The following is a 115,343-nucleotide window of genomic DNA, read 5'->3' as shown; positions in this document are numbered from 1 at the left end:
GGTGTGACGTTTTGTCGGCAAATCGGACAACTTTATCTTCAATCGAAGGGCAATAGCGTGGCCCACGGGAGTTGATCTGGCCCGAATACATGGGGGCACGGTGCAGGTTGGCGCGAATCACGTCATGCACCGATTCGTTCGTTTCCGTTAACCAGCAACTGAGTTGCGGCTGTGTGATCTTCGCCGTCATAAAGGAAAACGGCTGCGGATCATCGTCGCCGGGTTGCTCCTGCATGACATGATAATTGATCGTCCGGCCATTGAGCCGGGCAGGAGTGCCGGTTTTGAATCGTTCGAGCTGAAATCCGAGTTCGCGTAAAGAATCGGAGAGCGTTCCTGTGGTGCCATCGCCCGCCCGGCCGCCGGGAGTTTTGGCTTCGCCCGTGTGCATGATGGCCTGAAGGAATGTCCCAGTCGTTAAAATGACGGCCTGGGCGCGGTATGTTGCTCCGCCACGGACTTCGGCTCCACAAATGCGAGTCTGTTGTCCGGGAAGTTGCTCGATCAGCAGCTTTTCTGTGGTTTCCTGCCTCAGGGTCAGATTGGGTTGTTCTTCAATCCGCCGCTTCACATCAAACTGGTAAAGTTTCTTGTCGGCTTGAGCGCGGGGCGAGTGCATGGCTGGCCCTTTGCTGCGATTGAGCATGCGGAATTGCAGGCCGTTGGCATCGATGACTTTGCCCATTTCACCGCCCAGAGCATCGATCTCGCGGACAATCTGACCTTTCGCCACGCCACCAATGGCGGGATTGCAACTCATCTGGCCAACAGTGTCACAGTTCATGGTCAGGAGCGCTGTTTTCGCTCCCATGCGTGCCGCTGCCAGCGCTGCCTCGCATCCCGCATGGCCGGCACCAATCACCAGAATGTCATAGTCGTAGATGGACATGAGATCGTCAGCTGCTACACAAGGAAAGAAAAAGGGAGAGAAAAAGGAGGCAAAAACAAGAGCCACTCCAAGGGATTGTGCCATATTCGGGCATGGTTGTCAGTCCCGGTGCCCTTGCGGGCTTCGTGGCGGCGTATGAGGGTCAGTTGTTGATGGGGTTGATTGGCTCCTCTCCCATTCCGATGGGAGAGGCTGGGTGAGGGCGAGCCGAATGTCAAACGACGGCCATGCTCTCTACTCACCGAGAGAGAACCAGTCACGTTTTTTTATTGAGAACGCCCACTGGAAAATCCCTCACCCGGCACTGCGTGCCACCCTCTCCCGCCTGCGCGGTGCCTTTGCGGGCTTCGTGGCGGCGTATGAGGGTCAGTCGTTCATCCACGAATGGGTCTTACGCCGCCAGAAAACGGTTGTTGATGGGGTTGATTGACTCCTCTCCCATTCCGATGGGAGAGGCTGGGTGAGGGCGAGCCGGAGGTTCAGAAAGCGGTCTCCTTGCATGCTCGTCGAGAACTAACCAGTCACGATTTTTGATGAGGAACGCCCACTGGAAAATCCCTCACCCGGCACTGCGTGCCACCCTCTCCCGCCTGCGCGGGCGAGGGTTAAATGCTTAATATCAGTTTAACCTACGCCGATAGACTCGTTCACCACGGAGAGAATGATGACCAGAATTGCGGGGATGACCAGAGCCAGCATCGCCCAGACCAAACGACGGTGATGGCAACGTGGCCATAAGGCGGGGATAAGAAACAAAACCAGTCCCAGGGGAAGAACGCCGCAAACCACAAACGTCATCAATGGAAGATCGCTGTAGGTATGGGTGGCGGCTCCCAATGAGAGTGCCGGGAAGAAAACTGCTGGCCCGCTCCACTGTGCCAGACTGTTCAGTCCTCTTCCGTTTCCAGTCCATGGAGTGACTTGAGAGTTTTCGGAACTGATTGAAGCGGCAGGTGTCATCAGTGGTGCCGACAACCCACGATCAGAAAACTTTCGTTGGAGAATCCACACTCCCACGCCAACTCCCAACAGTGCAAGACTCATGGCAATCGCCAATTCGGTAAAGCGGAGGGAATGCGCATGAATCATGACGGTGCAAGCCGCACTGCCCCAGATGACACCAAGCAGAAGAGGGGCGTACTTCTCCGCAGCGTTACTCCACACGTGACTTAACAGCCACGCTAACAATAGCGAAATACCACCCAGCATGGCCGCGGCGACAGGTTGTGGGATGGCCATCTTTCCCCAGGTCAAATCCGCCGGAGCTAACCACCAGCCCGCCACAAGAATAAAGGCACTATTAACGAGAAACGACATCAAATGTGGCGACGTTGAAGCCGTGGCTGATTCACCAGTCGCGTTGGCAGATAAGGGAGCCGTTCCTGTTTGAAAGTTTTTTATGATTTCCGTCACTGCGCCCCCAATCAGACAGAGCGTCAAGGCGGGAAACAGGCTGTACCAACTGTGGTCGAGTGACCACCAGTCAAGCCGTTGATCGAACAGATTCGCTAATGCGAAACCACTCCAGATCGCCAGCGGGCCGGCAGCAGACCTCCCCCAGCGAACCCGTGACAACAACAGATAAACGATCAGGCTCCCGCCGAAAGCCGGCGTGACCAGATACAACATCTGGTCACGAATCACTTCCCATGGCGGCAGAGGGGGCAGAGGCATGATCACAACTTTCCAGGCAGAGTATCAACAACTGGCCCATGCCAGGTTCGACTTCAACCAGTCGCTGGCTCGATAGCACATCTTTCGCTTACTACCGGGAAGACGGAAAGGCCTTTCATGACAAATGGGGCACGGCGTCTTTTGTGACATCATCGAGATTCATTTTCCGATAATGTCATGGAAGCCGATAAATGCGATAGGTGTCGTTCTGATAGTCTGGCGACAGTTCGATCGGCCCCAGGCGGTCAACGATCAAAACACGAATTCCCGTCAGTTCCCGCAATTTCTGCATGGCGGCGGAAGAATAACCGCTTTGGAAATGGTCTTTGAACCAGCCTGAGAGCAACAGCAGTCGCTTGTTCCAATCGACAATTCCCTGAGCATCCTGCGGACAATCTTTGAACGACACATACTCCGGACGTTCGGCGAACCATTTGAAGGAATGGTGGCCATTCGGTGTCAGGCAGAGGGTTCCCGGCGGCGTGTTTTCAAACACCCACTGACAGGCGGCTACCCAATCGGCCTGTTTCTTTTGCGACTGACGCCAGGCGTTCCACGACCCCAGTGTCGATAGCGATGTCACCGTCAACAGGATGCCCGCTAGTATGACAAGGCCATACGATCTCATCCCATGAGTGACCCATTGGCTCATCCTGCGGTGGCGTATTGATGAGGCTCGATGGTCTGCCGCTGTCTTGCCAGAGGTTGTGATCAGCCACGCGAGGCTTAGCGCCAACAGCAAGGGGACAAAAATATCAGCCAGTCGGAAGGGATAGAACTTCAGCAGCTTCATTCGCCACTCATATCCCGGCATCCCGGAAGCGGGGCGTGGGCCAAAGCCAATGGCATATCCCGCAGCGGAAACTCCCACAGTGGCCAGTGTGATCAGGGCCAATCTCACGCAGCCACGACGCCTGACAATCGCTATGCCGGGTGAAGTGGTGCCTGAAGAAATCTCGACACCACTAAGTGCGCCGATTCGTTGTCGGCTACGGACAACCATGACGGCTGCCATGGTGAGTAACACGGCGAAAAGGCCTTTCAGCCAGACTGATGAGGAGATGGCCATCGGATCAAGATGATGGGCGAGACGGTAATAGACCTGGATGTAATTGGCTTGAAAACTGATGTTTTCGTCGGTTGTTCCCAGCAGGCTCACTTTTGCTGCCGCCCAAAGTGCCCACCCGGCCAGCGGCCAACCGGCTAACAACAGGAGATCCTGCCAGCGGAATTCGGGTGGCACGGTGCCAGGGACATTCGTTTGAGCTGACAATGGCGCCTGCCGGGAACCCATGAGAAAGCGTGTGCCGAGTTCACCCGCAATCGTGACGAAGACGCCCCAGATTCCGACAATCGGGTGCCAGGCGATCGACCAGGCGAGCCATGCCGCAGTTGCGGGGATTCGGCCCAGTCGCCTTCTACCGAATTCCTGAGGGACGTTCAATGTGGCGATGGCAGCAAACAGGCAGCCGTAGGCGGCAGTTTTGGATTCCGCGCCACCGACAATCCACTCACCCGAGACCGCAGCAATGGAGACAAAGGCTGCCATCAACCACATGCTGGCGAGTCTTCCCGAAGAAGAGAGGCCCAGCGATTTCCCCAGTTGCCAATGGCCCCACGCCAACATCCCCAGAAACGCAGCCCGCGTCAGCAGGGCGGTGACGGCCAACCCGAAGAAGGGTGGCAGCCAGCCTGTGGCGGCAAAAAAGAGGACATGCACGCTCGGGGAATCGAGAAACATGTCCCCGGCCCCCCATGACGGATTCCAGAAGTGCCGGGCTTTTCCCAGATAGTGAGGTTCATTCACTGCGGGAATGGGGGCTGTGATCAAACTTGTGACCAGCCATCCCAACCATCCGGCCACCAGCCACATCCCCGATTCTGAGGAACGACTGGCAGGCGGGTGTAAGCTTGTCTGGGCAGTTGCCACGTGGCCACCTTTTGTGGAGATATTTCCCCACCGATTTTCAGGGAACCGGGACGAATCGCAACTTGAGATGGCGCGTTGAACACCACGAAGACATGCTTGCTCCTCAGAGCCGCAAGCATGTCACACAAAACGCTATTTCAGATGAAAACGCGTTAGACAACCCCTCATCAGGAGCCACGTGCTCTCTTTTTTCAACGTGCTCTCTTTTCACTGAGAGCCTCGCGTTCCCCCCCTCATCCGGCCTGCGGCCACCTTCTCCCTGAGAGTGAAGGAAATCCGTGCTTCCGGGCAGGCTCTTAAAGTGGATTACTTGCTGGCTTTCTTAGCCGCCTTTTTAGGAGCAGCCGCTTTCGCCGCTTTTTTGACGACTTTCGTGGCTGCTGGTGGAGTGACTGCTGGCGCAGGGGAGGCCTTCTTTACCGTGGTTTTCGTAACAGTGGTTTTCGTAGTGGTCTTTTTGGCCGTCGTTGTCGGTGTGGTGGCCTTTTTGGTCGCTTTCCTGGCACCGCCGAAGATCTTGTCGAAGTTCTCGGAGTACTTTGGGCTGGCTCCGCTGCGAATAATTGGCCCACTCATAATGAATCTTTCCCTCGTCCTGAGTTGTGACAATCGAAACAGTCTCCAGCCAATTTGAAAATCGTCTGCTGGCGAGTGTCTCGGATAACTTAACCAATGTGTACGAAACCTTTCGTACAAAACGGGTTGCTGCGCGGCGATTGTTCTCGTGCAGGGGGATGCTGTCAAGCGGCAAGCTTATCAGAAGGAATTCATAAATGACGCTGCGAGAGAACCGCACAACCTGACTTTCAGAAATCCCGGCCAGGCCTCTATGATATCTGCTGACATGGAACTGTTATTGTTGACCATCCTTCCGTGCGACTGCTGCCCGGAAGCCCCTTCGCTCTTGCGTGGGGTTCACCATAAAGATCTTCCTCTCAGATACGATCACATAAGAAAGCCTGTCTCTCATGAAAGCGGTCGCTGTTTACCCTGGTAAAGCCCATAGCATTCACCTGCGTGACATTGATCCCCCCACCATCGACTCCGTCCCTGGTGGCCGTGGTGTGTTGGTGAAGTCGCTGGAAATTGGTGTGGATGCCACCGACCGCGAGATCAACGAAGCCCTGTATGGCAACGCTCCTCCAGGGTTTGATTATCTGGTGCTGGGCCATGAAAGCTTTGGCGTGGTGGAAGCCGTCGGGCCAAACGTCAAAGATCTGAAGCCTGGCGATTATGTTTCCTGCACGGTTCGCCGGCCGGGTGGTTCGATCTATGACAAGATCGGTCGCAACGACATCACCAGCGAAGAAACATACTATGAGCGCGGCATCAACCTGCGACACGGTTATCTGACCGAGCGCTGGGTCGATGACTGCGAATATATGGTCAAAGTTCCACAGCAACTCAAGCATCTGGGTGTTCTCAGTGAGCCTGCCAGCGTTTGTGCCAAGGCGATTGAGCAGGCTTATCTGGCACAGCAGCGATTGCAGGTCTGGCAGCCAGAAGTGGCGTATGTCATGGGTTCGGGCCAGATTGGCCTGCTCTCGACGATGATCCTGCGGTTGAAGGGGCTGGAAGTTTACACGGTGGCCCGGTCGAAAAAGGCTGGGAATAAGAAGGCTGAAATCGCCGAAGCTTATGGTGCCACTTATGTCAGTACGGCTGAAACACCATTGGAAGAACTTGTTAAGAAGACGGGCAAGCCCCAGTTGATTGTCGAAGCGACCGGTTCCAGCCAGCTTGCGTTTGGTGCGATGGAATTCCTTTCACACAACGGAGCACTGGTCTGGACGAGCATCACGGGTGGTCAGCAGTCGTGCACGGTTCCTTCGGACAAGATCAATCTTGAATGGGTGCTGGGGAACAAGCTGCTGGTGGGTTCTGTGAACGGGAACCGCAAGCACTTTGAATCTGGCATTCAATCGCTGGCTCATGGGGAGCTGGCGTTCCCTGGCGTCACGGAAAAGATCCTGACGACGCCGGTTGAAGGACTGGAAAACTATGCCGAACTGATTCGCAGACTGGTCGAGGACAAGGAAGCCATCAAGGTCTATATGAAAGTGGCCCAGGGCTAATTTTAAGGGGCCAGAAGTGCTGGTGCAATATCGTGCATTCTTGCGTGCTGTCCAAGCTGAAAATTCGGGTGCCACTAGCTCCGCCAGTGCGATCCAGGTCTTGCATGAATCACAAATTGCACTGGTAAAGCCAGTAGCACACAACTCGAAAATTTAGCTTGGCCAGCACACTCGGCAGAATTGTTATCTAACAGAGGCACATTTTCCTTTTCGCGTCTTCGCGGTAAAAGTCAAATGGATTAACCGCGAAGGCGCGAAGATCGCTAAGGGAAGAGTTCGTCTTTACGATTCGCTATCAACAGCAAGGAAGGACTTCAGCCCGTAGCTCACGGTTTGAAACCTACCGACTTCCCTCTGGTCGTTACACTTGAGTTTTCATCGTATTCCTTCGCGTCCTTTGCGTCTTCGCGGTGAAAGTGAAATGGATTGACCGCGAAGACGCGAAGATCGCTAAGGAAAGAGTTCGTCTTTACGATTCGCTATCGATAGCACGGAAAAACTTCAGCCCGTAGCTCACGGTTTGAAACCTACCGGCTTCCCTCTGGTCGTTACGCTTGAGTTTTCAATGTATTCCTTCGCGTTCTTTGCGTCTTCGCGGTAAAAGTCAAATAGATTGACCGCGAAGGCGCGAAGATCGCTAAGGGAAGTTTTGTCTTTACTATTCGCTATCAACAGCAAGGAAGGACTTCAGCCCGTAGTTCACGGTTTGAAACCTACCGACGTCCCTCTGGTCGTTACGCTTGAGTTTTCATCGTATTCCTTCGCGTTCTTTGCGTCTTCGCGGTGAAAGTGAAATGGATTGACCGCGAAGACGCGAAGATCGCTAAGGAAAGAGTTCGTCTTTACGATTCGCTATCGATAGCACGGAAAAACTTCAGCCCGTAGCTCACGGTTTGAAACCTACCGGCTTCCCTCTGGTCGTTACGCTTGAGTTTTCAATGTATTCCTTCGCGTTCTTTGCGTCTTCGCGGTAAAAGTCAAATAGATTGACCGCGAAGGCGCGAAGATCGCTAAGGGAAGTTTTGTCTTTACTATTCGCTATCAACAGCAAGGAAGGACTTCAGCCCGTAGTTCACGGTTTGAAACCTACCGACGTCCCTCTGGTCGTTACGCTTGAGTTTTCATCGTATTCCTTCGCGTTCTTTGCGTCTTCGCGGTGAAAGTGAAATGGATTGACCGCGAAGACGCGAAGATCGCTAAGGAAAGAGTTCGTCTTTACGATTCGCTATCAACAGCACTGAGATACGCCAATGAACCAACAGCAATCAGAGGGGTTTTCAGGAAAAATCGAAAGCATTGCAACGGTCGTCGTGGATGCAATGCTAGCAGTGCACCGAGAACTAGGGCCAGGGCTGCTAGAGTCCGCCTATCAATCCTGCCTGGCTTACGAGCTTCGCAAGCGAGGAGTCAAAGTCGACTGTGAAATCAAGCTTCCAATTCGCTATGGTGACCTGATCATTGACGCAGGGTATCGCATCGACATGCTCATTCAAGAGTGCATAATTATCGAGAATAAGTCTGTTGAAGCACTCCAGCCGATTCACACTGCTCAAATTATAACGTACCTGAAGCTTTCAGGACATCATCTGGGATTTCTCGTCAATTGGAATACCACGCGAATTAAAGACGGAATCAAGCGAGTGGTACTCAATCTTTAACCATCCATGACTCAAACTTATCTATTAACAAAAAATGAGTGAGGTGTGTAACCGGCACAACTCGCTTCTCTTATTTAGTTTTCATCGTATTCCTTCGCGTCCTTTGCGTCTTCGCGGTGAAAGTGAAATGGATTGACCGCGAAGGCGCGAAGATCGCTAAGGAAAGAGTTCGTCTTTACGATTCGCTATCAACAGCAAGGAAGGACTTCAGCCCGTAGCTCATGGCTTGAAACCTACCGACTTCCTTCTGGTCGTTACACTTGAGTTTTCATCGTATTCCTTCGCGTCCTTTGCGTCTTCGCGGTGAAATATCAATCTGGCAGCGCCGACACAAAAGTCATAAAGAAAAAAGTCTCCACACCTGATGTCCTGTCAAAGCTAAAAATTCGGGTGTCACTGGCTCCGTCAGTGCGATACAAGTAATGTCTGAATCACAAGTTGCACTGGCTTTGCCATTGTGATTCTCAATGTTGACGCCGATTGAACTTGTACTGACATAGCCAATGGCACACATCCACACAATTGGATAAGGCAGGAACTGTTGTTTATGCTTAATCGTCCACGAGTTCCCCATGAGCGGTAAGTCAGATTGCTCCATTCCCGTGGTGCTCACGGAGAAAGACCGCCAGGATGTCAACGCCACCTCAGATTCCTGATTCCGAAGTCACGCCTCCTGAACTCTATTTCAACCGCCGGCAGATCATGCGGGCGGCGGTAGGAATCGGGACGATCGGGGCATCGATCGGCCTTTATCGTGCTTTCAGGGGGCCGGTGCAGCAGCAAGCGAACACCGCTCCTCTGGAAGGCGTCGTTGCGCCCAGTGAATTGGCCGCCGATCCGGTTAAGAGTGGTTTTGTGGTGGATGAGACCAAGACGCCCGAGCAGGACATCATTAACTACAACAATTTCTATGAGTTCACCACTTCAAAAGAAGGTGTGGCCCGGTTAGCGGCGAACTTCAAAACAGAGGGCTGGACGCTGGAAGTCGGCGGGTTGGTCGACAAGCCGCAAACCTTCACGATGGACTCGCTGAAGGAGTTGGGGAAAGTCGAAGAACGCATTTATCGCATGCGGTGTGTGGAAGCCTGGTCGATGGTGATTCCGTGGGCGGGCATTCCGTTGTCCCGCATTCTGGAAGCGGTTCAGCCCAAGTCCAGCGCGAAGTATGTCGCGTTTGAAACCTTGTTTGATCCTGCGCGCATGCCTGGGCAAGCCGTCCCGATTCTTGACTGGCCTTATGTTGAAGGGCTGCGTCTGGATGAGGCCTTGCATCCTTTAACGATTCTTGCCACGGGGCTTTACGGGAAAGAATTGCCCCCGCAGGATGGTGCTCCCTTGCGGTTGGTGGTTCCTTGGAAGTATGGCTTCAAAGGGATCAAGTCGATTGTCAAAATCACGCTGGTTGATCAAGAGCCGCCGACCAGTTGGAACCGCTTCGCTACGCATGAATATGGTTTTTATGCCAACGTCAATCCCGAGGTTGATCATCCGCGCTGGAGTCAGGCGACCGAGCAGAGGATTGGCGAATTTGGGCGTCGAAAGACGCTGATGTTCAACGGTTACGAGGAGCAAGTCGCGTCGCTCTATACGGGAATGGATCTGCGTAGAAATTATTGAGAGCGACGGTCAGTTGTCTGGAGTAAGGCCGTGGTGGGTTGCGCAAAGCCTTAACACCACCCTACAACTGGACAACTGACACCAGATAAAGATGGCCTGCGTGGGATGGGGATGTGAGCGAGATTCAGTTCTGGAAGCTGCTTCTTCTGATCAACGGACTGGTTCCGCTGGCGTTGATGATCTGGGATATTTCCCAGGGAAAGACCGGTGGGAATCCGGTCTCTCAGGCGATCCACACGACGGGGTATGTCTCACTGCTGTTTCTCATGGCATCGCTGGCGGTGACACCGTTGAAGTTGGTCAGTGGGTGGGTAACGCCAGTCGCCTTTCGACGATTGCTGGGCCTGTTTGCGTTCTTCTATGCGGCCCTGCATTTTGGCATCTATTTCATCTTTGACCGCATGATGAGCTTGACCAGTACGCTGGATGAAATTGCCAAACGCCGCTTTCTGATGGTGGGGGTGATCGCCTTATTGCTGATGGTTCCTCTGGCGGTGACTTCAACCAACGCCATGATCAACCGGCTGGGGGCCGTCCGTTGGAAGCGGCTGCACCGGCTGGCTTATCTCGTGGGGGGATTGGCTGTGCTGCATTACTTGATGCAGGTGAAAGCCGATATCCGCCAACCCCTGGCTTTTACCATGGCGCTGGGGATCTTTTTCGCAATTCGCTGGCTCTGGTCTCGTGAAGTCACGATGACAGGAGACCGTTCCCCGTCTGAAACAGGGCCGACACAAGCTCGGTCTGAGGTGATCGTTGCGGCCAGCAAAGAGACTGAGAATCAGACCTTCACAGCGACGTTGGCTCAAACGGGCCAGACGTTGACCGTCTCTGGTCATGAGAGCGTGTTGGAAGCGATGGAGAAGGCCAGGATCGACTGGCCGTTTGATTGCCGGTCGGGTTACTGTGGTCAGTGCCGTGCGCGGCTGATCGCAGGTCAGGTGGAGATGAGTGTCGACGAGGCTCTTTCGGCTCAGGAAAAACAGGACGGACAGATTCTGCTCTGCCAGGCACATGCACGCAGCGACCTGACTCTGGAAGCATGATTATTGTTTCTCATTGTTATTTCCGATTGGCCAAATGAAACAAAGCCAGCCGCAACCTGTGACAGTTCCGACTGGCTTGTAGTAACTGCCCGAAAATGCTCATACCCTTCTCCTTGGGGAGAAGGTGGCCGCAGGCCGAATGAGGGGATTGGTATTGGCTTTGGAGATACTGATAGTTTATCAGACCCTCACCCCGGCCCTCTCCCGCTTGCGGGAGAAGGAGTGTTATCGGCAGGCTCCGAATTAGAATTCACCAATCACCTGATTGTCATCGCGCAGCATCAGGTTTAGGAAGACCCCGTTATCGATGTTCTGGCTGAGGGTGCGGGTTGAGCCATCGCAGAGGCTGATGTTCACGCTGGAGCCGTGAAAGCTGTAGGGCTGGGCTTTGCTCGCGTGGCCAATAATTTCGTACTTGCCGCAAGATTCAATCGTGGCTTCCCAGGCTGCTGGCCGACTGCAAACCGTGGGGTTTGCAGGGGAGTTTGGATTAGTCGGCGGATTGTCCGTGTCCCCCCCAGCGCTACCGCTATTACGAACTGAATTATCTGCGTTCGGATTATCCGAAGCATAGGCCCACATCTTGATGCCATCGCCGGCTCCAGACCATGCAAAGTTATTGCCACCAGTGGCAGCCACCTGACGGCCGCGGACATACAGTTCTGGAGATCCCACACTTTCAAAATACATGAGGGTGTTGCTCATGCCGTCGGTGATATCACGCGAAAGTGCGCCCTTGTGCGTGGGGTCGGAGTTTCTTGATCCTGGCGGGGTCATGGCGGTATTGAAGTTCATTTGAGGCTCGCCGCCTTGATAGAAAAGCGGATGGCCTTGTGGCCGGACGGCGGGGATTCTTGGCGTGGCGTAATCACTGACCCCGGCGGGATAAGCCACACCACTCACCGTGACAGTCGCTTGGCGAGTGCCGGTCGCGCTGGGGCATTGATAGGTGGGAATCTGGTGTGCCATGGCTGCCCAGAGTGCAGGCACATGATCGTTTCCTGAAGCATCTTGCCAGGCAACAGACATTGAACCGTTATAGCCCCAGCGGTATTCGTTGGCTGACGGGTTGTTGTAGTTGGGGTGGCGAGCGTCATTGAATGTCTGGAAAAGTTTTGTCTGTTCAATGAATGGAAGAACTCGCCAGAGAGAGCCGGTGCGTGAATAGGGGAAGTTGCCGTAGGTGTCGTGGAACATCAACATCCCCAGCGTGATCTGCTTGAGGTTGTTTTTGCACTGTGTCCGGCGAGCCGCTTCACGCGCCTGTTGCACTGCGGGGAGCAACAAGGCAATCAGAATCGCGATAATGGCGATCACAACGAGCAACTCGATGAGCGTGAAGCCGCGTCGGGCGTTTCGACCTGATGATTTGGCTGGCGGAGGAATTAAACCGTACACAGGAAACTCCAGAAGATGCGGTGGGAGAATAAGGCGGGAGGGGGATCAGCCCCGAGAATGAACCACCAGTTGATGTGATGCCTGGGCAGCATCTTCATCCACAGGGAGTAAATCTGAGATTAAATCTCAGTGTCGATAGTATGATGACGATTCCGTAAGTTTTCGCAATGTGACAGAATCGTCATCATCGCGATTGGTCGAGAAAACGCGTCTTCAGCGCAGATGTACAGTCGTAATTCGTTGTCTCATCGGAAGTTATTGAAATCGACATTTTTTGTGAATTTTTCTCTCCTCGCGACGCAGCAGGATGTGAAACAGAGACTCTCTCCTCCGGTTTGAGAAGGGGGAGTCATTTTCAGAGATGAAATCTCTGTCCCATTTGTCTGGTTTGTGGCCGTCTGGTTGGTTCATGACCTTATGGGCAAGGTTTCCTTGTCGCTTGCTGGGACGTGCTGACTTCAGAAGAACTTCTGGCTCTCATGAAACTTACGGGATAGGATCTCGTCGGTTTCATTTCTCTCCCACTGTTCAGTACAGAAAGTGAATTCATGGCGGGTCAGTACGAGATCAGCAAGAACGACAACGGGCAGTTTCACTTCGTGCTGGTGGCCTCGAATGGCCAGACAATCCTCTCCAGCCAGACTTACACCAGCAAAGAGGCAGCGAAGGGGGGAGTGGCTTCCGTTCAAACCAATAGCCAACTTGACGACAAATATGATCGCAAAGAAGCCAGGGATGGTTCGCCCTTCTTCAACCTTTTAGCCGCCAATGGCCAGATCATCGGCAGCAGCCAGATGTATTCGACAACACAGGCGCGTGACGGAGGGATTGCTTCGGTGAAGTCCCATGGCGCCACGACGACGGTCGTCGAAAAATAAGTTCCCGGACAGAAATCAGACGCTTGGCGCTGACAATTTCATCAGCGCCAAGCCGGCGACAATCAGTCCCGCAGCAGCCAGACGAGCCAGCGTCAGTTGCTCGCCAAGAAACAGAATTCCCACGGCAAACGCACCGACCGCACCAATCCCCGTCCACAAAGTATAAGCGGTGCCCAGAGGGATCGTTTTCATGGCCTGAGCAAGCAGACCAAAGCTCAGGAGCATGGTCACAATCGTCAGCAGTGTGGGAACTGGCCGGGTCATGCCATGAGACTGCTTCATGAAATAAGCCCAGACGATTTCAAAAAGTCCGGCTAATATGAGGCAAATCCAGGGAATCGAGAGCGAAGACATGACGGCGATCCTGCAACAGGTCGCCGGGTCGTCCCGGACACATTTTCCAGACTGGTGGGCATCTCTTCTGTGAATGCCAGCTGGCAGAGGACGTGGCCTCTCTTGGATTAACTCCCTTTATTCTATGCCAATGACCGCCAAAGACAAGCTTCCCATGGCCCAATCCTGATGCCAGAAACGGTGCCAGTCGACAGGAGTGATTACTTCACCGGAGATTCTCTCACTGAAACAGAGCATGTCCAGTTGCATGCGAGAGCCAGAGGGCTAACACTACGCACTGTCTGATGTAGCGAAAATCGTCAACGCCTCGACTGACACACACTTCAATTTCTGTCGGTTCACTGGTCAACAAGGAACTGAGAGATGGCTGAAAATCCTCCTATGACATCACCTGTGCCCTCTTCATTACCTGGCCAGCCCTCCGCAAGCCCTTCCAACAAGAACGCTGGAAAACAATCTGGCAGCTTCTTGAATGACATGAAGATTCTCTGGCACATGATTGTCCGGCAAGGACGTGGGCAGACACACGAAGAACGACTGGAAGACTTCTATAAGGGCCAGGCTTCGGGGTACGACTCGTTTCGGAAGCGGCTTCTTCACGGCAAGGAAGATCTCTTCAATCAGCTTCCCGCTCCTGAAGGGGCTGTGTGGGTCGATTTGGGAGCCGGCACGGGAGAGAACGCCGAGAAGTGGGGCGATCGCCTCTCGAAGTTCTCACAGGTCTATCTGGTTGATCTTTCCAGTTCGTTGTTGAAAGTGGCTGAAGCCCGTATTGAAAAGAGGGGCTGGCAAAATGTGAAAGCCGTGCATCACGATGCCACGACATTCCTGCCGCCAGAGAGGCTGGCTGATGTGGTGACGTTCTCGTATTCACTCACGATGATCCCCGATTGGCACAAGGCGGTTGATCAGGCGATTCGCATGCTCAAGCCAGGAGGTGTGCTGGGGATTGTTGATTTCTACGTCAGCAGGAAGTATCCGCCCGAAGGGAATGTGCGGCATCCCTGGTCAACCCGCCATTTCTGGCAGGTCTGGTTTGCCACAGATAACGTCTTTCTCTCGGGTGATCACCTGCCGTATTTACAGAGCCATCTGGAGACGGTTGTGCTCAGCGAACGACGAGGCAAAGTTCCTTATATGCCGTTCATGCGGGCACCGCACTATGTCTATGTCGGGCGGAAGCCGTTGATTGCCGAATAGAGCGAAGTGAAAGCTCGGGCCAGCCCACGCCAATCTCTTTGACCTCTTGTGGCAACGCGGCCCATACCAACGAGCCGGAAGCGTCAGCGACGGGCACTCGCATTAGTGATCTCGCAATCGGGAGCGAGAGGGATTCAAGAAAAATGTTTTGTTTCGGAGGGGTGTTGAAGGACTTGTGGCGGCGGAGTGATTAATTCGTCATGCCCGTCGCTGACGCTTCCGGCTCGTGGCGCTTCCGGCTCGTGTGTGTGAAATGCTGCTTCCACCCTGCCGATGATTGCCGAATAGGGTGGAGTGCAGCTTGAGTAGCGACACTCACCCATTTCCTGCAACCCCGATGGCATCACAGGGCGACGGCGACTCACATTCGTTACTTGAATCCCCGGCGTCGTTCGAGGCTATAACGCTCGAGAGCTTCACGGATAACCGGGAAGCAGGTTTCTGCGCAGGTCAGATCGTCCACTTCGACCTGTTTGCCTTCCAGCATTTTATAATCCTGGAAGAAACGGCGAATCATGGCCAATCGATGCGGTGGTAGTTCGGTCGCTTCATGGAACGAGTTGAATTCGGGATCGTGCGTGGCCACAGCCAGGATTTTATGATCCCGTTTGCCGCAATCGATCATGGTCATCAACCCAATGGCGCGTGCTTCCACCAGTGTGAGTGGATCCACCGGTTCCTGGCAAAGCACCAGAACATCCAGCGGATCGTCATCTTCTGCCATGGTTTGCGGAATGAAACCATAGTTCGCGGGATAATAGACGGCGGAATGCAGCATGCGGTCGAGCCGCAGCATTCCCGTCTCTTTGTCGAGTTCATATTTGACACTCGAACCGCGCGGAATCTCGATAATCGCGGTGAACTCGGAAGGAAGGTCTTCACCAGGTGTTACGTCGTGCCAGGCGTGAGTCATTCACGCAACTCCTACTCGTTGTCGACCAGTCTGATTTTGCCACGGGAAGATCCCGATGGCTCTGATCATCACCTTAACAATAAACACAGGGTGTTTCCGAGTGCGATCAGCCATCTTCATGGCAAATTGCCAGTTTCAAGAATCGGTCGTCTCTGGTGCCCCCTTTTCAGCTTAGCGACTTTTTTTCCAGAATAACGATTTTATCCCTTGGGATTCTTTCGGAATTTCCCTCTGCATTCACCTGACACGGCAGATATGCTCAGAAAAAGACAAATGATGGCCCATGATTTCTGACTCGTGATTCCTGAATTGGCCCATGGGCGGAAAAAGATCCGCTTGTCCGATTGTCCAACTGGCATTGGGCTAGGCTATCATCAACATCGAATCAGCGTCCCCTTTTGATTTTCCCTTCTCATTGACAGCTATCTTTTGATGCTTCCCGATCGCATTGGCAACTACATTATCGAGCGGCAGTTGGGTTCTGGCGGCATGGGGAACGTCTATCTGGGACGTGACGAAGCGACCGGTGCCCTGGCAGCGATTAAAGAGCTTCCCGCATCACTGGCCCGTGAGGACGGTTTTGTGGCCCGCTTCAATCGGGAAATTGAAGTGTTGCGCACTCTCAACCACCCACAAATTGTGCGGCTTTACGGAAGTGGTGCCGATCGCGACACGTACTATTATGCGATGGAATACGTGGAAGGAGAGACGCTCACTCAACGAATCAAACGGGAAAAACGCCTGCCCTGGCAAGATGTGTTGTCGCTGGGGATTCTCATTTGCGGCGCGTTGAAAGCGGCGCATGACGCGGGAGTGATTCATCGCGATATTAAGCCGTCCAATCTGCTGCTGACTCCCGACGGAAAATTAAAGTTGACCGATTTCGGTGTGGCTCAGGTCTTCGCGGGTGGGAAATTGACCGCCACAGGGGGCGTGATTGGCACTGCCGAATATATGTCTCCCGAACAGGCGCAAGGGGTCAAGTCCTCTCGCCGGAGCGACTTGTATTCGCTGGGGGCCGTGCTGTATGTGATGTTGGTTGGTCGGCCGCCTTTCAGTGGGAACGGAGCCGCTGAGGTTTTGAACAAGCATCGGTTTGGACAGTTTGACAGGCCGCGGTCTTACCTGCCGGATCTTCCGATCTGGATCGATGAGATTGTTTGTCAATTGCTGGAAAAAGATCCCTCAAAGCGACCGCCTGACGCCTATGTGCTGGGGAAAAAGCTTCAGGAGATTGAGAGAAAAATCGGCTTTCGCAATCAGTCGACCAATCCGTCACAGACTGCCATGCCTGACGAGGCTGATCTTCTGGCAACCCGCGAAAACCTGGGAGAACAAGAAGAATCCCCGCAGGTGGAGTTGGGGCCGACGTTTGTTCGTGATCTGGTGCGTGCCGAAGTGGATCGGCAGAACAAACAAGGGCCGATCTCGCGATTCTTCAACAACACTTACGTGCTGCTGAGTCTCTTTATTGCCGTTGTCGGGACGGGAACCTACCTGTTTCTCAATACAGGGATCGACCCGGAGGAACAGTTTGCCAACGCCAAGGAACTGCTGGAAGGCCCGCCCGGCCCCGGCTGGTTTCGGGCGCGCGATTTGTATCTGGTGCCGCTCCTGCAATCTGATCCCGTCCGCTGGAGAGACCAGGTCGAGCCATATCTGCAAAAAGTTGAGGTCTATCAGATTGAATCGACGATCCTTCCTTCCCGCCGTCGTGATCGCGTGGCTCCACCGGCGTCTGAGCCAGAACGATTATTAAGACTGGCGCGGGCCTTTCTCGACGCGGGTGATGTCCCGGCAGCACGCCAGACGTTTGAATCACTGCGAGTGCTGTTGGAAGGGAATGGTCAGTACGCGGTACTCAAAACCATTGTCAATAATCAGATTGAAGAGTTGGAACGCCAGCAGGTTTCCCGAGCCGAGCGTGATGCGTTTGTTATGACGGCTCTTGAACGTGCAGAAGCTCTGCGGGCGCAAGGCCAACTGGATGAAGCCCGCGTCGTCTGGGAAGGGGTGGTCTCGCTATATAGCAACGACCCTACGGCTCGCCATTGGGTATTACAGGCTCAGGGATTGCTCTCGGAAGCTGACGGCAAGGAAGACAAGCCTCAGGTAATACAGCCATAAAAGAGCATTTGACAATGCACTACTTAAAGGCAAACGTTTCTGTTCTCGGCAGGTCAGTGATGCGGCGGAGGTTAAATAGCTTCAGAAAACGAGGTGTGGTGATATAGCGAACAACCTTAGGATTGTCGGGGTCACGCTGCACAGCAATCAGTTCTCTCCGCAATAGCTGCTTCAGGAGAGAACCCGCCGGGATTTCATAGAGTTCGTTGACCTCCCTCTCTTCAATCGGCTGGTGATATGCGACCACAGAAAGCACTTCAATCGCTTCCTGGGAGAGTTTCACTTCTTTGGGGCCTTGGCCGTAAACTTTAGAACGTAACCGTTCAAAGTCAGGTCGCAGAGCCAGTCGATATGCCGAATCCTGCTGAACGACCTCATACGGCCGTTGTTCTTCATTGTAGAGAGTGCGGATTTCTATAATCGTGGATTCAATCCGCTCGTCAGTAATATCGTTGCGGAGAATCTCTTTCAGCTTGGCAACAGTGAGAGGTGGACTGCCGACAAACAGGCAGGCTTCGATCACTGATCGAACAGAGGGTTCCGCAGATGGTCTTGCTGGCCGCTGGGCTTGTGGCTCCTGCTTGCGACTTACGTTTGCTGAGAGAGATGATACCGGTTCACTACTGGACAGCTCTGGTGAAGGATCAGTGGTCTGGCCAGTCAATTGAGCCGCGACATGTTCTGCTAACGCGGTGAGAGGTGTTTCTCCCTCTGCGGGGAACATTGTCTGTCCATAGCTCTCTTCCGCGGCTTCACAGGCTTCAAGAGCACGTCGGTAGGCTGCTTCTAGGTCGTCCACATCCCATTGTGGCTCATCGCTGGCGGGCCAGGAATCTGGCGTGTTGGATGAAGCGTTTTGGGAGGTTTCTTCGTTGTCCGGGCTTGCAAGAGAAGAGTCTTCCATGAAATCGACTCCTGATTTCAAATGCCGCCTAGGGAGGGGAAGAAGAAAGGCGGGTTGCGCTAGCTGAAATCGAAACTCACAATATTAATCGAGGTGAAACAGTAGGGTACATGGAGTCCTCGGAATGCACCAGTCTTGCATTTTACATCGAATTGGTGCATTGGCATGCACCCTACTAGAAAAAAGGTGGGTTGCGCAGAGCTTTAACCCACCCTAACGAGCTTAACCCACCCTACTGTTTATCCTCGACAAATATTGTGATTTCTGATAGACCAATGGTGCATTGGCATACACCCTGCTAATTGCCGCCGCGGTTGGAATTCATTTGAGAAGCTGCGACACCAAAGAGGGCACCTTCCAGCAGATTTCTTTCTATGAATGCGCCGCAGGCTTCCAACTTGGTATATTGCAGCAGGATGTAATCCCCCGGCTGAATCACGATTCGCTCAGACGGATTACGGAGCGCCTGATAGATATTTACCTGAATCGGAACTTGTGTGCCATCTGGCATAGGCCGGAGCACAATCGCATTGGACGCGCTGATCGTCACATCATTATTGAGAGCCGATGTCCCACCAATCTGACGCGAAGACCCTTGGGATTTGCCCTGTCCCTGAGCAATCGCGATGGCACCCAGAATATCAACATTATAGTCACGGGGTAATGTATATTGACCACCCCCTAATAGTCCACCGGTATAGAAGACATCGGTATCGCGAGACTCAATAAAGATGATGTCGCCGTCATTCAGGATGACGTCATTCTGGTCAAAGCAGATCTGTTCGCCGGGCTTTAGCCGGATGGGAATGCGGATAATATCCGGATTATCGATGGTGGGGATAGAGTCTTCAGGATAGTGATCAAAATAGGCCGGCGTTGGTGCGCCAAACATTTGATGGCCGGGAGCAAACCGCTGTGTGCTATCCCAGGGAATGACCGTTTCTCCATTTGGCTCGGGCATTAACGGGAAAGCTGAAGGGTTTGAAGGAACAACGCCTGACTGGTTCCAGGCAGAGGGGCTTGGCGCTGGCTGATTATCGAGTGACGGATCAGCAACGGGTTGGCCAAATCCCGCCTGGTTTTGCAGCGGCATTCCGGGAATGATCTGGTGTGAGGCGGGCTGATAAACTGGTGGAGCGTTCTGAGAGGCGGTGCTGTGTCCTACGGCATTGACTATTCCGGCACCAACAGGCGATCTATTGTTCCGGGGGGTTCTGTCTGAGAAACTTCCTAAAGGCTGGCCCATGTGAGGGGCGTTCATTGGGGATTGCTGAGGATGAGAGAATCCCTCCCGGCGTTCGGCAAATTGATCCGTGATGACAGGATCAGAGAAGCCGGTTGACTCCCGCGGGTTCTGGCGACTCACGCCGTTCCAGTCGAGCGATGAATCATGGCCGGGGGATTGGCCACGGATAGCTAGCTGTTCTTTGGCCATGTTCGCCCGTTGACGAACATTCGCCTGTTGTTTGGTGGATATTTCCTGCCTGGTGATTCCTAAAGGGGATGCATGCCGGGCACGAATGACATAGATGGCATTTTCGGCATCTAACCCTGGAAGACCGCCTGTATCGGCCAAGGCGTGCAGGACGTCATTCTTGTAAGCAGGGAGCGCGACGATCTTTCCGGTTCCGCGTTTGACGACACCCAGATTCAATTGGCCCTGGCCGGAGATTGATCCATGCTGGTTGGCTTCCTGCCGAATGACCAGCACACGGTAGAGTCTGGGCTGTTGCAATGCCAGACTGATGCGTTGATGAGGTTGCAAGATCTGTTTTGGTGTGCTGTAGGCTCTACGAACAGCGGCTTCCGCCTGGATGATCGTCATGCCGCGAACGTTCAAGGCACCAATCACGGGGAGGGAGATCGTTCCATCTTCCCGTACCGGCGTAGGATAACCCAGCGAAGGGGGAACGTCGTTGGTCAGCGGGAAATGAACGGGCGGGACATCTTCTTTGCGTCCGAGAAGCCCTTCAATATAGACCCCCAGCACATCACCGCTATCCAGAAGATAAGCTGCTGGAACTGGCTGACGTAATAGAGAGAGATCGATGGTTCGCTGATCGGCGCGCGATGGCCCGCGCAGTTCGTCGGGCAAATAGCGGGCAGGAACGCCAGACATGGGCCGAAAGGCGGCACACCCGGTCATTGGAAGGACAACGAGGCCTGCCAGCATGATCCAACGGGCCAGCATGATGCGACGTGAGAGTGTCCAGATCATGGCTGCACACTCCTTTGTTCAAAAAACTGAGTTTGATTGGGCATCATCGTCTGAGGGGTATTCCCTGGAAATTCGACTGGCGAAAATCCCCCAGTCAATTGAGGGGAGGGCTGATAAGGCGCGGGCGAATGAGCGGGGCCTGAATACGCACCTGCCGGCCCAAAGTAAGCCTGATTCACCTGAGGCGTCATGTTCTGAGGAGCATTGTAAGTCGTTTGTTGAATTCCCGTTCGAGAAACACGGGTTTGGGGTTCCGCAGACCATTGTGGAGTCGCCGGTGGCACCATTCCCTGAGGAGCACCGGCCCCTGGAATGGGAGGAATTGCGTTCAATGGTGGCTGGGAGTGAGCCGGCGGCGTGGTATAAACAGGTTCCGGCGGTAAGTGCGTCTCGGTTGGCATGATCGGTGCGGCCATGGGTGCCAAAGCCGGCGGCTGAGACCAGCCATTCTCTGGAATCGTCCCGCCACCATGGCTATTGGAATGATGTTGCTGTTCGGGAGTCAGATAAGGCTTATCGGTTGAGGCCACGCGGTTGAGGCTGGTGATCTGGCTACTCCTGGCATAATCCAGGCCGGTGGCATATCCATCAAACCAGTCTTCCACGAGAGGGCGGCCCACATCAGAACGGTAGTAGGCCTGCCAATATCGAGACGGAGGCACCGCAGGAACGGCTTCGGGAGCTCCCATAGCCACGTCTTCAAATGCCTGCTCAAAGCCGCGCCGAAAGTCCTTGCTGACGGACTGGCCGCACTTGGCACTATGGGCGGCCAAATGGCGATCGGCACACTGGCGAGCCGTATGCTTTGTCAGCAGGCCATCGCACCAGGGAAGGTATTTGTGATGAAACGGGACATGCTTTGGCGCGCAGTCGATGCAGCCATCTTCCGAGATAGTCGCGCAGCCACTGACGCATGCCCCCAGGCAACCGGCCAGTGAAAGACGTTTGATCAGCCGGCGCATATTTTCATCCAACAACATCAATCGCTGGAGTGCCCGCGGAGGTCAAGTGCCACCCCAATGCAGGTGACTGCCTGACTCGCTTGCTCCGTTCATCCATGAAGTTTCATTGACCGATACGCCATGCCTTCGTCCCAAAGGCCGAAAACATCGCGCAGGGCGAATTTGTCATTTCTGATATCGGTGAGGAGGCCGCCGGGAATGACGATTTTTCGGATTTTACCGAAAAACACCGGTGAAGCTGCGGCATGAAGAAACGCACTCAAGCTGTTTATCAGAAGTGAGTTACGTCGCTTTCAAGGCTTTCGGAAATTTTCAGGAAAGGGGGCACCTCGAACGTTCAGGCACCGGTGATGCGATCAACACGGGCACAAAGTGATCAGCATTTTGGCGGGCCGCCTGCGTCGGCGACTGGCGGCGGGGTGTCGATCATGGTGGCCACGATGGCTGTGGGCGTGGTAATGGCCGCTGCAACGACCTGTTCAGCGACGGTATGTGCATCAATGGTTTTGCTTTCGGGATCAGCCGGTGACGTTGGAGTTGGTGTCGAGAGGACTCCCTTCAATTCCTGATTGAAGATCTTCACCAGTGCATAGAGCACTGAAGCGATCATCGGGCCGAGGAAGATGCCCCACAGGCCAAAGGCTTCCAGACCGCCCAGAATGGAAACGAACCCGAGCAGTGGGTGCATCTGGACGTTGCTGCTCAGCGTGTAGGCCCGGACAACGTTGTCGATACTACTGATGATGAAAAAGCCAAACAGAAACAGCATGACGCCTGCGGTGTAATGACCTTGAACCAGAAAATAGATACTGGCGGGAACGTAGATGCCCGCGGCTCCAATCATGGGAACCATCGCTGCCACGGTGGTGACCATCCCAAACACAAACACATGTCCTAAGCCTAAAACGCCCGCCGCAAGCGACATGGCCACTCCCTGACCAATGGCGGCGACCAATGTCCCCACCACAACCGAGCGGGTCACTTTTGTAAATTGATCGAAGACTTGCTGCTGGTATTCGCGTTGCAGTGGGATCAGATTCTGGGCACCGCGTAAAATTCTTGGCCCGTCCGCCAGAAAGAAATAGAGGCCGAGCAGGCAGACCGTGAGTTGGACAAACAACTGGATGACCGTCCCGATGATGCCCCAGGTTGAAGCCGCTATTTGAGAAGCCCCAACCCCCAGTTGCTTAACCTGCTCCTGAATGGAACTGAGGATCTGGGATTTGACGACTTTGGGGTCGGTTTCTTTAGGCAGGATGGGCAGCAGCTTTTCAACAAACCAGTCAATGCGATGGGAAATATCATCTCTGGCATTGGCCCATGACTCATCGGTGAGGTTGTCCTGCACGAAGACCGACAGTTCAAGTCCCGTCAGCAGAATGGCAAAGAGCATTGGCAGCACGATCACGAACACCACCGCTGAGGTCGTGAGGCCAGCGGCGACGGGGTTCCATCCCCGGCAGAATTCCAGGCTTCTTCGGTGAATCGGCTGAGCCAGAATCGCCAGCACGGCAGCCAGCAACAACGACATCAGATACGGGGCCATCACCTGATAAAACATCAGCACAAAAACGCTGATAAAGACCAGCAGCACGGCCAGAGAAATGGCCCGCGCCATGGTATTGCCGGAGGCTTGTTCAAATCGGGGTGGCATGAATTCGGCTTTCCTTGAGATCTTTCCCAGACCAGCTTTTTCGGCTCACCAGCCAATCAGGCAAATCACGGTCATGCAAATACTGTCACGCAAATACCGTTTACCGCCTGAAGCTCAGTTGGAGATGATGAGATCAATGGGTGTTGTCCAATTTCTGAATTCCCACCCATTTCCCAAGATGGCTTTTGTGCTGGTGCTTCAACTCAGCCGGCGCATTCCTGATGCCAGGTGATTATAGTAAGGATGATTCTCGTGAAGACATTTCTCGGGCGGGGTTCGTTATCTTAACCTTGGAGAGCTTTCAATTGCTCTCAAGTCCGACCACACAAGATGTTCTCTTTGTCATTTTTATGAGTGGTGAAAATCGATATGAAGCCATAGTTTTGTGTCCACGGCATTTCCGTTTCACAAAATTCTTCTGAATCAGCACATCCGTTTTTCACTGGCCGTGACGGTCTACAGGAAACTCCTTCATGTCCAAGCCGTATGTCATGACCATGATGGCTGCTAATCGAGTCGGTGTCATGGCGGCGATCACCACGGCTCTGGATGAACTGGGGGGGAACCTGCGTGATGTCAGCCAGACAGTCACCGGCCACTATTTCACCATGTTGCTGACGGCAGATTTTCCGGACGACCGACCGATGAGCGTGATCATCGATCACATTCGTGCTTTCTGCGATCCGTTTGGCATTGAGTTGACCCTGCGGCCACTGACCCAGGGCGATATTCCCGAAGTGTCGGCTCCGGGGAAACCTCAGCAAATGGAGCGTTATTCTTTGACGGTGGTGGGGCCTGATCGTCGTGGCAGCCTGCGTCAAGTGTGCTATCGTCTGGCTCATCATGGGATTGATATCGCGGATTTGCATGCGTCGACGATGCCTGACAGCGATTATTTTGTGGCCCGATTTGCGCTCACTGTGCCGCGATCGGTCGATCGGATTCAGCTTCAACGGGAATTTGAAGAACTCTCTCAGTCCACGGGAGCCACAATAACGATGCAGCATCATCAAGTCGGGTTGGCCACGCAAAGTCCCGGGCCGATCCGCCTGCGAAACGGTTCTTGATCTCCGTTCTGTGTTTGATTCTTTCGTGTGTCATTTGTCTTTCCCTTGCCTCTGGTCTTGAAGCTCCAGGAACCTTTCATGCAGCCGACACTTCCTACGACGAGTTGGATGCATCTGGATGGGCCGGCGCAGTTTTTTGATGTTCGCACCGTGACATTGGGCATCAGCCTTGCCAATTGTGTTGACCGGTCTTTGCATCGATTCTGCGAAAACGTTTATCAACGGGTCACAACAGCGGCCGGCAAGTTTGTGGAAACGTGTCATCAGGTCTCGGGCGAATTGGGCGTCCCGATTATTCAGCGCTGGTTGAGCGTGACCTCCATTGATCATCTGGCTGATGGATTCACAGCGGAAGACCTGTTCCATATTGCCCGCACTCTGGATGGTGCTGCGGCCAATGTGCGGGTCGATGCCATTGGCGGATTCTCCGCCTGGATGCAGCATGGTCTTTCGGGCGGGGCACGCCAGCTGATTGAAAGCTTGCCACAATCGCTGTCGCAGACGGAGCGGGTGCATGCTGCGATTGTGGCAGGCACCAGTGAAGTGGGCATGAATTTCTCGGGTTTGCTACCAGTCGCCAGACAATTGCTGGAGCTTTCCAGAATGACCCCGGATCGTCCGGGAACAGCCGCCCGGATGAGCGTGGTGGCCAACCCACCCAGCGCCTGCTTCGGAAAAGCGGGCTGCCCGGATGGTATGCCGGATATGCAGCTTTATGCGGGAATCAGTGCCCCGCGAATTATCAGCCAATGCCTTAAAGCCCGGCTGACTGAAGAACCGGACTGCCCGCTGGAAGATCTGGCAGCAGAGATCCGAACGGCTGCGTTTCGCGCGACACGCGCGGCTGAACTGACCGGGCGGGAACTGGCCCGTCGCTTAGGAGCGGCCTGGGGCGGCATTGATCTGACGGTCGCTCCTTCTTTAAGGCCAGGAGACAGCGTGGCCGAGTTGATCGGCTTGATGGGGATTGAACGTTTTGGTGCACCGGGAACGGCCGCCCTGATTGCCATGTTAGATCGGGCTGTGCGTGACGGCGGGCGATTTGCCGCCACCCGGATCTGTGGCTCCTGGGGAGTGCGTTTGCCTTTGATGGACGATATCGGGCTGACCGAAGCGCTCAGGTCGGGCGAAACCAGTTTCAATCAGCTTTCGCTGCTGACAGGAGTCGGTGCCCAGGGGCTGGATCTGGTTCCTGTCCCTGGCGACACTGATGCCGAAACGTTGTCCGCTGTTCTGGCAGACCAGATGAGCATCGGGCATGTGAGTGGTCGCCCGGTGACAGTTCGGCTGGTGCCCGTGCAGGGGAAAAGCGGCGGCGACTCGATTTCCATGGGCGGCATCGATAATAAAGCCATTGTGTTACCAATTTTCTCTGCGGGACGAAGTGGTGCCATTGCCCGTCGAGGCGGCCGATTGCCTTGATCGCATGATCGCCGACTCACTTGATCACATGTTCGGAGGGCCGATTTCCTGGGGATTGTGTTCTGATGGCTTGTGAGATTCCCGGCGGTCTGTCATATTCGCCTCAGCTTGAACTCGCTTGTCAGTAACAGGTTGCGTTCAAGCACTGAACCTCATTGGCAATTCCCGCTCTTTATCATCAAGAGACAGGGAACCACCTCAGGCCAGACATCGTCCGGTAAGGGAAGGCGACCGTTCACTTCAGACTGTTTATTCGTGTCATCATTTGGGTTGGGTATGATCGCCATGCTGGCAACAGGATTGACGCTGGAGCAGTTCCTGTCAGGCTATGCCGGTGAGTCTTTGGGCTTCTTTCTGGCCGTTCTGATCCACACGGTCTTAGTGTTCCACGTGTTTGCTGTCTCCCCCGCGTTTTTCATCTGGTTGGAACGCAAGGTTTCCGGGCGAATTCAGGATCGTCTGGGGCCGACTCGTGTCGGGGGGAAATTCGGTTGGCTGCAATCGGTCGCCGACGGCATCAAGCTGATCCAAAAAGAGGATCTGGCACCGGCTGCCGCTGACCGCTGGTTGTTTCGATTAGCCCCTTATCTGGCTCTGGTCGCTTCCTTTACGGTGTTTATGGTGCTCCCTTTTTCGCGGGGGTGGGCGGCTGTCGTTATTGAATCGAGCGTCTTTCTGGCGCTGGCCATCATCTCATTGGAAGTCTTGGGGATTATTCTTGCGGGGTGGTCAAGCGGTTCTAAATGGGCCTTGTTCGGCTCCATGCGGGAAGCGGCTCAGATGGTCAGCTATGAAATCCCGCTGGCGCTCTGTGCTCTTATCCCTGTGATGGTGGCCGGGTCACTGAATTTTCAGACGATTGCCGAGATTCAGGCGGGGTTCTTCCTGACGAACTGGCTGATATTCCATGACCCATTCACATTTCTGGCTTTCTTTGCCTATTTCACGGTGGCCATTGCCAGTGTGAAACGGGCACCGTTTGATTTGGCCGAAGCCGAAAGTGAGCTGGTGGCGGGTTTTCATACGGAATACAGCGGGCTGCGCTGGTCGTATTTCTTTCTGGCTGAATATGCCAGCATGCTGGCCGTCAGTTGTGTGGCTGTGCTGCTCTTTCTGGGTGGCTGGTGGAGCGGGACAGGGCTGGAGACTTTGCTCGAACCACTGCGATCCTGGGGACAGAATTTTCCTGTCAATGGTTTCTCACTCGGGAACTATCTGATCAATCTGTTGGGAACGGTCATTTTCCTTGTGAAATCCAGCTTGCTGGTGACCGTTCAGATCTGGGTGCGATGGACACTTCCCCGATTGCGCATCGATCAGGTGATGACAACCTGTCTGAAATACTTAATCCCGATCAGTTGCGCGTTGTTCCTGGGAGCTTCTCTCTGGCCACTGACGCTGGCATCTCTCACGGGGCGACCACTACTGTTTGGTGAACCCGTTGGCGACCGCATTTTTCATGCAGCCTCACGCCTGGGAAAACCGGTTCCAGAGCAGGCTGAGAACTCATCTGCTGTAAACTCACCCACTGATAACTCGGCTATCGAAAAAATCCCCGCAGTGACAGCCACCGTGGCATCGCCGGAAAGGCCCGTATCGCCTCGTCTTGAGGAGGTGGGGCCATGACTGTTCTGCAATTCCTTTTTGGAGTCTTTGCCACCACCACCTGCCTGGGTGCGATCATGGTGGCCATCACGTCAAATATCGTTCGCATGGCCTTCTGGCTGATGGTTTCCGTCGCTTCGGCTTCTGGTCTGTTCTTTCTGCTCCATGCCGATTTTCTGGCAGCGGCTCAATTGCTGGTTTATCTCGGCGGAACCGTCGTGATTCTCGTGTTCGGCGTGATGTTGACCGCAGGAGGCAGACGCCAAAAACTGACGCCTCAAGGAGGCGAAACCATCCTGGCCGTCTCGCTCTCACTGGCCATTTTGGCCTTATTGATGTTTACCGTAGGATCTGTTGACTGGGAGAAACTCAACAGCAACCAACTCAAGGGAGAGCTGGCCACCACGTCAGACCAATCACCGGTGGCTGGATCAGGCCGACTGGGCGACACCGGTCATGCGCTGGGAAGCGCCATGATCGGCTTTCGCCCACGGTTTGATGATCAGGGGGAATTAACGTTAGGAACAGGCTACCTGCTCCCATTTGAAATCATTTCCGTTCATCTGCTGGTCGTGTTGATCGGTGCGGCTTATCTGGCCCGTGCCAAGCGGCATGTGGCATCGCGAAACCGGGGCCACTCAGGGTTGTCTCACGATCTTCAACACAACCTTCCAATGGCGGGACTGACGTTGAATGAAGGCCCCATCGCCTGGGACGCTGACTCTGCCCGGAATGTGGATCAACGCCAGCCTTCTGGCCAGGCTCATCGCGACTTGTCGGAAAATCTGGTCTCGGGAAGCGGATTTTCGGCCTTGTCGTCAGACACTTCAGACACCTTCAGGCAGGAGGGGGGCCAATGACTTTAGGAGCCTACCTCACGGTCGCTGCCGTCCTTTTTGCGGCGGGCCTGACCTGTATGATGACCAAACGGCATGCGCTGGGCGTGCTGATGGGTGTGGAACTGATTTTGAACTCGGCATGCCTTAATCTGGTCGCCTTTGCCCGATACACCCCCCTGGGAATTGACGGCCAGATCTTTGCTTTGTTTGTGATTGTGATTGCCGCCGCCGAAGCGGCTGTGGCACTCGCGATCGCTCTTAACTATTACAACAACTTCCTGACAGTCGACGTTGATCGCGGTGACGAACTGAAGCGATAGACGTTGAAACGCTCTCATTTACTTGGACGACTGTGACCTCTGATTCGCTGATACTGCTCTGCCTGACAACTGCGTTTCTGCTCCCCTTAGGTGGTGCAGTGCTGATTTCGTTGTTGCGCCTGCGGGTCAGTCGACTTTCCGCTTTGCCGGGAATGGTGGGGCTGGGATGCGTGGCGGCAGCGTTCGTCTTGGCCAGTCTGGCGGCCATCGTCTGGCTCTCGTCGGCAACGGTTGGAAATGTTCCGGTTGAACATGTTGAGGAAAGTCATCGACGATTGGTCGGCGACTGGTACACGCTGGCCGCTTTTGGTTCGTTGAAGTTCACGCTGGGCTATGCGATCGATTCTTTGACAATCGTGATGTTTGTCCTGGTGACGATGATTTCCACCGCCGTCCACCTCTATTCGCTGATCTATCTGGCGGATGAACGCACGGAATGTTATCTCGATCATCATCTCCACCAACCCAATGGCGAACCACTGGAACGTCCCGGTCGGTTTGCCCATTTTTATGCAGCACTCGGCCTGTTCACCTTCTCGATGCTGGGGATCGTATTTGCTCATGGGCTGCTCCAGATTTTCATTTTCTGGGAGCTGGTTGGTTGTTCGAGCTATCTGTTGATTGGCTTCTATCACGAACGCTGGACGGCCCGTCAGGCATCGTTCAAAGCCTTTTTGATGAATCGCGTGGGTGATGTCGGTTTCGTGCTGGGAATGACGATCCTCGCCTCGACCTGCGGGACACTTCTTCTGTTCTCTCCGACAGAATCTCCATCGCTTCCTGAAGCTTTCTCGAAGGCTGTCGAGGCGGCGACAACCTTACCGATGGGTACGGGTGATAGCATTAATGACCAGAGTACCCCAGTCAGTTATGGGCTGCTTGTCGCCGCTGGTCTGGGCTTATTGGCAGGCTGTCTGGGGAAGAGTGCACAATTCCCACTGCATACCTGGCTGGTGGATGCGATGGAAGGGCCGACCCCGGTTTCTGCGCTGGTTCATTCCGCAACGATGGTGGCGGCTGGTGTTTATCTGGCAGGCCGCGTAGTGCCGCTCCTCTTGCCCGAAGCCTTGATGATTCTGGCTTATACCGGCGTGGCAACGCTGTTGCTGGGAGCCAGCATGGCGCTGGTCGCTCGTGACTTGAAGCAGGTTCTCGCTCACTCCACCATCAGCCAGTTAGGCATGATGATGCTGGGGATTGGTGTCGGTGCCTGGGAAGCCTCGCTATTCCATCTGGTCACGCATGCCTTCTTCAAATCACTGTTGTTTTTAGGGGCTGGCAGTGTGATTTATGCCGTCCATCATGAACAGGATCTGGAACGACTGGGTGGACTGCGTGCCCGGCTCCCCGTAACCGCCTTCACGATGCTGATCGGTGTCCTCGCACTGTCGGGGCTGGCGGTTCCTTATGTCACAATTTTTGGTGAAAGCCTGGGCTTTTCCGGCTTCCACTCAAAGGATGCCATTGTGGCCGGAACGATGGCCTTTGTTTTGAAGAATCCACAGCATCTGCTGCTCTTGATAGCCGTGATTCTGGGGGCTTGCCTGACAGCGGCTTACAGTCTGCGGCTCTGGCTCAGACTCTTTGCCAGTGAGACTCCCGAACATCTGTTGGATCGCACGATCCATGAAGGCCCCTGGCCGATGATTCTCCCTTTGGTGGTTCTGGCGTTCCTTTCCGCCGTGGCAGCTTTAGGAGGCGAATCCGGATTTCTTGCCCGTCTTGTGGAAGCCGGCGGAAGCGTGGTTCCTGACTTCACTCAAGGCCCGGCAGGCCAGACATTCCCGGTGCAATGGGCCGATGCTCATGCCCGGCATGAAATCCACACGACAGCAGGGGCCATGACTTTGACAGCCGCCTGGCTGGGTGCACTGGTCGCTTGGGCGGTCTATGGGCAACGCTGGATTTCCTCAAAAGATCTCACTCGCCAGTTTGGTGTCATCACCCATCCGGCAACAGCCCGCTGGTATTTCGACCGCCTTTATAAGATGTTTATTGTTCATCCCGTTTTGGTTTTGGCAGAGTTTGTCAGTCGATGGGATCAATTGATCATTGACCCTCTGGTTGATGCCACGGCTGGGTTGATGGTGCGAGTTTCTGCCTGGAGCCGCTGGTGCGATGAAGGCGTCATCGACAAACTGGTCGACGGTTTCGGGCATAGTGTCTGGAGTTCAGGTCTGTCATTAAGAAAGGCTCAGACGGGGCATATCCGCCAATACGTGATACTGGCTGCTGCCGCTGTAGTGATGCTCTTTCTGCTATTGTTTGCCTGGATGCCGGGTGGCCGTTAGCCGGGAAAATCTCACTGTTGAATTTGGTTGCCTTTGAAGTTCCGCTCTCTTTGTGAATGTCTGTCGCTCTGATGCTTGCCGATCCACAATTTCTGCTGAGCTGTGCCATCTTCCTGCCCGTTCTCTGGGGGTTGGGACTGTTCCTTTTTCCGGCCCGTGCAGTGACCGGAATGAGGTGGTACGCGCTGACAGGAACATTGGCTGAACTGTTTATCACAGGACAGCTGGCAGGAGTCGCCCTGGGTTATATTGCCGAAGCTCCCGGAGCTATCGAACGCACATCCCGCCGCATGGATATCCTTCTGGGAATGACGCATTCCTGGATTCCCACGTGGAATGTGAACTATGCAGTGGGTGTGGATGGCTTCAGCCTGCCGTTAATCCTACTGACCGCGTTGATCTTCGTGCTGGCACTGGTGGCCTCGTGGAAAATCGACGTGCAACCGCGAGGTTTTCTGTTCCTGATGTTGCTGCTCGAAACGGGCGTGATGGGAGTCTTCTTTGCACTCGACTTCTTCCTCTTCTTTGTGATGTGGGAAGTCATGCTTCTGCCGATGTACTTCCTCATCGGCTTGTGGGGCGGCCCACGTAAAGAATATGCGGCAATCAAATTCTTCCTGTATACGCTCGGCGGCGGGATCTGCCTGCTGATCGCCATGCTCATGCTCTATTCCGGTTCCAACGGCTCCTTTGATCTGCTGGAACTGGCCCGCCTGGGGCAGGGCCGCCCTGGTATCGACCGGTTGGCCCAGTCTTTGGCGATCTGGGACGGAAACCTGCAACTCGGCGCCTTTGTGCTGCTTTTCATCGCTTTTGCCATCAAGCTGCCCGCCATCCCGTTGCATACCTGGCTTCCTGATGCCCACGTTGAAGCTCCCACGCCTGTCAGCATGATTCTGGCGGGAATTCTGCTGAAGCTCGGCGGCTATGGCTTTTTGAGAATCGCCATTCCGATCTGCCCGTTGGGATTTGCTCAATGTGCCTGGCTGATCGTGGCGCTGGGAGTCATCTGTGTGCTGTATGGCGCGTTGGCCGCTCTGGCACAAACCGACTTCAAGCGGCTGGTCGCCTATAGCTCTGTCAGTCACATGGGTTATGTGCTGATGGGATTGGGCGCGTTTCGTTTTCATGAACTGACCGGCGTGATTCAAAAGCCAGACTTCGCCATCATGGGCCTCAGCGCCGCCATGTTCCAGATGGTCTCACACGGGGTGGTTTCCGCTGGCATGTTCTTTGTGGTGGGCGTGCTTTACGACCGCGTCAAGCACCGCGATTTGCGTCAATTTGGTGGGCTGGCCTCGCTGCAACCTCACTTCTCGGGATTAGCGGCAGCGCTGTTCTTCGCGGGTCTGGGCCTGCCTGGTCTGAGTGGGTTTATCGGCGAAGTCTTCTCTATCTTCTCGGTCTGGAATGTCGATTGGCTCTTTTCTGTGGGAGGAGCACTCGGCATGATTCTCACCGCGGGATATGTCTTATGGACACTCCAGCGGGTTTATCTGGGAGCCGAGTACACCGGGCCAAATCCCGAGAAGCTGACCCCCGTGACTTCCCGCGAATTCCTCATTGGTTACATTCTCGCCGCCTTCGCCATCGGTCTGGGAATCTATCCCGCCATCGCACTGAACGTCATCGAACCGGCTTCCCGGCAACTCGTCGAGCAAATCAGCGGAAGCCAGGAACGGCTGCAAAACCTGTCTCTGGACATTGAAACCAATGCGCTAGAAACCCCATAAAGTCGCCTGACTTATCCTTGTTGAATCACTGTTCCTCCTCAATCACTATTCCCCGGCTGCTTCAATGACACTTGCGGATCTTTTTGCTGACTTTCTGGCGAATGGAACAGGCCGCTCTGTCGCGCTGCTTGCCCCTGAGCTGATTGTCTGCGTGACGATCGTGATGGCGTTGCTGGGCCGGTTGCTGAATACCGAAAGATTTTTCCCCACATCGGCGGTCGCGTTCACCGGAGTGCTGCTGGCTCTGGTCTGGTCTGGCTGGCAATTGCAGCAGAATCTTGCCACGGGCCAGTCTGTCGAAATTCTTTTTACGGGAATGGTTCGTCTCGACCGCTTTGCGCTCTTTCTGCGCGTTTATCTCCTGCTGTTTCTCGTTCTGCAGATTGTCCTCACCTCCATTGGCGGCATCCCTGATCGCGAAGACAGCCCTGATTTTTACACGCTCCTCCTTGGTGCTGTGGTCGGACTGATGCTCATGACCACAGCCCAGCATCTGCTGCTGGTCTTTCTGGCTTTGGAGATGTCGAGCGTTCCTGGATATGTCCTGGCCGGCTTTCTGAAAGGACGTCGTCAGTCGAGCGAAGCGGCTTTGAAATTTGTCATTTTTGGCTCGGCATCCGCTGGTTTGCTTCTCTTTGGAATGACGCTGATCTGCGGAATCGCCGGGACGGGGGACATGGCCTTGCTGGGTTCCCGGCTCGAAGCCGCCATTGCCATCGATGGAGCCACACTGGCGAATCCTCTCCTTCGAACATTGCTGCTGGCGCTGGTGATGGTCTTCGCCGGGATGGCGTTCAAACTCTCGCTGGTGCCGTTTCACTTCTGGTGCCCGGATGTCTTTCATGGGGCCGCTGCCGAAGTGGGTGCCTTCCTGTCGGTGGCCTCCAAAGGAGCGACATTGGGTCTGCTGGTCAGGCTGATCCTTGGGCTGGTCTCTGGCGGTCAACTGAGCGACTTCTGGAACCTTCTGGCAAGCGGGCTGGGGGTCGTGGCTGCCGTCACGGTGACCTTTGGAAATCTCGCCGCCTTTGGGCAAACCAACGTCAAACGACTGATGGCCTACTCCACCATCGCTCATGCAGGTTACCTGCTCATGCCCGTAGCAATTCTGGCGATCCCGGCTTTTGCAATCCCCCCGCAAGTGACCGCGACCGGAGACGCTGTGGCCGTTTCTGTCGCAGCCGGAGACCTCGCCTCGACTTCCGTGAGCATTCGGGCCGTCGAAGCGATGCTCTATTATCTGGCTGTGACACTGTTTATGAATCTGGGTGTTTTCACCTGCATTATTCTGGTTCGCAATCAGACACTGGGTGAGTCGGTCGAAGATTTCCGTGGGTTGGCCCTGCAATCTCCTTTAGTCGCAGTCTCGATGGGTCTGTGTCTGGCCAGTCTCATTGGTCTGCCTCCACTCGGCGGGTTTGTCGCCAAACTGATGGTCTTTGCCAGCTTGTACGAAGCCGGTTCTCAACTGCCCATCATGTATGCGGTCATGGTGGTGGGGGCTTTTAATACGCTGCTCAGTTTGCTGGTCTATCTGAAGCTGTTCAAAGCCATGTTTTTTGAAAAACGTGCCGAAGGAGTTCCTCCCATCCATATCCCGGCCATGTCAATGGCGGCGCTATTCCTGCTGGCGATCACGATTCCTGTGCTCTCGCTAGGGATTGATGTTTCGGGGATGAGCCAATTGGCACGCGGGGCGGCCATGTCACTCTGGATGGAAGAGACATAACCCTGATGTCACCCTCTCGAAATCATCATTTGCAAATATTGCATAACCGGCGGCTGAGTGAGTTGGCCATTCGCTTGAACCGAAGCTTCCTCCAGTATCTGGAATTCACCTCTCCCTATATTCCTGAAGAGTCACAGGGGGTTTGGGCCGAATTACGTTTGCTGGCCGATCGTCAGAAATCGCATGCTGAGGAACTGCTGGATTTATTGACCGAGCGGCGATTCGTTGCCGTCGATAGTGCGTTCCCTATTGAATTCGCCACACATCATTATGTCTCAATCAACCACCTGCTGACACCACTCGTGGAAGACCAGCAATTGCGAGCCGACGAGGCTCAGCATGCGGCTCATGAATTACATGATGATGAACAGGCTCTGCCATTGCTGATAAAAATCGCAGCGGGCGAAGCCCTGATTCTTCAGGAGATGGAGCGTTTTCTTACGCCCCGGCATCTCGACATTCCAATGCCAAAGCCAAAGCAATCCTGATCAACAGGACTGACAAACAGCTTCAGTTACATAGTTACGTAGGGTGAATTACGCAGGGTGCATGAAGCGAATGCACCAACTCATTGAAATCAAAACCCACATGATACAGACTCCAGGATTTCACGGCGCTTTGTGTGCTATGCTTGCGGCTTTGAGCAAGCATAGCACACGCATCTCTCAACACGCCGTCGATTTCTGAAACGCGTATCAATCAGTTTGCTAGCATATAGATAGCACCAGAGGTTTTGTTAGAGCTTTTATAGTTCAGCAGCCGGAAGACCAAACGTCCTGGCAACTGCGGCGTTAGTCACTTTACCTGCATGAATGTTAACAGCGCTCGCTAAGCCTGCATGGGACTTACAAGCAGGAATCACGCCTTCGCGCGCCAGTTTAAGAACATAGGGCAGGGTCACATTGCACAGTGCATAGGTACTGGTTCTGCCCACAGCACCTGGCATGTTGGTCACACAGTAATGGACAATCCCATCCACGACATAAGTGGGGTCTGAATGAGTGGTGGGACGAGTGGTCTCGACGCAGCCTCCCTGATCAACGGCAACATCAATGATCACGGCTCCGTGCTTCATGTATTTCAGATCTTCACGAGAAACAAGGTTCGGCGCGCGAGCACCTTCCACAAGCACAGCACCAATCACCAGATCAGCCAGCTTTAACTGCTGACGGATATTGTGTCGATCACTGAAGAGCGTATTGACGTTGGGGGGCATGATGTCTTCAAGGTATCGCAAGCGATCCACGTTGATATCAAGAATGACCACGTCGGCCTGAAAGCCGGCCGCGATCCGGGCCGCATTTTTCCCCACAACGCCACCGCCCAGAATGGCGATATGAGCAGGGGCCACACCAGGGACGCCGGCTAGCAGAATGCCTCGTCCCAACTGAGGACGCTCAAGGTACTTCGCCCCTTCCTGAATACTCATGCGGCCCGCAATCTCGCTCATGGGTGTCAGCAGGGGAAGATCACCCAATGGCCCACGCAACGTTTCATAAGCAATGGCCGTCGCGCCCGACTCGATCAGACTTTTTGTCAATGGCTCGCTGGCCGCAAAATGGAAGTAAGTGAAAATGGCCTGCCCCGCCCGCATCAGCGGCCATTCACTCGCTTGTGGCTCCTTCACCTTCACAATCAAATCGGCCTGGCCCCAGACATCAGAAGCTGAACAGAGAATCGCACCCGCTTCAGCGTACTCTTCGTCAGAAATGCCACTCCCCACGCCAGCGCCGGCTTCAATCAAAACCGTGTGCCCACTTCGCGTCAGTTCTTCAGCCCCAACAGGAAGCATCGCCACTCGGTATTCATCAACTTTGACTTCCTTAGGCACACCAATCCGCATGTGAAGATCTCCGACGACATAACATAAAGTTTGTTGAGAAGGGCAACGACGCTGTCAGACATAATCCGGGAAGCAATCTCTTGGTGTAAAGTCTATTGTTCGTTTGAAAAGGCATTTGTCCATCAAAGGGCATGATTGTGAGACCACAATTTGATGAGAGTGCGATTCTGACCAGCGGGGAGTACCAACCTCATCTGGTGATGATTTCAACGAAACAGCCGCCTACGGACAATCCCGCAGGCGGCTGTAGAGACGTTTTAATCCTGGCACTGATCAACGGCACCCTGGAAGAGAACACCATTAATCTGTGCTTTTAGTGATTATTCAACGCCAATGGCCTTCACGAGGTCAAGACCATTGAAGGTCGAACCGCTGGCGTTCGTGTAAGAACCCATCGAAGGAACGATCAGCAGTTCGCCGATTTCGAGGTTTGGCAATTCCTGATCGCGACTGACAACGTCGGTGGAGTCACAAGTTGGGCCAGCCACCACGCAAGGGAAACAGGCGCGATCCATATGGTTTTGAGCCATCAGCGTGAAGTCAGTGTGATCGTAAATCTTGCCTGAAAACGAACCATACAGGCCATCATCGATGATGTACTGTGTTGAACCGTTCGGGCGAACCGACTTACCAATCACGCTGGTGATCAACGTCTGGGTGTCAGCCGAGATCACGCGGCCAGGTTCTGCAATGACACGGACGGGAAGATCACCGAAGTGAAGTTCCAATGACTGACGGACAATGTCGCAGTAGGCTTCGAGGCTGATGATCGCCTCACGATAAGGAGCAGGCATCCCGCCACCGATATCGAGGATCTCCAGGTCGATCCCTTCGCAAGCAGCATCATCAAAAATCTGGCGAACCTTGCCTAGTGCGCGATCGTAATCACCAGGTTCGAGAGTCTGCGAACCCACGTGGAACGAGATACCACGAACGTTGAGACCCAACTCTTTGGCCTGACGGAGCAGTTCAACGGCTTCTGACGGAGCACAGCCGAACTTTGCCGACAGGTTAATCATGCTTGAAGCCGACGACATGGCCACTCGCAGCAGAAGTCCGACATCTGGCGTGAGGCGATGGATCTTCTTCAGTTCGGTGGCGTTGTCGTAGACAAACAGGCGGACGCCTGCTTCATAGCTGGTCAGCAGGTTGTCTGGAGTCTTGCAAGGGTGTGTATGCAGCATCTGATCGGGAGTAAAGCCGGCCTGCAGAGCCGCTTTCAGTTCACCAACCGAGCAGATATCGATCGAGCCGCCGAGTTTCTTCAGCGTGCGGAGGATTGTCAGATCTGGGTTGCTCTTGGCGGCGTAGAAGAGTTCTACGCCTGGGAGGCCAGCCTGAAGAATTTCGTAATTGCGAGCCACGATGGAACGTGAGACGCACATCAGAGGCGTGCCGTATTCTTCAGCCAGTTCTTTGGCCTGCTCAAACGTGACGACAGGTTCTGCGGAACGGTAAGTAACGGCGGAGGCGATACGGTCATCAAGAATAGCAGCCATGAGAACGCTCCAGCAATCAGCGGCAACCAGCGGCCGGGTGGGACTTTCGAGAGAAGGCGAAACATTAAGTCACAGACAATCAGATGCGGTGTGTGACCGGCTTTTCTGAATCCCCTGACTTTCACATTCGTCCCGTACTTCAGGATTTCTGCGAAGCTGGAAATTCACCGTCGTCCTGCTCCGTCACACCCTCAGGCGAACCTGCTGTGGGACATTTCAGAAGCTTCAGGCCAGAACAAACCCGAAGAAATCTGAAAGAGAGGAACTGTCTGGTTGCTGGGGGAGCTAATGTCGACTCAGAATATCACTACACAAGTCTTAAGACGTTGCGGAATCATTTTCAGAGACAACTGGCCAACCCAGTCAAGAAACGCCGTCTGCGAGAGAACTCACTGCAGCGACCGTTTGTTTACCCCCGCCGGCTGCGGGCAGCGCTATCATCGCTTAAGAAGCGGTGTTCGACTCAAAAGGCACAACGAACCATCCAGCCGCAATGCGTGAATGCAGGTGGAAAGGCGGGTGCGTTTGCAAACTCCATTAGCCAAAGTCATCACAACCTGGCTGGTCAGTGCCAACGACCGGATCGAGGCATCGTGACGGATCGCAGAAGCTCGACGGCGGGTATCCACCGAGAGCTTTCCGGAAAAGAATCGGGCATTCATCGCCGACAGCCAACGTCGCAGTCCGCCAAGACCGATCCCGGACTCCGCAAAACTCAGCGGAGTTGCCAGCAAGGCAGGGCGGTGTTGGAGAAGGACGTCAGGCATATTGCGGGAAAACCCCTCGATATCATTGAGACTCAGGACTGCGGGATAATACGAACGAAACCCATCGTAGCCAAGATAAACCCGCCCAATTTTTCACATAGCGGCAAAAATCGGTCACAAAACTCGATCTCCGCCCAATAATCCGTCATTTTCTGCCGATTCAATGCTTCCAATCCATTGACAATCCGTCGTTTTCCGAGGTGACGGCTTCCAGATTCACTCTTTTTGGGATTTCTCCCCTACCGGAGTGAACAAGAACCATCCGAGCCGATGGACATCGATCAGCGACTCTTGCTGCGTCTCTCACATCAGAAGAAATCGACCGCTGGCCACTTCGCAATCGAGTCGATTTTTCAGATAATTCTCTGACAACAGGCCTGCGACCGGGAACACCTGGCATCACTTCCAGCTTCCCGATCCCCAGCAAGAGACCGAGATCAGTTTCCTGGCATCTCTTCAGATCACCGTAATCAATAGTGGTTCTGCCATTCGATCTTTCACGGGAATCCTGAATTTTGCAAAGACGACACAGCAACGTTTCTGACGGCAGCCTCGCCTTAATGATCTGGTGACAATTCCAGACCCGTCGTCGTGATCGTGTAAGGGACAATGGCTTCTTCACAGGCACTGCCGCGATGCTTGGCCACATAAAGTGCCCGCCCCGTACGGTTCCCCTGATGAACCTTCCCCATGAGAACAATCGTGTTGGCGTTGGCCAGTTCATCTCCGGTGGCAATTGGTCGCCGGATCAGATCTTCCAGCATCACTTCATGAGACGTGGCCAAAAGCAGGCAGGAGATTTCTTTGGCCTCATAGGAGTGCTGCATTACCAGTGGCTCAAGCTCCCGGTACTTCACACGAAAGAGATCGCGCGCCACCCAGTCATGATCTTTGCGGATCACCTGATGATAAAGATAAGAGAACATTTCAAACTGATGAGAATCAACAGACGCCGCCGATGGTTCGACGCCATCAATCACACAGCGGCGAGTCCCCGCCACAAAGTTGCGGTAGAAAAATGCGGTAGCCGATTCTAAACGATGGTTCCACTCCGCTTTCCAATCAAGCCATTCATCAGGGCTGGTCGCATCTCTCGTCACCCTGCGGCCGGTCATTTCCAGCAAATTGAGAAGTTGTGTCCGTTGATCCAGATTTTGGAAAAACGCGTCGCCAGTCGGCGGGAGTGGCGGGGCGTCCTCCTCTGTCCGGGGATGCCAATTCATAATGCGTTCGGCATACGCATTGTGATTCTGTGAGTCTCCCCGCGTGGTCAGATCGGCCAGGCAACCCAGTTCCCCTTCCTGCTGCTGACCTGCATAGGCGTACTGCAAACCCAGTTGTGTCTTACCAATCCCTGTCGCCCCCAGTACGACTGTCATCGTTCCAGGAATCAGTCCACCGCCCAGAAGTTCGTCGAGTCTTTCAATTCCCGTGGAATGACGAGATGCAGTCATGGTATTCCTAAAACCGTTAGTCAAAGTATTCAACCTGAGATCGAGCATCTTCCATCCTGACGCCCGTTCATCAACCTGCGATCATGCGGTCAGAAATGATGGTCGCGTGCGTCAGCAGAAAGCAGAGTCCGCCTGAAAATCGCTGATGCCATCCCGGCATGGCACCGACGCCAGACCACCACAACAGGTTCGCACTGGCAGCAGAATTCACTCGGCCAATCTAACAAAAGGGAGAGTGATTTAACTCCCTCTCCCGCTTGCGGGAGAGGGCCGGGGTGAGGGGTATTTATGCCTCTGTGTTTCTGATAGCTATTGATAACACTTCGTCGATGGCGATGTGCTCCCTTTTACAGAAAGTCACGCGTTCCCCCTTCATCCGGCCTGCGGCCACCTTCCCCCTCAAGGGAGAAGGACTGGTGGAGAGTTTCCGGGCAGGCAGCCGACTCAACATCAGGTTGATTTTTGTCCTGGCGACCCCAAACGCGGAGCCTCCACTGGTCGGCGAAATTCATTGAACCGCAGATACTCCCAATGCCGGTAGAGAGGTGACTCTTTCACAAGCACCGCGTGATTCCCCTGGGCTTCCACCCGCCCATGATTGATCACCACAATTTCATCGGCACGCTTCAAAGTGGCCAATCGCTGCGGCAGGAAGATCACAGTGCGTCCCGGCGTGATGCGATCATACGTGTCTTCAAGCAGAGCCTTGGTGTCATCATCCAGTGATGTGGCTGGCTCATCAAGAATCAACAGAGCTGGCCGCCTGACCAGCGCACGCGCCAATGCCAACTGGAAAATCTGCCCTTCGGTCAACTGATGGTCACGAGGATCGAGAACGGTTTCATAACCATTCAGCAGTCCCACAATAAACTGGTGAGCATGAGCTTCTTTGGTGGCATCAGTGCACTGCTGAAGAGTGAAGTCGCCCCCCGCACGAATGTTTTCCAGAATGGTGCCGGGAATGATCGCATCATGCGCCGTCACCAGCACGATCTCGGAACGAAGAGACTCCAATGTGGCCCAGGCAACATCTTCGCCATCGATCAGAACGCGCCCGGACTTCAACTCAATGAACCGGGGAATCGCCAAAGCCAACGCTCGAGCCTCCATGGGATCAATCGCTGTCACGGCATAAGTCTTTCCGGCATCCAGCAGCAGGTCAAGTTTTGTGAGCAGCTCTTTCCCTGATGTTGGCGACGTATAAACCGCTTGCTCAATTTGCAGTCGCTTTGACAGAGGGTTTAAGAAACGGGCACCTACCGCCTGACTGACCTGAGGAATACGATCCAGATATTGAAAAATACGGCTCGAAAGATCAGAGGCCTGACTCCGGATTCCGCCAATACGGAGGAGTTCTCTGACGAGGTAAATCGCCACCACCACCGCCGCCAGGAATAGCAGCGCCTCGGTAAATGTCAGATAAGGCGAATTCATCGCAATCTGAACGAGCGTGAGAAACAGCAGAAACACAATCACAGCCACCACGGCCAGATAAACAAACACTCTCAGCCAGAGAGCGTCATCAGTCGCCCGAGCCTTAAGCTTCATATTCTTGGTGTAGCGGGCCAGATGGTCATGAAACCGTTCCTGTTCGGCTTGTTCGAGTCCATACGATCGAATCATCCGGGAACGGCCCAGCGAATTGGCCAGCACTTGCAGGTCATGATTGCCGCGATCAGCTGCCAGACGACGTGCCGATTGCGCGCGACTGTAGCCATGCGCCAGGAGATACCAGCAAAGCGCCAGAGGCGGGAGCCATTCCAGCGTCAGCACAGGGTTAACTGCCAGGGCCACACCGACCACGGCCAACAATTCCAGAGGAAGCCGCAATGTTCGGTCAATGTATTCAAAGAGCAGGCTTTGCAGCGTTTCGACATCAGAAACAAATAAACGCTGGGCCGTTTCTACCGTGCTGCCCTCAATGTCCTCAACACCCAGGCGCAGATTGGAACGATAAATGTTCCGGCGAAGCTGGGCACTCATTTCCAGAGCCGCCCGGCGGGCACTCCGTTTGACTTGCCCAATACATCCCAGGCGGCACAACGTCACGATCCCTGCACTGATCAACAGGACAATCAGCGCTGAGACATTGCCTTTCAGACTTTCCAAAGAGCGATACAGGCGGGCCAGCACCTGACCATACCAGCGGTCTCGATGGTTCCAAACGGTCGGCAGAATCCCTGTATCGGTACGGAAAATGGAAATGAGGGGAGGGGCGGGCGTGCCAGAACTGTCTGCTTCGCCCATTTCGCCCATGGGGTTAGGGTTTGATGCCGCCTCTTCCGGCGTTGCTTCCGGTTGATCGACTGACTCACGGAACTCGGGCGGAATCAACTGGGCACCCGAAAGTTTTTCCAGGCGCAGGGCGTCAGTGGGATCCAGCATCACCGACAAGTTTCCATGATGCAGGCACAGACCAATGATCAGGCCGGCGATGGCAAACAGAATGACGGTCAAACAGGCCGAGATCACCGACCAGATGAGGCCGACTCGGGCTGCGCCACGAAAGAGGTCGCGATTGGCAAATGCCCGTTCAAAGGGCTTGTGCGTGGCATTACTCAAAGATCGCTCCCTGAATCTCCGCGAAAACGGTGTCGCGATGAACACGGAGATTCTCTAAATCGAAGAGGTGAACATGGAGTTCGCGTGAGAACTGGAACATGACTGCTGGAACATGATTTCGACAATTGGATTACACCACACGCGTTGTGCTGTCGCTATCCCCTGTTTCCTCATCACATTGAATGAGCAGAAGTTCCTTCCGAAGAGATTCAACAGGCGAACCTTGCCGGTCAAATGAACGGTATCAAGCCCATCGACTTCGTCGAATGGTCACGGCACCAGGCGAATCAGCCAGCCAGGATTTATCAAATTCAGAAGTTTTTCACGAAAACCAGATTTGATTTGACACGCCCTGTTCCTGTCCTAGATTTCCGTCATGAACACAACGCAACGGTGACTGCAACACAGCAAACCACCGACGCTTATTGAGCGACGAAAGAACGCGGCAGGGAGGAGCTTGGAGCTTCGAGGGGACCCTGCCGCGTTCTCCGTTTTATTCGGTCAAGTTGACACAATCTTCACCGAAAACACCTGATTTCAAGCTGTTTTTCGTTGATTCCTACTGACTTCCTCTTGTCCGTCAGTTGAGCACGGGTCATGTCTCCCACGTCTGTCTTTCTCGCGAATGCCCGACACGACGACCAATCGCGGCTCACGGCTCACACGCCAACTCGCCGGAACTCGGGCCTGTCGTTAATTGAAGCGCTCATTGCCGTCACATTGACCACCATGGTCTGTGCGGCACTCGTCAACGTGGTTCACGCACTGTGCCTGTCATCATCCGATGCTGTCAGTTCATCGATCGCACAGGGCCTGGCCCGGCAACTGATCGACGAAATCTCTTTGGCCCGCTTCCCGCAATCGAGTGACACACGCCCCCAGCTGGCGGGTTCTAACTCTCCTGCCAGCCGCACCGACTACAACGATCTTGACGATTTCGCCGGCTACGCACAGTCCCCTCCGGTGGATTGCGAAGGCTGGCCACTTGGCGGCCCCTCACTGGGGCAAACACTGACAATCTCAGGGGAAACAACGGGGAGACCCACCATTGGGCCAGTGGAAAAATTTGTTCAGGAAGTCATCGTCGAGCGTGTGCAGTCGGGAACAGGAGGGACATGGCAAGTGACTGCCAGTGAAACAGGTGTCCGCCGAATCACCGTTCGCATTCGTGAATTGAAACATCCAGCCGCCATTTCCCGCAACGCCTCGACCGCTTCACAGTCCTTGCCAAGCCAGATGAACGACGCCCCCATTGTTGCTCAATCCCAGAGGATCATGACCTATGTTCCTCCAACCCAGTAATGAATATCTGTTGCTCCAGCACAGTGATGCCTGTCATCGCAATCGAGGACGGGGAGAGAGTCTTACGGGGTCCTCTCGGTGTCTGCCTGGAAACCAACTGACCCTACTCCCCTTGGGGGAAAAAGTGGCCGCAGGCCGGATGAGGGGTCGAGCATTATCAGCGGACATTCTGGTCATTCATCAAACCCCTCACCCCGGCCCTCTCCCTCGCAGGGAGAGGGAGTTTTACCGGATAAGGAGTCGAGCATTTTTGACGGTTTCGTCTCGCTCCAAAGAGGGATTTACGCTGCCGGAACTGATCATTTCGATGATGATCTTTTCACTGCTCTCGGTGGTGATTGGCAGTCTTTCATTGGCTGTGCAGACAGCATGGAATCACAGTGATCAACTGGAACAGATTCGTTCCCAATCGGAAGCCTTCCATCGTCGTGTGGAATGGATGCTGAGCCGTGCAGGAATTTACCGGATCGAAGGGGATCACTGGCAACTGGGTGTCGCGGTTTGCCAGCAAGTCGATAGCGGAGAGACTTCAACATCTACGACATTGGCAGGCGACATGCTGGTCATCTGGAGTGGCGGCTCCCACGGAGAACTGGCCGGTGGGGCATTCTCTGGTCGCCTGCCACGCTTCAATGAAATTGTCGTCTATACGTGGGCTGTCCCTGAGATGAGTTCCACTTCAACAGGACAGACTTCAACAGCGAATACACTTCCGACGCAACTCGTGGAAATCACCTTTCCGAGCAGCACGCAAACGCTGGATTTTCAGGCCACCAATTTTGAACGCCTGCTGAGTGAGGCCCTCGCCTCGACCCAGATACGAAGAGTCAAAATCATTGATCGTCTGAGCCTGGTTCCTCCGATGTCCGAAGGAGATTCCATGGAAAGTGCCTGGCGGGGAGCAACTCATTTTCAGCTTCGCTTTTCTCCTTCCAGTGAGAGTCTCACACAGACCACGCCGGGAAGCACCGCCTGGAGCCAGCTTCCCTGGCAAGGTGGATTTTCATCGAAAACTTCCGGGTTACGTGCCGCTCATGTGACATGGCAGTTCGCGCTCGATCCTCAGAAAATGCTGAATAGTGATGATCATTCCGTTGAGGTGGAATCATCGAGTGAGACGGAAGCTCCGCGGCTGGGAGATGGCCAGAAAATTTTCTTCGGGTCAGCGATCAGGAGCTGGCTCCATGAAGCATAACACTGTTCGACCGACTGCTCAGTCTTCGATGACTGCAAACGGGCAGCTTTGCAACTCGTCCATGAGACGTTCGACACCAGCAGGGACAGCGCTCGTCATGGTGGTAGTGGCCTTGGCTTTGACCTGTGGCGTGACGATGGCGTTTCTGGAAACGCAGGCGATTTCGGCTCGATTGACCACCAATGCCGGGCACCGGCAATACGCCAGCGATGCCGCTGAATCGGGACTGCAACTGGTCTTACAAAAGATTCACTCCACCAGTTGGGCCGGAGTCAGCCAGGCGATCAATGGAACTTTATGGCGTACTTCAGAAGGGGTCACCGAGTATACGGCGACATTCCATCCCGTGGCCGTGACAGCCGAAGACTTGTCGCGGTCATTGCGGCTGGAAATCCGCTGCGTCGGACGCTTCCAGCCTGCGGGAACGGGATCTGTCGCCAGTCGCCAGATCAGCCTTATTGTGGAGTTGCAGCCACGAGTGACAGCCCCCAGCGGAACCACCAGTCCTGTGGCTGACTGGAATATTCCCAACGCTGCGACAATGGCCACACGCAATCATGCCATGACGTTGGCATCGAGTTCGTCCACCGCCTTAACGCTCGACCCCGGTGATCGGCTGGAAGGTGATGTCTGGATCCGCGGGCGACCGGTGATTTACTCCGATCCTTCATGGTCGTCATCGACCCGGCAATTAGCGCTCAGCCATCTGGCGCAGGACTTTGGATCATTAACGTCCACGGGAAAATACCCCCATCCGCTAAGTGGGACTTTTTTCTTTTCCAACAGCAGTTCTGCAACAAATTCGCAAGTGGCCGACACGTTGTCGCGGTTGGGAGTCCCCGTTTCCATCACGAACAATCATCCGCCAACGCCGACTTTTTCTCTGAATGACTGGATGCAGTATCGGCTCTTTGACAAAGGCTTTACCTACAGCGCACAAGCCCTGGGAAGTGTGGTGCAGTCGACAGAACTCGTGCCGACACCTTCCAATCCCCTGGGGATTTTCTATCGATCAGGCGATCTGAGAATCACCGGCAACACGGTCATTGTCGGGGCATTGGTTGTCACTGGCCGTGTGAAATTTGAGGGGACGAACAATGTGATCATGCCCGCTCGGCTTGACCAGATTTTTCCCAAAGATCTGCGATCCACAGCACTCCCCACACAACTTCCGACAATCCTGGCTCAACACATTGAATTTGACCGTGACTGTTACTGTCTGGCTGAGGGACAGTTGTTAGCGACCAGAACCGTCACAGGGGGTGGAGCCGCTCTCACACGCGGGCGGAATAATGTGGCCGACATTTCCCGCAGCGGGCAATTGGCGACCGCATCGCCCAGCGATCAAGCCTATTCAACAATTCAGATTGCCGACGATGTTTCTTTAGACGGTGTGTCAGGGGACTGGCAGCATCAACTCTGGCTCAATACCGGCGGTTCGGGAAGAACCCTGCCCATCGTGTCGGTCAATCGCCACCAGCGAACATTAACTGTGGTGGGGACGGTTTCCAGCAGCCAACCGGTGTCATGGCAGATTTCAAGAACACTGGCCTCAGAAGTGCGGATTGTGGGAAGAATCTGGTGCGATACCGCAAACTTTAATCGCTCCACCGCCTGGGAAATCAGTTCGCTCTCCTGGATCCTGTTGCGATCTCAATGGGAGCAGACGAACGGTTGGCTGGCAGCAGGTGGCCAGCCAACGATGACGTTGACCAAGTGGCTGGCCAATCCGGCCAACGTCAGCTGGCTGGGGAGTTATTACGCGACATTTGGCCTGACCGTTGAACCAACATTCCATGTCCAGCGTCAGCCGGTGGTCAATGAAGTGACGACTTTGCCACTGCTGGTGGCGGGAACAAATTCTTCAACAGGAGCTTCGACTCCAGGAATTGGGCAAGCTGGCTATCAGTGGCGTGTGATCTCTCGCGAGGTGGCCCCATGAAACAAATTTTGTCGAATTCTCTGAGAGCTTGTCCGGAAAAACTCCCTCTCCCTTCGAGGGAGAGGGCTGGGGTGAGGGGCTTTTTGATGAATGCCCAGCATCGCCACAGGCAATCCGCTCCCCCTCATCCGGCCTGCGGCCACCTTCTCCCTCGAAGGGAGAAGGATTTGGGCGTTTTCGGACAGCCTCTGAAACCAGCAGGCTTATCCCGGCAAGCTTACACGCTGATCGAACTCATGATTGTGATTGTGATTCTCGGCATCGTCGCAACCGTCGGGGTGACTGCGGTTGGTTCGTGGGGTCAGCAGATGCTGCCGGTCGCGGGAAGACGATTAGCCGCTGACTTGCGCCTGGCCCGGCAACTTGCCATCGAACAAAACACCACTTATGAGGTACAGTTTGACCTGACAGCGCAGACCTACGCGATTGTCCACACAGGAACAGCCATTGTTCCGCCATTGATCAATCCTTTGGCACCACCGGGGAGCCAGTCTTCGGGTTATGTGGTGCCGATGTCAGGTTTCCATACTCAATCTTCGCGCCAGTCAGGTGTCAGGATTCTGTCCGTCCGCATCCCTTCAGAAAACCGGAATGTAACGAATGTTCCGTTTGGGCCGGCCGGAGGCACGGGGCCTGTCCGAAGTGCCGATACTGAGATCACGCTCGGACACGGAGAAGGTTCGCGAATCGTGAACCTCAAACTGACAATATCGTGGATTACGGGACAGGTTTGGCTGGAGTGACGAGGTCTTGGCCCCATGTGGAACGGTCGTTCTTCGCAAGTCTCGATGGTTGGACTGCAAATGCGGCCAGGATCGCTGCGCGCCGTTCAATTCGATCGCTCGGGGAATGTCAGGGCCAATGTCGAAGAACTGGCGGTGGCCTTCTCAGCGAGCGACTCGCGCGACGATGAACGAATGATTTCCGGCATTCTTCGCCGCTGGTGGAGAAGCGGCGCGTTTCGCGGACGCCGTGTCGTATTGGCTGTCCCCTCGCACGAACTGTGGGTGCATAACGTCCGACTGCCGCAAGTGCCGTTTGAAGAGTTGCAACAGGTGGCACGATTCGAGGCCGAAGAACGGTTGCCTTATCCTCTCGACGAAGCCGAACTCCGGCTGATTCTCGCCGGTGATGTGAAGCAGGATGGTGCTACTCGTCATGAAGTGATCCTGATGGCATGCCGCAAGCAGGCGATCGAACAGCAGATTCGCATCTGTGAAACGGCAGGATTAATCCCGCATGCGATTGATACCGAGGCCACTGCACTTTTGCGGCTGCAACAGACCATCGATTCCGATGAATCACGAGCGGTCTTTCTCCACCTGGGAGAGCAGCTTTCCACCGTGCTGTTTGCCGACAACGATCGCATTCTTTTTTTTAAGTATATCCTGGTCGGCGTCAACCAGTTTGATCGCGCCATTGCCAACGAACTGGAATTGTCTGAGCTGGAAGCACGGCAACTGCGCTGCTCGGTCAGTCGGGCCGACGAACTTGATGCGGATGATGATGTTCATCGTTCTGTCATTGAAGCCATTCGTCCGCTTTTGGAGACAGTGACCAATGAAGTGGAAATGTGCTTGCGATACTGCAAAGTCACCTTCCGTGGTAAGCCAGCGGGGCAGTTGTGGCTGAGCGGAGTCAATGTTTCGATGTGGTTGGCGGACTATCTGGCGGAACGCTTCGGACTTCCTGTCACCCTTTGCCGTGAAAATGGTGATTCCAGCTCCAGCAATGATGTTTCAGGGGCAGGGAAAACGCTGGGGCCTCTGCGGCGTTTTGAGTCTAAGGGACGCCGCTTGCCCTCTACCCGGAGAGAATCCGCCAACGGGGAATGGATCATTGCACAGGGGTTGGCCCTGCGAGACTTTTCGTTGGCTGGTTCGGCGGCAATGCTCAGAAATTTCTCGATCGAAAGACCTCAGGACACTACTGCCGCGATGGCCATGAATTCCTCAGAACAATCTGCAGGAGATGCCCATGAACGGCATTGATTTCCTGCCGATGGGATATCATGAGGCCCGCGAAAAAAAACAGCGGGCACGCTGGCATGTCGCCGTTTCCGCCATATTTGCATTGCTGGTTGTTGTGGGAACCGTGGGGCAATGGTCGGCAATTTCTCGTGAACGAATCCGGTTAAGCCATCTGCATGCCACTGTTCGTCATGCGGAAGCCACGGTTCCTCCCATTGCACCTCTTCAGCAGGAACTCAACCGTTTGATCGAAGCGGAGCGCGTCCAGAAAGTGCTGGCTTCGGATCTGTCGATTGCCACACTGATCCATGAAATCAGCCTGCTGCGTCCAGAAGGCGTTCACCTTTTGGAATGGCATCTGCGACCCATGACGAATGCGTCAAACACATCGCGAAATGGAATCGGTCGGTCAGATCAGAAAGGGGCCGACCGCGGAAAGATGATTCAAGAGTCATCTGCGGGAGAACTGCTGAAAGCAGCCCTGGGTGAACTGACCGATCGACAAACGACCGTTGAAATCACAGGTTTGGCGGCAGACCATCTCGAGATCTCTGATTACTTGCACCGGCTGGGGGAATCACCCCATTTTCTGACCGCGCAGTTGGGGCTTAGTACGACCGAGGTGAAACATGATCTGGAATTCCAGAAGTTCACCATCCAATTGCAGGTGCGGCCTCTTGGAGAATTTCCTTCAGGAGAAATTCCTTCAGCCGTCATTCCCGCAGCGCCACCTGTCGGCAAAGCGAGCCTGGCGCCTTCGAGTCGCGCACAACCATCACCCAAGCCTATGACTGTTCCCAAGCCAATCACTGTTGATGAACATGAAATTGCCCGAGACATCCCCCCTCATCGGACAGCCGAGCAGCGCAGCGCTCGCCAAGGGGTGCAGAAATGAACGATTCTCGTACGTTTGAACTGATGCGCACCGGTGGTGTGCTGATGACTTTAACGCTGGCTTATCTCTTTTTTGTGCATCGGCCCGGTGTCAATGAATTACGCAAGATCGACGCCCAGATCGCGATGGCGAATCAGGAACTCCAGCAGATCCCCGTGCGATTGGCCGAGGCTGAACACTTGCGGGAACAAATCGAAACGTATCGAGAATCCTTCAGTCAACGCCCCACGCCACAAGTGTTGACGACCCGCCTGCTCAAGGCCATCGCTCAAGCAGCGAAGACTCATCAGCTCACCATTGGGCGCATGGAACCTCTGGAAATCCGCGAGCACTCCACCCATCAAGTGGCTTCCATTCGGGTGCAAGTCTCGGGAACCTTCGCTCAATGGAGCCAGCTACTGGATCAACTGGAGCAGATGCCAGAAGAGGTGGAAGTGTTTGAATGCCATCTCGCCACAGAAGGATCAGACTCTTCTTCGCGGATGCGTGTGGGTGTTCGCCCCTCATCCGCTTCACGGCCTGGCGTTCGTCTGCCCCCATCTGTCACCAATGCCACCCAAAATGAAACGGGTGGATATTCCGGGGAAAGTGGCCAGCCAGTGAAGAGTACGGGAATCAGTGCCAGTGAACTCTCACAAGGGAAGACCGAAACAGAAAGCATCCCGGCAGGAAGTTCATTCTCAGGGACACCACCGATCCTGACCGGCGAAATTCATCTGGGATGCCGTTTGTTGCCTCATCGTTTACTGCCCCATCATGATGCTGTAACCAGCCTCGCAAAACCGTGATCGACCCCGCGTCTGTTTTCGTCATTCGGTTCTGGCGGCGAGATACCAGATTCTTTGAACGATCAGTGGCGTTTCTGGTGGCGTTTGTCGCAGTGATTTGTTCCGATGGGTTCAGGAGAGCGACCCTCTTTTTCCCGCCCGATGAACAAACCTCATTGACGAAAGCAGCCCGTATGCCCGCAGCTCGAATTTTCCCCCTGATCACAGCCTCTGCCATCGCTCTGGCCGCCTGGGCCATGCCCATGACCAACGCGGCGGAAATCGTTCGCGAAACCTTCGATGATACCGGCTTTGAGTCAATCTTTGATGGAAAAACGCTGGATGGCTGGCATGTCAGCACCAAGACAGGCCACAGCCGGGCCAGCAAGAATACCACCGGCGGAAAATGGGTTGTTGAAGATGGCATGATTGTCGGTTCACAGGATATTCCCGCTAACGGCGGCATTGTCATCACCGACAAGAAGTACGGCGACTTTGAAGTCGTCCTGAAAATGAAAAATGACTATGGCCCCGACAGCGGCCTCTTCCTCCGCAGTACCGAAGAAGGGAAAGCCTGGCAGTATATGATCGACTACCACAACGGCGGCAACGTTGCTGGCATTTATGGCGAAGGTCTGGGCGGTAAGCCTCACTTGCGAAACTATGACTTCCTGGACGCTGTCACGAAGATCAAAACCAAGGACGCTCCCGTTCCTGCACCGGTTTCTGCTGAACAATGGCCCGAGTTCTGGAAGCACGGCGAGTGGAACGAACTCCGCGCCCGCATTGAAGGCAACCCACCCACCATCACCACCTGGATCAACGGCGTGAAGTTCATGAAGTGGACTGAGACCGAACTCCGCCACCCCGATGAAGGCGGCATCGCCCTGCAAGTCCACGGCGGCGGCAACTTCGTCGATCAGCATGTTCGCTACAAGGATATTAAGGTCAAAGTCCTCAAGAAGTAACTTTGAAAAAGGTGCGGGGGGCGTCAGCCCCCTTATCTTCTGCAACTCCCGGGACGGATGAAGTCCCGCAGGGTACGGCAGTCGTAGGTCGGACGATGCCTGACTCTCGTTTAGATTGTGTTGTGCAGTGCACAGCTTGCGATCAATGCGAGTGCATTAAACGTGTTTTCTGCGATTCAGGCTTCTCTGGACAGAATGAGATTATGGGATTTGATTGCAATCCGGAGAGAGGGTTAATCTTTCGCATTACGCACATCGCGAATGTACCGTGGATTTTGCAGCATGAGGGGATGGACTGCCGGAACTCGCACTTGCAGAATCCGAGTTTTGTGAGAATTGGGAACACCGAGCTTATCGACAAACGCGCACATCGCCCCGTTCCGATAGCCCCCGGCGGCATGTTGAACGATTACGTCCCATTCTATTTCACGCCATTTTCCATCATGATGTACCAGATTCACACCGGATTTGGCGGGATTCAACGGAGGGAAAATCATGACATCGTGATCTTCGTCTCCTCTGTCCATCGACTCGTCGCGCAAAACGTCCCTTTCGTGTTTACAAACCAGCATGCCTATTCAGTCGACACAGATTTTTTCGATTCCGTCGAACGTCTGGATCGCATCGATTGGCCATTGCTTCAGAAAAAGAATTTTCAACGCGACCAGAACGATCCAGGCAAGACGCTCAGATATCAGGCAGAGACGTTGGTTCACCGACGAGTGCCGCTCTTGGCATTCCATGGGATCGGTTGTTTCAATCAAGCCGTCAAAGACGAATTGGACAGACAGCTTGCCTCAACTAACGCACAAATCGATGTCAAAGTGACTTCAAACTGGTATTATTGATTCATGCAATTCAAAACCGGCAATCTCCTGGAAGCGGATGTCGAAGCCCTCGTCAACACGGTGAATACCGTAGGCGTGATGGGCAAGGGGATTGCGCTGATGTTCAAAGAGCGATTTCCTGAGAACTATCGGGAGTACGCTGCCGCATGCAAAACAGCGAAAGTTCGTGTCGGAGAAATGTTTGCTACTCCCGGCGTCGAATTCGGCGGCCCAAAATGGATCATCAATTTTCCGACAAAAGAACATTGGCGGCAACCGACAAAGCTGGAATGGATCGATTCCGGACTGTCAGCGTTAAAACAGTTCCTGATCCAAAAGCGAATTCGATCGATCGCGATTCCACCGCTCGGTTGTGGGAACGGTGGGCTGGACTGGAACATTGTCAGACCCATGATCGAAAAAAAACTTGGCGATCTAAACGATGTGGACATTCTCGTCTTCGAGCCCACTGCCCGTTACCAAAATGTCGCCAAAAAGTTCGGCGTGGAAAAGCTCACACCGGCTCGGGCGATTGTGGCCGAGATGATCCGCCGCTATCTGATTCTCGGCATGGAATGTACGCTACTGGAAGCTCAAAAGCTGGCGTGGTTTCTGGAACGAGTCATTCAGAAGCGAGGTATTGAGAACCCGCTTGATCTGAGATTCGAGGCGAACCGCTACGGCCCTTATGCTGAACGGTTGAAGCATTTGCTGAATGGTCTCGACGGTAGCTATCTTCATTGCGATAAACGGCTGGCAGACGCGACGGCCTTCGAGACAATTTGGTTCGTCGACGCCATGAAGAGCAATGTGGATTTCTATCTGAAAAGTCGACACACCAAACCATATCAGGCAGTCATTGAAGCGACCGACGAACTGATCGATGGCTTCCAGTCGCCGCTAGGAATGGAGGCCTTAGCTACGGTCGATTGGCTCATTTCCCGTGAAGGTGTCCCGCCGACGCTTTCGGACATTCGTTACGGAATTCAAAACTGGCGCGCCGGTAAAATTCACGCCGAGCGCAAGAATCGTATCTTTAGCGATCGACTTCTGGAACTGGCTATAACTCGTCTGGTCGAAGCTGAATTGGCTTAGAGGCAGACAAAAATCAAACTCATAAGCACCCGGCGATCGGCATGAGATTTGCGCCAGGTGCCATACTTGCGGCTCTGAGCAGAGCGTGCTTTACGCATCTCTCAATACGCCGTTGATTTTTGCGAAGCGTATGAAATCGCTGCTTGACACCCCGTGGTCTGTTGCCCGATAGACAGAGTCCACAGGCAAACACGACGGCATTGTCAAATGCTTAAAAGCGAGGTTGAACAGGTCGTCAAGTCCGACATCGGAGGATGTGACGACTCATGAAACCCCAGCATAAAGCCGTAACATGGCACCAGGAGTTTGTCCGAGAATACACCCTCTCCCGCTTGCGAGAGGGGTGGGGGTGAGGTAATCGATGAATCACAAGTGTTGCCAGTGGCAACGCGCCCCCCCTCATCCGGCCTGCGGCCACCTTCTCCCTCAGGGAGAAGGATTTGAGAGTTTTCGGACAGGCGCACTAGACCATCGCCATTACTCGGTGCTTGGGGGGTGGGGAGACTTTACGTGTGTAGTCTTCTAAAGCTGCGGAAGCCGCATCGGGAGCCATCAGGCCCGCCCGGACGATGGCACCGACCAAGGCGCGAGGATCTTCCTGTTGGATGGCCAGGACATAGACTGTCTCGGTGGCCGTCATCAACCCCAGTCGGACAGCGACCGAACAGAAGCGGTCACCCGTGACTTCCTGATGTTTCAGAATACTGTGAAGTTCAGCAATATCCAGGAAGCCCATGCGAACAGCCAATTCACCACACTGAAGATGCGGTGTCTGGCTATCCAGCAGAATTCGTGAAATCGAAGGAATATCGACCAGTCGCTGCTGCACCAGCCAACGACTGAATCGCGTCTGCGTGATCAACTGCTGAAGCTGACGATCCCGCTCGTCCATCACATGACGCATAATCGTCTGGTTGCGCCCGGCCCGCTTCGCTTCATAGAGACATTCATCGGCGACAGCGATCAATCGTTCGCCAATCCCGGTTTCGCCACGTCGTGGGATGGCAATCGCAGACCCCACACTGACCGTCACTTTCAATGCGGTCGAACCAAAACGGAAGGATTCCTTTTCGACATTTTCGCGAATGCGTTCTGCCAGTCTCTCAACCCCTTTTTCGGAAGGCTGACTGACAAGAACGACAAATTCTTCTCCACCGAAGCGGGCCAGTGTATCGGCCACGCGAACGGTTTCAGTAAAGATCTGCGAGATTCGCTTAAGAACCTGGTCTCCGAACTGGTGACCATAAGTGTCGTTGATCGTTTTGAAGTGATCCACATCGATAAAAATGATGGCCAGCGGCTGAGCCGTCCGGACGCAGCGATGAACTTCCCGCATGAGAACTTCATCGAAGAATTTCCGATTGTGGGCACCGGTCAAAGGATCGTGCATCGCCTGCTGCTGAAGCTCGCGATTGCGGCTTTCCAGTTCCCGTTTTTCCTGCTCAGCCACATGCTGCCGGATGGAAGCCTGCGTACTGGCGACATGCTCGCGAAGAGCCAGTTGAACGAGCTGCTCATTGGCCTGGATCATCAGATCGGCCGAGCTTTGTAATTGCGAGAAACTGACGTTGAACAACTCACCCGCCTGATGGCAGCGTTCTTCCACCGTCTTCAGGAAGACGACAAGGTCATCTTCGGTCATCGACAGACAATTGGTGCCGATTTCCCGCAGAGAATGAAGGGCCAGTCCTTTATTTGCCGAACAGAAGTAATCGGCTGAAGCAGCACTCATCGCCATGGCGGTCAGCAGAAGAGATTCGGGAGAAGCTCCCAGCGCCAAGACCTTTTCTAAAGGAGCATGATGGAATGCAGCGGCATGCACAATCGCTTCAGGAAGCTTCCATAAGGTCATCATCTGCTGACCAATTTGCACATGGGAGAAGCCAAGGACACGATCTTCTATTTGAGCAAGCGAGTCGCCGGGAAGTTTGGCTTCTTCAAGCACCGGCATGTATTCGTTGGGAATGGTTTTCAGCATGGCCAGGCGGCCAAGTTCAAGCAGCAGGCCAGTCAGGAAGTATTCACCGCGCTGGGCGGGTTCAAAACGCTGGCCAATCAGTTCGGCAGTGGCAGCTTGAACAACCGAGTGAACCCAGAAGTTCTTATAATGTTCCGCTCGCATTCCCGACTGAAGTGATTCGTCGGTGAGAGAAAAACTGAGAGCGAGCGATGTGGCAACCGTGGTTCCCAGAATGGAAACAGCCCGATCCATGGCCTTCACTTCAGTGCGGACGCCAAAATAGCTGGCATTGGCAGCTTTGACCAGCTTGGCAGAGATCGCAGGGTCAAGCTTGATGGTTTCAACGACGTCCCGAATTTCGGATTCGGGATCGCGGACAATTTCCAGCAATCGGACAGCCACTGTCGGAAGTGTGGGGAGTTGAGCAGAGTTCCAGATACGTTCAATAGGGATCATGGGGCTAACCTGTACGATTTCAAGAAACGGAAACTCAGGCAATCAAAAGCGATTGATTGGCAGAGACCGCAAGCATCAGAAAAAACTGTGCAAAACCACTGTTGCATTTAGCAGAGTTGCATTAAGCAAAGCTGCATCAGGCAAAGTTGAAAGTGTCGATCGGGGATCAGTCGCGGCTATGAACTGAAACCTTTGTCACGCATGGTCACACGTGGCATCCCACCCAGCGCTCCAGCTTTTCTCTTAAGCCATCCGGAGTGAACGGTTTGACGAGATAGTCGGAAACACCGGCTTGAATCGCGAGAACCACCCGGGCACGTTCGGCTTCCGTGGTGATCATGACGACGGGAACGGTGGTGTTTCGTTTGCGTATTTCTTTCAACAGCGACAGGCCATCCATGTTTGGCATGTTCCAGTCACTGAGAACAATGTCGAATGTTCCCGCTTCAAAAGCAGTCAGGGCCTGCACGCCATCTTCAGCTTCGACAATATCATTGACATTGAGTTTATTAAGGCATCGCTTCTGGATTGTCCGCATTGTGCCGGAATCATCGACAAGCAAAACTTTCATCGGTATGTCCTTACAGTCGACAGACAAAGATTGCAGAGGAAGCGGATTTGGCAAGTTTGTAGATCAGGGCACAGGATAGTCTTCACACTGGTTCGTCTTCACCAGGTGATGGCAACCTGTGATTTCAATTGACTGGTAAACTGGTAAAGCCCACTTCTATTGTGAAAGGGCCAAGATCAGAATCGAAGGAAAGAACCATAGGCACAACATTCGATGGAAAGTGAACGGTGTGATCGGTTCCGGAAACCACATTAGGGATGCTGATCGAGAGGGAGTATCTCGCCAGTTGCGCCTTGGCATGACCTGCGATCATGTTGGTCACTTCACCAACAGCATCACAGACATCGGCGTCGACACAGTGAGTTTTCGTTCCGATCAGACGTCTCAGAATTTCAATGGATGTTTCTGCGGAGAGGTTGAGCACCAAGGTGCCAGCCGCCTGGCCTGATAAACCGATCACGGCGCTGACGCCATAGCTGGTCACCGCTTCGGCACGAAGAGTCAGACCTGTTCTTGTCGCATTGGCACCCAACATCTTTGAAAAGACGGTTCGGGTTGCGGAAATCACAGGATTGACATACTCGGCCGTCATGCGGGACGTTGCAGAAGCAACGACGGTTGCTGTCATTTTTTAAGCTCCTTGGCCAGCCCGTGAACGTCAAAAGGGATGCTCAGTCACCAAACAACCCTAGTCCACAAATGCAGGGATGCTGCGAAAAAGCAACAAGCAGCCGTGTTTTTTGGAGAATGCGGGAAATTCCCGACATCAGCTCTTGCTACAATGGCTGACCAAACCTGCCTTACGAATTTCTCAACGCGCCGTTGATTTCTGCAAAGCGTATGAAATCGCTGCTTGACACCCCGTAGCCTGTTGCCCGATCGACGGAGGCCACAGGCAAACACGACGGCATTGTCATATGCTTAAAAGCGAGGTTGAACAGGTCGTCAAGTCTGACATCGGAGAACGTGACGACGCATGAAACCTTAAGATAAAGGTGTGACACGGCACGACGCCGCAACCATTAACTTCCAGGGCTGACAGCTGACCTCCAGAAAACCGGGAACGGTTCAAAGATCATGATGAGACCTGTTGCCCGCCTGTTCGCTTACCTCTGGGCTTCGCCTAACTCTTTTATGGGGCTGCTGTTAGGAGCTATTCTCGGGGGCCGCCACAGCGAATGGCAGCTGGTGGATGGTGTACTGGAAATCAGTGGGCCTCAATTGTCGCAGTGGCTGGATCGTCCCTGGGGCGCTCTTTCAAGCATCACGGCCATCACTTTTGGCCATGTTGTTCTGGCACAGTCCCGAATCGCGCACGAGGTCACTCGCGATCACGAGCGTGTGCATGTCCGGCAGTATGAACGCTGGGGGCCGGCGTTTCTCCCCGCTTACCTCGGAGCCAGCTTTTACCTCTGGCTCCGAGGCCGCGATTGCTATCGGGGAAATCCCTTTGAGAAAGAAGCGTATGGAGAGTAAGACGATTGGCGTTTGAAGCCGGGGATAAAGCTTTTGGAAAAGTAGAGTATGAAACAGGCTCTTTTCACTTCAGAAGTTTATTCCCATTGAGGCTTCCGGGCAGTCGCCTACCTTCAAACACTCATCTTCAAACCACCCAATACAACTACGCCATCTCGCTGCGCACAGTTTCCAGCAGTTTCTTGGTGGCCTTGATGCCATCAGCTTCTGAGAGCTTGCTGCCTTCGTATTCAATGCCGACATAGCCCTTGTAACCGAAGCTGGAGACGATTTTCATCATCTTACGGTAGTCGGTGTGTGTCTCGTTGCCGGCTTCGTCAAAGTCGTGAGACTTGGCACTGACAGCCTTGGCGAACGGCATCAGTTCTTCGACCCCTTTATAACGGTCGTACATTTCGTCCTTGGAAACCCGGAAGTTGCCAAAGTCGGGCAAGGTCCCGCAGCGAGGGTGATCAACCTTCTTCATCACGCTGGCTAACCAGGCACCGTTGGAAGAGAGTCCACCGTGGTTCTCGACAATGACGTTGATATCGAGCGTAGCGGCAAACTCGGTCAATCGACGTAGGCCATCGGCAGCGCGGGCCAGTTGCTCGTCATAACTGCCGCTGCTCTGAGCATTCACGCGGATGGAGTGGCAGCCCAGATATTTGGCAGCGGTCACCCACTTGTAATGATTTTCGATGGCCTTGGTGCGTTTTGCATCGTCGGCATCGCCGAGTGCCCCTTCGCCATCACACATGATCAGAACGCTTTTCACGCCATGGTCATCGGCCCGCTTCTTCAGGTCAGCCAGAAACGCCTGATCTTCGGCTTTTCCTTTATAGAACTGGTTGACGTACTCAATCGCGTTAATCCCAAACTCTTCTTTGGCAATTTTTGCGAAGTCCATGGGATCGGCCTTCTTATCAAAGAATGCCTTATGCAGCGACCACTGAGCCAGCGAAATCTCAAAGGGATTTGAAGCCGCTGCCGCTCGAACTGCTGTCAGGGGAGCCAGCGCCAGGCCGGCCATGGCTAGACCCGAAACCCGCAACATCTCGCGACGCGACCAACCGGCATTTACCAAACTCATTGTTGTCCCTTTTTGTTCGATGATCATCACTCCTCTTGAGGCAACAGGAGTGTCGCTTCAAAGAAGAAATTTCTGGATGGTGAATGGATCTCTCCATGGCCCAGAGCCACACCATGAAACCCCACGCATCAACGGCTGTCGATAATAACACCACCGCCGGGCAGCGTCGAATGTTCATTTGCGTGGATCGCGTCTGCTGCTCCAGCAACAGTTCTTCATTTGGCGAATTCCGGCGTTGTCATTTCAAGTACGAGAGTCTCCTCTTGAGGGGCTGTTTTTCGGCCCTGCTTCGTCCTTGCAGATTTGATGATGATCCTTCCGCCAGCCGCCGTGAAGGCCCGAAAGAGTTGGTCAAGGGAAACATCAGCTGCTGCCTGTTCGATCCTGCTGGTCAAGCATGGCACACAGAGCGCTATTTCAAATTGAAAAGCGGATAACGCAAAAAGGCCACCATCAAAAGATGGCGGCCTTTTTGCAGAAAGTGACGGTCAGAGAGTTTCGTTACCGTCTTGTTTTTTGTTCATCAGTAGAGAACAAATGGCGGGGGCAGGATTTGAACCTACGACCTCGAGGTTATGAGCCTCGCGAGCTACCGGGCTGCTCCACCCCGCGTCAATTCGCAGAATCACCTGCGACAGTTGGAGTGTATCGGCATGTCGGCGTCTCGACAAGGAAACAGGCTCTCTTTCTAAAAATCTTCGCCCTCACACCATCAGAACTTCACCAAGCCTGCCTGCAAAGCCGCGATAACTGGCAAATCCCACAAGCCCCACGGGCGATGCCTGTTACTTTTCATCAGGAATCAAGGTTTCGGACAAATCGACCAGACGTCCTTTTGTGGCGCTGCGTGCGACCGCCTCGGTGAACTTCATATAGTCCAAGCCAGCAGCAAAGCTGGTGCGACGCACGGGTTCTTCTCCGCGAATTGCGCCGATAAATTCAGCCTCAACTCGCCATTTGCCAAGACGTTCCGGCGGAACAGCCAGTTCTGTCAGTGGTTGACCACAACGGCCAGCCCAGATTCGTTCGGTAGCACCAAATTCCACACGAATCGTTCCCGTACTGCCGTAAAGATGAATCTGCTTCGGGGGTGCATGCAGGGCAAGGCCTGAAAAATGGTAAACGCCACGGGCATTGTCTCCCAATTCGGAAAGGACATGCACCAGTTCGGGTGTGGTGACCGGCAGGTTGAGATCCGAGTTGGGATCAGGCCGGGTGGCTTCAAAAATCTGAGTTTGAGCGAACACCCGCGTGGTTGGCGGGCACCATCGCATGGCTGTTTCATGGAGGATGCCCATGGTCAGCGCGTTAAGGCCGCTATGCGAGGCATCCTGCCGCCAGTGCAGATTCCGGGAATAATCATAGAATTGATCATCAAGGCCAATGACCACCAGTTGGCGTAAATCGCCAATATAACTGCAACGATGAAGGTGGTCGATTTCCGCATCGACCTGAAGGCCAAACGGGCTGGGAACCAGCATGGCAGTCAGATCGGGATGGGCTTGACTGGCAGCGAGCATCGCCTGGGCTTCGGCCACATTTCTCGCCATACGGGCTTCGCACAGCACATGCTTTCCCGCTTGCAGGGCGGCACAACTGATTTCCGCATGCGTATCGGGCCATGTGCCAATGCAGACCGCATCAATGTCTGGATCAGCGATCAGATCCTGCCATTTGTCGTAGATTTTGGGGATCGCGTGCTGTGTCGCCACTTTTTGAGCAGAGGCGATTGTCCGGTTGGAAACAGCGGCCAGCGAAACGCCAGGAATCTCGCGAAAGCCAGGGATGTGACGGGCCAGCGTGTTGGCTCCCGCTCCAATAAAACCAAGACGAACAGATTGAGCGGTCATGGGCAATACTTCCTCAATGATGATGCTCCAGGAGAGAGCCGGGACACGGCGATCGTGAAGCTTCAAATCTGATGTGACATAGTAAGCAATGGGGGGCGGGCAGGCGAATGAACCTGCGAACGAGTTCACCCATCGGTCAGAACTGTGTCGTCGTTGCCCTGATTGTGCCCACTTGCTGGTTGCCACGAATGCGGAAAACTCAGCCAGAATTGCCGGTGCTTGAGATCGGGCGGCAGTTTTTGCTGCCCGCTGATTCCCATTGGCTGAAAGATTTGTGAGATTCGGTTCGGAGGACAGATGCGCGTCAAAATTCCTCTGGGCAGGGATTTTCCCAGGTGTTAAAACTCTTCATGTAAAACACTCGTTTGGAAATGCTGACCTCCATAAGCATTCTGGCATCAAAGCCTCACCCCTTCTTTCTCGCTGATTTTCTCGATCAATTTCTCTGTTTTGCCCATCAACATTTTGCCCATCAACGCCCCTTCCGCTCACGACTGACGCCCCTTCTCATCAGCCTTTCCTTTTATTCCTGAGCAGGATGAACCTGGTTGGCACTCCTTGCCAGCACCAGTTGGGTTCTTACCTCTCCTTTTCAACAGTGAAGACCGCATAATGCCGAACTTTTGGCCGTTAATGCGATTCGTGAATGAATCCGGTAAACAGCATCTATCCCTCCTTTGGTCACCACTGGCCAGAGGAATGATGTGTGCCGCGTTCCTTCAATTGTCTTTCGTGCCCCCCTGCGCCCAGGCACAAGGGCCAGGCGACATGGATTTCGCCCGACTGTCGACTCCCAGCGGCTCCGACAGTGGTGAGTATCACACACTCCCCACAATGCACCTGCAGTTTGATCCAGCACAGACGCCCCAAGATTCCAGTGCTGGAACGCAAAATCGGAGACCGTCCCGCAACTCGGGTCAGGTCTCGCCAGTCGCTTTTCAGCAGGAGAGTTTATTGTCAGAGGTTCCGAAAGGGGTCGATTTTGATTACTCCACAGGTGAAACCTCAATCAGCGGTACAAATTCTTCCCCGAGTTCACCTCAAGAGAGTGCCCTGGATGACGCCATGGGGAGCGGCCCGTTAGGTGTCTCTTCCGGAAATCCGTTTGCTGTCGAAGAAGCACCAGTGATCTGGGATCAGGCGGAACCCTGGGCGATGCACCTGCTTCCTGAAGGGCTGCTTTATAAGTCGTATATTGCCGGTGAGAAAGAACCCCGCCTTTCCACCGCATTTTTGTATCCCCGTCGAGGAGAGATCCTCTGGGATTCGGTTCTGGGAGGCCGCGTTGGCTTGTTGCGATACGGCACAGCTCGTGGCATCGATCCTGAAGGCTGGCAATGGGATGTCGAAGGGGGGGCTTTCTTGCGGATGCAACCGCAAACTGAACGTGATGTCATGGCGACCGATTACCGCATCGGCACCCCCCTCACCTATCGCGAAGGCCCATTCCAGTGGAAGCTTGGCTATTACCACATCAGCAGTCATCTGGGAGATGAATTCCTGCTGAAGCACCCTGGCTATGATCGTCTTAACTATAGCCGGGATTGTTTTGTGATGGGTTTTGGATACTTCCCCATCCCGGAGATCCGTACCTATTTTGAATTCGGCTATGCGTTCTATACCACTGGCGGCGCCCAGCCCTGGGAGACGCAGTTTGGTATCGAATACAATCCGGTTGGCCCGACAGGTTTCCGGGGTGCACCTTATGCCGCCTGCAACGTTCACCTGATGGAGGAATACAACTGGGGAGGGAGTGTCAACATGCTGGTCGGCTGGCAATGGCGCGGCGATACCAGCGATCACACCTTCCGGGCCGGCTTCCAATATTATAATGGAGCAGACAACCAGTTCTCGTTCTTTGGAAACAACACCCAGTTGACGGGCTTCGGGATTCGCTACGACTATTAAAAGCTGATGATGAAATCGATCGGGCCTGCTCCAAAACTCTTGAAGATTCGCCAGTTTTCCACAGCCACATGTTCGCGCAATTTTAGCAGGATCACTTCCGAGCGATGTCGTTTTCGCTTCTTTCACGATATTCAAATGATCCTCGCCTACTGAAGACTTTAGGTCTTCTCATGCCACCTGGAACTGATTTTGGTGAGCTAGGCGTGGCGCTATGGCGGGTATTCGCGAAACCTTTGACACAGTCTTTGACTCGTTTTCTGGTTAGATTTCCGCGTTCTTACGGCTATTTGACATCACGCAGCCTGCCATCAGGATGGCCTCCAACAAGAGAGACTGAAAGAAGACGTGTCGGCTGAGGTTATTCAGTCATTCCGAATGACGGGTGCCAAAACAGTTCTGGCCAATTCCTCCCAGAACCCCGTTATTCCCACTGAATGGGTCGATCATGTCTCTGATGCTGGTTTTCCATGTTGTGATCAGTCTGGTGGCTATTGTTGCGGGTTTTGCCGTCGCTTATGGCTTTCTGAAGAACCTGCCGAGCCATGGCTGGAACGCCGTGTTCCTCGCGACCACAATAGCAACAAGTGCATCTGGCTTTCTTTTGCCTGCCGACCGATTTCTGCCATCTCATGCCTTCGGGATCATTTCACTGCTGGTGCTGGGGATCGCCGTCGTGGCTCGATACTTCAAGCAGGAAGCTGGCCGTTGGCGGACTGCGTATGTCGTCACCGCGCTCCTGGCCTTTTATCTCAACATGTTTGTGCTGGTTGTGCAGATGTTTCTCAAACTGCCACTGCTGAAAGCACTCGCTCCCACACAATCAGAGCCTCCCTTTGCAATCGCCCAACTGATGTTACTGATCGCGTTTCTTGTCTTGGGCACACTCTCTGTTACTGGCCCGAAAAAGCGATGGGCTTGAGTGGCTTTGCGAGTAATCGAAGGTCACTCAGCAGGTCAATTTGCTCCGAATTTAATCAACCACAGTTGATTAAAAGTCAATAAAATGCCTTAATGGTGGATTTCTCGCGAGTTCTTCACGAATTCTCAAAAGAGTTGCCCTAACTTCCCAAAAGATGACGGCGGCTTATTTTTCATTGAAATTCAGATCACTTGGAGAAATCTCCCATGACCACTCAGCACCAGCCCACCCCGAACCAGTCTTCTCATTGGAATCGTCGCGAGTTTTTGAGCGCCGCGGCAGGAACGGCGGTGGTGACGGGAGCGACGCTCACCAGCGATCTTTCTGCGCTGGCAGCAGCCGATAAAAAGCCGGCAGCACCACTTCGTGAAATCATTGGGCCGGTGTTAGGGCATGTTGATCATGAAACGGCTCACTTGTTTTGTCGTGTTCCGGGCGAAGTGAAAGTGAACATGGTTCTCCGTGGGCCAAATGGGAAAGTGGTGAGTCGCCAGACCGCCACCCCATTGGCTGACAACGATTTCTGCGTCCCCTTTGCCATCAAGGATCTCGTTCCCGGCCAGTCGTATCGCGGTCAGTTAACGACAGCCGGCGGCAAGAATCTCTTCAGTGCCGAGAACAACAACGGCCAGTTTCATTTCAAAACGCCGCTGGCCCCTGAGGCACCAGCGACTGTCACGCTGGGGATGGGTTCGTGTGTTTCCAGTACGGACTTTGATGCGCTGTGGAGCCAGATTGCCTCTCAACAGGTTGATGGATTCTGCCTGTTGGGCGATACGCCTTACATTGACAGCAACGATCTCGCCAAGAACCGGACAGCTCGCAAACGATTCTGGGGAACACTGCCAACTCTTCGCGCGATGGCGACTCAGATTCCCTTCTGGAATACCTGGGATGACCATGATTTCGGAAAGAACGATTCCGATGGTCTGATGCCAAAGAAAGAAGATATTCGCAAAGCGTTTATCGAGTACAACGCCCTGGCCAGCTATGGGGAAAGCGATAACGGGATCTATACCAGCTTCCGCCGGGGGCCGGTCGAGGTCTGGTTGCTCGATGACCGCTGGTTCTCACAGACAGGCCCTTCCTGGGCAGATCCTAACCAGAAGACCTGCCTGGGCGAAGCCCAATGGAAATGGTTTCAGGAGACGTTAAAAGCCTCCACGGCTCCTTTCAAAATTCTCTGCACAGGCATGGTCTGGTATCCCAAGGGGAACAAGGAAAAAGATCACTGGGAGACATACTCTGCCGAACGGGAAGCGTTGTTCGCCTGGATCAAAGAGAAGCAGATCACAGGGGTGATGCTGGTTTCCGGTGACATTCATGTCAGCCGTCATCATGTCTATGGCGAAGAACGTGTGGGCTATCCGCTCCATGAGTGCGTCGTGTCACCAATGCACGCTTCGGTCATTCCTGCGCTGGATGTCAAACATTCGGCCCGCGTCTGGAGCAAGCCCGAGCCAAACGTTTTCATGAAACTGGTCGCCACGAACACCAGCGACAATCCCAAGTTGACCGCCACCTGGATCAACATGAAAGGGGAAGTGCTTCACCAATTTGAGATGGGCGTTTAACCGTGACTTTATCGTGAGCAGAAGAACGGCCAGCGCCTTCTGCTCACGATGTCATACAGAGCGAGATTTCAAATGGGAATGCGTATCACTTCCTGGCCTGACATTTCCCCAGGGCCACCAGTGCATAGGCGGTCGCCAGGTTGGGATCGCCTTCCATCCACCGGCTGGAACGATCATTGATCCAGCTGCCATTGGCTTTCTGAAGAGATATCAATTGACCAGCCAATTCCTTCCGCCAGTCGTGATTCTTTCCCTGGGAGTCGGCGAAGCGATCTTGGCCGTAAGCATCCATCGCTTTCGCAAATAGATAGTAGTAATAATATAGCCCACCTGCTCCCAGGCCAGGATTTTCCTCTAGTGTATAGTTTTTCTCTATCCAGTTGAGAGCGGCTTTGACACGCGGGTCATCTTGTTTCACCCCGGCATAGAGCATGCTTTTGAATCCCGCGTAGGTCATGCTGCCGTACGACCGCAGACCTCCTTCATCGGTCTTTCCTGCGGGGGAAACTCCGGGGCCGTTGGGGTTGTAATAGAATCCACCATCATTCACTTTGGCGGCTTGTGGTGTGGTGTTGAATTCGGATTCCAGATTCTGGCAACGTGAGAGGAAGATCAACGCTTTCTGCACTGCGGGGTCTTGTTCGGTTGCTCCTGTTGCCTTTAACGCATCGAGGAAAAACGCGGTGTTGGAGAGATCAGGTCGCCCGCCGCCCGCTTTATAGCCTGCCCCGCCATACGCCACATCTGATTTTTCCGTATCAGTGGCTTCGTCCATCTGCACGCCACGTATGTACTTTTCGGCTTTCTTGAGAACCTCAGTATATTTTCCATCGGCATTACCAGCAGCCAATGCCAGAATGGAAACCGACGTTTCATAGCCGGCGTGTGGACTCCCTGGAGCCGCGATCTCTCCCGAGGGTTGGGCATAGGACGCGATTCGCTCAAGCCCTTTTGCCACCACGGGATCAGACACCGGTACACCCGCATCAATCAGGCTATAGACAACAAGAGCCGTAATTCCGGATGTTCGTGGTGTCGTCCAGCTACCATCTTTCATCTGGGACGTCTTGAGATATTCAATCGCTTTCTCACGACTCTGTGCCCATGATTCCGCTGTGGTCTCAGCAGCGAGAACTGCGACCACTGGAGACGGGGTCATCAAGGAAGGCCAGGCGGCTCCGTTCAGAAGCAATGCCCCACCAGCCACACATCGATAAAGCCATTTCATCTGCATGCCAGGTTCCTCATGTCATGGTTAGGGTTTTATCCTGCCCGCGCCGAGAAATGAGTGTTCTTCACTTCTTTATGCCGCGAGGCAGAACGTCTCTCTGTTCACCGAGCACGGTATCACCAAGACACTCAAGGTACCGTTAATCGGCTCAATACCTGCCAGATTTCATGGCCCGATCATCAAGATTTCAGGCTAAAACCCTTTGATTTGTCGTATCGTGTGAGCAGTCGTAACAAGGCGCGACAAGATGTTGCGCCGCGCGGCAATAGAATGGGCTTCGTGGCTGATCTCATCGGGCCAATCAGGTCTCGATTGTCACATTCGTAAAGCCATGAGGCTTCAATTGCTCGCGCACCTGCCGCAGGATCTCGGTGCGAGGAGGGGACAATTCCGAGGTGCTGAGAACCAGTTGGCATGTCAGAACATGCTGCTCACTATCGAGCGTCCAGGCATGCAGATTCTCAACCGACTGAACCCCCTTGATCGAGAGAATGAGCGTTTCAAGCTCACTGAGGCGGGTTCCTTCCGGCACGGCTTGCAGGAAAACTTCTGCGACTCGAAACATATTCCGGATCACGTTCCACATCACGAACAACGCCAAACCGATGGCCAGCAGCGGGTCAATGATCGGTAAATTCCAGACCGACATGATCGCTCCGCCCAGCAGCACGGCGGCCCAACCGAGCGTGTCTTCCCACAAGTGCCAGCTTGCGACCTGTTCGTTTAACGACATTCCCCCATGCAACCGCCAGGCAGCGTAGCCGTTGAAGGCCAATCCCAGCAGGGCAATGAGAATCACCTTTGAAGCTTCCACCGGCTGCGGAGTCCACAACCGATCCAGCGATTCACCCGCCACAAACATCAGGCCAACAATCAAGACCACTCCCGTGATGAATGCACCTAAAGGGGACAGCCGGCCCATGCCATAGCTATACCGGGCATTGCGCGGGCGACGAGAGATGATCTGAAGCCCCCAGGCCAGCGCCAGCGACAGACAATCACCCAGGTCATGAATGGCATCCGTCGTGATCGCAATGCTGTTCGTCCAGTATCCCCCCGCGAACTCGATCAGCGTGAAAAAGAAATTCAACCCGAACGCAATCCCCAGGTTCATGCCCGCAGCATGTCCATGCCCCGCGCCATGATGATGAGCATGTCCGTGATGAGAGGGTAATTGGTAGCCATTTGTCCCTGCATCAGGGGAGGTATCGTGGTCATGGTCGTGATCATGCTGATGAAGCGGGCCTGTGGCCGAACAGGTGTCTGATGGCGGCGTGGTCGGGTCGCACATGAAGGCCTTTTCTCTCGAAGTATTTCACCGCTGAGACACAATAACGCGAATGACGGGGTACTGCTGGTGGAATCATCCTGGCTCGCCCTCATCCCAGCCTTCTCCCGTCAGAACGGGAGAAGGAGTAAGTCCCTCTCCCGCGTCTTCGTGGGAGAGGGTGGCACGCAGTGCCGGGTGAGGGTCTTTCCAATTGATGTTATCAACATAGTAACTTGCCTGGGTCACGGTCAGCGGGCATATAGACTGATCGCTGTTTGAACTACAGCTCGCCCTCATCCCAGCCTTCTCCCGTCAGAACGGGAGAAGGAGTAAGTCCCTCTCCCGCGTCTTCGTAAAAACGGGTGGTCTGGAGTCTCCCACGAATGGTGGTGCTGGCGATAACCGTTAATCGATCAGCACAGCCCAACCGAGTCGTTGGTCGGTCTTCCAGGGGTCGCCTCCGCCGTTTTTGCCTTCGGCTTTAGGTTGGAAGTCGTCAACATATTCAATCTGATCGATTTGCTTGGCTTTGAGGAGCGAATTGAGCAGTCCGTCGCGTTCTGCATCAATATCAGGACTGATGTGGTGCGTAATCTCTTCCGTCGTATGACTGAGACCAACGCGTTCATCGAATGTGACCGAACCGATCCAGAAGGGCCGATGCTGATCGTCGAGTTGCTCACACTTCCAGAGGCGCACATGGTGTCGTTGGCGGGCACTTTTTCCTACTGGCAGTTCAAAAGCCAGATCCTGCTTGCGGTCAAACAGATACAGGCTGCTGACTGGGGCGTCGGCATCGGGACGATCAAGAATCGTGCTTTCTGCAATGCCGACACTCGATCGAAGGTCGATTTTTTCCGCTTGTGTCCAACCGATGGCCTGAAATGCCTTGATCACCTGCTCTTCACTTCCCACAAGGCCAAAATCCAGCGGGTCGCCGGGAATCCCCAGTTTGGTGTGTGTCAGAGTGGGGGCGTTTTCTAAAGCCGGATGTCGCTTCTCAAACCGCCACCAGCCCATGGGAAGCACGACATAAGCAATGGCCAGATATCCCACCAGCCAGCAAACGATTCCATAACGTAAGAGGGTCAGCCCGCTGAGACTTTTTTTGTGGACAGTCCCATGGCTGGAGTGCTCAGCCGAATTGCCTGAAACATGCTTGGTCATCGTTCGCCCCTGGGTTCATTTGCCTGCCATCTGGGCGATCATCCTAATGCCGTGTCACGGCTTTGTCTTCAGTTTGATGTCGCCGCAACGTCCTCCGTTGTCGGACTTAACAACTGAAGAGACCCGAATTTTATCCTTTGACAATGTACTAAGCATTCCATTCCGTCGTGCGATACCGTTCCCGAGCCAGCTTTGCCGTTAAATCATAGGGAGGAACAAAATGTTCATCGGCCACGGCCTGCCACGCCGCAGCTATGGCTTCGGTCAGTTGTTCTCGGGTGGCTGGTACATTCATCACAAACTGATCGTGAGGCCGGCCTGCCCGGTAGTCTGGTTGCCGGCTTGGCTGATTGAGATATCGGCTGATCAAAGGGAGATCAAAGTCATAGAGGATTGACCCATGATGCAAAATGGCATTTCGGGAATACTTCTGAGCATTGCCAGAAAATTTTTGTTCCCCAACGACGAGATCGCTGGTGCCTTTGATTTGGACATCGCCCAGAAATGGCCGGAGTTCTTTGACGATTCGGCCCAGCAACTGACAGGTAGTCGCTGGCACCCCCAACTTGGTGATCACTTCAGTGACTGGCACCACCACAGTAAACATCAGACAGCCCGGCCCGGCGACAACGGTTCCCCCCCCTGAACATCTGCGAAAGATCTCGACTCCCGCGTCCGCACACGCGGCTTCGTTGACTTCTTTCTCTCGCGAGTTTGACCTGCCGAGAATCACGGCATGCTTACGCATCTCCCAGAAACGCAAGCAGGCCGCTTCCGGTTCCTCGTTGACGGTCAGCAGCAAGGCTTCATCAAACGCCAGATTATCTGGCGCGGTTGGTAGTGAAAAATCGATCCGATCGACCTCACTTGGCCAAAGATCCAGCAGACGTGTGCAAATATCCTCAGCCATGCGGCAGGTCTTCCCTCAGAGTGATGTCGATCTCACAAAAGAGATTACCCCGCGATGAACTCATTGCCCACCTTGCGTGCCCGTTGAGGCTTGTCGACGTTCAAGCCTCAAACGATTAATCAATGATGGTAGAATTAAGATGACTGTTCTCATGAGCCGGCGTCATCTCTTCCGATGCCGCATCCACCAACCGAACTTCCACTTTCATTCCTATCGCGGTCGCCATGTCGGCTAATGTCCGTAGAGTCAGATTGCGCTCACCCGACAACAATTGAGAAATTCGACCAGGCGTTTTCTTAAGACGTTTTGCCAATTCGGCCTGGTTAATGTGCTTTGATTCCATTTCCGACAAAACAGAGTGAGCGATATCGGCCAGAAGTTCTTCCTGATGAAGCAACCGGCGTCCTTCTTCACTGCCGAGAATATTGGCAATCCAATCGGCCATGAAATCCTCCTCGTGATTAATCACTTTAAAGCATGCTGTTGAATCCGTTGTCATTTTCGACAACGGAGGATGTCACTGGGCAAGCCTCTTCAAAACGAAGCAGCAAAATGGCATCAGCCATCCGATCTCTCCAGATCAGCTTTCCGACGAAAATACTCTGTTTGAATTCGGATGGCGGTATCGAAATCAGCTTCTCGCCATCGCCCGTTTTTCTGCATGCCATGAGTGCAAATCCAAATGGATTCATCGAGGAAGCAGGGAATTCGTCGTTGGTCGTACAACCGGAAAGTCCAAATCGAAGACTTTTCGTACTTAAAATCGGGACTCCGAAACCCTTCTTCACCATAGATACAAACACGTCGGGCGAGGGCGATAAATTTCGCCTGATCACCAAGGGGTGATACCGCCAGAAAATCATCAGTCCGACAGCGGCCACGCCGATCAATATAACCCGCCACCTGTCGAATCGGCTTTAAGGCACGATCATCCTCAACAAGAAAGAAATGCAATAATTCTTCCATTGAGGCACCTGAAGTTTACTCTTAAGTAAACATGTTTGCAACGACAAAACCGGGGAATTAAGACGCGATCCCTCCAGAGTATACCGAGCATAAGACCACTTGTGGAGTGCCGTCATACTCGACATGGCAAAGTCACCCTACAGCTTACCGGCATGAACCTACTGCATTGTCAAATGCTTAAAAGTGGTTGAACAGGTAGTCAAGTCCGACATCGGAGGACGTGACTACGCATGGAACCCCAAGATAAAGCCGGACACGGCATTACCCCGCGATGAACTCATTGCCCACCTTGCGTGCCCGTTGGGGCTTGTCAACGTTCACGCCCAGGGCCATGCCGATTTCGACCAGCAGGTTCCACCCGGCGCAAAGTTCCACAAAGCCAGCGAGGCTCCCTCCATCGGGAATCTGGATGTTGGGGAACATCGTTTCACGCGGCGAGATCGTCACCACCGTCAGTCCCACACCCTTCACCAGCACATCGTGGAACTTCTGCTCCGACTCGGCATAAGGATTGATCCAGACCACCACATCGTCGGCCTGCATAATTTCTTCAATGCCATGGACGGCATAAGTCCCTTCGAGAAAATCGCTCCGTTTGCGGGTGATCTCATTTGTCTTGAGTGTCAGTTCCTCGGCCACCCCATCGTTACGGCCAGCAAAATAAATCGTGCTGGCTTTGGCCAGCTTATCGACGATTTCGCGGTCGATGGATTGTGTCAGCACGGTCTGCACCTGATCGGCCAGTGTTTCCAATTGTCCTTTGAGCTGGGATTCGCCAGCGATGGATTCCACCATGGCCCGCACAACCAACGCCTGCTCAATCACGCTCTTGGTGGCAGCGACTGCTCCCTCTTTACCACATTGAAGAACATGGCCTCGTTTGGCCAAGGCTTCCAGTGGCGATTCGGCCATGGCGGTCAGGCTGTAGAGAGCGGGATGACCACCCCCTTTTAACTGTGTGAACAGGCGAATCACTTCGGCCGTCTTACCACTATTGGAAGCCGCCAGCACGGCCCAGTCTTTCAACGCATAGTCCTGCGACTGGCGGCCCGCTTCGGTGTGCAGCATCAGAGGCCACCCCTGCTGACGCGAGTGCATGATAGCGTTCTTGCCCGGAAAGAGTCGGCTTGATCCTTCACCCGTCAGCAGCAACCGGCCCACCGTTCGGACTTCATTCGCCGTGAGATTTACGACTGAAGGATCAAAATTTCGGATAACACCCGGCACAGCCAGCATATCAGCGACAAGACCAAACCCGGCGTATGGTGCACGATCAGCGAACATAGAAACGGCCTATCAAGTAGTGAAGCCCGCGTTGCGAACTCCATGGTGTGATCAAACAAAACTCAAAACGATCCGTGATGGTTGCAGATATGAGGCCAGAAATTGACCTCATATCTCTACGCCTTCCCCTTCCTGGCAGCCAGGACGCTGTATGTCGGGAGTTCACCCACCAGCGGCCTGGCGTAATCGAGGAAAGCCTTCGTGACATCAAACCCATCTTTGGAGATGAAATTATCGGGCATCGGGCGCTCGTGATTAGCCACGTCACCCAGAGGAATAGTACCAAAACCCATCTGGTAAGGATCAGCCTTTTTGTTGACACGCTGCATCGTCACCATCACCCCGCTCGTGCCTGTCAAAGCGAGACGGACGGCCTCTTTTCCACAGGCGTAGGCTTCATCCAGATCCCGTTTCAACCCACGGTCAGCCGCACACATTTGTAATGATTCGGTTACCTGGAACTCGCCACGCCAGCCGAATTCATCGGAAATCATGCGGTGCAACATCATGGCCGCACTGGTTCCGCCCATCGCGCCGAACTCGACGTTGTTAAACTTATCACGTGTCTGCGACGCACTCACGGGTTGGCCTTCGGCATCACGGATCCCTTCGCCGCAAACAATCGAGACGAAGCCGTGCTTTTCCTGAGCTTTCTTAACCGCTGCCAGAAATGCGGCTCGGTCAAAAGGACGCTCAGGGAAGAGAATCACATGCGGTGCCGTCAGGCCATGGCCGCGGGCACAGGCAGCAGCCGCAGGAAGCCAACCGGCACTCCGGCCAACGGTCTGGAAGACGACAAACTGATCGACGCGCTGCATATCCTTTGCCAGCAGTCCCCCTTGAAGCACACTCATCGCCACATAACGGGCAGCACTGGGATAGCCGGGGGTGTGATCGGTGCCGAACAGATCATTATCAACCGTTTTGGGGACACCCACGCCGATCATCTCGTGGCCGTTTTCACCCGCGTACTTCGTCACTCGATGAATGGTGTCCATCGTGTCGTTGCCGCCGATCATGAAGTAATAACGGATGTTGTACTTCTTGAGCTGCTTGAGCACCGTCGGAAAGTGTTCATCCTTCAGCTTCACCCGGCTGGAACCCAGTGCAGAACCGGGAGTGCCGCGCAGGCCCTTCATTACCGCAGGATCTTCACTGGAAAGATCGATCAGATGATCGCCCAGAACGCCTTCAATGCCGAATCGCATGCCGAACACACGGCTGATGCTCTTGCTCTTCCGAGCCGCGTCAAACACGCCCAACATCGAAGTATTGATGACAGACGTTGGCCCGCCAGACTGACCAATCAAAGCATTTCCAGACAACATACGGTTCTCGAACTTTCGCTGCTAAGGTTTGATCGGGAGTTTCACCTGATGGTGAGCCACCCGCTTGAGTCTTGGTTTTGGGATCGTTGACAGCCTGGAGCCTGATCCCACTTGTTTGATTGAAATCACAATATTGCCATGAATTGTTCTGCCATGGCTCATCACAAAAGAAGACATTCTGCTATTTCGCTATCGCCCATGTCAGGACTTGCTGAAAAAACTGGGCATAAGCACTTCCCACTTCAATCGGATGGGCGCCGGGTGCCTGAGCGCAAAATCGTTCCTCGCCCCAATCCACCAGACTGCCGACCCAATGAGGGGCAATGTCCGAAGCAAAAGCGACCACTCGTCCCTGATCGGCTTGCCCAACGACCAGCAGAGGATGATGGTCAGTCGCGTGCTCCCACGTCGTCTTGCCTTCCTCAGCATTGAACGTGGGATGCCAGACACGCACCATCAATAAGGTTTGTGTTCCCGGCCTGGCTTCAAACTGATTTAGTCCACCAACACACGTAGGACGTTCTTCCCAGGGGAGTCCTTGCAGAATCTCATGATTCAAACTCACTTGGGCCGCAGGAATCACCATGGCGGGCTGATCGAAATTCACGCGGTCATCGACAGGAGAGATCGTCACCGGTAGAAGTTCTGCGATGGGTGACTGATCCCAGTCGCCTCCTGCGCCGTGAAAACTCTCCCACCCCCCAAGCATCACCAGGCCTGTGCCACCTCGCACTTGCTGAGACATTTTGAGAGCAAGTTCGTCAGGGAGACGTGACGCGGGATAATCACTCAGAATGATCAGATCAAAGGGCTGTTCAAGATTGGCCGCTGACAGTTGGCAGTCGCTGGGGACATATTGAAATTCCCAACCCCAGGCCGTCATCAGCCCCGCCAGATAGCCTGCCGCTGTTTCCAGCGATGTATCGCCGCAGTAGAGGACACGTTGCATCGCAATCTTTCTGCATCGCCTACGACTCATCTGGTGGATCACACTCCTCCGGCCAGACCGATCACGATCGCGGAGGGATGTTTTCACACCATCAACACTGCTGTGTCCTTAAGTCTACTGGGATCTGAGTGACCATCGCAACCGACGCCAAGCAAATGGTCTATTGAGATATCCCCATGCACGAATCGATAACTCGACATCAGTAATCAAACCATTTCCAATAAACACATTTACACCATCTGAGGCGATGATTAGGATACCGCCGAGTTGGCAATTCGTTGATTCTGGGGCGATCTTCGACGCCGCGATGGGCTATCATTTTGACGTAAAGACTCACGTTCAAAACCATGACAGGGATTGTGCTCAGTAGCGTATTATGTGCGGAATCACCGGCTTTTTAACCTCTCGATTTCCAGCGACCGAAACCGAGGCCCGGCATCTGATTGAGAAGATGACCTGCCAACTCAATCATCGCGGCCCGGATGACCGTGGATACTGGTTTGATCCTGCGACTGGTATTGCCCTGGGGCAGACACGGTTGGCGATTGTCGATCTTTCGCCGCATGGTCACCAGCCGATGCACTCGGCAAACGGCCTCTGGTCGATTGTTTTCAATGGAGAAATCTATAACTTCCAGGAACTGCGAGCGGCTTTAGTTGCAACGGGTGTCACTTTTCGAGGCTCTGGGGATACCGAAGTTCTCGTCGAAGGATTTGCCCATTGGGGCATTGAAAAGACCATCGAGAAATGTATCGGCATGTTTGCCATTGCCGCATGGAACCACACCGACCGGTCGCTGACGCTGATTCGTGACCGGATGGGGATTAAGCCGCTCTACTATGGAAAGCTCGGATCAACATGGATCTTTGGGTCAGAGCTGAAACCATTTCATGCTCATCCCGAGTTTTCACCAGAACTTAACCGCGATGTGGTGCCTCTTTTTCTCCGACATAACTATGTTCCCGCCCCTTATTCCATCTACAGGCATGTCTGGAAATTACCTCCGGGAACCCTGCTGACCATCGATGCAGACGGACAATCAACCGGCCCGAGAACATATTGGTCAGTTCGCGAGAACGCCGTTCAAAGAGGACTTCGGTCTCCCTTTTCCGGAACAAACGACGAAGCCCTTGCACAGCTTGAACAACTTCTGGAAAGCTCCATCGGGCTGCGAATGATTGCTGATGTTCCTTTGGGAACATTTCTTTCAGGCGGGATCGATTCGTCATTAGTGACAGCGATCATGCAGAAGCTTTCTCCCCGGCCCATTCGGACTTTCTCGATTGGTTTTCGAGACCCACAATACGATGAGTCGACCTATGCGCGGGCCATTGCCAGGCATCTGGGAACGGATCATACCGAACAGATCGTTGAAGGGCCGGAAGCACTGGCCGTGATTCCTCATTTGCCCACGTTGTTTGATGAACCGTTCGCGGATTCCTCGCAAATTCCCACATTTCTTGTCTGTCAACTGGCGCGAAAACATGTCACGGTATCGCTGTCGGGCGATGGTGGTGACGAATTGTTTTGCGGCTATCGGCGCTATTTTCAGTCTCAGCAAATTGCCAACGCGTTGGGGTATCTTCCCCGCTCGGCCCGGCATGTTGCGGCGGCCATGTGCCGCCTGGCGGTTCCTTACGCCGGCTATGCTTCTGCGCGATGGCAAAGCCGCTTCAAACATGCCAGCAGGCTGTTTGCCTATAGCAACAGTGACGATCTCTACCAGCAGCACATGCAATACTGGACGACCGAAGACCCCGCGACATTCAAGCTGGCCTGGGCACCGACGGAGTTCATGAACCGTGATAGCTGGCTGAAATCGCCCTCACCTGAAGAACGGTGGATGGATCTCGACGCTCGGACTTACCTCCCGGATGATATTCTCACCAAAGTGGATCGCACCAGCATGGCGGTCGCGCTGGAAGCACGGGTGCCATTAATTGACCACCGCGTGGCCGAGTTTGCCTGGAGTCTGCCCCTGGCAATGAAACGAAGCGGGAATGAAGGGAAATTGCCGCTGCGGCAAATCCTCGGTAAGTATGTCCCACCAGAGCTTTTTGTCCGACCGAAAAAAGGTTTTGGTGTTCCCATGGAGCACTGGCTCTGTGTGGAATTACGTGATTGGGCCGAAGATCTGCTTTCTGAAGAGAGCCTCAACGCCACCGGTTTTTACAACACATCGCTCATCCGATCCCGCTGGCATGAGCACACCCATGGAAAGCCGGTCTGGCATTATCATCTCTGGGGCGTCCTCATGCTTCAGGCATGGCTCAGACGCTGGCCTGTTTCGCTTTGATCGCTCTCGCTCTCACCTGATCGCCTCATCAGATCACTGTGGCCTCGCCCTTCGGCCTTTCTCCCTCAGGGAGAAGGACTTGATAGCTCTTCGACAGACTCTGACTTTCAAGGAAGCTTTCGCTGGGATTATGCTGGATTCCTTGCGGATGATGCGTAAGAGTTCACATACCAGAAGGACTTGTTTCACTGAAGTTTCAGGAGGATCGTGAGATGGCAGCCGGTGGCATATTGGGACTTGTACAACTGCTGATATTGGTCGCCAGTATCGCATCACTGGTGGTCTGGATCGTTGGTATCGCGATTGGTCTCTGGGTGATCCGCTGGGATGCAGTCTCTGGCGGCTTTCTGGCCATCGGAAGCGGCCTTCCGGCCATCGCCTCATTGGGTGTCTGTGTCGCGCAGCTTATCTTGATCATGTCGGAATTCGACTCGATAAGCAGATCCAGCACCGACGGGGTTCAGATGCTCACGATTGCGAATCTGGGATTCACATTGGTCATGGCATTAGGTGGGGCGTCTTTAATGATCGGCCTTTGGCTGCTGGCAAAACGTTGCCGCAATTTACAATTAAGAGACTAATGCATTGTCAAATGCTTAAAAGCGGGGTCTTATACTCTGACAATGCACTCATACGGATCCCGGGATTTAACGGCGCATTGTGTGCCATGCTTGCGACACCTCTTAACACGCCGTTGGTTTCTAGAAAACGTATCTGACTCTGTCCGATAACACTCCCACTTCCGATGGCGGGAGAGGGTCGGGGTGAGGGGTATTTAGCTCTTCTTGTTCAGATAGCGATCTGATAACAATTCGTCGATGGAAACATGCCCCCTTTCATCGAGGGCCACGCGTTTCCCCCTCATCCGGCCTGCGGCCACCTTCTCCCTCAGGGAGAAGGGTTTAAACACTCCCACTCCCGCTGGCGGGAGAAGGATTTGAGAGTTACCGGACAGACTCTGAGACCGATGACGCACCATTTCACTTCTGGCTCAGCCAGGTATCTACAACACGCTCCAGTTCTGTCAACGGAATGGCTCCATTCTGCAGAATGATCTCGTGGAATTCGCGGATGTTGAACTGATCCCCCAGTGCGGCCTGAGACCGGCGGCGGAGTTCTTTTATCTTGAGTTCACCGATTTTATAAGCCAGTGCCTGCCCTGGCCACGAGATATAACGATCGACTTCGTTGACGATATCCAGTTCGGTCTTCGCCGTATTGTCGCGGAAATACTGAATGGCCTGCTCTCGCGTCCATTGTTTGGCATGGATACCGGTATCGACCACCAGGCGGACGGCTCGCCACATCTCGTAAGTTAACTGTCCGAATTTCGCATAAGGGTCGTTATAGACACCCAGTTCTTCGCCCAGGCTTTCGCTATAAAGTGCCCAGCCTTCAACATAGGCCGTGAAATCGGTGAAACGCCGGAATGTGGGGACGTCTTCCAGTTCTGTCGCCAGAGCAATCTGGAGATGATGACCTGGAACTGATTCATGCAGTGATAAAGCCGGTATTTCGTACTTGGGACGCATTTCGGGCTTGTAAAGATTGACGAAATAAGTCCCGGCCCGAAAACCATCGGCAGAGGGTGGCCGATAGTAGGCCGCTGTCGTATCAGGAGCCATATTAGAGGGGATCGCTTCCACACCATAGGGCGTTCGTGGCAGCTTTTTGAAGAGTTTGGTGAGCAGCGGGTCAACGCGTTTGCAGAACGCTTCATATTCTGTCAGCAGCTCTTTTTCATTCTGGAAATAGAAACGGGGGTCAGTGCGAAGCGAATCAAAAAATGCTTTTAGATCCCCTCTGAATCCGACCTGTTCGCGGATCTTTTCCATTTCAGAACGAATCCGGGCCACTTCTTTCAAGCCTGTCTGATGAACTTCTTCAGGAGTCAGATCCAGAGTGGTGAATTCACGGACACGAAAGCGATAGATGTCATCGCCGCCTGGAAGCTTCCAGACACCTTCTCCAGAATAGCAGGCAGGTAAATACCTGTTGTTGAAAAATTCCAGAAACTTTTGATAGGCCGGGACAACCTTGTTGGCAATAGCAGCCTGTGCGGCCGACTGAAGCGCATCCTGATGAGTTTCCAGTCCTTTAGGGATGTTTAACAATGGCTTGTAATAGAGGCTTTTTGTCGGGTCTGTGACAATCTGCCGCTCAATCTGATTCACGACTCGCTGCATGGTCACACGGGGTTGCAAGCGTCCTTTCTGAATACCGAGTTCCATCAATGCGATCGTTTGATCCATATAGGTAGGAAACGCATTGAGGCGGGCAATCCAGTTTTGATAATTGGAGAGCTTGGTAAAGGCGAGTGAATCGGCTAACGAGTTGTCATCTTGAATGCCTTCCCTCTGAGTCAGTGGCACCAGATGCCAGTCCGTTTTCGCCCGCTCCTGCTCCACTTCAAGCTGCTGGCGATAGAGACGGGCATTGAGTTGTGCAGCAGGCGAGAGCGGTTTCTTCTGGATCGCGTCAAGTTCCCGAGCCGCTTCCTCTAAATGCAGATGTCGTGCTTCGATAGCAGTTAATGACAGATCAGGCCAGAGGGCGTCATAGCGGTCGTCACCTAAATACGAAGCAAACGTCGGCGAGTTTTTCAGCGCCAATTCCCATTCTCGATCAAAGAAGGCATTCAGCTCTGTATCGGCGTTTTCTCCAGGAGTTGTTTTTTCTATGGATTTGTTCGCTGACTGACTGACTCTGGAACCATCAAATGTAGGGGTATTCCCGGTATGTTTCCATAAGAAGGCCAGTTCTATTGCGAGGTCTTCAATCGTCTTGCTGACAGGCCGCGCGCCGGTGTGACCCAGGGCATCGTCATACATCAGGACAATCGGCCGCTGTAAGGCAGGAACTGCTTGAAGCCGTGCCACCATTTTGCGGGCATGGTTCGGATCAACACGGGTATCGGCATCACCCGTAATGAACATGGCGGCGGGGTAGTTCACCTTTGGGTCGATATGATGATAAGGCGAATAGGCCTTCAAGACAGGATACATTTCTGGATCTTCGCTACTTCCATATTCAGGAACCCAGAACCGGGCGACTAGAAACTGGTGATACCTCAACATGTCCAGCAGAGGATAAGAGCAGACAACAGCAGCAAACAGATCCGGTCGCTGAGTCATGGCAGTCCCGACCAGCAAGCCGCCATTGCTACCACCGTTGATCGCTAAATGAGCAGGTGAGGTATAGCGATTGGCGATCAAATACTCGGCTGCTGCATAAAAGTCATCAAAGACATTCTGCTTCTTTTTAAGATTTCCCGCCGTATGCCAATCTTCTCCAAACTCGCCACCGCCCCGAAGATTGGCCACGGCATAGATGCCGCCCATTTCCATCCAGACAGCCGCTTTGGTTTGAAAGCCCGGCGTAAGATTGACGGCAAATCCACCATACCCATAAAGCAGAGTCGGGTTTGTTCCATCGAGCTTTATGTTTTTCTTGTGGGCGATAAACATGGGGACTCTGGTTCCGTCTTTGGAGGAGAACCAGACTTGCTGAAGCGTGAATTTCTCACTATCGAACGGAATCGCCGACCGATACCAGACCGTTGTCTTCTGCGTTGGGATATCGAACTGAAAGATGGTGCCCGGAACGATATAGCTACTAAAGCTATAGAAGAGTTCTGACTGATCCCACGCCCCACTGGCTGCCGAGATGGATCCCAGTGTCGGTGGATGAATCGCAAAGAGTTCTTTTCCAGCCAGATCATAGGCTTTGAGTTCAGAGACGACGTTTTTCAGCCAGCGGACGAACATCTTCCCACCGGCTAAAGTCACTCCTTCCAGCGACGCTTCCGCTTCAGGCACAATCACCTGACATTTTTCGAGCGAAGGCTCACGCAGATCGGCGAGCAGAACGCGGCCACGCGGTGATTGCCAAGTCGTACGGACAACGGCCCGATGATCGATCGCGTCCACTTCAAACTCGGCATCAATACCGACCGCAAACGGCTGAATTGATTCACCAGACTTGGCCAGCGATTGGATATAGACATCGTTCTGCGAAGAAGCACCTAAATAAACATGATAAACCAGCCATTGATCATCTTCAGACAGCCGCACGCCTAAGATGCGTTCCGGCCCCAGGTTCTCTCCGAATAGCAGTGTTTCCTGGCCGGTTTTTATGTCCCGGACATATGCTCGCGGGCCGATTTTCTGATCGTGACGAGACAGATAAAGCCGCTGTTGATCACGTGAAAACGAAAGACTCGTGTACCGGCCTTTGGGGAACTCAACGTCTGAGAATTTTCTTGTTGTGACATGAAACAGACGAGGTGTCACTTCATCTTCGCCACCCGTGCGAACGCCACAGATCAATAGCGAACCATCATGGCTGATATCCATGATGTTGACAGTAGTTTTGCCATCAGATGATAGCTTCTGAGGATCGATCAGCAATTCGTCAGGAGATGTTAGTGTCGGACGGAACCAGATACTGGGAACATCCGCGGTGGCAGATCGCTTGGAAAAGAAAGTCTTTCCCCCTCGCACGACCGGCATGCCCATGCTGTCGACTTTGAGTAACTCAGACAGCCGGGATTTGATCTGCGGAAGCTGAGGCAGAGAGCCTGTGATCGTTTGCAGATACTTCGCCTGAGCGGCGAGCCATTCACGTGTGTCAGGAGCCTTCTGGTCTTCCAGCCAGCGATAGGGGTCGACCACCATCTCGCCATGAAAAACTTCCGGGACGTTATCAATCTTTGCCTGAGGTGCCGGCAGCATTGTGTCATTAGCAAATGTCGAGGGCATCATTCCGACTCCGGCAATTCCCATCAGGTAAGCCATGTTCCACATCCATTTTGCGACAATGGAAGTCACCGTGGAAATCTCAGGGGAAGTCGGTCGGTTGCGAGGACTGAATAAGATCAAATTCGCCACGGCATCATTCCTAAATCGTCTCTATTGAAGAAGCCAGAGCCTACACCAGCACGGGAGCTGGGGGTGATGTTTTTACGAGTGTTGTTGGTTCCGGGAGGAGAACCCTCTTTGTCAGAAGTTGTTGATTCTGTACATCTGACTGACGATTTTCCTCTCCACGCACAGCATGACACGGTTGTCCACAAAATTAAACATGATGCCAGTATGGCAGGGCTTCAGTCCTGAAAAAAAATCGTGACATCAAAAGTCCAGGTGGAGTCAATTTGACGAAAGAGATTACCAGGATATCACTTAACACACATTCGTCCTGAAGGAATCCTCTGGCGACGGTGCAGTCAAAACATGAGGCCACGTGCCGTATTGACCCAACGAGCAAGTGTCATTCATGACAATCTGAAAGAGTGATCTTCTCGGAAACAGGGTTTCTGAGTATGGAAGTCATGCCCCATGGCCTTCAATGTTGATTTCTTCCTGATTGAAGCCTGATTTCCTGTTTGTTTGCATAAAACCCATGAGTGCCGACCGCATGTCGCAAGTGAACCCACCTCAAGCTCGACGGACTCTTGTCATCAATCTGGTCTTGTGCCTGCTGGTTGCCATGCCGCCAGTCCTTGCGATGGCTGCCCCCTTCTGGAGTCACGCCAAGCCGTGGAGTCAACCACTTGAAGCTGGCCCATCGCTCGCCTTCTCGCAATATGCCGTCGACCTGGGGCGGGTTCGTCCGGCTGACGAACTTCGGGCCACCTTCCGCTTCCGCAATTCGGGCGACAAGCCCGTAACGATCACCGAGATCAAGCCCAGTTGCGGTTGTCTGATGCCACGCATCGACAAGCAAACCTATGCTCCCGGCGAAAATGGGCAAATCACCTTGCGGATGCAGCCTGCCAACGAACAGCCAGGCCAAAAAGAATTCTTTTGCGATATTCTTTACACCGACACAAAGCCACGAACAGATCGCCTGACCTTCCGACTACATCTTCCCGAGCAGCGTCTGAGTGTTCGTCCTTCAGCGTTGATTATCTATCAACTCAGCCATCAACCAACGACACAGCCTTTGTTTGTGACCGACAGTCGGGGCCATGAGATCGAAATTCTTGGAATCCGCACGGGGTCTCCGTTCGTGACCGCCTCAATGACAGCCCCTGCTGGTTATCAGCCCGTCAGCCCTGAGCTTGACCCACGGAGTCCAAAATTTAATGGCCCTGTCTCTGCGTTGCGACCTGCCAATCTCACTCATGCTAACGTCACTCAACCTAATCAGACATCGGCAGCCAACCAGTCCCTGAAGCCAATCCCTGAAAGTGAAGCATTACCTGCGGTGAGTCAGTCCCATTCTTCCGATTTCCTCGTGGCCGATAACACTCACGCCACGAATGAAAAAGTGATTTACATCACGGTGGCTGCCGAGCTTCCCCCCGGTCGGCATCATGCTGTGGTCGAAATTGAAACCGCCGATCCAGAAGTCCGGTTTCTCAAAGTTCCTGTGATGATTCAGGGACGTGCGACGGAAGAACACTCCCATCAAGACGTTCCCCCCGCTCCCGGCAAATAATCTTCCCGCAGCCTGGGTGCGGCTTGCTCTCTCTCATTTCTTTATTGACCATCTGAGTGACGAAGGTCGTTGGGAACGCCATACTGTGGCGCAGATTCTCGTGCCCGATCCTTGGCAACGTGCGGTTTGACGTTGGTCTGGGAAACCCGTCCTCAACGGAAGTTTTTGCAGCGCATGGCGACTTCAAATCAAAGCCCCGAGATCGCATCATTGACGTCGGGCGGGAAGGCAGGCGTCGATGAAAGCCCTGCTGAAAAGATCCTTAATATCCCCTCCTGGGCCGAAGACCCTCGCCCCGGTGCCTGGCTTCGCGGCTGCCTGTGCGCGATGACATTCCTGATCTCCCCTTTGGGAAAGTTCATTCCCCGCCGGTTTGCCAATATGACTTCTGGCGAACGTCTCGAGCATGGCCTGGTGATTATTCTGCCGGGGATTGACAGTTTCAGTTTTCTTAACCTCGGGACATGTAGCGGGTTGAACGATGGGCGGGTGAAATCGGCCATTCGGACAATCGATTGGACGACCGGTTGGGATCTTCTTTTCTTCTATCACCTCAGAGGAAGCCGCCGAAACTGGAGAGTCGCCAACTTTATCGCCGAAGAGATTCGGGCCTATCAAAAGCGATATCCTGGGCGTCCCGTCACTCTCGTTGGCCATTCGGGAGGCGGAGGAATGGCACTCCGGGTCTTAGAAGTGCTGGGGCCTGATGATCCTGTGACGGGAGCAATTCTCCTGAATCCCGCCGTTTCAACCCGTTGTGATCTCTCTGCCGCCCGTCGCGGGGCGAAAGTCGGGATCTGGCACTTTCATTCCCTGTTCGACGCATTTTTTATTGGGGCTGGAACCATACTTCTGGGGACATTTGATGGGAAGCATGCTCCCTGCGCTGGCATGTTAGGCTTTTCCCATCCCTCGACAATCAATGGAGAAGGGGCACCGGTGCATCAGATTCCCTACACATGGGCGTTCTACCGCTGGTTTCATACCGGCGGACATCTGGGATGTGTTAACCGTGTCTTTATTGAAGCCGTCATCGCCCCTTTGGTGAAACGGTTGGAAACTCACCGAAACGATTGACAGGGAAACGATTGACAGGCGATGGTCTCTCTGGCGATGGTCTTTCTGGCGTGTCCCGATCCTCTGGTCACCATCCAGCGACCTTTGCCACACAGAGCCTTATCAACGTTAATGAGATCCCAGAGGCAATCCTGTCACGGCAGATAGGTCATTGACGCAAAGTGCCTCGCGGCTTCCGATGGGTTCGCCATAACCTTTGCCGATGGCCCAACCCCAGTAACGTGCCCGGTCACGAATATCATCCAGCACCGTTGGAAACGTCAGCGTGCGGCCAATGGTGAACTGGCTGGCATAGGCGCTGACGGATTGCATCTTTTCTTCAATCGTCTCACTGATATCCACCACAAAAGCGGGCGTTGGCTGGATCTTGAGATGCACACTCCAGTAATAAAAAATGCGTGGCGGATGGTAAGGCTCGCCAGGCATTGTGGTCTTGGACAGCTTTGACCAGAATCTGGCCGCTTCGATGAGCTGGGTTGCTGCCACATGATCGGGATGGGCATCTTCGGGCCAAGGGGCCAGGATGATGCGCGGCCGGGTTAATCGAAAAACCTCCGCAATCGCCTGGCGCGCTTCCAAAGTCGGCTCCAGCGACCGATTGAGCAGGCCGAGATTCCACCGAAAGTCGAGTTCAAGAAACTGTGTCGCCCTGGCTGTTTCAGCTTGACGAATCTCAGGGGAACCAAAGGGTGTTGGCTCACCAGAGGTCAAATCCAACACCCCCACGCGTTGCCCCATGCGGTGCCACTTAAGCAACGACCCACCGACGCTGATCTCTGCATCATCAGGATGCGGGGCCACACACAGAACATCCAGCGGCAACAGATCCCGGGGAATCTCATCAGTCGAAGGCATGACCACGCTCACATCCCTTTTGAACCCATGCACGACAGTTTTGGCAGCCTGTGATGGCTTGGCCACCTGTCATCGGAAGTTTTCTCAAATGTCACCAGCGGGCCGACATCAGGCATGATGCCCTGCCAACGAACCTGGTAACGCCTGCTTATTCTCCGAATTCACATGAGAAAATCATAACAAGTCTCCCGCGTCGTCTGCGATCAAGCGGCAGGGATCTCAGCGAGCAACCACTTGACTGAGAAGTCAGGGTGATCGCCTCCTTCAGGGCATTCGGCTGGCCTCACTCCCGGTGGACTGATATCTTGCCAGCAGAAAAAATTATCTGGTTCGCGCTGCGGCCATCGTGTTGAAATATCGTCTTGAAATTTCAGAGACTCCACATTCAAGCACTTCCAACAGTGCAGCAAGGTCTGGGGAATATGACAGGTTTGCCAGCAGCATCGACCACGCGTCCCGATTCGTTTGACTATGATGTCCTGGTCATTGGCTCGGGGCCTGGCGGGGAAGGAGCTGCCATGCAAGCCGCCAAGCATGGCAAACGTGTAGGCATGGTTGAAAAATACCATCAGATTGGTGGCAACTGCACGCATCGCGGCACCATCCCTTCCAAAGCGCTCCGTTACGCCATTTTCCAGATGATGGAAGTCAACTCGAATAAGCTGCTGGCAGAACATGGCATCGCAGCCCATCTCAGCTTTCAGAAACTGCGGCATACTGCCAAAGCGGTGATCGAGCGGCAGGTACAGATGCGTACGACATTCTACGACCGCAACGATGTCCCCCTCATCAAAGGGACAGCCAAGTTCGTTGATCCGCATACGGTTCTTGTCACTGAACATGACGAAGGCCATCGGATGGTGACAGCCGAGTATATTGTTGTCGCCACAGGTTCACGCCCGTATCGCCCGGCTGAAGTCGACTTCAATCATCCTCGCGTCTTCGATAGCGATACGATTCTTGATCTGGCCTATGACGTCCGTTCAACCACGGTCTATGGTGCGGGTGTCATTGGCTGTGAATACGCCAGCATGTTTCGTAACCTGGACTGCAAGGTCAATCTGGTGAACACACGAGATCGATTGCTGGAGTTCCTCGATGAAGAGATCGTTGATGCACTGAGTTATCACTTCCGCGATCGTGGCATGCTGATTCGCCATCATGAAGCTTATGACTTTGTCGAGCCGCGAGAAGACTCGGTCATTCTCCATCTGAAGTCGGGGAAACAACTCAAAACAGACATTCTGCTCTATGCTGCTGGCCGTACTGGCAATACGGATGATATGAACTTTGAATCGATTGGCATCACTCCCGACCAGCGCGGGAACTTGAAGGTTAATGAGCACTACCAGACCATTGTGCCTAATATCTATGCCGTTGGCGATGTGATTGGCTTCCCCGCACTGGCGAGTGCCGCCTATTCGCAAGGCCGGCATGCCGCCTCGCACCTGCTGGGGAATGAACAGCTTGTCGGAATCGGGCAGATTCCCACAGGGATCTATACCAGCCCCGAGATCAGTTCGATCGGTAAGACAGAGCGTGAGTTAACCGAAGCCAAGGTTCCTTATGAAGTGGGGCACTCACAGTTCAAAAGCCTGGCGCGTGCTCAAATTACCGGCCAGACAACGGGGATGCTGAAGATTCTTTTTCATCGCGAAACTCTGGAGATATTAGGCATTCATTGCTTCGGAGCCAATGCCAGCGAGATTATCCACATTGGCCAGGCCATTATGGAGCAGCCGTCGCCGCATAATACGATTCTCTACTTTATCAACACCACATTTAACTATCCGACGATGGCCGAGGCATACCGGGTGGCAGCCCTCAATGGCTTTAATCGCGTCTCATAACCTCAGCCTCAAAAGAAATCATGGGGTAATACGAATCGCAACTTGAAATAGTGCGGTGACGATCTCAAAAAACATGCTTGCCCCTTGCGGGGTTTGGGGCGGCGTATGAGGGCCGGTTGTTGATAGGCGGTTGGCGAGTCAGTGGGTCGGGTGGCAAAGGCACGGGATGAGTTGGTGCATTGCGCTGCGCTTCATGCACCCTACATAATTCATCCTGCATGATGCTGCGCAACAAGGGGGGTTAGGTTAGAGGGGATTCGCTGGGCGCGCCTCGTCGGTGAGGGCCATCATAGGGCCAGCCTGCGATCCGGAAGATGACCCTCGTCAGCGGCTTGATCAGGGCCGTGTTGTGCCGGCGGTGTCGCAAGATGCTGCCAGCTTGAGAGGCCTGTGGCGCTCTCAACTCGAATTCGAGAATACCTACCTGTTTTCTGACTTGTTGGCCCAAAGGATTGTCAGCGGCAAAGGAGTGATTCCCTGCCGCCAAGATGATTCTCTGGAATGTCAGGTCATTTTCTGAGCTTCACAACGGCTTCCGACAACAATTGGATCCCCGTGATTCTCAGGAAAAGCAAAACTGGTGGGACAGGTGCTTAAGTTCGCAAGCGTGGTTCTCACGAAGGAAACTTCGTGACGGCGACTCTCTGCGCGGCCCTGATCGGTCGTGGACTTTTCTTATCAAATTTTGATCAAGCCCCTTGCGGGGTTTGGGGCGGTGTATGAGGGTCGGTTGTTAATCTACATTTGGGTCTTACGTCGTCAGGGTGGTGGTGCTCGTTGGGTTGTAGATAGGCAGTTGGTTGGTCAGTGGGTCGGGTGGCAAAGGCACAGGGGAGTTGGTGCATTGCGCTTCGCTTCATGCACCCTACGTGAATGCGGTATTTGATCGTGCGGGCATGCTTGCTCAGAGCCGCAAGCATGGCACGGAAAGCGTCGTGAGTTGGTGCATTGCGCGGCCTTCGCACACATCCCGGCCGATAGGCCCAAACCCCGCGAGGGGGAGTCCTTGGCATCTGGTGGATGACTTGCGATACTTCCGGGGCTTGTCGGATCGAGCGATCCGCGATTGATGGCCATTCAAATGGGAAAGAGATTCATGAAACGTACAGCAGCGACAACGCTCAAGGGAAATCCGGTTGATCTCAAGGGACGCGCACTCGTCGCGGGCGATGTGGCACCAACATTCTCACTTCAGGCGAACGATCTCAGCGAAGTGACTTTTGGTGGCAAGACCACCATTATCGCCACCGTCCCTTCACTGGACACCTCGGTCTGTGCCCTCGAAACCAAGAAGTTCAACGACGAAGTCAAGAATCTGCCTGACGTCGATGTCTTTGTCGTGAGCATGGATCTCCCCTTCGGTAACAAGCGGTGGTGTGCTTCGGAAGGGGTCGAGAACCTGAAGACTCTCTCTGCTCACCGCTGCAACGAATTTGGCTCTGATTACGGCGTATTGATCAGCGGCGGCCCACTCGATCGCTGCTTGGCTCGAGCCGTCTTTGTGGTGGGTGCTGATGGCAAAGTGAAGTACGCTGAGTACTGCAAGGAAATCGCCGATCATCCCAACTATGACGCGGTCATTGCTGCCGCCAAGAGCTAATCGGCTTTGTTCTGAAGGTGTGAACTGAGAGGGCTATCCGAAAGGGATCAAATCCTTCTCCCTGAGGGAGAAGGTGGCCGCAGGCCGGATGAGGGGGGGGGGAACGCGTGGCGCTCGATAAGGGGTTCCATATTGCTATGAGAGAAACACGGAGGTTAATCAGCCCTCACCCCGGCCCTCTCCCGTCAACGGGAGAGGGAGCTTTCCCGGATAGGCTTTGAGTGAAAACGAACAACCCCGGCGGGTCATGCTCGCCGGGGTTGTTCGTCATGTAAGCTGATGGATATGTGCGTCTGGCGTTTTGGATCAACGACCAGTTTGCGGGTTAGCCCAGTTGATGGATCAACGATGTAGCTGCCGCACCTGGTTGCCAAGAACAGCCGTGAAAATGGGTTGAATAATGACCTGCGTCACGACACCGGGGGTGCCGCTGGTTTCGTCATCGTTGTGAGTTGCCGATGTGGCCGCTTCAGCCAACTCGGACTGACCCGTCGCCTCATAGCATCTGGCAAGTGCGAACCAGGCGCGATGATTCATCGGTGAAGGAAACATCTCGGCCGCCTTGACCAGAGGCTCAATCGCCTCTTCAAACTGACCAATTCCGGTGAGAGCCTCACCGCGAAGCAGCAGTTCAATCGCTTCAAAGGGGCCGGTTTCGGTGACCCTGGCCAACTCCGCCAATGCGGCTTGGGGAAGACCAAGTTCAAGGTATCCCTCGGCGGCAGCGAGCCGCTTCACCACGCGCTGTGAAATCTGGTTGTTCATAGCGAGCCCCTTTCTTCCTGCGAGGATAAGCAAAACCTGGTCGATTTCTGGCTGTCCATCGAACACATCAGTCAACACTAGCTGCAATTCGTGTGCCCTTTGCCCAAATCCCGCTAATGAAGATCATTTGAAGGCCTGGAACGCTGGACTCTTCGGAAAAAACGCTTTGTCCGGATCTCTCTTCGGCAGTTGTCGTCGGGAGGTCTCCCTCGTGATTGACCTCTCTCTTGGCAGGGTTGCTGTCAAAATGACAATTTGCCGATCTTTCCGACTCCTGCAGAGTCGCCTTGCGACGAACCCTGTTTTGTTTCTGTGGTCTGTTCACTTTTAAGTCTGAAACATTGATGAACGGCTTCTGCCGCTGTGGTGAATTCCGCTTTGTTTGAACGTGTCAATCATTCTGAACCTGTGCGCAACTCTGAGACCTGTCGATGAGAAGACGCTCAAAATTCCGCTGAGGTTCAGGGCTTTCTCTTCATTCCGGCCGTTGTTTCTTCAAGCTGTTAACGTCCGTTTGTTTGATCCTTGGTGACGACAGAACTGGCGGGGAAGCCAGTCCTGTCGTCTGGGGATGTCGGATGGCTTTTTTGCCCCGCCCCATAAGAATTACTACGTACAAGCAACAAACTTTCAGAGAAGTTTTTGCAATTCTCACCAGCGATTTCCGGATTCACTTTGCAAAATTCTGACGCAGGGCAATCGGGGTAGTGACAAGGCCTGCCCAGGATGCACGTAAAATGACCAGCTTTCGCCAGATTTGCAGTCAAACGAAGCCTCTCTTTCATCAGCCCTCACAAAACTTCTGATACAGCCGGTAAGGACTCGGCAACTGATGGCAACAGGCCGTCAACTCTCTGGAAAATTCCCCCATCGCTTTAGGACTGCCGCTTCGGAATTGAACTCCCGATTGAACAGCAGATGTATGGTCTTGCGTCAGTGACCAACTCTTCTGGGATGGGTCTGTCAGTTCTCACAAAATTCCTGATCAGGCGGGAATGATCGATACCAGGAACGTGACCAGAGAGCCACATCACCTTTTGCCGGGCGTTCATTGGCACGATCTCGCTTGCGGCCAACTGTCTTTCTCCCTGACAATGGCATTTCGGGAAGCAGGGTCTGTCCCGAATGACGCGCCCGTTCGTCCCGATTCGTCCCTTTGGTCTCTCAGAAAAGTGGCTGCCGCATGCTGTTGTTTGTTTGCGCTTGTCTGCTTCCCGCTTTCTGGGTTTCTTTTGCTGCTGTCGGGGCGATGCGTGTCATTGCTCCGCGGTGGGGATTGATTGACAAGCCCGCCGCCAGAAAAGTTCACCTCACTCCGAAACCCATGGGAGGAGGAATTGGCATCTGGTGTGGTGTGCTGATTCCTCTGACGATCGCGCTGGCAATCGTGTTGATCTTTCCTGAATCCTTGCCGATCCCGATCCCTGGAAAAACGATCTCGGCAGAAGGGAGCGTGCTTTACAAACTCCCTCAATTGCTGGCTGTGACCCTGGGCGCATTGGCCATGGGGTTTGTTGGCCTGGCCGACGATTTCAAACCCATCCCCTGGCAGCTCCGGCTACTCTTGCAGTTCTTCATCGCCAGTGTGGTGGTGGCCTGTGGAGTCCGGGCCACCATGTTCATCGAGAACCCCTGGATCGGAGCCATCGCCAGTGTGTTGTGGTTTGTCGTGCTGGTGAACTCGATCAACTTTCTCGACAACATGGATGGTTTGTCAGGAGGCATCTGCCTGATTGTTTCAGCCGTATTTGCCTGCATGATGTTAATGCGAGCCGATGATCCGCGCTGGATGGTCGGCGGCTTCTTCCTGCTGATGTGTGGTTCACTGCTGGGATTTCTGTGTCACAACTGGTCACCCGCCCGGATCTTCATGGGTGACGCGGGCAGTTATTTTCTGGGATTCGCCATCGCCAGCATGACGATCCTTGGCACGTTCTATACTGTGGAAGATGGCCGGACGCATGTGATTCTGGCCCCGCTCTGTGTTCTGGCGGTGCCGTTCTATGATTTATTTTCTGTCATCAGTATTCGCCTGAGAGAAGGGCGTAGTCCCTTCCAGCCCGACAAAAAACACTTTTCACATCGGCTGGTGGCGCTGGGATTAAAGCCCGTGCATGCGGTCTTGACCGTTCATCTGGCCACACTGACCACAGGACTGGCCGGACTGCTGCTGTGTTCTGTGCAGACATGGGCTGCTGCCTTTCTGGCGCTGGGCGTTGTTGTCTGTATTCTGGCGATGATTGCGATTCTGGAATCAGCCCCCCGGCCGGGTGTCTCCTCAGCAGGCTCACTCAACTCCAGGGATCTCACCACGGGGACACTTCCATTGACACTCTCAAATCTTTCTGGAAATGGGTCTTTTTCTGAAACCCAGCCCGTGGTTTCCCTGGGGAACAGCGATGGAACAGGACGGGGATTGGAATGAAGCCGGTTCAAGAAGCCGAACGATCCGTTATGAACCGAAGCGTTGCTGGACTGAGTAACCCGTGGTTTTCTGAAGGTTGCACACGGTCGTTGATTCAATCGCGCGGGGGGCGTCCGGCGTCGCGCGCTGGCGTGGGGAATCCTCCCGTGACCATCTCCAGAGAAACGGTGAACCTGCGAGCCTGGATTGAACCCGTGCTGCTCGCGGTGCTGACGGCTCTTTTTTTTGCCCGGTTCTGGACTCCCCCCGAAGCGGCAGTGATGGGGGATTCGCTCTGGCTGGCCGTGTGCATGCTGTTTATCAGTGCCGTGCTGGTCTGGGTCATCCCTGTCAGTCACAAAGTCAGAAACTGGTCGGGTTTTGATTGGGGATTGGGATTTTTAACAGCCGGACAGATCGCCGGGACGCTGGCGGTCTTCTGGGGGAGTGGCGACCGTCGGGCTGCGGCCAATCTGCTGGTGGAGTATCTGTCCATCGTCTGTTATGTCATCCTGCTGGCCCGTTTCTGGCGGGATGATGAGCGGATTCGATCCCTTCGATTTTCACGTGTCAGCCTGTTGAACTTTCAACCGTTGATCGTGACCTCGTTGTTGACGCTCTCCGGCCTGGGGATCTATCAACACCTTGTCGAATTGCCGGCCATCGCCCGCACCTATTCACAGAAGCTGCTGGAACTGGATCAACTGGAAACTGCTGCGATCACCAGCAGTGTTTCAGCAGACCAACTGGCCAAACTTCAGCAAGAATTACAGCAGGAGGGAATCCCTACAGAAGCCTCGGCTCGCAGGGCCTTTTTTCAGCGATTAACCAGCAGCGAGCCATTTGGTTTTTGTGCGTTGGCCAACACATTTGCGGCGATTCTGCTTGTCCTGTTGATCTTGAGTTTTGCACTTTGGCCGTTGCTGAACCCGGCTGGACGACTGTTGGCGATTCCCGATTTTTCACGAATCCAGACCTGGTTACTGCTGGTGACATGGCTTGGTGGATTCTGGGCACTGCTGTTGACGAAGTCACGCACAGCAGTATTAGCTCTCGGCTTATCGCTGGCATTCGTCGCCGTGATGGTTCAGTTACGCAGAGTCTGGCAACGCTCCTCTGCACATGAGAGCCAATCAACCAGCGAAGCAACGCTGACGGCGAAGACCGAAAACCCCGTTAAATCAACAACGTCACAGTCAAGTTTGACTTCCCAGCGGGGGCTTTGGGCACTGGTGGGCGCGATCCTGGGATCTGTGGGACTTCTGATTGCCGCCGTGGCCTGGGCAGGTGGCCTGGATGTGGAAGTGCTGACCGAGGCTCCCAAATCGGTGCAGTACCGGCTGGAGTACTGGTTGGGAACACTGCGGATGATGCGGGAGAATTTTGCCTTTGGGGTCGGGCCGGGAAATTTCCGCAGTGTTTATCTTTGGTACAAGTTGTCCGGCTCCAGCGAGGAAATTGCTGACCCGCACAATCTGGTTCTTGAAGCCTGGACATCGGGAGGATTGCTGTCACTCATCGGAATCATGGGATTGGGGTTGGTCGGTGTGTGGCAGGTGGTGATTCCTCGTCAGCGCGCAGTGGTTGGCGTCGCGTCTGTTGATCACTCAATGGCAACCGCCTTCTCCATGAAAAACTGGCTGGGAGGAATCATCGCAGCCAGTTTTGGCCTCGCCTGGTGGGGACGATATCTCTTTGAAGGGGTCTTTGACGATCAGTTGATCATCTTCGGGATGCTCTGGCTGGTGGTCTATTTCGTCCTGGGGCCATGCCTTGTTGCGGAATCGCTACCGGGATTTGACGCCACATTCCCCCCTTCAGATCCTGTGAAAAAAGACGCGGAAAAAAGTCAGGAAGCCGGCCGTTCTGATGTCGCTCGCATGATGCCCACGCTGATGATCGAGGCCGCTTTCCTGGCTCTTTCCGTCAACCTGCTGGCCGCTGGCGGTTTCAGTATGCCTGCGATCTGGGGTCTGTGGCTCCTGCTCGCCTGCCTGACGATCATCGGAGTCTCTTCTCGCCAGATGACGGCAATTGATGAATCGACAACCTCAATCACACGATCAAGGCGACTTGAGTCCTGGTTGTGGAGAAGCTCGATGCTTCTGGCTGCATTTCTGTCGTTGATGGTGGCGTTTCCCGTCTGGGTGGCGGCCGATTATTCCGCCCGTGGGACTGGCCGAAAAGGGATGCTCGCTTCGCGCGGGGCGGCGATCCAATACTTTGAAAAGGCCGCCCTGGCTGATCCCTGGTCACCCTCGCTCGCCGAATCTTTGGGAGAAGCAATTTTATCAAGCGACACCGGCTCAGCCGCTCTCCAGAAAAAAGGCGAGGACTGGCTGATCGCTGCCGCCCGGCGGGATACCCGGAGTTATCGCCCGCATGAACGACTCGGACGTTCCTTACTGGAACGCGCCCAATCCGTGACATTACCAGCAGCTGAGCGGCAAGAGTTGGCAAAACGGGCGGTGGCTGCCTATCGGGAAAGTTGTGCCCGTTATCAGAATTCCAGTCGTTTGCTGGCCGGTCTGGCTGAAGCACTGGCTGTTCAAGGGGAAAGGGCTGAAGCGGCTCAAATCGCTCAACGGGCGATTGATCAGGACGCGCTGAATCGTCGGCTCGGGCACTCTGATCGTTTTCTCCCCCCAGAACAGGTGCAGCGACTCGAAAGTCTGAAATTACAAAAGGTTAATGAAGATCGTCCAAACAGGGTTCCTTAGCCGTGACGCGATCCATCAATTCCGCTTAGACTGGCGTATAACGTTTCGACGCACAGGCGGGAGATTTCAGGTTCTGGCCGTTTCCCCAGTTCGTGTGATCGAAGAGTCTGTTGTTTGGGTATGGGATTTAAGTTCTGAATTCGCTTAAACATAAGTCATTTGAACATCAGTTGGCGATGCCGAGTGTCCCCATGCCTGGATTCATCAATAACAGCGTTTGGTTCCCATAAAGGTGTTTCATGAAGCCTGCTGCTGTAGTCGTCTGTGTGTTCTTGACGATGGCGATGCTTTCCGTGGTGGTTTACTACGGTCGAGGGGCTCAGACCATCCCCGTTGCTCCTTCCAAGCCTGTCCCTGAGGACGAGAAGGGGCCGAAAGTGAGTGCCGAGGGGCCTCAGCCCAAAGCGGTCACGCCGGAATCGGAATTCGACTTTGGCACCATGGAAACCGGTGACAAAGGAACACACGTCTTTATTGTCAAAAACGAAGGGGAAGCACCGCTGGAAGTGGTTGCCCTCCCTGGCGATTCCACCTGCAGTTGCACTGTAGGGAATGTGGCCGGTGATGGGAAAATTCCGCCGGGCGGAGAAACCGAAGTGACTCTCAACTGGCACATCAAGACGCCCGGCCCCAGCTTCCGTCACTATGCCGTTGTCCGAACCAATGACCCTGGCAACCGCAAAATCGAACTGGTGGTGAAAGGGGAAGTGCAGGTCGGCCTTCAGCTGAAACCTGAAGGCGAGTGGAACCTGGGATTGCTGAAAGTCGATCAGCCGACTGAAGTCACCGGTTCGATTTACAGCCCGATCTTTGACAAGTTTGAAATCACCGAAGTGAAGTCTGATCTTCCCACAACGGCCATCACCTGGGTTCCTCTTACCGAAGACCAGTTGAAAGAGCGTAATTCCAAGAGCGGCTACATGATTAAAGCCACCATCAGTGGGGATATTCCCGTCGGGCCATATTCGGATCGTGTGACCCTGAAAACGTCATTGGAAAAGTTCCCTCAGATGGAATTCGCCCTGAAGGCTCAGCGCCCGGGGCCAATTGATGTGATTGGTCGCGGTTGGGCCAATGAAGCCACCGCGTTAATGCTGGGGGACGTTCCTGCCGCTGAAGGGAAGACCGCCGAAATTTCGCTCTTTGTGAGGGAACTCGAGAACGACCTGAAGCTGGAAGGGGTTCAGACGCGGCACAATGCTGTCGAAGTCACCATGAAAAAAGATGAAAAGTACACCGGCAAAGGGGTTCAAAGATATTTCCTCACAGTTCACGTCTTGCCCGGCCCACCTGCTGATCGTCAGTTTAAGAAAGCTGAGCAGGTGATTCTGAAGCTCAATCACCCCAAAGTGCCAGAATACAAGTTTTACGTCAGCTATATGTCAACCGACCCCAATTAGACCCGTTTCCAGGTCATTGTGGCGGTGTATGTACGTCATTTGCCCCGAAAAATCTGGGTTTTTACGCCGCCAGAACGCTACAGTTAAAAGTGAAACAGCACGAATTGGTACGATGAAATCAACAGCGAACGGCATTGCCGGGAAAGCCGTTCGCTGTCAGTCTGTGCGAAGCACTCGCCCACGACAGGACGTAGGAAATTCCCGGCGCTGAGTTCGATGGGATCCCTGGCGGTTCCTTGAACATGAAGCGTCTTGATCAGAAAAAACTGAGTTTGCACATGCTGCTGTGATGGGCCATGGAAGACTGATCGCGATCATGGACGCGCGATCATAAAAAACAGCGCCACATGGCAAACTCACAATGCAGCCGTTGCACAGCTTCAGGGATGAATATTTATGCGTGATTCCGAATGGCGATCAAAGCGACCATCCGATGGTTCTGGCTTTCCCGTGGGAGATGCCGCTCCTTCTGAAGTGGTCACTTTCCAGCCAACATTCTCAAGTCATCCTGAGACCTCAAGTGCGGTGGTTATGAAAAGTCAGATGATGAGTCGAATGGTACGAATTGCCGGGCCTTTACTGTTCGGTGCGACAGCGTTTTCATTGCTGGCACTGGGCGTGGGGGTGTGGGTTGGGCAACCATCCTGGAAAGGGCAATGGGCTGGCCTGCTGAGTTCCAGCAATCGACTTCAAGCCGCGCAGGAGAGCACCCAACCTGTCGATAAAAAATCTCCCACAGGCCAGCCGGGTGAAGCAAAGGGAGCCTCACAATCGGCAATCGCCAAGGAGATTGAGCCTCCGAAATTTGCTGAAGACTGGGTGAAACCCAAAGCCGTCATGATGCTGTCCGGAGACACCAACGGCTATCTGGAACCCTGCGGCTGTTCACTCACTCAGTCAGGTGGCATGTCACGTCGACAGGACTTGTATCAGCGTCTGGTGGCCCGTGGCTGGCCAGTCTTCGGCTTGGATGCGGGTGGCTTTGTCAAACGCTCCCGGCGGCAGGATCAGATCAAGTATGAATCCATCATGACCGCCCTGCGACTGCTCAATTATCAGGTAGTAGGAATTGGCCCGTCGGACTTGCGTCTGGGCGCTGATTTTCTGCTGACCCAGCAATCAGCAGACGCCGACGAAGTTCAGAAGTCATTGGCAATCTCCGGTGCCAACCTGACGTTTTTTGACTCACCAGATATCGGAACTCCGCTGCGAACCAAAACCTTCATGGTCGGGGATATCAAAGCCTGCGTCATCGCGGTGATTGGCAATAGCAAGCGGGAAGATGTGGCTCCTCAGGGAGTCTCCAACAACATCACCTTCAGCGACCCTGACGAAGAAATTCGTAAGGCGTTGAAGCAATTCGCTGCTGAAAAACCCAACCTGCTGGTGCTGCTCAGCCATGGGACTGTGGATGAAGCCAAGGACTTTGCGAAAAAATTTCCTGCGTTTCAGGTGATTGTGTCGACCGGCGGGCCGGAAGATCCTCAGCCTCGCCCTCTGATTGAAGGCCGCACCTGGATTGTGCAGCCAGGTCTGAAAGGAAAGTATGTCGTTCTGGTGGGTTATTTCCCGGACGATGCCAAAGTCCCTTTCCGATATGAATTGGTCGATCTGGATAACAGACGTTTTCAGGCGACAAAGCCCATGGAAGACCTGATGGCCGACTACCAGAAGCGTCTGGATGCCGAGCAGATTTCCCTCTCACCAGACCTGATCATTCCTCATCCTTCGGGACGAAAATTTGTCGGTTCAGATTCGTGCGGCGAATGCCACACCAAGGCTTACGACAAATGGAAAGAGACCGGGCACGCCAAGGCGACTCAGAGCATCATTCATGGCCGGGGTGGCATTGAAGGCCAATACATCTCCCGGATTCATGATCCTGAGTGCATCAATTGCCACACCACCGGTTGGGAACCTCAACAGACCTTGCGGTTTGACTCCGGTTATAAAGACCTTGCTTCGTCAGCGAATCTTCTGGGCAACGGCTGTGAGAATTGTCACTCGCCGGGAAGTGAGCATGTCCGGATTGAAAACGGCGGAACCGCCAGTCGCGAAGAACAGGCTGCCGCCCGCATGGCGATGCGTGTGACCTTGGATCAAGCCAAGAAAACCACGTGCTACAGTTGTCACGATGGCGACAACAGCCCCGGCTTTGAGTTCGATAAGTACTGGGAAAAAATCGCGCATCCCTGGCGAGATTAGCGGGACAGTTCACTGAGAGTCTATCTGGAAAGACTCCCTCTCCCTCGAGGAAGAGGGTTGGGGTGAGGGGGCCGATGAACCAGCCGTGTTTCCAGAGCCAAGACCAATCCCCTCATCCGGCCTTCGGCCACCTTCTCCCTCAGGGAGAAGGACTTATAGGGATCCCTCAGGGAGAAGGATTTGAGCGTTTTCGGATAGCCTCTGAGCGAATCCATCAGTTCCTCAGGCCGCCTTCCGTTCAATCGGCACTCTGAGTTTTTTAGTGGAAAGAGTCCTCATGTCAGTCGATGCTCCAGAGACCATTCGTGCGCATCGCGAGCGTGGAGCCTTTGAACTGAAGTGGCGAGACACACCTGCCGTGGAAGTCTCATTTTTCAAAGTCCGTTGCGGATGTACTTGTGCGGTTTGCGTGGATGAATTCACGGGCGAACCACTGCTGGATCCTGCCAAAGTTCCTCGTGAGATTGCCCCTGTGGAACTGAGTCTGGCAGGACAATACGCACTGCGCATCCGCTGGAGCGATGGCCACGAAACGGGACTGTTCACCTGGGAGCGTTTGCAACGGCTGACGCAAACATCCCCCTGATTCATTGACCGCTCTCAACGAGTCGTCAAGTCATAGTTTTGTAGGGCATGCTCCTGCACGCCAGTGATGTCTGCGGCAGGTCTGAGATGAGGCAAATGGGTATGGCCGATATTGAAGTTGAGATCAAGTTCCCCCTGACCAGAGCCGCTGACTTTCGCGAGACGCTGCGAAGTGTGGAAGCACTCAGCGCGGGGCCGCCGGTGTTGGAAGTCGATGAATACTTTGCCCATCCCCTGCGCGACTTTGCCACGACTGACGAAGCTCTGCGGGTGCGTTGTTCTCGTACGGGAACATTGGCTTCCCCCGGCTCAGTGACCTCCATGGTTTTAACCTACAAAGGGCCACGACTGGAGAAAGCGTCAAAAACGCGTCTGGAGATTGAAGCTCCCCTGGCTCTTTTCGGTTTAGAGAATTCCATATCGGATGGCCCAACATCAAGCATTGTCACCTCTCCTGCCATCTGCCAGATTCTGACAGCTCTGGGGTTTCGTCCTGTGCTCACCGTGAGTAAAGAGCGCCAGTTTTTTACGTTGCCAGAAGACGATTTTTCCGTAGCTTGCACGATTGATCATCTCGAAGGATTAGGTGACTTTGCCGAACTGGAGATCGTCACCACTCAGGAGACCTGGATTCAGGCTCGTGAATGTTTACAGTCCTGGGCCACGCGATTAGGACTGTCTCAACCCGAGCATCGCTCTTATCTTCAGTTGCTTCTGGCGAAACTTGAAACCTGATTTCAACAGGTAAACCACAACTTGGGCCACCCATGATGAGAAGATCTCAACGAAAATCAAATCTCTCGCTGGTCAATGAACGCCCTCTTTTTTCGGTGCTCTGAAGGTGATAGCCTGCGGCTCTTAAGGCGCCCTGCCTGTTTCAGAATCTGGGATCTGCTGCCTCCCGAAAATTAGCAAGGATTTCTTGTGGCGATTGAATTTCATTGCCCCCATTGCGAGAAGTTCCTCAGCACCACCGAAGAACGGACTGGTCACAAAGCCAAGTGCCCCGGCTGCGGCGAAATCGTCCTGGTGCCATGGAGAGAAAACACGCCATCGACTGAGGAGGTAGATGGTGATTTTCCTCCCCCACATCCAGGGGAAATGAGTCATACGCAGGCCAGAGCCACTTGTCCGATGTGCGGAGGCAAAGTCCTTGCTGCTACTAAACGCTGCAACCATTGCGGCGAAGACATGGCAGACTCCGAAGAAACCTCCGAGAGATCGATGGGCGATATCATGCCCACTAAAATCGATATCGGGGAAGTCATTTCAACAGCGTTTTCCATTGCAGGAAAAAATTATGGCATCGCAGTCGGTGGTGCCTTCATCGTAATGGGGATCCTCTTAGGGATGGTTCTTCTGATGTCTGCCGGCGCTCTTGCGTCCAACATGGCTGCCAAAGGGGGAGAACCTCCATTGGCTGCAATATGGCTGATGGTGTTTTTCATGCTGACAAATGTGGTTATAACTTTTTATTTACATGCAGGATATTCATCGCTCATTCTCAAAATTGCACAGGGCCAACCTCATACCATCACCGATCTCTTTGGTGGAGGAAAGTTTGCAGTGCGATACTTATTCGCAACGATTCTTTACGCATTGATGGTGGGGTTCGGGACGATATTCTGTATTCTTCCCGGAGTATTTCTTGCCGCTGTGTTCTGGGTTTTCACGATGGTGCTGGTGGGCGAAAATGCACCCGGCGTTTCATGCCTGTCGCGCGCACTCACCTATAGCGAAGGCAATCGGCTTCAACTTTTTCTGATTGCTCTATTGAATTGGGCGATCATCTTTACCTGTCAGATGATTTGTGGCCCGGTTTTGATTTTTATGCTCCCGTTTACCACAATGATGACTGCGGTTGCGTACCTGCGCATGGCAGGCAAAAAAACCGCTCTTGAGATGTGATGAATTGAACCCGGACGTTTATGATCCCACGGAGGGGAGCATGGCCCGAGAGAAAATTTTTACCGGCACAAATGATGTCGCTGGCGAAGCCGAGGCTCGGGAAACTGCCCGTCGAGAGCAGTCACGCGCCGCGAACACCGCAAGAATCGACGACACAGAACTCGATGAAGAGTTGCGCCCTTCGCGACTGTCGGAAGTGGTCGGTCAGCGGAAAGTCGTCGAGCGGTTGGAAATCATGCTCGCCGCCACGCGCATGCGGACGGAACCTCTCAGCCACATTCTGCTGGATGGCCCTCCCGGTTTAGGAAAGACCACGCTGGCTTTGGCGCTGGCCAAAGAACTGGATGTCGAGTGTCAGATCACCTCCGGCCCCGCTCTGGCCGCTCCCAAGGATCTGCTCCCTTACCTGACGAATGCCAGTGGGAATTCGATTCTCTTTATCGATGAAATTCATCGGCTGCCCGCAGCGGTCGAAGAGTTCATCTATCCGGTCATGGAAGATTTTCGGGTTGATATCGTACTGGGCGAAGGACTCAATGCCCGGACGATCAACATGAAGCTCAAGCCCTTTACGATCGTGGGGGCCACCACTCGTTCGGGGATGCTGACAGCTCCCTTGCGGGATCGTTTCACCTTCCGCGAACATCTTGAATTCTATGAAGAGGCTGACCTGGCCGAGATCGTTCGCAGGAATGCTCTCAAGCTGAGAACGAAGATCGAAGAGTCGTCTGCCATGGAAATTGCCCGCCGCAGCCGAGGGACACCCAGAAAATCCAACAACCTCCTCCGCTGGGCACGCGACTTCGCGACCGTCAAACAGAAAGAAGGATTGATCACGGACGACATTGCCCGGCAGGCACTGGCGATGCTGGAAATTGATGAGCTGGGATTGGAAGAACAGGACAGAAAATACCTGCGAACCATCTTGAACATTTTCGGCGGTGGCCCGGCAGGACTGGCAGCCATCGCTCACACCATGAATTGCCCCCCCGATACCTTGGAGGACGAAGTCGAACCGTTCCTCCTCCGTTGCGGCTTCATCCAGAGAACCCCTCGAGGCCGCGTCGTCACCTCCAGCGGCCTGGAACACCTCGCGGGATAACAGCACCCATTTCCTTCGTCACAACGGCGATGAGAAAGCCCGCTGCGTGACCCCAGGATCACTTTCTACCAAGGTCACTTACCACCGGGTCACGACAATCGGTTCACCCTGAGTGATGATCATGGTGTGCTCGTATTGAGCCGACAAATTGCCGCGTGTTCCCACCAGTGTCCAGCCATCAGATTTTTCGGTCACATAACGGCTTTTTGTCGAGAGGAAGGGTTCAATCGTGATGACCATGCCGGCTTTCAAAATGCGGCGGTCTGCCGGATCGTAGTACCCTGCGATGTGCTCGGGGGCTTCATGGAGCGCGCGGCCAATTCCATGGCTGCCCAGGTTCTCGAACACCTTAAAGCCGTGGGCATTCGCCGTTTTCTGGATAGCGGCCCCGATGCGATTGATAGGCTGGCCAGCGCGGGCTTGCTGCATGGCGTGGGCCAGCGCTGTCCGGGTGGCCTCACACAATCGCGTTTTTAGTGGGGACGTGGGAGGCACCACTTTTGTTCCACCGGTATCAGCGAAGTAGCCGTCCAATTCAGCGGAAACATCAATGTTCAAGACATCGCCGGGTTGAATCACGCGATCACTCGGAATGCCATGAGCCGCTTCTTCATTAATGCTGATGCAGGTCGAACCAGGAAAATCGTAGGTCAGCCGCGGCGCTGAGCGGGCGCCCTGCTTTTTCAGCAGCTGCTCGCCAATCAGATCCAGTTCGCGAGTGGTCATGCCGGGTTCTGCCGCAGCGAGCATTTTCTGAAGCACAGAAGAAACGATCTGGCCGATGCGTTTCAGTGCAGCCACATCGTTTTCGGTCTCAATGGTCATGCGGCTTCTCACTTAATCCTTTGAGACCGTTATCACAAGGGTCGCAGGTTTGATCAACGCAACAGAATTTTGGTTGTGTTTAAGCTTGAAAGGCTGCCGGATGATTCACGTTCGTGCCACACATGGGGCAATCGACAGCATAATTTTTCACCGGTTCACCACATTGAGGGCAAGCTCCCTTGGTTCTTGCGACTTGAACGCTCTGAGCATCCATCAACTGGCAGGCTCCCGAAAAGACTTTCCATGTGAAAACGCAAATGATGATCTGAAACACCGCCACCAGAATCGCCAGATAGCTCGCCATCTCCAGATATTGCAGGTTGAGCGAATTGCTTAGCCCCGCGGACACTCGCCAACAATCGCCGAGATAATGCGCAAGAACCACCAGAGCCCGACAACCATGCTCCCTTTGCCCGCCTTCCAGTTTTGCGGGCCATGCAGGCCAACCTTCCAGATTTCCTGCATTCCCGTATAGGGCAGCACGATATTGGCAATGGGAATAAAATAGCAGCCAATCGCAAAGCCCGGTGTCTGCGACAGGTTCTCGGCTCCAAGCACCCGGGCATTATGATTCAGCCGCCCGACAAGCTTGAGGAAGACGAAACTGGCGATCAATCCGAGCAGGAAATAAATGCCCAGCCATGCAGCCGTTCGCATGAGAATGTTCTGGGCTTCGGCATCCGTCGCAGGTTCACCAGCAATAGCTCGCGCGATGATTTGAAGATCCAGAACCTGATTCACAATCCCGCCAACATTGAGCATCACAAAGAGCACGAGCAAGACCAGCAATGTCTTGAGTAATGCTCCCGTTGGCAGATATCCCGCTGTTGTTTGATTGTTGGACATAAGGTGATCACTGAAAAAGAGGGGTGGGAAATGAGAGGACATGTACCGATGACATTGAAATCGCCGCCCTCTGGATTGGTGAGCATTAGAGAGAGATCTGTTGGCGATTGTACAGACTGGTTTTTGGGATTTTTTGGGCAACACAGAAAAGCCAGGGCTGATGGGAAATCACAGACTCACGAGGAGACGGTTTCTCATCACTCGCTCGCTATGTTGTTGAAATTGCCGTGCGGTGATTGCTCACAGTGGCCTGGATTCGCTCACATTGTTCACGCGCGGGCCATTGGTGCCATGCCGCCTCTAACTGTGGTTCCAATGCGGCACAAGTGGGGATTGCGACCGTCGGCCCCCATGACGATTGAGCAATGCAAGGGATCCCATGACGATGCAGATGGCGGGCCAGGTCTTCCATCAGCGGCGAGGCAAAAATACTCCCCTGAACAGCCGAAAAATGCTGCCCGACCAATTGGCCATACTCATGCAGACCCGTGGCGAATTCCTCAAAGTTCCGTGACCGAATTCCCGGCAAGATCGAAAGCAGCGTCAGTGAGGCCAGCCGATCAGTAGTGGCTTGAGGAATGGGCAACATCTCACGGAAAGCCTGTTGTTCTGCTTCACCTGACAGGCCGGTCTCGGCTCTGGGCATCACCAGCCACCAATGCCATTCCTCCGGAAAATTTTCCCGCGCCACAATCATGCGTGAAAAGGCTTCTCGCTCAGATGTGGGGGAAGTCGCAGCGTGACCTCCATGGCCGGCATCCACCAGAAAACCACCCGTGAAATAACCCGCTTGACCAACGGATGATCTGGCCCCACGCCCCGAGCGCTGGAAGAGTTCCTCTGGCGAAAGAACGTCTCCCAACAGATGTGCCCAGCCATCCACCAGCGCCATAGCCAACTGTGTTCCCGAACCCAGCCCTGCATGAAGAGGAAGTTGCCGATCAACGGTCACCAGCAGTGGAGGTCGGCCCTGGAATTGCTCCACCGACCGCAACTCCCTCAGAAGACGTTCGATCCTCTGACGGGCCTCACCCTTGGCCAGAACCGTGTCACTGGCGTGAGTGACTTCTTCCAGGCATAGCGACCACCCCGGAGAGGCGAGCATGACTCCTAACCCGCCAAAAGCGCGGCCACGTGCTAGATCCGTGCTCAGCAGCCCGAAGTGAAGTCGACAGCCAGTTTCTACGCGCGTCTTGGCATTCATAAGTCACAGCATGCAAAATTTAAGGAGCTGCCGCAATCAGAGCCTGTCCGAGAATACTCCCTCGCCCGCCTGCGGGAGAGGGCCGGGGTGAGGGCTGATTCACCAGCCGTGTTTCTCAGCGCAAGAGGCAACCCCTTGTCGAGTTCTACGTGCTCCTGCTCATCCGGCATGCGACCACCATCTCCCTCAGGGAGAAGGATTTGAGAGTTCTCGGACAGGCAATCAGTCGAGCGGCCCCTTCATCGCTGAGCTGCCATTCTGTGAAGCCAAACGGGCATGGATCACGCCCGTGACAAATTCCCACGCGGACTGCTCGCGGACTCCTGCGGTCTTTTCGACCAGCGGCTGCCACTGTTTCAGTTGATCCAGGATCAACGAAGGCTCCAGCAGTGAGGCTCGAGTCGCCAGAATAATCGCCTCCAGGACAGCATGCCGTGCCCGATGAAATCCGATAAAAGGCCGCACAACTCCCTGTCGGTGAACAGTCATCCGAATGGTGGCCCGCGGGTGGGCGGCATCGATCGACGCCACCTTCAGTTCCCACCACTGACAGCAGTCTTCAAGTCGCCAACTAGAAGGCTGGAAGTGCGGCAATGATCCCTTCATCGGTTCCTCAATAGAGACCATCGCGGGAAGCAGGAACGGCTCCGGCAAATCGTCTTTGAGGGCGGCCCGCGCAATCAACCCGACATCATCGGTGATGTGAAACGTCGCTCGGGGGACTGCCAACAGATTGGCCAGCGTGGTCGACGGATGAAAAGGCCTGAGGACAAACTCAGCAGATTCCGTGATCTTTCCCGAAGCAGATTCTTCGACCAGCGGCCCCATAGGAGCCAGGTTAAACTCTCCCAAGGCATTTTGTGTCAGCAACAACCCTTCAAGAATCACGGTCTGCTTTCTCCATTAAAGCATCGCCCCGGAGTTCATCATCATACCGTTTAGTACTGAAAGCGTTACTGGTGGCGCAGAAATTCAGAATACCCGCTACTGATTCAATATAACAAAGATGATTCAGGAGCCTTATGAAAGGTGGCTTGCTCATACCGACCTTGTTTCGTCAGAAAGAGAGAAGGAATTGGAAATCCTTGACTAAACACCAACCTTGACAAAGAACTCTTTATCAAGGTCACAACCAGTCGTAATTTCAACTGATTGTGCCTATAGAATTAACCCTCAGACTACAACGTTAATTATTTTCAAAACAGTTGTAAGTACGGAAGAGGCACCATACATGGCGTCACCTCGCCTGCAGCTAAACCTACCCAGAAAAGATTCAACTAGTGTTTAGGGACTACATGATTACCACCGACGGTTTGAATCTCCGTCCCCTCAAACACCGGTGCAAAAATTGTTTTGATATGCTTGCCACCTGCACGGGAAAGATGACTTCCATTGCGATATATCGCAACACCTTCAATAACAAGGGGGCAGAGTCCATGCTCATTAACCAAAAGAGTTAGCGGATCGATCACAGCAACTCCGTCTTCAAGTACGCTGTCAACGACCTCGATGGCGTTCTTCTGATATTGAAGATGTTCCTCAACCGTCACTCCGATGTTGCCCAATTCTGTGCCGGTAACTAACCTTGCCATTAACTCTCGCCGGGGATCGGAGGCTTGCTCGGGAGGCTGGCGAACGATCCAGACACGGGATCCTGCTATCCGTAAAGCGGCCACAGTATCACTAAGACATCGCCGAAAATCAGATGTCCCCTGATTACGTTCTTCTGCAATCCTATATCCAATCCACCTGGCAGAGAGAATAACATTCGGAATCTTTTGCTCACGAATGAAATCCAGAACTGCAGCATTATGTTCCGAGTTTCGGCGAGTCCCCACCTGTTCATATCGAAGAACAGGCGGTGTTGCACTCCGTGATACTGCAACGCACCGAACATCATATTCGGCGCAGAGCGATTGAAATGCAGGCATCAATGGACCAACAGTGCTATCACCCCACACGAGGCAGTGTATAGGGAGATGACTGTGATCAAGTGACAGTTCAGTCAGTTTGCCTTGACGAATCATCGAAACGTCAGTGATTTCCTGAGATCTTGCCACTGACCGAACAAAGTTTACGTCTTCATCAATAGCCTGGATTGCTGCAAGTGCTCGATGCGGTAACCGCCAGGCAAATCCGTCGGTTTGTGCGATTACAATCCCAACGACACATAACAATGAAAGAACAGCTGCCGAAGACAAAAAGACTGAACGCCGCGAAGACAGCACTGCTCGTGTTCGAAAAGGCGTCTCTACGAATCGGTAGGAAGCCCACGCAAAAAGCAGAGAGATCCCGATTGCCGCTAAAGCAAGACTCAATGAAAGATCCCCGTCGCTCCAGTACTTGAGATAAACAATGACCGGCCAATGCCACAAATAGAGTGAGTACGAACACAATCCAATCGCAACAAGCGGCGAAAAGCTCAATACCTGCTGCAGTACGGTTTTCACGCCTGCACCCGACCAAAGAACCAAAGCAGCACCGGCGCAAGGGACTGCCGCAATCACCCCAGGAAAGTTAATTCCTCCCTGTAACGCAAAACAGCAATATCCGATTAAGGCAATCCCAAGGATTCCTGCTGGCAATATAATCATCGATCGAGTGGAAGCAGGAATCATGCAGACCAGACCGCCGATCATGAGTTCCCAGGCACGGGTTGGCAATGCGTAGAAAGTCAGGCCGGCAAAGTTATGAGTACCGTAGTAACCGAGAGAAAAGGACATCGTCGCCGCAAGGAGAATCGTGCCCCATACCAATGCTCGCCGTTGCGAACGCATAGCAACAAGCACTAGTGGTAGTATGGCGTAGAATTGTTCCTCAACACCTAAAGACCATAAGTGGAGTAGCGGCATGGATTCAGCGCTAGATCCAAAATAGCCCGAACTTCGCCATGACTGCATATTTGATAGTAGTAATGATTGCGCGGCGACAAATTCCCCAAGAAGCTGGACATCACCGGGCAGAAGGATCACTGCTCCAAAAACAATTGTAACGAGGATCATCACAACAAGTGCTGGCAACAGCCTGCGAAATCGCCGCTCCCAGAAATTGGCCAATGAGAACCGATTTTCGTCAAGTTCTCGCAGGATCAGCGACGTGATCAGATATCCAGAAATCACGAAAAACACGTCAACGCCAACAAACCCACCGGGAAAACCAAGTCCCGCGTGAAAGAGGACGACAGGAATAATCGCGAGTGCGCGCAATCCATCGATATCCGTTCGATACGTCTGCGAACTCATTCAGCCATTCCTTTGGCAAAACGCAGGTTAATCACTGCCAGATCACAAACCGCATGAAGCTATTGGAAAAGAAACTTACATGTCAATTCCTGTTTGCAGGTGTACAGTTCCTGCTATCCTGAAATTCGCAGCGATTTCAATGAGAATTGACGGAAACAGTCGAGTAGCTAATCCGACCAAAGGGAGAGTTCTGGCAACTTCCTTCCAAATAAAGATTACAGACGAAGAGAGGATTGTTCAGAGTTAGAGAGTCGTACGGACGCGGAGAAAACCTGTTGTGGCTCTCCGACTTTGCGTAATCTTCCTTCTTTCCCCATAAAGTAAGTCCAGATGCCGGGACTTCTGTTGGCCGATCCAATCGCCAGCCCCTCAATTCTCAACCCACAAACACCCTAACCAACCCAGCCTCGACTTTTCTGTGTTCCTTCGTGTTCTCTGCGGTTCGAATTTTGAAACATCGCCTTTAGCAATGCCGCCTTGCAGACTCGTATCAAAATGGGAGAAGGCTTGGAATCTCTTACTCGCGACTTATGCGAGGGCGACTGTCTATTTTTGTGGCAGCAACGTCTGTGAAACTGAAGCGTTGTGAAATCGTTGCGTAATTTTGTAGCGAGTTATCGAGGTTTGAGGGGATTGGGAAGACTGGCGGAAAGTCTCCACAAACTGATCGTGCTGAAAATTGCGAAATTCGCTACAACAGTTCTGACCAACATGGCCTGACAAGGCGAACACACACTCTGAATGATCATCCGGGAGAGCCGATGAATACTCGATTCTTATCATTTGCCACGCTGGTGTGTCTGACAGTACTCACAGTGGGAATTGCGATCACCAATCCGCTGGCAGCGCACTCGAAAACAGAAGGAAAACTTCTGCGGCACATCGTCCTCTACAAATTCAAAGACACAACCACACCAACCCAGATTCAGGAAGTGGTTGACACGTTTTCCAGCCTGCCGGCCAAAATCTCTCAGATCGTCGATTTTGAATGCGGCGAAAATGTCAGCAAAGAAGGGAAGTCTGACGGGCTATCCCATGTTTTTGTGGTCAGTTTTCGTTCCGAAGCCGATCTCCAAACCTATCTGACACATCCCGCTCATCTGGCCTATGTCGATGTGGTGAAAGACAAACGGGAAAAAGTCGTTGTCATCGATTACTGGAAAGCGACATAGGCACCCGTACCACAAATCAGCAATGATCCTCAGTCACTGCGATGTTCAGACACAGGAATATTTAGCCGATCAACGCTTGCCGCAAAGCTTCATAGACCGGCAAGCGACGGCGGAGTTCCCAGAGAGCCTGTGAGGTTAACTCCCTGCCATCGATGGGAATTGTTGACTGACGTTTTTCTGTTCGCAGAAGTTGCTCAAGCACGTTTCCGGCGTATTCCTGAGCTTTCTCATGGCTGGCCGGTTGATCGAGCGATACCGGTACGTCCACTGTCTCGCCATCTTCATTGGTTCGATAGAGACGTCCCTGGCGATATCCCGCTAACGTCCCATCGACCATCCACCCCGTCGCAAACGGAACATGGGCATTGCGCCGAAGTTCAATTTCCGCCCGAAGGCCGTTGCTGAAAGTGATCATCAACGACCAGTCGCCGGCGGTTCCAAGAAATCGGCATTCTCTGACGGAGTGAAGGGACAAGCCAAACAGCGGATCAAGGGCGAGCGCCAGTTCCTGTTCGTGCTTCTGTTCCGCATCCGATGAAATATCGCCAGTCGCGTGCGCAGCCAACCCGTGATGAATTGGAATGGCGGAAGGCACCCAGGAGAGTGAACGGATGGCCCGAAGATCGCCGAGTTCCCCCCTCTCAACCAAAGTACAGGCTTCCTGATAATCCGGTTCCGATTCGCGAGGGGAAATCAGCCTTAAGACAGGAGGGACAGCTGCCAGACGTGCGGCTGATTCCAACTGATCCAGATCGTGGGCAGTCCACAAAGCCGGGCCAGCGAGAATGACGTTGTTTCCTTGAACGAGTGCAGCTGTCGCCAACTCTCGCTGTTCGAGGCGAGGGCCACAAAGAACGAGCCAAGGTCTCGAATGGGGCAGTAAGAGCCTGTCCGGGAAAGCTCCCTCTCCCTTAGGGAGAGGGCCGGGGTGAGGGTTCAATGAACCAGCCGTGTTTCCAAAGCTAATGCTTAACCCCTCATCCGGCCTGCAGCCACCTTCTCTCTCAGAGAGAGGAAGTGCTGAATGTTTTCGGATAGCCTCTAAATCACCGGCTTCTCTCATTAGCACCTGATGGCAGAGATCAGCGTAATAGTCGGCCCAAGGGCCTGTCCCCTGAATTTTGAACGGCAGGTTCGGTGTTCCGTCTGTTTGCCCGCCTGATGGCAATGTCATGCACCTATCCCGTCCATTCAGCTGGCTGCTGTTCCATTGATTCTCAGGGAAGGAACGTCCACGTTCCCTCCCTGAGAATGATTATGGATTAATTGGACTTGATATAGCCACTCAAACGCAGAGAGAGCTTTCCCGAACATTTCTGATTGGAAGGAGCGTTGATCTTCACAAGCAGCACACCATCCTGTTGAGGTGAGAATTCTTTATTATCCCCCACCAGAAACGGCTTGCCCGGCTTCTTGTCCGAGACAATCACGCCAATCAGAGCGCCAGCCGGTGCTCCGGGATAAAGTTCCTGGCCATTATCGGACGTGGGCAGACCACTTGCTGAGACATCCGTGGAGATCGAGAACTTATAATCACCGACCGCTTGAATCCGAAGAGGACGATCTTTGAAAACCATCCCCAGCGGTTGGCTCCAGCCACGAGCCACATCATAGTCGACTTCAGTCTCATTCGAGGAAAGAATCTGTTCATTGAGATCCTTGACCTTCTGCTGAACCGCTGAGTGATCGGGATCCAGCTTCAACAGAACTTCGTACAGCCCCTTGGCTTTTTCGAGATAACCGGCTTCTTCATATTCTTTGGCCAATGAAGCCCCGTCTCTGGTGATGGCGTCTTTCAAACGATCCGCCTTGAGATCGATCTGCTTGATGGCTCCTGGACTGATGGGCCGGGCTTTTGTCTTGGATTTACTGGTCGATGACGCGCCAGGTTTCGTTTGCTGGGCCAGCAAAGGGGACTCGACAACGACAAAAAGTGAACAAGCCAGAAATCCGGCGAAGAGAGCACGAAGTGGCAGCATAAGAAATCTCGCCAAGGGAGCAGACTCAACAGAGAACGCGGAATCGCGTGACCGCAGACATGGTGACATTGAAAAAACGGAGTTCACAAACGTCATACCGCAGGCAGCCACCCGGATCAATGACTTACCTCATGGGCCTCCCAACCATTCGTCGTAAAGCCGCTAAAGTACGGGAAGTTCTCGGGGATTCAAAAAACGTCCAGATTCCTGCAAAAAACAGTATGTCAAAAATGAAAGAGCGAGCCACCGCGAAAGGGACTCCTTCGGCAGTGGCTCGCTCTTTATCAAATGGCGATAGCCCGCAGGCATCAGAATTCAACAGGAAAATTACTCAGCGGCTTCAACAGCCAGCAGTTCAATTTCAAAAATCAACGTTTCACCAGCCAAAGGATGGTTAGCATCGAGTACGGCTTCCTGCTCGCCCAATTCAACCACCCAGACGGGGAATTCTTCTTCTTCATCGTCTTCCGCAGTGGCGGTGAGTTGGTCACCCACTTCGGCGTCTTCTGGCAAGTCAGCCCGCTCGACGGTCTGCTCAAGTTCAGGATCGTAATCACCATAAGCTTGTTCGGGTTCGATCACGACCCGCTTCTTATCGCCAACATTCATACCAATGACGGCATTGGTGAGGCCCTCAATCACTTCTTCGCCACCCGCTGTGAACTGGAGAGGCTCTTCAGGCGTGCTTTCGTCAAACACGCTGCCATCATCCAGAGTTCCGCGATAGCTGATTGTTACCAGATCGCCCGCAACTACACTCGCCATTGACATTCTCGATTCGCAAACAGACAGATCGCCCCGGCGACTGATGGAAAACTGATCCATGGCTTTCGGGACGGCAGAATTAACAAGAAACATCCTACAGCCCAGTTTCTCCCAGCGAAAGCCATCAACTGTTCATTTGTTTTAGCAAAATTTGCGGTGAAAAATCGACTGATCTGTAAAAACACGGCGCCACGAGCCAAAAGTGCCACGAGCCGGAAGCGTCAGCGACGGACATTTCCCTATGCTTCTTTGCCATCAAAGTCGGCCATCAAATCGATTTGTCATTGTTCTCGCGGTGAGAATGCGAGTACCCGTCGCTAACGCTTCTGGCTCGTTGGTATTAGGCACTGCTCCACTTGCCCATCGTTCAGGAAAAACAAATCGCTCAGCTTTTATGACTGAGAAACTGGCATATTGGTCGTGAAGGGCCGCTTGAACCCCGAAATCTCCACAACCAGCGGCAGATGATCCGAGGCATCTTTCAACAGCCGGCTTTTCGCGATCCGGCATTCTTTGATGTCCACACCATCATTCGCAAAGGCTTTATCGAGCGAACCCAGCGGCAACCAGGCGGGAAACGAACGAAACCGCGACGGCGGAGATGAAACCTGCGCCCATCCATGCACGGCAAAAGGGCCAGCAGCCAGCGTGTTCCGCCAGTCGTTGGTGTCACCAATCGCCAACGCCGGCAGCTCGCGGTGCTTACGAAAGTATTGATGTTCTAGCAGACGCCGGACTTGCCAGTGCCGCTCGTTTTCCCGCAAACCCAGATGCCAGTGGATTAAATGGAGCCAGCCAAAGGGGCTTTCTACAACCGCAAGCTGCGCCCCACGCTGTTTGTATCGCCGGCGAGTGAGAGAGATCTGATGAAGTTCCGCCAGCGGATACTTCGAGGCCACCAGATTTCCATACCCCCCCTTTTTCAGAGGGACATTCAACTGAAAGGCCATATGCGGGAGCGACAAACTTCGGCTGATCAATTCCGGCTGGTGATCGAACCGGGAACGAGCCACCCCCGAGTCCACTTCCTGAAGGCAAATGATGTCCGGCGACAGCTCTTGCAGAGCATCGATAATTCTGGGAAGTCGGTATCTGCGATCACGGCCGCCAATCCCCTTGTGAATGTTAAAACTGACAATCCGCATGGGTTCGTAATGACCTTGATGGAGTGCGCGAGTAAGTAGGCCAACGAGTCTGCCGACAAGCTCAACAACCTGTCAGACCTGTCAGAATAGAAGGTCGTACCACTATGCACCCAGTTCGAGCCAGGCCGCTCCCAGATAGTCCAGAAGATCTGATGCGATCATCCCTGGTCGAGATTGCTTCATAATAGCCAGATCACCGGCTCTCCCGTGCAGCCAGACCGCCAGCTGAGCCGCTTCAAACGGAGGGAGCTTCTGGGCCACGATCGAAGTGAGCAACCCGGTCAGCACATCGCCGGTCCCTCCCGTCGACATCCCGCTATTTCCTGTGGGGTTGATAGCCATGCGGTAGCCGTCGGTGATGACGGTTTCTTTCCCTTTGAGCACCAGCACCAGATTGTGTTTGCGTGCGAATTCGTTGGCCAGTTTTTCCCGAGACGCTTGAATGGTGGCTGTCGATTCCCCCGTCAAGCGGGCAAATTCGCCCGGATGAGGCGTCATAATGCGTGGGCCGGCGGCATCGTCGCGAGTCAGGTCATCGCCGCTGGCAGCCAGAACGTTCAACGCATCGGCATCCAGAATCATGGGGCGAACTGCTGATCGATACAAAGCCCGCACAATCTGCCGCGCCGGTTCTGCTGTTCCTAAACCGGGGCCTATGGCGAATGCTGTCGCCACGTACAACGAACGGGTGATCGATTCCATCGCACCAAAATCAATGGCGCCGTGGCTTTCTGGCAAGCCAAGAGTGAGAAAGCTAGGCTCATAGGCCGCCACGATAGGTTGAAGCGAAACCGGTGTCGCGACAGTCACCAATCCCGCTCCACCGCGTAGCGCCGCCTTCCCCGCCAGGCAAGCGGCCCCGCTCATGCCCGCCTGACCCGCGACGATCAAAGCATGACCATAATCACCCTTATGACCATCATCCCGGCGGTGAGGCACGATCGGCATGCTGGTGATGCAAATGACAGCTTGCTCATGAGTCATAATCTGACCTGCTTAATCTAAAAAATAGGTCACAAGAAACCTCCCCATCAGACTACACGCGCATTCGGCATGCTTTCCATGGTGACTCAACATGGTGAGACAAGAAGCGTCATCTTCCGCCGGGAAAACGGGGAGAATAGAATTGTTCGCCCTTTGGATGACAACGTGCTGTCAGTTCAACGGCACTCAGAGTCTCTCCGGGAAGACTCCCTCTCGCGGGAGAGGGTTGGGGTGAGGGGGCCTGCGTGCCATGCTTGCGCCTTTGAGGAGCAAGCAAGCATGCCTGACGCACCTCACTCCGTTGATTTCTGGAAAGCGGATAAGTTGCTGTTTCCACACACCGCGCAAACGATGAGACCAGCCGTCGATTCTCTGGCTGGCCTCATCGGCTAAACGTGATCTGCATCAGATAAGCATGTCTGATAGCCCGACGATTGCCAAAATGGCTCAATCAGGCTGGCAAAAAAGCGTTAACGACGCGTCGCAATAATCCACACCGCATGAATAATCCCAGGAATATAACCCAGAATGGTCAGCAAGATATTAAGCCAGAAATGGAGTCCAAAACCGACCTGAAAGAACACCCCCACAGGCGGCAATACCACGGCTAAAATAAGCCGGGGAATATCACCCAGCGTCACCGGGGATTTTGAAGTCGAAAGGTTCGCAGGATCATAAGGGTTATGTGTGTGAACAGTGGACATCATCGGCTCCTTGGTCAGATTGAGGGTTTCATTAGCCTCAAGGACTGATTACGGATCCCAGAATTTAACGGCGCTTTGTATGCCATGCTTGCGGCTTTGAGCAAACATGCCTTACGCATCTCTCAACGCGCCGTTGATTTCTGGAAAGCGTATGAGTTGTTACCCAGGAGAAAGGCAAAGCCCATGCCAGCCTGTTCAAAAACAGGAAAAGCGACTTCTCAGAAGACAACCTGTTCGCTCGCCCGCCAGAATGTTCTGGTTTTTAAGGCACTTTGAAAGGCGAATGGCCAACTCGCAACACCTCGCCAGCAAGACGGCTGTTCACGTCGAAGGAATGTGCCTCGTTGCAAGAAATTGAGGGACGACGAAAAAGCCTTTCGTACAAGGCAAGCGAAAGGCTTTTGTCCGGCTGTTCCCGATGTCCTGCGATGAAGACATCTCGATAAAGCGTCAAACCGGTGACCGAGTCTGACTATAAACTCAACTCAACGCGGGGAAAGTCCACTTCAGTCCTCGCGAAATTATTGAATGAGTTTGTCAGGACGTTGAGAGCCACATGGCCCACAATTTCCACCATCTCGGCGTCGGAAATCCCCGCAGCTCGTGCGGCATCAACTTCTTCGTCAGAGACCGACCCACGTTGATCAAGAATCTGAAGGGCTAATTGCAGAACGGCCTGAGTTTTTGGGTCATCGCTATGCCCATGACGAACAGCAATCACCTGATCTGGCTTGACTCCCTGTTTACCAGAAACCAGCGTGTGGGCAGAAAGGCAGTACTCACAACCAT

At 53.8% G+C, this 115,343-nt stretch carries 94 protein-coding genes and 1 tRNA gene (2 of these 95 only partly in view); 47 read left to right on the top strand and 48 right to left on the bottom strand.

Features of this window, described 5'->3' with window-relative positions; genetic code table 11:
- Window positions 1-889: the start of a tRNA uridine-5-carboxymethylaminomethyl(34) synthesis enzyme MnmG gene (gene mnmG / locus SH287x_RS19385; RefSeq protein ID WP_479516047.1), read on the bottom strand. It extends 953 nt beyond the left edge of the window; 889 of the gene's 1,842 nt are visible here — the first part of the coding sequence; its start codon is at window positions 887-889; its stop codon lies beyond the left edge, outside the window.
- A gap of 211 nt (window positions 890-1,100) precedes the next feature.
- On the opposite strand from mnmG, the gene SH287x_RS19380 reads away from it, so the two are divergent.
- A complete protein-coding gene (locus SH287x_RS19380; protein WP_479516046.1) occupies window positions 1,101-1,319 on the top strand; it encodes a hypothetical protein in 219 nt (72 codons plus the stop codon).
- A 194-nt stretch (window positions 1,320-1,513) separates the two neighbouring features.
- Here the strand turns inward: SH287x_RS19380 and SH287x_RS19375 are convergent, their stop codons facing one another.
- From SH287x_RS19375 to SH287x_RS19365, 3 genes are all read right to left on the bottom strand, one after another.
- On the bottom strand, window positions 1,514-2,563 hold the full coding sequence (locus tag SH287x_RS19375) for a hypothetical protein (RefSeq protein WP_479516045.1): 1,050 nt from the start codon (window positions 2,561-2,563) through the stop codon (window positions 1,514-1,516).
- Window positions 2,564-2,738: 175 nt separating this feature from the next.
- On the bottom strand, window positions 2,739-4,493 hold the full coding sequence (locus SH287x_RS19370; RefSeq protein WP_479516044.1) for a DUF6798 domain-containing protein: 1,755 nt from the start codon (window positions 4,491-4,493) through the stop codon (window positions 2,739-2,741).
- Window positions 4,494-4,799: 306 nt separating this feature from the next.
- Window positions 4,800-5,069 carry an RNA polymerase subunit sigma gene (locus tag SH287x_RS19365; protein WP_479516043.1) on the bottom strand — a complete coding sequence of 90 codons (270 nt, stop codon included), beginning with the start codon at window positions 5,067-5,069 and terminating at the stop codon, window positions 4,800-4,802.
- A 392-nt stretch (window positions 5,070-5,461) separates the two neighbouring features.
- Between SH287x_RS19365 and SH287x_RS19360 the strand changes: the two genes are divergently transcribed.
- The 4 genes from SH287x_RS19360 to SH287x_RS19345 all read left to right on the top strand — a co-directional run bounded on the left by SH287x_RS19360 (window position 5,462) and on the right by SH287x_RS19345 (window position 10,889).
- The gene (locus SH287x_RS19360) at window positions 5,462-6,568 is read left to right on the top strand and encodes a glucose 1-dehydrogenase (RefSeq protein ID WP_479516042.1); all 1,107 of its coding nucleotides are present in this window, start codon (window positions 5,462-5,464) and stop codon (window positions 6,566-6,568) included.
- 1,250 nt (window positions 6,569-7,818) lie between these two features.
- Entirely contained in the window at window positions 7,819-8,226 is a 408-nt protein-coding gene (locus tag SH287x_RS19355) for a GxxExxY protein (RefSeq protein ID WP_479516041.1), read from the top strand.
- Window positions 8,227-8,856: 630 nt separating this feature from the next.
- On the top strand, window positions 8,857-9,843 hold the full coding sequence (msrP, locus tag SH287x_RS19350) for a protein-methionine-sulfoxide reductase catalytic subunit MsrP (protein WP_479516039.1): 987 nt from the start codon (window positions 8,857-8,859) through the stop codon (window positions 9,841-9,843).
- A 113-nt stretch (window positions 9,844-9,956) separates the two neighbouring features.
- Window positions 9,957-10,889 carry a protein-methionine-sulfoxide reductase heme-binding subunit MsrQ gene (locus SH287x_RS19345; protein ID WP_479516038.1) on the top strand — a complete coding sequence of 311 codons (933 nt, stop codon included), beginning with the start codon at window positions 9,957-9,959 and terminating at the stop codon, window positions 10,887-10,889.
- Between the two features lie 243 nt (window positions 10,890-11,132).
- On the opposite strand, the gene SH287x_RS19340 is transcribed toward SH287x_RS19345, so the two are convergent.
- Window positions 11,133-12,287, bottom strand: coding sequence for a DUF1559 domain-containing protein (locus SH287x_RS19340; RefSeq protein WP_479516037.1), 1,155 nt, complete (start codon window positions 12,285-12,287; stop codon window positions 11,133-11,135).
- 548 nt (window positions 12,288-12,835) lie between these two features.
- On the opposite strand from SH287x_RS19340, the gene SH287x_RS19335 reads away from it, so the two are divergent.
- Window positions 12,836-13,165, top strand: coding sequence for a YegP family protein (locus SH287x_RS19335; protein ID WP_479516036.1), 330 nt, complete (start codon window positions 12,836-12,838; stop codon window positions 13,163-13,165).
- Window positions 13,166-13,180: 15 nt separating this feature from the next.
- On the opposite strand, the gene SH287x_RS19330 is transcribed toward SH287x_RS19335, so the two are convergent.
- Window positions 13,181-13,504, bottom strand: a complete 324-nt coding sequence (locus tag SH287x_RS19330) for a DMT family transporter (protein ID WP_479518739.1) — start codon at window positions 13,502-13,504, stop codon at window positions 13,181-13,183.
- Window positions 13,505-13,996: 492 nt separating this feature from the next.
- Here SH287x_RS19330 and SH287x_RS19325 point away from each other — a divergent pair, with 492 nt between their 5' ends.
- Window positions 13,997-14,719, top strand: coding sequence for a class I SAM-dependent methyltransferase (locus tag SH287x_RS19325; protein WP_479518738.1), 723 nt, complete (start codon window positions 13,997-13,999; stop codon window positions 14,717-14,719).
- A gap of 370 nt (window positions 14,720-15,089) precedes the next feature.
- On the opposite strand, the gene SH287x_RS19320 is transcribed toward SH287x_RS19325, so the two are convergent.
- A complete protein-coding gene (locus SH287x_RS19320) occupies window positions 15,090-15,632 on the bottom strand; it encodes an inorganic diphosphatase (protein WP_479516034.1) in 543 nt (180 codons plus the stop codon).
- Between the two features lie 432 nt (window positions 15,633-16,064).
- Here SH287x_RS19320 and SH287x_RS19315 point away from each other — a divergent pair, with 432 nt between their 5' ends.
- Complete coding sequence (locus tag SH287x_RS19315; protein ID WP_479516033.1) at window positions 16,065-17,759, top strand: serine/threonine protein kinase; 1,695 nt, start codon at window positions 16,065-16,067, stop codon at window positions 17,757-17,759.
- A gap of 19 nt (window positions 17,760-17,778) precedes the next feature.
- Here the strand turns inward: SH287x_RS19315 and scpB are convergent, their stop codons facing one another.
- The 4 genes from scpB to SH287x_RS19295 form a co-directional block, all read right to left on the bottom strand.
- Window positions 17,779-18,663 carry an SMC-Scp complex subunit ScpB gene (gene scpB, locus SH287x_RS19310; RefSeq protein WP_479516032.1) on the bottom strand — a complete coding sequence of 295 codons (885 nt, stop codon included), beginning with the start codon at window positions 18,661-18,663 and terminating at the stop codon, window positions 17,779-17,781.
- Window positions 18,664-18,961: 298 nt separating this feature from the next.
- Window positions 18,962-20,881, bottom strand: coding sequence for a polysaccharide biosynthesis/export family protein (locus tag SH287x_RS19305; RefSeq protein WP_479516031.1), 1,920 nt, complete (start codon window positions 20,879-20,881; stop codon window positions 18,962-18,964).
- Window positions 20,878-21,843, bottom strand: coding sequence for a hypothetical protein (locus tag SH287x_RS19300; RefSeq protein WP_479516030.1), 966 nt, complete (start codon window positions 21,841-21,843; stop codon window positions 20,878-20,880). The genes SH287x_RS19305 and SH287x_RS19300 overlap by 4 nt, the downstream gene beginning before the upstream one ends.
- 376 nt (window positions 21,844-22,219) lie before the next feature.
- Window positions 22,220-23,497, bottom strand: coding sequence for an AI-2E family transporter (locus SH287x_RS19295; RefSeq protein WP_479516029.1), 1,278 nt, complete (start codon window positions 23,495-23,497; stop codon window positions 22,220-22,222).
- Window positions 23,498-23,970: 473 nt separating this feature from the next.
- Between SH287x_RS19295 and SH287x_RS19290 the strand changes: the two genes are divergently transcribed.
- The 9 genes from SH287x_RS19290 (at window position 23,971) to SH287x_RS19250 (ending at window position 34,991) form a co-directional block, all read left to right on the top strand.
- Window positions 23,971-24,564 (top strand): glycine cleavage system transcriptional repressor, encoded by a 594-nt coding sequence (locus tag SH287x_RS19290; RefSeq protein ID WP_479516028.1) that lies wholly within the window; start codon window positions 23,971-23,973, stop codon window positions 24,562-24,564.
- 78 nt (window positions 24,565-24,642) lie between these two features.
- The gene (locus SH287x_RS19285; RefSeq protein WP_479516027.1) at window positions 24,643-25,986 is read left to right on the top strand and encodes a DUF711 family protein; all 1,344 of its coding nucleotides are present in this window, start codon (window positions 24,643-24,645) and stop codon (window positions 25,984-25,986) included.
- A 255-nt stretch (window positions 25,987-26,241) separates the two neighbouring features.
- The gene (locus SH287x_RS19280) at window positions 26,242-27,612 is read left to right on the top strand and encodes a complex I subunit 1/NuoH family protein (RefSeq protein WP_479516026.1); all 1,371 of its coding nucleotides are present in this window, start codon (window positions 26,242-26,244) and stop codon (window positions 27,610-27,612) included.
- The gene (locus SH287x_RS19275; RefSeq protein ID WP_479516025.1) at window positions 27,609-28,451 is read left to right on the top strand and encodes an NADH-quinone oxidoreductase subunit J family protein; all 843 of its coding nucleotides are present in this window, start codon (window positions 27,609-27,611) and stop codon (window positions 28,449-28,451) included. Before SH287x_RS19280 ends, SH287x_RS19275 begins: the two co-directional genes overlap by 4 nt.
- Entirely contained in the window at window positions 28,448-28,750 is a 303-nt protein-coding gene (nuoK, locus tag SH287x_RS19270; protein WP_479516024.1) for an NADH-quinone oxidoreductase subunit NuoK, read from the top strand. Before SH287x_RS19275 ends, nuoK begins: the two co-directional genes overlap by 4 nt.
- Before the next feature lie 32 nt (window positions 28,751-28,782).
- Window positions 28,783-31,041 carry an NADH-quinone oxidoreductase subunit 5 family protein gene (locus SH287x_RS19265; RefSeq protein WP_479516023.1) on the top strand — a complete coding sequence of 753 codons (2,259 nt, stop codon included), beginning with the start codon at window positions 28,783-28,785 and terminating at the stop codon, window positions 31,039-31,041.
- Window positions 31,042-31,112: 71 nt separating this feature from the next.
- Window positions 31,113-32,774, top strand: coding sequence for a complex I subunit 4 family protein (locus SH287x_RS19260; RefSeq protein ID WP_479516022.1), 1,662 nt, complete (start codon window positions 31,113-31,115; stop codon window positions 32,772-32,774).
- 64 nt (window positions 32,775-32,838) lie between these two features.
- Window positions 32,839-34,503, top strand: coding sequence for an NADH-quinone oxidoreductase subunit N (locus SH287x_RS19255; protein ID WP_479516020.1), 1,665 nt, complete (start codon window positions 32,839-32,841; stop codon window positions 34,501-34,503).
- A 5-nt stretch (window positions 34,504-34,508) separates the two neighbouring features.
- A complete protein-coding gene (locus tag SH287x_RS19250) occupies window positions 34,509-34,991 on the top strand; it encodes a hypothetical protein (RefSeq protein ID WP_479516019.1) in 483 nt (160 codons plus the stop codon).
- Window positions 34,992-35,248: 257 nt separating this feature from the next.
- Here SH287x_RS19250 and ald read toward each other — a convergent pair whose 3' ends face one another.
- From ald to SH287x_RS19225, 5 genes are all read right to left on the bottom strand, one after another.
- The gene (gene ald / locus SH287x_RS19245; RefSeq protein WP_479516018.1) at window positions 35,249-36,346 is read right to left on the bottom strand and encodes an alanine dehydrogenase; all 1,098 of its coding nucleotides are present in this window, start codon (window positions 36,344-36,346) and stop codon (window positions 35,249-35,251) included.
- A 320-nt stretch (window positions 36,347-36,666) separates the two neighbouring features.
- Entirely contained in the window at window positions 36,667-37,845 is a 1,179-nt protein-coding gene (locus SH287x_RS19240) for a type III PLP-dependent enzyme (protein ID WP_479516017.1), read from the bottom strand.
- Window positions 37,846-38,282: 437 nt separating this feature from the next.
- Window positions 38,283-38,612, bottom strand: coding sequence for a hypothetical protein (locus SH287x_RS19235; RefSeq protein WP_479516016.1), 330 nt, complete (start codon window positions 38,610-38,612; stop codon window positions 38,283-38,285).
- A gap of 557 nt (window positions 38,613-39,169) precedes the next feature.
- The gene (locus SH287x_RS19230) at window positions 39,170-40,066 is read right to left on the bottom strand and encodes an RAD55 family ATPase (RefSeq protein WP_479516015.1); all 897 of its coding nucleotides are present in this window, start codon (window positions 40,064-40,066) and stop codon (window positions 39,170-39,172) included.
- Between the two features lie 450 nt (window positions 40,067-40,516).
- A complete protein-coding gene (locus tag SH287x_RS19225) occupies window positions 40,517-42,628 on the bottom strand; it encodes an ABC transporter transmembrane domain-containing protein (RefSeq protein WP_479516014.1) in 2,112 nt (703 codons plus the stop codon).
- A 597-nt stretch (window positions 42,629-43,225) separates the two neighbouring features.
- On the opposite strand from SH287x_RS19225, the gene SH287x_RS19220 reads away from it, so the two are divergent.
- The 10 genes from SH287x_RS19220 (at window position 43,226) to darG (ending at window position 53,589) form a co-directional block, all read left to right on the top strand.
- Window positions 43,226-43,930 (top strand): type IV pilus modification PilV family protein, encoded by a 705-nt coding sequence (locus tag SH287x_RS19220; RefSeq protein ID WP_479516013.1) that lies wholly within the window; start codon window positions 43,226-43,228, stop codon window positions 43,928-43,930.
- A gap of 250 nt (window positions 43,931-44,180) precedes the next feature.
- A complete protein-coding gene (locus SH287x_RS19215) occupies window positions 44,181-45,125 on the top strand; it encodes a PulJ/GspJ family protein (RefSeq protein ID WP_479516012.1) in 945 nt (314 codons plus the stop codon).
- Complete coding sequence (locus SH287x_RS19210) at window positions 45,115-47,067, top strand: hypothetical protein (protein WP_479516011.1); 1,953 nt, start codon at window positions 45,115-45,117, stop codon at window positions 47,065-47,067. The genes SH287x_RS19215 and SH287x_RS19210 overlap by 11 nt, the downstream gene beginning before the upstream one ends.
- A gap of 167 nt (window positions 47,068-47,234) precedes the next feature.
- A complete protein-coding gene (locus SH287x_RS19205) occupies window positions 47,235-47,810 on the top strand; it encodes a pilus assembly FimT family protein (protein WP_479516010.1) in 576 nt (191 codons plus the stop codon).
- A 15-nt stretch (window positions 47,811-47,825) separates the two neighbouring features.
- Window positions 47,826-49,058: a pilus assembly protein PilM gene (gene pilM / locus SH287x_RS19200; RefSeq protein ID WP_479516009.1), complete on the top strand. Its 1,233-nt coding sequence runs from the start codon at window positions 47,826-47,828 to the stop codon at window positions 49,056-49,058.
- Complete coding sequence (locus tag SH287x_RS19195) at window positions 49,045-49,932, top strand: PilN domain-containing protein (protein WP_479516008.1); 888 nt, start codon at window positions 49,045-49,047, stop codon at window positions 49,930-49,932. Before pilM ends, SH287x_RS19195 begins: the two co-directional genes overlap by 14 nt.
- On the top strand, window positions 49,929-50,720 hold the full coding sequence (locus tag SH287x_RS19190) for a type 4a pilus biogenesis protein PilO (protein WP_479516007.1): 792 nt from the start codon (window positions 49,929-49,931) through the stop codon (window positions 50,718-50,720). The genes SH287x_RS19195 and SH287x_RS19190 overlap by 4 nt, the downstream gene beginning before the upstream one ends.
- Window positions 50,721-50,893: 173 nt before the next feature.
- Window positions 50,894-51,667, top strand: coding sequence for a 3-keto-disaccharide hydrolase (locus SH287x_RS19185; RefSeq protein WP_479516006.1), 774 nt, complete (start codon window positions 50,894-50,896; stop codon window positions 51,665-51,667).
- 95 nt (window positions 51,668-51,762) lie between these two features.
- Complete coding sequence (gene darT, locus SH287x_RS19180) at window positions 51,763-52,515, top strand: type II toxin-antitoxin system toxin DNA ADP-ribosyl transferase DarT (RefSeq protein WP_479516005.1); 753 nt, start codon at window positions 51,763-51,765, stop codon at window positions 52,513-52,515.
- A 3-nt stretch (window positions 52,516-52,518) separates the two neighbouring features.
- On the top strand, window positions 52,519-53,589 hold the full coding sequence (darG, locus tag SH287x_RS19175) for a type II toxin-antitoxin system antitoxin DNA ADP-ribosyl glycohydrolase DarG (RefSeq protein WP_479516003.1): 1,071 nt from the start codon (window positions 52,519-52,521) through the stop codon (window positions 53,587-53,589).
- A 463-nt stretch (window positions 53,590-54,052) separates the two neighbouring features.
- Here darG and SH287x_RS19170 read toward each other — a convergent pair whose 3' ends face one another.
- The 3 genes from SH287x_RS19170 to SH287x_RS19160 form a co-directional block, all read right to left on the bottom strand.
- Window positions 54,053-56,005 (bottom strand): sensor domain-containing diguanylate cyclase, encoded by a 1,953-nt coding sequence (locus SH287x_RS19170; RefSeq protein WP_479516001.1) that lies wholly within the window; start codon window positions 56,003-56,005, stop codon window positions 54,053-54,055.
- 205 nt (window positions 56,006-56,210) lie between these two features.
- The gene (locus SH287x_RS19165; protein WP_479516000.1) at window positions 56,211-56,576 is read right to left on the bottom strand and encodes a response regulator; all 366 of its coding nucleotides are present in this window, start codon (window positions 56,574-56,576) and stop codon (window positions 56,211-56,213) included.
- Between the two features lie 124 nt (window positions 56,577-56,700).
- Window positions 56,701-57,204: a chemotaxis protein CheX gene (locus SH287x_RS19160; protein ID WP_479515999.1), complete on the bottom strand. Its 504-nt coding sequence runs from the start codon at window positions 57,202-57,204 to the stop codon at window positions 56,701-56,703.
- A gap of 449 nt (window positions 57,205-57,653) precedes the next feature.
- On the opposite strand from SH287x_RS19160, the gene SH287x_RS19155 reads away from it, so the two are divergent.
- Entirely contained in the window at window positions 57,654-58,052 is a 399-nt protein-coding gene (locus SH287x_RS19155) for a hypothetical protein (protein ID WP_479515998.1), read from the top strand.
- A 145-nt stretch (window positions 58,053-58,197) separates the two neighbouring features.
- On the opposite strand, the gene SH287x_RS19150 is transcribed toward SH287x_RS19155, so the two are convergent.
- Window positions 58,198-59,124: a sugar phosphate isomerase/epimerase family protein gene (locus SH287x_RS19150; protein ID WP_479515997.1), complete on the bottom strand. Its 927-nt coding sequence runs from the start codon at window positions 59,122-59,124 to the stop codon at window positions 58,198-58,200.
- A 95-nt stretch (window positions 59,125-59,219) separates the two neighbouring features.
- Between SH287x_RS19150 and SH287x_RS19145 the strand changes: the two genes are divergently transcribed.
- Complete coding sequence (locus SH287x_RS19145) at window positions 59,220-59,561, top strand: hypothetical protein (RefSeq protein WP_479515995.1); 342 nt, start codon at window positions 59,220-59,222, stop codon at window positions 59,559-59,561.
- Window positions 59,562-59,662: 101 nt separating this feature from the next.
- Here the strand turns inward: SH287x_RS19145 and SH287x_RS19140 are convergent.
- Both SH287x_RS19140 and SH287x_RS19135 read right to left on the bottom strand, forming a co-directional pair.
- Window positions 59,663-59,736, bottom strand: a tRNA-Met gene (locus tag SH287x_RS19140).
- A 173-nt stretch (window positions 59,737-59,909) separates the two neighbouring features.
- The gene (locus SH287x_RS19135; RefSeq protein ID WP_479515994.1) at window positions 59,910-60,974 is read right to left on the bottom strand and encodes a Gfo/Idh/MocA family protein; all 1,065 of its coding nucleotides are present in this window, start codon (window positions 60,972-60,974) and stop codon (window positions 59,910-59,912) included.
- A 768-nt stretch (window positions 60,975-61,742) separates the two neighbouring features.
- On the opposite strand from SH287x_RS19135, the gene SH287x_RS19130 reads away from it, so the two are divergent.
- The 3 genes from SH287x_RS19130 to SH287x_RS19120 all read left to right on the top strand — a co-directional run bounded on the left by SH287x_RS19130 (window position 61,743) and on the right by SH287x_RS19120 (window position 65,375).
- Window positions 61,743-62,882, top strand: a complete 1,140-nt coding sequence (locus SH287x_RS19130) for a DUF1207 domain-containing protein (protein ID WP_479515993.1) — start codon at window positions 61,743-61,745, stop codon at window positions 62,880-62,882.
- A gap of 445 nt (window positions 62,883-63,327) precedes the next feature.
- Entirely contained in the window at window positions 63,328-63,801 is a 474-nt protein-coding gene (locus tag SH287x_RS19125) for a hypothetical protein (RefSeq protein WP_479515992.1), read from the top strand.
- A gap of 206 nt (window positions 63,802-64,007) precedes the next feature.
- On the top strand, window positions 64,008-65,375 hold the full coding sequence (locus tag SH287x_RS19120) for an alkaline phosphatase D family protein (protein ID WP_479515991.1): 1,368 nt from the start codon (window positions 64,008-64,010) through the stop codon (window positions 65,373-65,375).
- An 85-nt stretch (window positions 65,376-65,460) separates the two neighbouring features.
- Here the strand turns inward: SH287x_RS19120 and SH287x_RS19115 are convergent, their stop codons facing one another.
- The 10 genes from SH287x_RS19115 to SH287x_RS19070 form a co-directional block, all read right to left on the bottom strand.
- Window positions 65,461-66,609, bottom strand: coding sequence for a prenyltransferase/squalene oxidase repeat-containing protein (locus SH287x_RS19115; protein ID WP_479515989.1), 1,149 nt, complete (start codon window positions 66,607-66,609; stop codon window positions 65,461-65,463).
- A 298-nt stretch (window positions 66,610-66,907) separates the two neighbouring features.
- Window positions 66,908-67,897, bottom strand: coding sequence for a cation diffusion facilitator family transporter (locus SH287x_RS19110; protein WP_479515988.1), 990 nt, complete (start codon window positions 67,895-67,897; stop codon window positions 66,908-66,910).
- A gap of 72 nt (window positions 67,898-67,969) precedes the next feature.
- Complete coding sequence (locus tag SH287x_RS19105; RefSeq protein WP_479515987.1) at window positions 67,970-68,173, bottom strand: hypothetical protein; 204 nt, start codon at window positions 68,171-68,173, stop codon at window positions 67,970-67,972.
- Between the two features lie 108 nt (window positions 68,174-68,281).
- Window positions 68,282-69,043, bottom strand: a complete 762-nt coding sequence (locus SH287x_RS19100; RefSeq protein ID WP_479515986.1) for an LssY C-terminal domain-containing protein — start codon at window positions 69,041-69,043, stop codon at window positions 68,282-68,284.
- 148 nt (window positions 69,044-69,191) lie between these two features.
- Complete coding sequence (locus SH287x_RS19095) at window positions 69,192-69,953, bottom strand: lipoate--protein ligase family protein (RefSeq protein ID WP_479515984.1); 762 nt, start codon at window positions 69,951-69,953, stop codon at window positions 69,192-69,194.
- A gap of 115 nt (window positions 69,954-70,068) precedes the next feature.
- Window positions 70,069-70,398, bottom strand: coding sequence for a helix-turn-helix domain-containing protein (locus SH287x_RS19090; protein WP_479515983.1), 330 nt, complete (start codon window positions 70,396-70,398; stop codon window positions 70,069-70,071).
- Between the two features lie 113 nt (window positions 70,399-70,511).
- Window positions 70,512-70,919: a hypothetical protein gene (locus SH287x_RS19085; protein ID WP_479515982.1), complete on the bottom strand. Its 408-nt coding sequence runs from the start codon at window positions 70,917-70,919 to the stop codon at window positions 70,512-70,514.
- A gap of 261 nt (window positions 70,920-71,180) precedes the next feature.
- Entirely contained in the window at window positions 71,181-72,203 is a 1,023-nt protein-coding gene (locus tag SH287x_RS19080) for an SIS domain-containing protein (protein WP_479515980.1), read from the bottom strand.
- Window positions 72,204-72,319: 116 nt separating this feature from the next.
- Window positions 72,320-73,531, bottom strand: a complete 1,212-nt coding sequence (locus SH287x_RS19075) for a diphosphate--fructose-6-phosphate 1-phosphotransferase (RefSeq protein WP_479515979.1) — start codon at window positions 73,529-73,531, stop codon at window positions 72,320-72,322.
- Window positions 73,532-73,712: 181 nt separating this feature from the next.
- Window positions 73,713-74,480: a glutamine amidotransferase gene (locus SH287x_RS19070; RefSeq protein WP_479515978.1), complete on the bottom strand. Its 768-nt coding sequence runs from the start codon at window positions 74,478-74,480 to the stop codon at window positions 73,713-73,715.
- A gap of 376 nt (window positions 74,481-74,856) precedes the next feature.
- On the opposite strand from SH287x_RS19070, the gene asnB reads away from it, so the two are divergent.
- Together asnB and SH287x_RS19060 are read left to right on the top strand one after the other, a co-directional pair.
- Window positions 74,857-76,776 (top strand): asparagine synthase (glutamine-hydrolyzing), encoded by a 1,920-nt coding sequence (asnB, locus tag SH287x_RS19065; RefSeq protein WP_479515977.1) that lies wholly within the window; start codon window positions 74,857-74,859, stop codon window positions 76,774-76,776.
- A gap of 212 nt (window positions 76,777-76,988) precedes the next feature.
- On the top strand, window positions 76,989-77,357 hold the full coding sequence (locus SH287x_RS19060; RefSeq protein WP_479515976.1) for a hypothetical protein: 369 nt from the start codon (window positions 76,989-76,991) through the stop codon (window positions 77,355-77,357).
- A 399-nt stretch (window positions 77,358-77,756) separates the two neighbouring features.
- Here SH287x_RS19060 and SH287x_RS19055 read toward each other — a convergent pair whose 3' ends face one another.
- Entirely contained in the window at window positions 77,757-81,665 is a 3,909-nt protein-coding gene (locus tag SH287x_RS19055; protein ID WP_479515975.1) for a DUF885 family protein, read from the bottom strand.
- 526 nt (window positions 81,666-82,191) lie between these two features.
- Between SH287x_RS19055 and SH287x_RS19050 the strand changes: the two genes are divergently transcribed.
- Entirely contained in the window at window positions 82,192-83,217 is a 1,026-nt protein-coding gene (locus SH287x_RS19050) for a DUF1573 domain-containing protein (protein WP_479515974.1), read from the top strand.
- A gap of 174 nt (window positions 83,218-83,391) precedes the next feature.
- Complete coding sequence (locus SH287x_RS19045; protein WP_479515972.1) at window positions 83,392-84,294, top strand: alpha/beta fold hydrolase; 903 nt, start codon at window positions 83,392-83,394, stop codon at window positions 84,292-84,294.
- Window positions 84,295-84,402: 108 nt separating this feature from the next.
- On the opposite strand, the gene bshB1 is transcribed toward SH287x_RS19045, so the two are convergent.
- Window positions 84,403-85,149, bottom strand: coding sequence for a bacillithiol biosynthesis deacetylase BshB1 (gene bshB1 / locus SH287x_RS19040; protein ID WP_479515971.1), 747 nt, complete (start codon window positions 85,147-85,149; stop codon window positions 84,403-84,405).
- A gap of 422 nt (window positions 85,150-85,571) precedes the next feature.
- Between bshB1 and sthA the strand changes: the two genes are divergently transcribed.
- Window positions 85,572-86,999, top strand: a complete 1,428-nt coding sequence (gene sthA / locus SH287x_RS19035; RefSeq protein ID WP_479515970.1) for a Si-specific NAD(P)(+) transhydrogenase — start codon at window positions 85,572-85,574, stop codon at window positions 86,997-86,999.
- A 1,096-nt stretch (window positions 87,000-88,095) separates the two neighbouring features.
- Window positions 88,096-88,599, top strand: coding sequence for a thiol peroxidase (tpx, locus tag SH287x_RS19030; RefSeq protein WP_479515969.1), 504 nt, complete (start codon window positions 88,096-88,098; stop codon window positions 88,597-88,599).
- Between the two features lie 342 nt (window positions 88,600-88,941).
- Here tpx and SH287x_RS19025 read toward each other — a convergent pair whose 3' ends face one another.
- Window positions 88,942-89,364 (bottom strand): tetratricopeptide repeat protein, encoded by a 423-nt coding sequence (locus SH287x_RS19025; RefSeq protein ID WP_479515968.1) that lies wholly within the window; start codon window positions 89,362-89,364, stop codon window positions 88,942-88,944.
- Between the two features lie 1,183 nt (window positions 89,365-90,547).
- Between SH287x_RS19025 and SH287x_RS19020 the strand changes: the two genes are divergently transcribed.
- The 8 genes from SH287x_RS19020 (at window position 90,548) to ruvB (ending at window position 101,688) form a co-directional block, all read left to right on the top strand.
- A complete protein-coding gene (locus SH287x_RS19020) occupies window positions 90,548-91,789 on the top strand; it encodes an MraY family glycosyltransferase (RefSeq protein WP_479515967.1) in 1,242 nt (413 codons plus the stop codon).
- The gene (locus tag SH287x_RS19015) at window positions 91,786-94,488 is read left to right on the top strand and encodes an O-antigen ligase family protein (protein WP_479515966.1); all 2,703 of its coding nucleotides are present in this window, start codon (window positions 91,786-91,788) and stop codon (window positions 94,486-94,488) included. Before SH287x_RS19020 ends, SH287x_RS19015 begins: the two co-directional genes overlap by 4 nt.
- Before the next feature lie 239 nt (window positions 94,489-94,727).
- On the top strand, window positions 94,728-95,888 hold the full coding sequence (locus SH287x_RS19010; RefSeq protein ID WP_479515965.1) for a DUF1573 domain-containing protein: 1,161 nt from the start codon (window positions 94,728-94,730) through the stop codon (window positions 95,886-95,888).
- Window positions 95,889-96,284: 396 nt separating this feature from the next.
- Complete coding sequence (locus SH287x_RS19005; protein ID WP_479515964.1) at window positions 96,285-98,093, top strand: multiheme c-type cytochrome; 1,809 nt, start codon at window positions 96,285-96,287, stop codon at window positions 98,091-98,093.
- A 277-nt stretch (window positions 98,094-98,370) separates the two neighbouring features.
- Window positions 98,371-98,679 (top strand): DUF971 domain-containing protein, encoded by a 309-nt coding sequence (locus tag SH287x_RS19000; RefSeq protein WP_479515963.1) that lies wholly within the window; start codon window positions 98,371-98,373, stop codon window positions 98,677-98,679.
- Between the two features lie 101 nt (window positions 98,680-98,780).
- A complete protein-coding gene (locus SH287x_RS18995) occupies window positions 98,781-99,413 on the top strand; it encodes a class IV adenylate cyclase (RefSeq protein WP_479515962.1) in 633 nt (210 codons plus the stop codon).
- A 456-nt stretch (window positions 99,414-99,869) separates the two neighbouring features.
- Window positions 99,870-100,586, top strand: coding sequence for a hypothetical protein (locus tag SH287x_RS18990; RefSeq protein WP_479515961.1), 717 nt, complete (start codon window positions 99,870-99,872; stop codon window positions 100,584-100,586).
- A gap of 40 nt (window positions 100,587-100,626) precedes the next feature.
- Window positions 100,627-101,688 carry a Holliday junction branch migration DNA helicase RuvB gene (gene ruvB / locus SH287x_RS18985; protein WP_479515960.1) on the top strand — a complete coding sequence of 354 codons (1,062 nt, stop codon included), beginning with the start codon at window positions 100,627-100,629 and terminating at the stop codon, window positions 101,686-101,688.
- 78 nt (window positions 101,689-101,766) lie between these two features.
- Here the strand turns inward: ruvB and map are convergent, their stop codons facing one another.
- From map to SH287x_RS18955, 6 genes are all read right to left on the bottom strand, one after another.
- Window positions 101,767-102,513 carry a type I methionyl aminopeptidase gene (gene map / locus SH287x_RS18980; protein WP_479515959.1) on the bottom strand — a complete coding sequence of 249 codons (747 nt, stop codon included), beginning with the start codon at window positions 102,511-102,513 and terminating at the stop codon, window positions 101,767-101,769.
- 79 nt (window positions 102,514-102,592) lie between these two features.
- Window positions 102,593-102,862: a hypothetical protein gene (locus SH287x_RS18975; protein WP_479515958.1), complete on the bottom strand. Its 270-nt coding sequence runs from the start codon at window positions 102,860-102,862 to the stop codon at window positions 102,593-102,595.
- A complete protein-coding gene (locus tag SH287x_RS18970; RefSeq protein WP_479515957.1) occupies window positions 102,847-103,359 on the bottom strand; it encodes a DUF4328 domain-containing protein in 513 nt (170 codons plus the stop codon). Before SH287x_RS18970 ends, SH287x_RS18975 begins: the two co-directional genes overlap by 16 nt.
- Window positions 103,360-103,567: 208 nt before the next feature.
- Complete coding sequence (locus SH287x_RS18965) at window positions 103,568-104,563, bottom strand: beta-ribofuranosylaminobenzene 5'-phosphate synthase family protein (RefSeq protein ID WP_479515956.1); 996 nt, start codon at window positions 104,561-104,563, stop codon at window positions 103,568-103,570.
- Between the two features lie 222 nt (window positions 104,564-104,785).
- Complete coding sequence (locus SH287x_RS18960; protein ID WP_479515955.1) at window positions 104,786-105,451, bottom strand: DUF447 domain-containing protein; 666 nt, start codon at window positions 105,449-105,451, stop codon at window positions 104,786-104,788.
- A 389-nt stretch (window positions 105,452-105,840) separates the two neighbouring features.
- Window positions 105,841-107,805, bottom strand: coding sequence for an acyltransferase family protein (locus SH287x_RS18955; protein ID WP_479515954.1), 1,965 nt, complete (start codon window positions 107,803-107,805; stop codon window positions 105,841-105,843).
- A 761-nt stretch (window positions 107,806-108,566) separates the two neighbouring features.
- Here SH287x_RS18955 and SH287x_RS18950 point away from each other — a divergent pair.
- On the top strand, window positions 108,567-108,977 hold the full coding sequence (locus tag SH287x_RS18950) for a Dabb family protein (protein WP_479515953.1): 411 nt from the start codon (window positions 108,567-108,569) through the stop codon (window positions 108,975-108,977).
- Window positions 108,978-109,038: 61 nt separating this feature from the next.
- Here the strand turns inward: SH287x_RS18950 and SH287x_RS18945 are convergent, their stop codons facing one another.
- The 7 genes from SH287x_RS18945 to SH287x_RS18915 form a co-directional block, all read right to left on the bottom strand.
- Window positions 109,039-110,151 (bottom strand): Gfo/Idh/MocA family oxidoreductase, encoded by a 1,113-nt coding sequence (locus SH287x_RS18945; RefSeq protein WP_479515952.1) that lies wholly within the window; start codon window positions 110,149-110,151, stop codon window positions 109,039-109,041.
- Between the two features lie 88 nt (window positions 110,152-110,239).
- Window positions 110,240-110,956, bottom strand: a complete 717-nt coding sequence (locus SH287x_RS18940) for a hypothetical protein (protein WP_479515951.1) — start codon at window positions 110,954-110,956, stop codon at window positions 110,240-110,242.
- 327 nt (window positions 110,957-111,283) lie between these two features.
- Window positions 111,284-111,721: an FKBP-type peptidyl-prolyl cis-trans isomerase gene (locus SH287x_RS18935; protein ID WP_479515950.1), complete on the bottom strand. Its 438-nt coding sequence runs from the start codon at window positions 111,719-111,721 to the stop codon at window positions 111,284-111,286.
- A gap of 392 nt (window positions 111,722-112,113) precedes the next feature.
- The gene (locus SH287x_RS18930) at window positions 112,114-112,866 is read right to left on the bottom strand and encodes an endonuclease/exonuclease/phosphatase family protein (protein ID WP_479515949.1); all 753 of its coding nucleotides are present in this window, start codon (window positions 112,864-112,866) and stop codon (window positions 112,114-112,116) included.
- A 102-nt stretch (window positions 112,867-112,968) separates the two neighbouring features.
- The gene (locus SH287x_RS18925) at window positions 112,969-113,850 is read right to left on the bottom strand and encodes an NAD(P)H-hydrate dehydratase (protein WP_479515948.1); all 882 of its coding nucleotides are present in this window, start codon (window positions 113,848-113,850) and stop codon (window positions 112,969-112,971) included.
- A gap of 470 nt (window positions 113,851-114,320) precedes the next feature.
- Entirely contained in the window at window positions 114,321-114,491 is a 171-nt protein-coding gene (locus SH287x_RS18920) for a YqaE/Pmp3 family membrane protein (RefSeq protein WP_479518737.1), read from the bottom strand.
- A gap of 535 nt (window positions 114,492-115,026) precedes the next feature.
- Window positions 115,027-115,343 carry the 3' portion of a carboxymuconolactone decarboxylase family protein gene (locus tag SH287x_RS18915; RefSeq protein ID WP_479515947.1) on the bottom strand. The gene runs 277 nt beyond the window's last position, so only the last 317 of its 594 coding nucleotides appear in the window; its start codon lies beyond the right edge, outside the window; the stop codon is at window positions 115,027-115,029.

This window comes from Planctopirus sp. SH287, assembly GCF_056500625.1.
Note: the sequence above shows the minus strand (reverse complement) of the source record. Positions and strands in the feature narration are given on the sequence as shown.

What these genes read in the sequence shown, in the direction of transcription:
- SH287x_RS18970 (WP_479515957.1), bottom strand. Translation starts at nt 103,359, where the DNA reads ATGTCCAACAATCAAACAACAGCGGGATATCTGCCAACGGGAGCATTA.
- SH287x_RS19060 (WP_479515976.1), top strand. Translation starts at nt 76,989, where the DNA reads ATGGCAGCCGGTGGCATATTGGGACTTGTACAACTGCTGATATTGGTC.
- SH287x_RS19210 (WP_479516011.1), top strand. Translation starts at nt 45,115, where the DNA reads ATGAAGCATAACACTGTTCGACCGACTGCTCAGTCTTCGATGACTGCA.
- SH287x_RS19235 (WP_479516016.1), bottom strand. Translation starts at nt 38,612, where the DNA reads ATGCCTGACGTCCTTCTCCAACACCGCCCTGCCTTGCTGGCAACTCCG.
- SH287x_RS19050 (WP_479515974.1), top strand. Translation starts at nt 82,192, where the DNA reads ATGTCGCAAGTGAACCCACCTCAAGCTCGACGGACTCTTGTCATCAAT.
- SH287x_RS19355 (WP_479516041.1), top strand. Translation starts at nt 7,819, where the DNA reads ATGAACCAACAGCAATCAGAGGGGTTTTCAGGAAAAATCGAAAGCATT.
- SH287x_RS18965 (WP_479515956.1), bottom strand. Translation starts at nt 104,563, where the DNA reads ATGAATGCCAAGACGCGCGTAGAAACTGGCTGTCGACTTCACTTCGGG.
- SH287x_RS19170 (WP_479516001.1), bottom strand. Translation starts at nt 56,005, where the DNA reads ATGATCCCTATTGAACGTATCTGGAACTCTGCTCAACTCCCCACACTT.
- SH287x_RS19070 (WP_479515978.1), bottom strand. Translation starts at nt 74,480, where the DNA reads ATGCAACGTGTCCTCTACTGCGGCGATACATCGCTGGAAACAGCGGCA.
- SH287x_RS19090 (WP_479515983.1), bottom strand. Translation starts at nt 70,398, where the DNA reads ATGGCCGATTGGATTGCCAATATTCTCGGCAGTGAAGAAGGACGCCGG.
- SH287x_RS19120 (WP_479515991.1), top strand. Translation starts at nt 64,008, where the DNA reads ATGACCACTCAGCACCAGCCCACCCCGAACCAGTCTTCTCATTGGAAT.
- SH287x_RS19220 (WP_479516013.1), top strand. Translation starts at nt 43,226, where the DNA reads ATGTCTCCCACGTCTGTCTTTCTCGCGAATGCCCGACACGACGACCAA.
- bshB1 (WP_479515971.1), bottom strand. Translation starts at nt 85,149, where the DNA reads ATGCCTTCGACTGATGAGATTCCCCGGGATCTGTTGCCGCTGGATGTT.
- nuoK (WP_479516024.1), top strand. Translation starts at nt 28,448, where the DNA reads ATGACTTTAGGAGCCTACCTCACGGTCGCTGCCGTCCTTTTTGCGGCG.
- SH287x_RS19305 (WP_479516031.1), bottom strand. Translation starts at nt 20,881, where the DNA reads ATGATCTGGACACTCTCACGTCGCATCATGCTGGCCCGTTGGATCATG.
- SH287x_RS18940 (WP_479515951.1), bottom strand. Translation starts at nt 110,956, where the DNA reads ATGCTGCCACTTCGTGCTCTCTTCGCCGGATTTCTGGCTTGTTCACTT.
- SH287x_RS19165 (WP_479516000.1), bottom strand. Translation starts at nt 56,576, where the DNA reads ATGAAAGTTTTGCTTGTCGATGATTCCGGCACAATGCGGACAATCCAG.
- SH287x_RS19105 (WP_479515987.1), bottom strand. Translation starts at nt 68,173, where the DNA reads ATGAGGGCGAGCTGTAGTTCAAACAGCGATCAGTCTATATGCCCGCTG.
- SH287x_RS19095 (WP_479515984.1), bottom strand. Translation starts at nt 69,953, where the DNA reads ATGGCTGAGGATATTTGCACACGTCTGCTGGATCTTTGGCCAAGTGAG.
- tpx (WP_479515969.1), top strand. Translation starts at nt 88,096, where the DNA reads ATGAAACGTACAGCAGCGACAACGCTCAAGGGAAATCCGGTTGATCTC.
- SH287x_RS19240 (WP_479516017.1), bottom strand. Translation starts at nt 37,845, where the DNA reads ATGGCTGCTATTCTTGATGACCGTATCGCCTCCGCCGTTACTTACCGT.
- SH287x_RS19010 (WP_479515965.1), top strand. Translation starts at nt 94,728, where the DNA reads ATGAAGCCTGCTGCTGTAGTCGTCTGTGTGTTCTTGACGATGGCGATG.
- SH287x_RS19325 (WP_479518738.1), top strand. Translation starts at nt 13,997, where the DNA reads ATGAAGATTCTCTGGCACATGATTGTCCGGCAAGGACGTGGGCAGACA.
- SH287x_RS19085 (WP_479515982.1), bottom strand. Translation starts at nt 70,919, where the DNA reads ATGGAAGAATTATTGCATTTCTTTCTTGTTGAGGATGATCGTGCCTTA.
- darT (WP_479516005.1), top strand. Translation starts at nt 51,763, where the DNA reads ATGCCTGACTCTCGTTTAGATTGTGTTGTGCAGTGCACAGCTTGCGAT.
- SH287x_RS18945 (WP_479515952.1), bottom strand. Translation starts at nt 110,151, where the DNA reads ATGACATTGCCATCAGGCGGGCAAACAGACGGAACACCGAACCTGCCG.
- SH287x_RS19135 (WP_479515994.1), bottom strand. Translation starts at nt 60,974, where the DNA reads ATGACCGCTCAATCTGTTCGTCTTGGTTTTATTGGAGCGGGAGCCAAC.
- SH287x_RS19115 (WP_479515989.1), bottom strand. Translation starts at nt 66,609, where the DNA reads ATGCAGATGAAATGGCTTTATCGATGTGTGGCTGGTGGGGCATTGCTT.
- SH287x_RS19155 (WP_479515998.1), top strand. Translation starts at nt 57,654, where the DNA reads ATGATGAGACCTGTTGCCCGCCTGTTCGCTTACCTCTGGGCTTCGCCT.
- SH287x_RS18950 (WP_479515953.1), top strand. Translation starts at nt 108,567, where the DNA reads ATGAATACTCGATTCTTATCATTTGCCACGCTGGTGTGTCTGACAGTA.
- SH287x_RS19295 (WP_479516029.1), bottom strand. Translation starts at nt 23,497, where the DNA reads ATGCCACCCCGATTTGAACAAGCCTCCGGCAATACCATGGCGCGGGCC.
- SH287x_RS18955 (WP_479515954.1), bottom strand. Translation starts at nt 107,805, where the DNA reads ATGAGTTCGCAGACGTATCGAACGGATATCGATGGATTGCGCGCACTC.
- SH287x_RS18925 (WP_479515948.1), bottom strand. Translation starts at nt 113,850, where the DNA reads ATGACTCATGAGCAAGCTGTCATTTGCATCACCAGCATGCCGATCGTG.
- SH287x_RS19145 (WP_479515995.1), top strand. Translation starts at nt 59,220, where the DNA reads ATGGCCCAGAGCCACACCATGAAACCCCACGCATCAACGGCTGTCGAT.
- SH287x_RS18935 (WP_479515950.1), bottom strand. Translation starts at nt 111,721, where the DNA reads ATGGCGAGTGTAGTTGCGGGCGATCTGGTAACAATCAGCTATCGCGGA.
- SH287x_RS19375 (WP_479516045.1), bottom strand. Translation starts at nt 2,563, where the DNA reads ATGCCTCTGCCCCCTCTGCCGCCATGGGAAGTGATTCGTGACCAGATG.
- ald (WP_479516018.1), bottom strand. Translation starts at nt 36,346, where the DNA reads ATGCGGATTGGTGTGCCTAAGGAAGTCAAAGTTGATGAATACCGAGTG.
- SH287x_RS19365 (WP_479516043.1), bottom strand. Translation starts at nt 5,069, where the DNA reads ATGAGTGGGCCAATTATTCGCAGCGGAGCCAGCCCAAAGTACTCCGAG.
- SH287x_RS19195 (WP_479516008.1), top strand. Translation starts at nt 49,045, where the DNA reads ATGAACGGCATTGATTTCCTGCCGATGGGATATCATGAGGCCCGCGAA.
- SH287x_RS19160 (WP_479515999.1), bottom strand. Translation starts at nt 57,204, where the DNA reads ATGACAGCAACCGTCGTTGCTTCTGCAACGTCCCGCATGACGGCCGAG.
- SH287x_RS19125 (WP_479515992.1), top strand. Translation starts at nt 63,328, where the DNA reads ATGTCTCTGATGCTGGTTTTCCATGTTGTGATCAGTCTGGTGGCTATT.
- SH287x_RS19285 (WP_479516027.1), top strand. Translation starts at nt 24,643, where the DNA reads ATGCAGCCGACACTTCCTACGACGAGTTGGATGCATCTGGATGGGCCG.
- SH287x_RS19320 (WP_479516034.1), bottom strand. Translation starts at nt 15,632, where the DNA reads ATGACTCACGCCTGGCACGACGTAACACCTGGTGAAGACCTTCCTTCC.
- SH287x_RS19130 (WP_479515993.1), top strand. Translation starts at nt 61,743, where the DNA reads ATGGATTTCGCCCGACTGTCGACTCCCAGCGGCTCCGACAGTGGTGAG.
- SH287x_RS19080 (WP_479515980.1), bottom strand. Translation starts at nt 72,203, where the DNA reads ATGTTCGCTGATCGTGCACCATACGCCGGGTTTGGTCTTGTCGCTGAT.
- SH287x_RS19300 (WP_479516030.1), bottom strand. Translation starts at nt 21,843, where the DNA reads ATGCGCCGGCTGATCAAACGTCTTTCACTGGCCGGTTGCCTGGGGGCA.
- scpB (WP_479516032.1), bottom strand. Translation starts at nt 18,663, where the DNA reads ATGGAAGACTCTTCTCTTGCAAGCCCGGACAACGAAGAAACCTCCCAA.
- darG (WP_479516003.1), top strand. Translation starts at nt 52,519, where the DNA reads ATGCAATTCAAAACCGGCAATCTCCTGGAAGCGGATGTCGAAGCCCTC.
- SH287x_RS18995 (WP_479515962.1), top strand. Translation starts at nt 98,781, where the DNA reads ATGGCCGATATTGAAGTTGAGATCAAGTTCCCCCTGACCAGAGCCGCT.
- SH287x_RS19075 (WP_479515979.1), bottom strand. Translation starts at nt 73,531, where the DNA reads ATGTTGTCTGGAAATGCTTTGATTGGTCAGTCTGGCGGGCCAACGTCT.
- SH287x_RS18930 (WP_479515949.1), bottom strand. Translation starts at nt 112,866, where the DNA reads ATGCGGATTGTCAGTTTTAACATTCACAAGGGGATTGGCGGCCGTGAT.
- SH287x_RS19190 (WP_479516007.1), top strand. Translation starts at nt 49,929, where the DNA reads ATGAACGATTCTCGTACGTTTGAACTGATGCGCACCGGTGGTGTGCTG.
- pilM (WP_479516009.1), top strand. Translation starts at nt 47,826, where the DNA reads ATGTGGAACGGTCGTTCTTCGCAAGTCTCGATGGTTGGACTGCAAATG.
- sthA (WP_479515970.1), top strand. Translation starts at nt 85,572, where the DNA reads ATGACAGGTTTGCCAGCAGCATCGACCACGCGTCCCGATTCGTTTGAC.
- SH287x_RS19380 (WP_479516046.1), top strand. Translation starts at nt 1,101, where the DNA reads ATGTCAAACGACGGCCATGCTCTCTACTCACCGAGAGAGAACCAGTCA.
- SH287x_RS19255 (WP_479516020.1), top strand. Translation starts at nt 32,839, where the DNA reads ATGACACTTGCGGATCTTTTTGCTGACTTTCTGGCGAATGGAACAGGC.
- SH287x_RS18990 (WP_479515961.1), top strand. Translation starts at nt 99,870, where the DNA reads ATGGCAGACTCCGAAGAAACCTCCGAGAGATCGATGGGCGATATCATG.
- SH287x_RS19150 (WP_479515997.1), bottom strand. Translation starts at nt 59,124, where the DNA reads ATGAGTTTGGTAAATGCCGGTTGGTCGCGTCGCGAGATGTTGCGGGTT.
- SH287x_RS19275 (WP_479516025.1), top strand. Translation starts at nt 27,609, where the DNA reads ATGACTGTTCTGCAATTCCTTTTTGGAGTCTTTGCCACCACCACCTGC.
- SH287x_RS19290 (WP_479516028.1), top strand. Translation starts at nt 23,971, where the DNA reads ATGTCCAAGCCGTATGTCATGACCATGATGGCTGCTAATCGAGTCGGT.
- SH287x_RS19315 (WP_479516033.1), top strand. Translation starts at nt 16,065, where the DNA reads ATGCTTCCCGATCGCATTGGCAACTACATTATCGAGCGGCAGTTGGGT.
- SH287x_RS19015 (WP_479515966.1), top strand. Translation starts at nt 91,786, where the DNA reads ATGAAGCCGGTTCAAGAAGCCGAACGATCCGTTATGAACCGAAGCGTT.
- ruvB (WP_479515960.1), top strand. Translation starts at nt 100,627, where the DNA reads ATGGCCCGAGAGAAAATTTTTACCGGCACAAATGATGTCGCTGGCGAA.
- SH287x_RS19005 (WP_479515964.1), top strand. Translation starts at nt 96,285, where the DNA reads ATGCGTGATTCCGAATGGCGATCAAAGCGACCATCCGATGGTTCTGGC.
- SH287x_RS19100 (WP_479515986.1), bottom strand. Translation starts at nt 69,043, where the DNA reads ATGACCAAGCATGTTTCAGGCAATTCGGCTGAGCACTCCAGCCATGGG.
- map (WP_479515959.1), bottom strand. Translation starts at nt 102,513, where the DNA reads ATGACCATTGAGACCGAAAACGATGTGGCTGCACTGAAACGCATCGGC.
- SH287x_RS19025 (WP_479515968.1), bottom strand. Translation starts at nt 89,364, where the DNA reads ATGAACAACCAGATTTCACAGCGCGTGGTGAAGCGGCTCGCTGCCGCC.
- asnB (WP_479515977.1), top strand. Translation starts at nt 74,857, where the DNA reads ATGTGCGGAATCACCGGCTTTTTAACCTCTCGATTTCCAGCGACCGAA.
- SH287x_RS19020 (WP_479515967.1), top strand. Translation starts at nt 90,548, where the DNA reads ATGCTGTTGTTTGTTTGCGCTTGTCTGCTTCCCGCTTTCTGGGTTTCT.
- SH287x_RS19250 (WP_479516019.1), top strand. Translation starts at nt 34,509, where the DNA reads ATGTCACCCTCTCGAAATCATCATTTGCAAATATTGCATAACCGGCGG.
- SH287x_RS19185 (WP_479516006.1), top strand. Translation starts at nt 50,894, where the DNA reads ATGCCCGCAGCTCGAATTTTCCCCCTGATCACAGCCTCTGCCATCGCT.
- SH287x_RS19110 (WP_479515988.1), bottom strand. Translation starts at nt 67,897, where the DNA reads ATGTGCGACCCGACCACGCCGCCATCAGACACCTGTTCGGCCACAGGC.
- msrP (WP_479516039.1), top strand. Translation starts at nt 8,857, where the DNA reads ATGTCAACGCCACCTCAGATTCCTGATTCCGAAGTCACGCCTCCTGAA.
- SH287x_RS19000 (WP_479515963.1), top strand. Translation starts at nt 98,371, where the DNA reads ATGTCAGTCGATGCTCCAGAGACCATTCGTGCGCATCGCGAGCGTGGA.
- SH287x_RS19230 (WP_479516015.1), bottom strand. Translation starts at nt 40,066, where the DNA reads ATGACTGCATCTCGTCATTCCACGGGAATTGAAAGACTCGACGAACTT.
- SH287x_RS19335 (WP_479516036.1), top strand. Translation starts at nt 12,836, where the DNA reads ATGGCGGGTCAGTACGAGATCAGCAAGAACGACAACGGGCAGTTTCAC.
- SH287x_RS19045 (WP_479515972.1), top strand. Translation starts at nt 83,392, where the DNA reads ATGGCGACTTCAAATCAAAGCCCCGAGATCGCATCATTGACGTCGGGC.
- SH287x_RS19360 (WP_479516042.1), top strand. Translation starts at nt 5,462, where the DNA reads ATGAAAGCGGTCGCTGTTTACCCTGGTAAAGCCCATAGCATTCACCTG.
- SH287x_RS19260 (WP_479516022.1), top strand. Translation starts at nt 31,113, where the DNA reads ATGCTTGCCGATCCACAATTTCTGCTGAGCTGTGCCATCTTCCTGCCC.